Genomic DNA, 115,343 nt, shown 5'->3' with positions numbered 1-115,343 from the left:
TTCTCATATCTTTCAGAAGCTTTGGCAAGACCTTTTCGTGAAGCTTTTGATATTTTTTCAATCATGGTCTTCTTATGACCACGAAGTATCTTGTCTGGAGTACCGTACTGGCGAAGAATCATTGTTGAGGTCTTGCCGGTAACATCACAGAAAACGTCAAGATACTGAGGAAACACGGTATGCAGGTCTCCTTTAAGTTTATTGATATGAGCAGAACGCTCATCAGTTAAATCGTAATACTTACGGGTAAGGCTACGCAGTTCAAGAACCAGCTTTGCTGGGAACTGGGAAACAGGAATATCTTTTGATAATCCTAGTTTGGCAATACCTTTAGAATCGATTTTATCATTTTTTACTTTTCTGATATTTCCATTCTTAGTAGAATGTGTAATAATAGGATTGATTATGGACGCGTTAAAACCACAATCAACAAGATAGCAGAAGAGCGGGAAATGATAAATCCCAGTGGATTCTAGAAAGGTGCGACTTTCTAAGGAATACAGCTCTTCTGCTTTTTTAATTTCAGAAACAGCTCGTTCCAAAGAATCCTTATTATTGTGAGTAATCTTGAAAGGTTTCAAGATCACTGTTTCGTCTGGCGCAAGAATTGTCATAAAGCTAAAAGCTGAACCGACATCAATGCCAACGGAAATATAGTTTTTGTTATGCATTATATGCTCCTTCCGATAGGGTTCCATAAAAAACAATGAATACACTACCTGGCGCGTTATACGGGTATAGCTTAATTGCTCCCAACCAGCCTAAAACATAAATTTTCATTGATGGAATGACAGTCTTAAGTTACGGGTATTACTGGACATAAGCCAGCTCCCTAGGAGAAAATCGTCCTTTTCCCTATCCAATGGAAAATAATACCTTATGTAACAGACATAGTCTAGGAGTGAATAATCATACAAAAATGTATGTAACTTATACACGTATCTATGGTTGGAGTGATTATGGAGGAGAATCCTCTTACCAACCAGGATATAGATTAGAGAATATGATGTGGATGACCTTATTGGTCTATGACTACATCATACCAGGAGATAATTTATGGACAAGGATGTAAAAAATACGATTTTAAATATGGCTGAAACACAATTAGATGAAGTGCTACAAATGAATGGATTTAAAAGAAGAAGTAATTCTTTAATATATGCTCGAAAGAGTAAGGAAAGCACTCAAAAAATAGAGATTATGTATTTTTTGCATCCTTCATATTATAATAATGCATTAGCACATATATATCCTCAATTATCAGTATATTATCCGGATATCCAAGAATTAGCAAAAAAAATTTTAGGTGATACAATTATAACATCAGGATTAAAGAATCAAATACTACGACAACCAATTCAAGTTTATCATGATTCTAAGGATTGGGTATTGTATAATGAGAAAGATAATATAACGATAGGAGAAAATATAAAAGACTTTTTGGTTAATTATTCAATTCCGTTACTTAATGATATAAATAATATTGATGGATATTTAGAAGCTTATTGGAATGATGATAAACGGATAATTAAGGATGATAGGCAACATGTTTATTTTGCATGTGCATGTGCATTGAAAAAAGATTTCAATGAAGGATATGAAATTGTAAAAAAAAGGTTTGGGAAAAAGGGACCTAGTATAATCCACGCAAATTAGAAGCCTGTTTCAAATTAGCATTTTATGCTAATTCTGGATAGACTTTCTCTTTCGTGAAATTGGTTTTGGTGCTTTTTTGTTTTTGTTTTCTGCTGAAGCAGCTTTTGCATTTACAACCTCATACACTATGGAATCAATATCTTCTTGAGAAAGATCGATGGTATCCATTTTATATGTCCATTTGTAGGGCACAGGTTCTTTGTTGATTTCATCAAAGTATCTGTAGATTCTATCTTCGAGTTCTTTCTTGCTTTCCACACGGATTCCACCCAGCATCTGCTTTGTCATTTTACTGAAAAAACCTTCAATCATGTTTAACCAGGAACCATGTTTGGGTGTAAATACAAACTCAAAACGTCCAGAAACCGTATTCAGATATTCCTGGGTTTCTTTGGAGGTATGTGCAGAGTGATTATCCAGAATAATCCGAATCATATCGCCCTTTGGATATTTTTCATCAAGTTTCTTTAGAAAAGTCACAAAGTCAGAACTTTTATGAGTTTCACTTATTAATGGAATTGCTTCTCCTGAGAGCAAATCAATCGCTGCAAGCAGGGAGAGGGTTCCCAGCCTGACATACTCATAATCTCGCTGATAGCCATTGCTTTTATCTGTATTCGGAATCGGTGGACGGTCTTCACCTGTGGTAGCAATTGCCTGAATTCCTGGCTTTTCATCATAAGACAGGGTATGTACGGCATCTTTCTCAAAGGGAATCAGTTTTCCATCCTTGTCAAACTGCATTTCAATCTGCTTGTAGATAACAAGGACATCATGCATTTTTGCATCAAACTCAGGATCCCGTCTTTCGCAGTAATAGGACACCTGAAACGGTTTGATCCTTGCATTGCTCAGAATTTTCCGAAGCGTTGTTTCAGCTACTGTTGCCATACGAGGATGTCCTTCCGTTTCTGCTATAGAGTTGATGAATTTCCTGAAACTCATGGGATACCAGAATTCAGCAGAATAGCCGTAATCCTTCGGTTTTTGGCAGGCTTTACTGATTACCCAGGTGATATCGTCATCGGTAATTTCCGCTTTCCTTCCACGGCCTTTGTTATCACGTAAAGAAGCTTCAACACCGTTCTCTTTAAATTTGTTAAGACAACGTTTTACCATACTGATTCCAATATCCAGTTTGTCAGCAATTGCTTTGTTAGATGCACCCTCAGATTTGAGCAGAAGGATCCTAGCACGTTGATAAACGCGAATTTCCAAAGTGCTCTGAGTCAGCAGTTTATTTAAGTAAGATTTATCATCATCTGTTAAAGAAATAGTTTTAATTGTATTAGGCATAATTGGCACCTCCGATGGTTCAATTATACCATAATAGGAATGTGAATTAAAATAGTTTGTTATTTAAAGTGGATTATACTAGGTATTGCGATTGCCCTTGCTGGAAATCCGGATTTTTTGGTATTGGATGAACCTGTGAATGGACTTGATCCACAGGGGATTATCGAGATTAGGGAACTGATATTAAAACTGAATCAGCAGCATGGAATTACGATTTTGATTTCCAGCCATATTTTAGATGAACTTGCCAGACTGGCAACAAATTATGGATTCATTGATGGCGGACATCTTCTGAAAGAAATGAGTGCAGAGGAATTAGAAAAGCACTGCAGAAAATGTATTCGTGCAGAGGTAAGCAGTACAAAGACGTTAGCGTGTGTTTTGGATGAAATGAAGTTGGAATATCATATTGTTAATGAACATACAGCAGATATATTTGCAGAATTATCAATTACAAAACTGGTGGAAACTCTTGCAGGCAGTAATTGCGAAATATACAGTCTCAAAGACTGTGAAGAGAGCTTAGAGAGTTTTTATATGAATCTGGTAGGAGGTGGAAAGCATGCGTAGATTATTAAGAGCCAATTTTGCGAGACTGTTGAAAAATAAATTATTTTGGATTTTAACATGTGCAGAATTGTTTCTGGGAGCTTTATTTCCTATTCTTCACTATATGGATAATATAGATGAGAATAGTGGATGGAACATGGATTCAACTATTTTTATATATGCACTTTTCGTTCCACTGATGGTATCTTTACTTACAGCATTGTTTATTGGAACTGATTACAGTGACGGTACAATGAGAAATAAACTGATTGCAGGTCATGTAAGAAGAAAAATTTATGTTGCAAATCTCATCTCAAATGTGCAGGCATCCTTTACGCTGTGCGTTGCATTCATGTTGTCACATGTCTGTGTAGGGACTCCGCTTTTGGGATGGTTCGTGTCAGATGCACATATGCTTATGTTTTATGTATTAGTGACATTTACTATGACAGCAGCATGTACAGCAATATTTACTTTGATATCTATGTTGTGCAGTAATAAAGCGTATTCTGTGGCAGGGTGTATATTAGTGATTTTTATGCTGTTGCAGGTTTATTTGTTCCTAAATGAATTTCTTCCAGGTGGGCAGATGCTCAGGCTTTCCAGCATGAATGCAAAACATCTGGGAAGATATGCTATCTACAATAGTATAATTTTTATATTCACAACTAGTTGCGGAATTCTTATTTTTAAGAGGAAGGATTTGAAATAACAGAAGGATTGAACGAAAAACTTCACACGGATACAAACACGCTGATTTCAGTTTCTTCTGGAAATCGAAAAATTGTTGCTAGAATATAAATAGTACAAGCCAAAATGAGAAATTCCAAATACACATAAGCATGGTACAATAGAGACAGGCTGAAGGAGGATCTCATATGGCAAAGCAACATGACAAACAATTTAAACTTGATGCAGTCCAGTACTATCAGGATCACAAAGACCTCGGGGTACGTGGATGTGCAGAAAATCTTGGCATCGGATACAGCACATTAACAAAGTGGCTGAAAGACTTCCGGGAATCAGGTGATATCCCTGTTCGTGGTTCTGGTAATTACGCATCTGATGAGCAGAAGGAAATTGCCCGTCTCAGACGTGAATTACGTGATGCACAAGATGCACTTGATGTGTTAAAAAAAGCAATCAACATTCTGGGAAAATGACGGAAGCCATTTATCTCGAAGTGTCTGAGAAGACGGAAGCTGCCAAAAAGGCTGGACGCCGGGTTTCCGTCTCCGGAATGTTGAAATTTTTAGGTGTCTCCCGCTCAGGATATCTTGCATGGCTCCACCACGAACCTTCTGATACAGAAAAACGTCGTGAAGCTGTAAAAGCAAAAATACAGGCTATTTATAATGATTCCAAGCAGAACTACGGTGCACCCAAAATCGCTGTAGAACTGTGCAAAACCGGTGAAGTCATTTCGGAAAGAACCGTTGGTACATATATGCACCAAATGGGGATTCGTGCTCAGTGGAGTAAACCATGGACAATCACCACAAAAGATTCTGATTTCAGCACAAAATTACAAAATATCCTTGATGAACAGTTTAATCCTGACCGAATGCTGTCTGGTGTTCGGATATCACCTACGTCTGGACAATAGACGGATTCGTCTATCTGGCCAGTATTATGGATTTATTTTCCAGAAAAATCATAGCCTGGACACTTTCAGAAACACTGGAAGTATCCTGCGTGATTGATATTATAAACAAAGCCAAAGCCCGCCGAAATATCGATCAACCATTAATCATCCACTCAGATCGTAGAAGCCAGTATGTTGCAAAGGAATATAAAAAAGCAACCGAAAACATGCAGCGTAGTTATTCAAAGAAAGCATTTCCATGGGATAATGCATGCATTGAATCCTTTCATTCCATTATCAAACGTGAATGGCTCAATCGCTTTAAAATTCGTGATTACAAGCAAGCATACCGGTTGATTTTCGAATATCTGGAAGCTTTTTACAATACGAAACGAATTCACAGCCATTGTGACTTTATGTCACCAGATGAATTTGAGCGAGTATATGAAAGAACACATACTAAAGCGGAGCTTCTGGCAGGTTAAAATGGGGAGAAATTTCTCGTTTTAACTTGTACTAAATCTTGACATAGCACCAACTTTACTATTAACAGGTGGTTACAACTTGCTAAATCTTGCCGAGATTTGCCGAGTTGACCTATAAATAACAGTTTTATAAAATTCCCGGGAATCCTTGCAAAACAGGGCATTTCCGGGCAAAAAGGAGTAAAACATAACTATGATAAAAGTACTACTCATCTGCCACGGCAGTGTTTAAGGGACGGGATGAAAGCCTTGATTTTATTGGGCTTCTTGGATGGAAGTGTAGAATTTACACCTTATTTACACCTTTGGAAGATTGGATCGGTATAGTTAGAATAGGAAGGCGTGAGATGAATCTTACGTCTTTTTTCTTGGAGTTTATGTAAGCATATATTACTTGAAAAATCAAATAATATATGATAAATTATAAATGTGACGTAAAAAGAGTCGGACTTATAAAAAGGTGATTAATATGAAAGAATTTTTGGAAAAAACATTACGGCAAAATGTAATAATGACGGAGAATAAAGAGGTGTATAAAAAGCTCCCGTTAGCATATCGTGGAAGATATGATATTTTTACGGTAGAGACGAATGGTGTATTATGGATGGCTATTCATCCCAAAGATAATGTCGGACTTGTTATGTTACGTAGAGACAGAGCTGGCGTGGAAAAAATGACAGGATTAAATTGTGCAATATTTCTTGATCGAACAACATTTTATATAAAAGAAAAGATGATGGAAGAAGGAATTCCTTTTGTAATAGAAGGAAAGCAGGTATTTCTTCCATTTATTGGATATTTGTTGAGTAAGGGAAATGAAAGAGAATTGGCACCAGTTTATCTGATTTCATTTTTGACGCAAAAAATGCTTCTGATGGCTATTTATGAACGATGGAATGAAGTGAAAGTATCTGATGCAGCAAAACGAATAGGAGTGTCAACAAAATCTGCAAGCCGGTGTTTTGATGAACTGGAATATTTAAATATTGATGTGTTGGGCATGAAAGGTAAATCAAGAGTAATAAATATTCCGAATGACCGAAAACAAGTATGGCAACAAATTGAAAATGTATTAAGAAATCCGGTGATTCGAAGATTTGTTCTGAGAGAAGATATGAAACTAGAAAAGAAAGCAGGTATTTCTGCTTTATGTGAGTATTCTCTTTTGTCCGATAACGCTTATCCTACCTATGCGGTAACGAAGAAAGAGCTGAAAGCTAGTGGAGTGAAAGAAGAAAAGCAAGCAAGTGAATTGGAAGAAATTGGATGTGTTGTTTTGGAAGTTGGATATTTCACTGATTTTTTGGGAAAAGGCTTGCAGGACCCTTTGAGCGTAGTACTGTCACTGACAGAAGAAGAGCAAGAAGAGGAACGGGTAGATATTTCTACTAATGAGATGTTGGAGGAATATGTATGGTCAAGGGATTAGATACATTTCAGAAGTACTTTAAAGATTATGAAGAACAGTATGTTTTAATAGGTGGTGCAGCCTGTGATATTCTATTTGAAAGCAATGAAGTAAATTTCAGGGCTACAAGAGATCTGGATATGGTTTTGATTATTGAAGCACTAACGCCGGAGTTTGGCGAGAAATTTTGGAAGTTTATCGTTGATGGGAAATATAGAAACAAAGCAACAAACGGTAGCAACCCTCAATTTTATAGGTTTGATAAACCAGAAGACGATGAATTTCCGAAAATGATCGAATTGTTTTGTAGAAGTGATTTTAAACTAAAAAATGCAAAAGGAATTACTCCAATTCATATTGATGATGAAGTCTCCAGTTTGTCTGCAATTCTTCTGAATGATGATTACTATAAGGCACTACTCAAGGGAAAAGAAGTGAGAAATGGACTTTCTGTTTTAAGACCAGAATATATCATTCTTGTTAAAGCAAAAGCGTATCTTGATTTGCAAAAGCGAAAAGATTCAGGCGAAAAAGTGGATTCCAGTGACATAAAGAAGCATAAAAAAGATGTTTTGCGTATTGCTTCGGAGCTTATGCTTGAAAAAGTAGAAGAATTGCCGATAGCAGTAGATGCCGATATACATAGTTTTATTGACTTGTTGGAGCAGGAACCATTTGATCAAAATTCATTGAAAAGATATGGGCTAAAAAATGAGAATGTTGTAGAATTGTTGAAGCGAGTATTCGGGTAAAAATATGGTGTGGTATGTAGTTGATATGTAACTTATTTTTACATCTTTTGCGGACAGCCTTATGCGAAAATAAACCAACTTATGCCAGAAAGCAAAAATTTACATAGGCTTACAAAGCCCGGAATAGCAAGAAAAACTAAGAAATGCGAGGTTATACAACAATGATAAAAATCCTATTCATCTGCCACTGCACTCCAGTTTTATGATAATGCATACCTTCGCAGACTGGGGCAATACAGGGCAGAATATGGCGGAAAGTATTGGAAATACTACGGTTTCGACTACTAAGGCTCACGGGCGGAATCGGGATAAAGACAAAGGTGTGGGGAGAAATTCTTAGTAGTAAGGGACTACTAAGGGATGATTCGGCATACTCTCTGCAGCTGAATATTCTTGTGCGGTAGGTTCTTCCGCAATTATCCGTTTCTATAATTTCCTACATATCTAAGTTTTGCCTCTAGTAACTGTTTTCTACAACGTCCATACATTGTTCGTTTTATCATTTTTAACCGACTGTTTGTCTCCTCTACAAACCCATTACTATAGTCATAGGCTACCGCATTTTCAACTGCATCCATGTCTCTTTTTAATCCTTCGGCAAAACTCTTTAGCGCTTTAATCTCACTTTTGCAATATTTTTCTATAAACAAATATAATAGCGGAACATTTCGTTTTTTTAAAATATTGCGAAACTCTTTTATGCAACAATGAAGTTCCCAGACCGCAGGATACTGATCATAAATATAGTTTTTGTGTGCTACTGTTAATCTTGTATTCATCCACATATATCGGAATATCCCTTCACGTGTGATATAGTCCTTTTCTTTTCCAATACTTCCTGTTCTGTATTTTAATCCTTCTGTCATTGTTCGAATATACGGTTGCGCTTCAAAATATTTGTTTTCTTTTTGTTCTACTTTACACAAGTATTCAAAGGCATTACTCTTTGAACCTGTATATCCTTTTGCATATATTTCTTTTATTGTTTTGCTTTTACTCCATCTGGACTCCAGACATTGAATAATGAAATCGTAAAATATGTCTAATTTACTCTGTCGAATTCCGTACATACTTAATTCTTTCGGATCGCCTTCTCGATATTTTGCAATTGTATTTCGTCCTACCCCCATCCGCTTTGCTATCTCACGATAGCTACAACCTTCACTTAAAAATTCCTGTATTTGGCAGATTATTTTATACCGTTTTTCTGAAAAAACAGAAGAGTTATCCACATCAGATTCAATTTTTTTTACACGGTTCTTCTATAACCGCTGACTGATTAGCATGAGGAATATTTACTGTTGCTGGAACTTCATGATTCAGTGCCTTTTTGATTGCCTCTAATAAATTCTGATGTAAATGAAACCGGTCTGCTACCTGCATGGCATCGGGTAATTCTTCTGATATTACTTTTGCATATGCACTTGCTCGATCACGAGTGACTACTTTTATATGTTTATTATTCTTAAGCCAATCTCTTAGTGTATCTCCATTTCTTCCATCTAATAACGTAATTGGTTCATGATTTTTTTCGTTTACGATAATAGTTCCATATGTATGTCGTTTTTTATATGCAAAATCATCCACGCCGATCACATCACTCACTTCTGGTCCGGGAAGAACTTCACACTTTCTCAAAAGCAGTCTTATAACAGTATCACCACTAATTTTAATACCAAGTGCCTTACAAATACGGGCACAACCTTCGCAGCTAGATTCCATTGCTAGTGTACAGATAAAATCGGCACATCGTTCTGTCATACGACTATAAGTATTAAGAAAGCCATCAAATGTTTCAGCAAACGTTGTTACTTCACAGTCATTGTTTATACATTCATATTCATGAGAGCAAATCTCAAGTTGAACCATCTTCCCTAAAATAGGCAGATCCTGGACTTTACGAATATAAGTTCCATGATATTTATCTGTTATATAGCCACATTTCGGGCACCTACAATCCTTGGAGATTGATTTCATTCGTATTAAAATCTGTTTTTCATATTCCTGAATCTCCGTAACATTTAATTCAGTTTTAGGATAAAAACTATTTATACATAATGCATCGTATGGACCTGACATCTGACTGCCTCCTCATATCTTTTGATATGTTAATTATACTATATTTACGATAATATAAAAAGACAAAAACGGATAATTGAGGAAGAACCCCTGTCACCGGACAGCAGGGACACGGGCACCAGATTATTCAGCAGCAAAAAATGTTAAATGTTAATATAACAATTATATATAATTTATGATTTCTAGCTAATTTAAATGTGATTCATTAACGATGTTAGGAAATAAAAACAGAATATTTGTTCTAAAAACGTGTTGACTTTTTGCAATGCAAAAAGTATAATATGTTTATCGGAGGTGATGATATTGAAGAAAATGGGAAGACCTAAAGGAGATAATAATAAGAAAATAGGATATACTATTAGAATGGATGAAGCAACATTGCGAAGGCTTGAATTGTATTGTAAAAAAATGGGAATGCTTAAATCTCAGGCTATTAGAGAGGCAATTAATGCATTGCCACTTGAAGAAAATAATAAATGAGTAAAAGAGAAAGGAGATTTTTCTATGAATATGGTATATGTTTTGTATGAAGAGAGAGAGTCAAGTCAGCTGTGTGGTGTAAGAGGTGTTTGTGATACTTGGGATAATGCAGTTGCTCATATGAGGTTACTGATTGAAAATAATCATCTATATTCCAATTTTAGTAAAATTAATCTCGAAGAGGGATATTCTGAAAGTGATCCAACTTATTCTGAGGATAATTATTCCAATTATTATATTAAACAAATGGAGAAAATGTAAAAAGCAGTTCATTATAGAGAAAATAATGAACTGCTTATGAATTAATCTAAGAATTTTTTTAGATATTTATTGAAATGCTCAACCAAAGCACTTCCATCTACTCCGGGTCTCCACATAAAATAGTTCTTGTCATATTCATCAAACCAAAAAGCAATTTCTCTATTTCTTTTTGGATCTCTTGTGATGTCACCTTCAAGAACAACCCAAAATGGTAAGATTGAAGGATCTGAGATTTTGCTGATTTGGCGGTATGCTTTCATAAGTCCTGGAGTGAACAATTTACACATACGTTCATGTGCATTTCCACGGCCGGCACTTGGATCTTTTCCTTCAACCCAGCCATCCTGTCTTTTTATTTCACCAAATAAAATTTTTCCCGTTTTTTATTTGTAATAGAAAAATCAGGAGATACACCCCAACCACGTTTTTGAGCATTCTTCATTGTTGCTAAGTCTGGATTGAATATAGCCGCTATTGTTTTGGCAGGGAGTTCTACATTTTCGTACAGATGCTTTAAGTTGGTAGGATGATCTGAGATCACATAATCTGTATCCTTAAATGCTTCTTTAAAGACCGATATTAAATTTTGTTCTGCAACACCGGCTTTTCCACCAGGGCCAGACTCGGTTTGCCAATTATCTCTTCCTTGTAAATCCTTTTTTGCCATAATATTACACCTCACATATTTTTAAATAGTTCCTCAAGTGATATTTCAAAGCCATCAGCAATTTTTTTGATATTCTTTATGGATACATTTCGCTTTCCGGCTTCAACAGAGGCATAATAAGTCCTGTCCATATCAATTTTTAATGCAAACTTTTCTTGGCTTAACCCTTGCTGCTGTCTTAGTTCTTTAATGCGGTTTGCAAAATCATCTACTACCATAAAAATCACCTCTCATAAATATTTTATTGCTGTGTTGATTATAAAACAACGGATTATAAGTCACAAAAATGTTGACTTTGAAGCTAGATTAGATTATCCTATAATTATGTTTTATATAGGAAGGATGATATAAATGTCTCAGAAAGAAAATTCAGAAGTTACAGCATATTCCATTTATAATGTTGAACAGAAAAAAAGAACAAAGATTAATCCATTAGAAGATATATATCCTAAGTTGCCGGAAAAAAAATACCAAGTTATTTACGCAGATCCACCTTGGGATTATGGTGGAAAGATGCAGTATGATAAGTCAACAATCAAAGATGAGAATGTTGGATTTGAAAATAAAATTTTTCTTAGTTCAGCATCTTTTAAATATCCTACTGTGAAATTGAAGCAATTAAAAGAGCTAGATGTAAATTCTATTGCTGCAGATGATTGTATTTTGTTTATGTGGACAACTGGACCGCAGATGGCAAATTCAATAGAGCTAGGGGAGGCTTGGGGATTTGAATATAAAACAGTGGCATTTGTGTGGGATAAAATGGTACATAATCCAGGAAGATATACGCTAAGTCAAACGGAATTTGTTCTTGCCTTTAAGAAAGGAAAATTTCCACAACCAAGGGGTGCAAGAAATGTTCGTCAGATGGTTACAATACATAGAGGAGCACATAGTGTTAAACCTGTTGATGTTATTGAAGGGATAACAAAAATGTTCCCAGAGCAAGATAAAATTGAATTATTTGCACGTAATAACTATGTTGGATGGGATAATTGGGGATTGGAGATTCCTAATGTAAAAATTGAAATTAAAACTGCTGGTGAAATGGATAGAGAAATGCGTGGCAAGAAGAATTCAAATGGGGAACAGCAGGTTTTAAAGTTTGATGAAGATTAATGTTTCAAACAGTTGTAATGAATTTTTATTTACAGTTGATGAGAATAAAAAGTATGGCAGATAAATTTATTAGATTAAATAATAAGGGATAAATATCATAGGGGGTATCCAAATCTCTACAGCCTTTCTTCCTGAAGACCGATGGCCCCATTCGTGCGAATTTTCGCAGAATTAAACAGGGGGGATACCCGTCAAGGTCGGTTGATGTGAAAATATCTGCTGAATATCATCGCTAAAGCCGATTTTGTTTTGCCGGATAGTACCGAAATACGCAGAAAAACGTGTAAAAAACAGCATAAAAATCACAGTTTTTCTGCGTGCATTTTGGCAGAAATATAATCCGAATTGTCTTGCTATTCTGTGCCATCAGAGTGATATATGTACTATCGAATAAAGAAAGGCGGGTACATATTATGAAGAATGAAATTAGATTTACATTGAAATCAAAGCAGAGACCGAAACTGGCACAGGAGATTGGAAACATACTTGGGACAGCACCGCATTATGAACGGGTACCAAGCTGTGCATACGATATTGCAGGATACCGACTGGATAAAGAGGGTGTATTGCATATCCCGGATGGAATTGAAAAAGAAATAGTGGAAGACCTGATTCGGCAGTTACGGGAACATGGGTTTCAGGACGATATGGAAGTAACGGAAGAAGTGCCAGTGCAACAGGATAAGCTGACAATAGCGATTCCGAAAGAGAGCCTTACGGATACGGCATTGGAAAATTTACAGAAGATTATAGCAAATAAGCAGATGCTTTTTCAACGCGCATTTCAGACGGACAGCACAGAGATTGAAATTACAGATGAAAAAATAAATTTCACATGGTTTCCATACACAGTGGATGGAGATGATATTGCAGCCTACACGCAATTTATCTCAAGATTGTGTGATATGGCAAGAGATGCAAAAAGTGTATCATCAAAGCCGACCGAAACGGACAATGACAAATATGCTTTCCGCTGTTTTCTGCTCAGACTTGGCTTTATCGGAAAAGAGTATAAGACAGCGAGAAAGATTCTGCTTAGAAATCTTACGGGAAATTCAGCATTCCGCTGCGGAGAATAAGGATAAAATGACATGGGGTGTCGGTGCAGACCGATGCCCTTTTTCTATGGGAAAAACAGTTGGGGCAACTTGTGGCAGATGATTTAGGTTATTCTTATAGAGCCTATATAGAAAATACCTATATTACTTGCCACATCTTGCCCCAGTGTGAAAACAGCCGTGGTCACGCCCAGCGGTTATCATTTTCTTCCTGTATCTTTCTGCGATAAGCAGTGCGGGATTTTCTACGGTTTCGTTCTTTTTTACATTCTGGATTGTCACAGTATTTCTGGCGGTTCCCGTTTTTGATGAACAGACGGCCGCAACACTCACAGGTGGCAACGCCCACACGGTCGGCATAAGCAATGGGGTAATCTGTAGGGATAGATACATATTGCGACAGAGCGAATCGGGCAGCATCAAAAACAGAATGGAAATCCGGCATGACCTTCAATTCTCCATTTTCATCCAGTCCCAACTTCATGGTTACGCCACTCATTTTATTTAGGTAAGCTGATATTTTACCGAGATGTTTCTGCATAGGAAACGAATTAAAATCTGCAAATTCATTCGTCCATGTGATCTGCGCAAGATCCGTGGAAACGTCAAGCCGTTCCAGACATTTTTTGAACATCAGGATGACAAGGGTATCCCGGTACAGGCTTTCGAGATCTTTCCGCATGGTGTGAACATCAAAAGTGAAATTACCATGAATGTTAGTGGAAAAATCCCAGTATTCCGTATCCTTTTCAATATCCCAACGATATTCTTCGATGTCCTCAGAGGCATAGTAGGGGTGTGCGTACTGCTGACACCAAGAAATGATATCATCGGCAGCAGTGTAGTCATCTTTTCCACGGATACTCTGGTACAGGTTATTCAGAGAAAGCCAGAGCTCATTTCCGTCCAAGCCGTATCCACGGTTGAGTTTCGGAACATCGCCCTTGCCCAGACAGGCGGTGATTACGATTTTTCCATTCTGTTCTGTCTTTTCATAGCATTTGAAGGTTGCGGTCAGCCGTGCATCCGCACTTATTTTCCCCAAACTGAAATCTTCGTTCATATTCTACCTCCATTCTTACCGATAGAACTTCTTTCGGCACGAGCTCTTACCAATAGAAAATAGCCTTTGGTAATATTATAAAGTATACTGTGATAGAAAACAAGAGCAATTCATGTTTGGAATGCAGAGAGGAGGATGGCTATGGATAAAGTTACGATGAGCATACAGGAAATGGCAATGCAGATGGGAATCAGCCTGAGCAAAGCGTATGCACTGACCAGAAAAGCGGATTTTCCAATCGTCCGTGTAGGCAAGCGGGTATTGGTTCCTGTTTCTGAATTTAAGGTGTGGTTATCGGCAAGAGCCACGGAGAAATGATACGTCAGAAAATAAGCGGGGAAGGAGGAGCACAGAATGTATGAGAAACTTCCGGAACAGTTGAAAAAAGACGGACGGTTCTGTCTGTGGAAATATGAAGAAAGAAACGGACGCATGACAAAAGTGCCGTATCAGACAAATGGCAGAAAAGCGAGCAGTGCCGATAAAAATACCTTTTCGGATTTTCGATTGGCAGTCAGTGCAATGGATGGTTATGACGGAATCGGTATGGGTGCATTTGATGATTTCTGCATGGTAGATATCGACCACTGCGTGTTTGGTGGAAAGATGACACAGATGGCAGAAGACATCGTGGAGAGAATGGACTCCTATACAGAATTCAGCCCCTCCGGCACGGGAGTCCGCATAGTATGTAAGGCATCTTCCCTGTCTTATGATACGGGCAGATATTACATCAATAATCAGAAACTTGGTCTGGAAATCTATGCAGCAGGTGTAACAAAGAAATTCTGTACTCTGACAGGAAATGTGATCCGCAACCGTGGTGTTGAGGAGCGAAGCACTGAAATTGGGGAAATACTGGAAATTTATATGCTCCGTCCGATTTCTAAGAAAAAGAACGATGTACAGGATATTCCCGGCAGTTATCTGTCCGATGATTCCGTGGTCCGCTTGGCATCGGATTCCAGACAGGGCGAAAAGTTCAAAGCCTTGTGGAATGGAGAAATTCCGGAAGGAAAATCCCACAGCGATGCGGATATGTCGCTTGCAAGTATCCTTGCATTCTGGTGTGGCGGTGACACAGGGCAGATGGACAGACTGTTCCGAAAATCGGGATTGATGCGGAGCAAGTGGGACCGTGTGCAGAGTGGCTCAACCTACGGCGCATTGACGATGGAAAAGGCAGTGGCACAGGCACTGGATTTCTACAGACCTTATGCAAGGACATCAGCAGAGAGTGATTTTGATGATATGCTGCAGAAGCTGATAGAACTGAATGTGTCGGATAACAGCAGATACCCGTGGAATGACAACGGCTCAGGCAGGTTGTTTGCGGATGTGTATAAAGATATCGCAAGGTATGTGCCGGAAAGGAAAAAGTGGTATGTGTATGACGGAACCCGGTGGATTCCGGACATTGGCGGATTGAAAACAATGGAACTTGCAAAATCCCTTGCGGACAGTCTGGTCAGATATGCCCTGACAATTACTGATGAACGTATAAGAAAGGACTATCTGGAATATTCTGCGAAATGGCAGAGCCGGAATTACCGTAACACGTATATCAGTGATGCCCAGAGCGTGTATCCGATTGCAATGTCTGAGTTTGACCGCAATGTTTATTACCTGAACTGTCAGAACGGAACACTGGATCTGCAGACGGGAGAGTTCCATCCGCATACACCACAGGACAAGCTGACCAAGATTGCAGGGGCGGCCTATGATCCGAATGCAAAGAATCCACGTTTTACCAGATTTGTTTCAGAGGTGATGAGTGGGGATACGGAGAAAGCAAGGTTCATGCAGAAAAGCCTTGGTTATGGTCTGACAGGTGATACACGCTATGAATGTATGTTTTTCTACTACGGTGCAACCACCAGAAATGGGAAAGGGACTCTGATGGAAAGCACACTTCATGTGATGGGAGATTACGGTTTGACTGTCCGACCGGAAACGATTGCTGCAAAACCGTCTGCCAACAGCCAGAACCCAACAGAGGATATTGCACGTCTTGCCGGAGTGCGGTTCGCCAATATCTCAGAGCCAAGGCGGGGATTGGTGCTGAATGAAGCACAGATCAAAAGCATGACGGGAAATGATACATTGAATGCCAGATTCCTGCATGAAAACAGTTTTGATTTTAAACCACAGTTCAAGTTGTATGTAAATGCAAATTATCTTCCGGCTATTACGGATATGACACTGTTTTCGAGCGGACGTATCGTGATCATTCTCTTTGACAGACATTTTGAGGAATGGGAGCAGGAACAGAATCTGAAAGCAGAATTTTCCAGGCCGGAGGCAGCAAGTGCCATCTTAAACTGGCTGATTGAAGGATATACCCTTTTACAAGAGGAAGGATTTGCCCAGCCAAAAGCAGTAAAAGATGCCACAATGTCCTATCAGCATGACAGCGATAAGATGGAACTTTTTGTGGAGGAATTTCTGGAACAGGAGAAGGATGCGGAATGCCGGACATCGGCAGTGTATCAGGCATACCGCAACTGGTGCAATGACAATGGATATTTTGCGGAGAACAGCCGGAATTTTAACCAGGCACTTCGTACAATCGGTACGGTAGTCCGCAAGCGTCCGAGGAATGGTGGAGAAAAAACCACACTTTTAACAGGATATCGGCTCTTGTGCAGAGATTTCCTCTGCTGAGAAAAAAGGAGGTATACATGGGAAAACAGAAAGCAGCACCACCGATGCGGTTTGAACCATCGGATTTTTCAACAGACAAGTACAGATGTGTGAATGTCATCAATTTAAGGGACAGATGCCCGGTCATTATTATGGCAAGCGAATCCTGTGACCCGCCTTATTACCGTGTGGTTGACGGCTCATTGGAGATGTTTTATCTGTCCTATTCTGAAGCAGTGGATTATTGCAGACAGAGTGGTTATATGACACAAAAATAATTTTTCAGGAGGTTTATTATGATTAACAGTACAGCTTATTATAACGATTTTTGGAACGAAATGAGAGGAAAACAGGCAGTTACGGACAACCTTTATAACAACCGTGAAAGCAAGACAAATGCGTACCATCTGCCCGGAGAATCAAATAAAAAATATACGGCAGTACTACAGAAAGAAAGTGCAGTCCGTCAGCTGGCAACCATTGTGAATGCGACCAGAAGTGACAGCCGTCTTTGGACATTTGACTGTGAAGGTCAGGCTGAATGGGGCGATATGGTCAATCTGGAGGGCATGGATAACGAGGACGATTTTCAGAGATTTGAAGTACAGGCATACCGATTGTCCGAGCTTGTCAGACTTGGATTAGAGTTCGCTTCTGACCAGTCCTTTGCCATAGAGGATTATGTAATCGGGAAAATGGCACGTTGTTTTGGCACAAGCGAGGAACAGGCGTTTATCAACGGAACAGGGGAAAATCAGCCGACAGGTATTCTGCACGCCACTGACGGAGCAGAAACGGGCGTGACGGCAGAGTGTGATTCTGCTATCAGCTATGATGAGATCATCAAACTGTATCTATCCGTGGATAAGAAATCCCGTAAACATGGTACATGGCTTATGAATGACGAAACGGCTCTGACACTCCGTACCCTCAAAGATTCAGCCGGAAACTATCTGTGGAAGGAAAGTGATGAAACGATTTTCTCAAAACCTGTGCAGATTGTTGATTCCATGCCGTCTATCGGAAAGGGACAGAAAGTAATCGCATTTGGAGATTTCAGCAATTACTGGCTTGTTCAGCGTTTCCCACTGACTATCCGCACACTGAAAGAAAAGTTTGCCATGCGTGGACAGGTAGGGTATCTGGGATATGAGTATCTGGATGGAAAACTGATCCGTAAGGATGCCGTCAAGGTGCTTCAGATGGCAGCAGACTAAGCAGTTGGGGCTGTGGAAATACTGCAGCCCCGTATGGAAGGAGGATTGCACATGGTAATAGAAAAACATGATACTACGGAAAATACACTTGTCCCTGTGAGTGAAAAGTACACACTGACAATCAAAGAAGCAGCATCGTATTTTAATATCGGGACAAAGAAAATGCGTAGACTGGCAGAAGATAACAGAGGAAGATTTGCGGTATTCAGCGGAAACAGGTATCTGATTATCCGCCCGCAGTTTGAAAAATTTATCAGTGCTTCTTCGGAGATATAATTCCGTTTGTCTGCCGAAAGTAGTTGATATTATCAGCGTTCAGAGTGATATATAGTATGACCTCGAAAACCTGTGAAAACAGCCACTTTTGGCAGAAAGGAAGCACTTTTATGGCAAGACCAAGTTTAGCAGAAAAGGATATTTTGAATCCTTCTGAGGCAATTGAATATTTTGTTCTGAGCCGGAGAAAATTTTATGATTTATTGAATAATACGGATGGAGAAGATTTTCTGGCATACTACGGAGAACGCAAGCTGATTCTTCGTGTAGCCTTTGAAAGGTATCTGCGTAACCATCCAGAACTAAGGAGGCGGGTATAATGGCAAAGGTAGGAAGAGGACAGACAAGGCGGGACTCCAAGCGTAGAGTATTAAGACCGGGAGAGAGTGTAAGAGCAGATGGAAAATATCAATATAAATATCATATTGATGGAAAACCACATTTTGTATATAGTTGGAAACTGGAGCCTACAGACAAACTTCCAAAGGGCAAGAAACCATGCCTTTCCCTTCGTGAGTTGGAAAAACAGGTAAACACAGATTTAGATTTGCTTGTGAATATCGTAGACGGACAGATGACTGTCTGTGAACTGGTAGAGCGATATTTGAAAACAAAGACAGGAGTAAGGCAAAGCACAAAACAGGGATATGTTACAGTACAGAGATTACTTGCAAAGGAAACATTTGGCAAAAAGACGATACGAAGTGTGAAAACATCCGATGCAAAGCTGTTTCTTATCAAATTGCAGCAGGAAGATGGCAAAAGCTACAGTTCCATTCATACCATCCGTGGAGTGCTGCGACCAGCCTTTCAGATGGCGGTGGATGATGACATTCTGGTAAAGAATCCATTCGGATTTCAGCTTGCCGGAGTATTGGTAAATGACGCAGTCACAAGAGAGGCAATTTCCAAAGACCAGATGAGAAAGTTCCTAAAGTTTGTGCATGACGATGTAGTGTACTGCAAATACTATGAAGTGGTGTACATACTTTTTCATACGGGAATGCGAATATCGGAATTTTGTGGACTGACACTAAAGGACATTGATCTTGAGAACAGAACTGTAAATATCGACCACCAATTGCAGAGAACATCGGATATGCGATACATCATAGAAACTACAAAGACGGATGCCGGAACAAGAGTATTGCCGATTACAGAGGATGTGGCACAGATGTTTCAGGCAATCATCGAGGACAGAAATGCACCGAAAGTGGAGAAATCCATAGACGGATATAGTGGATTCCTATTTTATGATGATAATGGAATGCCCCTTGTTGCAATGCATTGGCAACACCGATTCAACCATATGGTCGGCAGGTACAATGATATTTACCGGGTGCAGATACCAAACATTACACCTCATGTATGCAGACACACCTATTGTTCGAATATGGCAAAATCGGGAATGAATCCCAAGACACTGCAGTACCTCATGGGGCATTCGGATATATCGGTCACAATGAATGTGTACACGCATATTGGATTCGATGATGCAGAGGAAGAATTGAAGAGGATGGAAGAATTCAGGAAGGCACAGGCGGAGGTTGAGCAGAAGAAGGAAAAACCAATGTCACAGAAAATGTTCAAGGTAGTTTAATATGAAAGAAGGATGACGCTCTGGCTTAGGCTGGGGCGTTATTTTTGTGGAAAAAAATCATGATTGAGGGTATAATAAAAGGAGTTTTATTATTAGGAGATGGTATATTGACTGGTTCTGAATTGCAATGTACGAATGTTTTAATTGATTATTTTTTTAAAGAATTTGTTTATAAAAATCTATATGTATATGACGGAAAACAGAAAAAAGAACTTTGTGATGGATTGGTAGAATTTCAAGACGCGTATGTAATTTTTCAAATAAAAGAAAAGGATGGAAGTACGGCCCAAGACTGGTTACATAAGAAAGTGTATAAAAAAGCGGTAAGCCAGATTAAAGATACTATTGATATGATAAGAAATCTGGGTGAAATTGAGGTGGAAAGTTTTTCTGGTGAAAAAATAACTTTAGTGTCCACAAAGCAAATAATGCCAGTTATTATTTTCGATTCAGATGATAATGATTATAAGCAGGTGCATGTATCATCTCAGAATAATGCTCTGCGAATCAATGTTTTTAGCATGAATGATTTCGTGAGGATGTTAGATAGTATTGCGATTCCGTATGATATTGTTTATTACCTTGAGCTGCGGACAAGTTTTTTTGATGGTGAATTCCCGGAGTTTTTCATAAATCATGTTAATGATGAAATGACAACTATAGCAAGAATTGAAAATGAAGAAGGTATGATAGATTACTATAAGGCTTTGACAAATGGCAATAAAAACATTGATCAGAATGCGATTGAAGGATTTAGATTTATTGTAAAAAACTTTCAGGAACGCTTGCTAGATGGTAAATTATATAGCAAAGATGAGTATAGAGAAACTTTGAAATATTTGTTGAAGTTAAATCGAAATACAGTTCATGATTTTATTTTGCGTTGGCAAATTTGTATAGAGCATTGTTTGAAGGAAGAAAAAGCAATACATCATTTTTTGATTGATACAGGTAATGCAGTTGGCTATTTATATATTACTGGGTATTCGCTTACTGAAGAAAAGGATTTTTTGGATTTTATTTTAAGATTATTTAAATATAAGTTCAAATTAGCTACGGCAATAGGTGTGGTTTTTAATATGATGGATGATGTTAATTATACTGTTGAGTGGATGATTTTGGCATCTGAAAATGAGTATGATGAATATTATGAACAGATTTTGAAAGAAGAAGACCTGTGGTCAAACGGAAAGAAGTTGCGAATCTATTAGTTATATTGAATGCTTTTTGCTGTATACTAAAAATCCTTAGTAGTAACCCTTTCCCTTTTACTACCAATTTTACTACTAACAGGTAGTAACAACTTGCTCAATCTTGCTCTGATTTGCCACAATCTGTAATTTCAGAGCATATCACAATAACCCCGGAAACCCTTGCAAAACGGGGCATTCCGGGACAAATCAAGGAGAAACAAAACTATGATTAAAGTACTTTTCATCTGCCACGGCAATATACTGGAAATGACTTAATGAAGTGCTTGGAACGCTTGATTTTACTGGATTTTTCGGCTGTTTGATAAAGGGGAAAGGCTGAGCTTAGACCAGGTTTAGACCATTTGAAATGTGTAAAAAATGAGACAAAAATTATCAAATGGGAAGCCTTGTACATGATATTATTTATGTAGAAAAGTACACATTGGAGATTGCTCATGAGAAAATTTATGAGGATAAAAATCGTCCGGTGATGTGTGGAATTGTATCCATACGTCACCGGATTTTTTTGTTTTCCGGAAGCGAAATGCGAATATACCGCTATATGTCGCTACTCGGAAAGATCCCGTTTCATAGCTTCGTCGATGGCTCGGTTGATAAAGGCAGTTGCACTTTCTCCCATAGCTTCAGCGTGTTCCTTAATGATGGAGCGTTTCTCTGGGGTTACACGAACTTTTATTTCAACGAATCGATCATTGTATTTCTTATTTGCTCGTCTGCGAGCTTCTGAAAGCTTTGAATGGGTGGTTTTTTCTTCACTCATGGTATTTCCTCCGACTATGTGTTGTTGCAGATCTAAGAAGAGTATAACACAAAAAGGTACATGAGACCATGTAAAATTCCAAATTAAAAAGGAGACAGAGCTTATGAAGAATCAGAAAAACAGAAGTATGAAGGTATATTCCCAGAATGGAAGAAATTATAAAGCGACACCAACAATTATCCTGAAGGGCCAGTGGCTGGAAGAGATGGGATTTGCGATCGGAGATTATATTTCCGTCAGCTGTGAGAATGGGAAGCTGGTGATTACGCCGGATACTGAAAGAGCAGAGCTGGAGCAGATGAAGGCTGATTTTATGGAAAAGGAAACTAAGAAGTTGCGGAAGCGATTCCAAAGAGAAAAGGAAGAGCTGTATGCGCAGTTTGTAGCTGAGAAAAAGGCACAGTATATGGCAGAGAAGGAGGAGCGGTAATTATGAGTAAGGTTATTGTAATCGGATCACAGAAGGGTGGCGTGGGTAAAACCACGACCACGCTGAATCTGGCCTATTCTCTTTGCAGTATGGGAAAGAAGGTTCTTGCCATTGATCTCGACAGTCAGGCAAATCTCAGCACCTGTTATGGCATTGAGAATACAAAGGACCTGGAATATACGATTGGTCATCTGCTGATGGCACAGATCGAGGAAGAGGAACCGGAAGAGCTGGAGCATTATATTCAGAGCAAGGATGGAGTGGATTTTATTCCTTCTTCTATTTATCTATCTGCTGTGGAGGCGAAGCTTAGAACAGAAATGGGAGCAGAGCGGATGCTTGCGGAGGTATTGGCGCCAATCAGAGACAGATATGATTATGTGCTGGTGGATACGGTGCCTTCCCTTGGGATGCTCACTGTCAATGCGTTGGCGGTAGCAGATGAGGTGATCATTACTGTGAATCCGCAGCTCCTGGCGATGATGGGATTGCAGGATTTTCTGAGAACAGTCGGTAAGATCAAGAAACGCATCAATCCGAAATTAACGATTGCTGGCATTTTGCTTACGATGTGTGATGGAAGAACGACTCTCTGTAAGGTATTAACCGAAGAAGTGACCGGAAGCTTCCAGGGACAGATTAAAATATTTAAGAATAGGATTCCATCTACCGTAAAGGTTGGAGAGAGCATTTATTATTCCATGCCGATTGCTTTGTACAGCAAAAAGGCATCAGCAGGAATCGCCTATAGAAAATTTGCAAAGGAGTTGATCGATTATGAAGGCTAATAATAGAAGAAAAGTATTTGGTGACGCAGTGGACCTGTTAATGGATGATATCGAGGAAAAAACGGCAGCTGGCGGATTGCAGATGCTTCCGATAAAGAAAATCCGGCCTTTCCATGATCATCCATTTCATCTGTACGAAGGAGATCGTTTGGAAGACATGGTTGCCAGTGTAAGGGAGCATGGAATTCTTAATCCGGTAATTGTGCAGGAGATTGACGGCGGATATGAAATGCTTTCCGGACATAATCGGATGAATGCAGCTAAGCTTGTTGGATTGAAGGAAATACCGGCAATCGTGAAAACAGATCTGTCAGAGGAAGAGGCTTATGTATATGTGATTGAGACAAATCTGATGCAGAGATCATTTTCCGATCTGCTGATATCAGAGAAGGCAGCAGTACTGAAGGCGAGATACGAGAAGGAATCCTGTCAGGGAAGAAGAAATGACATTATTGAAGAGATTGCTCGTTTGGAGGGAAAAGAGGTTGAAGTCACTCGTGGTCACGGTGACCACAGGCTGAAAACCAGAGATACCATTGGTAAGGAATATGAATTATCTGGTAGCTCGGTTGGGAGATTGCTGAAGCTGAATGACCTCATCAAGCCATTTAAAGATATGGTAGACAGAGGAGCACTTTATACAAAGGTTGCTTTGCAGCTGGCATTTCTCCCGGAAGAAGAGCAGGATATGGTTTTTCGTGTGATGAATGAGGAAAAGACGAAAATCACATCGGAGATGGTAGCAAATCTTCGCAGTCATTCTGGTTCTCTTACAGAAGCAAAGATTAAAAGATATCTGAGTAAGAATCCGATAAAAAAGAAATGCTATAAGGTTCCGGCACGAATCGTGGAGAAGTACTTTGAGGGAATGGATCCAAATACCGTTGATAGTATTGTGGAGCAGGCACTGGCTGCATGGTTTGGAAAGGAGAATGTGGATGTTTGATGAAATCAGTCTTAAGAAGATTGATGCGAAGTATTTTAACATTATTTTGCTTGATAATAAGGATATCACGCTTCAGAGCAGGAATACCGGTCATTATTGGTATCTGCACTGTACAGAATATCCGGAAGAACAGTCTCTTATCATATTTCATAAGCACTTTTTCAGATGTCCGTATCATCAGCATGGAAAGGCGAATACACTGAATCAGGCGGTAAGAAGTATCAAGGAACATGATAAGTTCCAGCTGGAAGTGAGAAAGTGCGTATAACATAAAAATCGGCAGCGGTATCTTCGAGATGAGGATACCGCTGCTGTTTGGTTAAGGCATAAATTTTTAATTTTCGAAATAAAGCTTTCTTGCGAGTGTCTGTGCAGCTTTGATGTCTGCATATCCCTGAGATTTGCAAAGGTTCAGTTCTGCAAGAATCTCGCCTTTTGTGAAATCCTTGCAGATAAGATCCAGGATGCGTCCATATTTCGGGTTGATATTATGTACCTGTTTGATCAGGTCGCGGATGATTATGCGGAGCATCACGTTTTCCTCCGGATTCTCAGATGATGCGAGTTCGAACCCTTTACTATCTTCTGATTCGGCTTCTTCCAGAAACTGATCCAAAGAAAGTGTATCGTCAGTGTGGAAGGATGCAAAATATTCTCTTACGTCACGATAGAAATTCTTGATGGCAGCAGCTTTGGATTCAATTGCCACTGGTGCAAAGGCTACCAGGACTTTATTAGGTCCGATATGCCAGGTCTCGAGGTTATCTCTGCACATATTGAAGTGCTTGACCATTTCCCAGTCCACACGGATCGGTACAAGACATTCTCCATCAAGAAGAGGGAAATTGTTGTAACTGCGACGGTTGTCGTAGTTGTGGTTGTCATTAGTTGACTGCTGATTATCAGTATTTGTCGGTACATTTACATTGATTTCCATATCGTGCGGCCTCCTGTGCCCGCTGAAAGCGGAACGAAGGTTTCGATATGAAATTCAGATAAGCATCGATTGTCTTATTCATGGCACGTCTCCGTTCCGTAAAATAAGCAACCAGGCTTCTTAGCCCCTGATGCGGTTAATAGGTTCATCACATTGCAGTTCTAAGAAGATGCCGCGTCCGGCAGCTGAATGTGAAGGAGCAGTTTAGTGTCATGTCCTGGACAAATTCTCAATGTTAATCAGCTTCGATGCTTTAGAGTTCATTAAAACATTTTGCAGGATATTATGGCTCAAGCCCTAAGTTCCATGAGTTGCGCAACATTTGAAGTCTGATGTTGTCACGGCTGATTCTTGCTAAAATAAATCTTTACGTTCGCAGATTAAATGTTAGCGATAACTTGAAATACATTGAAAAACGCTTAAATCAGTGGTATAATATCAAAAGAGTTTTTTGTCGGTTAAGACTGATTTCTTTCATTGTACAAGAATAGAATTTTTAGAATCTCGCCACTGATGACAGCGGTTTGACAAAAAAGGTCAAAAGGGAGGTTGAGCGGTAGTGTTTCTTCATGAGATTGTGAGTGAACTTAAAACATACATGGATCCGACTGGAAGGGGTGGGAATTTCGTAGTCGCTTTAGTTGGCGATACACTCCGAGAACCCATGACCGATGAAGAAGTTCAAATGGAAAAAGAGAAAAAGTTTAATCCGTTGGCCAGTGGAATATCTATAAACATGCTGGATCAAATCTATGGAGGGACAAGGTTTATTTCAAAAGCAAAAGCTGGTTTAATATGCAGCAGATATGATGGGCAGGATTTTGCTGAAGAAATTGATAATTTATATGATGCTGATAAAGAGCACCTTCAAACATTCCTTGCGAATAAAGGCATTGATGTAGAAATTGACGAAGTGGGTTCTGCAGTACAGGATATTCTGAATCAGATGTTTCATGGTCTCGCAAAGGGTATTCATGATGTCGAGATCAGGCTCACCATACATGATTTGAAGCCAAGTATAAAGAATCTAGCTGGGGACAGGATCTATTGTGAGGACGGGAAGCTTTATATAGATGGTGATGTTATAGAACTGCCGATTCGGTTGAGCGATGCTCAGATTTATGACTTTGAATCTGGATATATTTCCGCTCTGTGTGGTGCTTATGCAGAAGTGCTGTCCCGTGATGAATTGACTGTAGACGATATACCATCACTCCCCCAAAAATATCAGAAAAACTTTTATGACCAGCGCAAGGCGTACCTGAGTGCAGAAAGTATCCAGAGGTCAATCAGCGAAGTATACGAAGATGGAGAAAATCAGTTCGATATTTTGAAGGAGGATGCTTTCGGCGGCATTCAGACTACATATTATGATGATTACGATAATGGCTATCGCCGCTTGATAGAGGTCTTGAAGAAAATATCAGATGTTCAGCTGACGAAGTCTAAACTCATGTTGATCAAAAATCTTATAGGAAATTTGGAAAGGCTTGGTATTATTCATATTCTTGTGAATGACAAGACGATGGTATCGTGGGTGGATCCGTATGAGGAATGGGGTGTTTAATACGATATTTGAAAATATGCTGAGAATCTTGCTCTTAATTGACACTATGAATGTGCCTGCAAATGCGGATAGAATAGCGGCTTTGGATTTCATCTGTATCTATGGAAAAAAGTGCAAGGTGCTTGATAAGAATCTTCATGGAGACAATAAGTTCGGTTTTTCAGAATTTGCAAATAAGCAGAGGAAAATAACTGAGGCAATAAAGCTCTCGGTTAGAAATAGTTTCGTCAACGTTGCAAACACAGATCAGGGCTTTGTTTATAGCATTAGTGACCGTGGTAAGGAAGTCGTCAAAGGAATCCAATCACCATATGCACGTTCTTATGTGGTTGGGGCAAAGATTGTTTGTAGAAGATTTGCAAATTATGCCGATGACGGAATTCTGCAATATATAAGTGATAGATCGACGGAGTCAAAGGAGGGCTGAGGATGCAGGCTTTCATGATTGAAAAATTACGTGTATCTGGAGCTGGAAAGATTGAAGGTATAGTTGAGTTTACCGATGGGCTTAATATCATCCAGGGTAGATCAAACACTGGAAAGACGTGGATACTTAAATGTATTTATTATCTTTTTAGCTCTGACACAAGACCATATTCGCCATTGACAGGCTATACAGATATTGAAGGGGTGTTCATGACGAAACGTTATGGACGCATTAAGATATCTCGTAAACTTGATGAAGAGACGGTGATGGTCATTGCTGATAACGAAGAGATTTTAGACGGAGAGTATGCTACTAATTATAAAAAAGAAGGGCAGAAGTATTTGAATGATTTGTGGCTCCGAATTATCGGCTTGGATGAAACCATAAAAGTTCCATCTAATGCCAGATATGCGCGTGAGAGGATTTCCTGGACAAATATAGCAAGCGTGTTCTTCGCGGATGAGAATGAAATAGACAAATCAGATTCTATTGTAATTGAGGATTCCAGATACGAGACACCTTTGATTGCATCTTTATACTTTTTGCTTACTGGAGACTATAAGGAAGGCATTGCGGAGATACCGAAAAAGGAAGTGGCCAATGCCAGAAAACAAGGAGTATTAGATTATATTGAGGAACAGGTCGGTTCCCTTACTCAAAAACGTGTCAGATATATTATGCAATTGGAAGAGCTGACTGGTATGGATATCGAAAAAGAGATGCGGGATCTTACAGATCATATTCAGGACGTACAACAGGAAATAAACGATCTTATTGAAGAAAATGCAGCGATAGTTAGACAGATGGCAGAATATCAACAGGAAGATGCAAATTGCAAGGTGCTTCTTGATAGATATGAAACGCTAATCAGCCAGTATAAAGCGGATTTACAGAGACTGGATTTTATTTCAAAAGGGGAAAAAGTTGTTAAAGGATTGCCAGCTAATGGGGTATGTCCGTTCTGTGGTGGAGAAATTCATGCAGAAGAAGATGATAGTTATGTTGAAGCTATCAACGCAGAGATAAGACGGATTGCTTCAGAACTGACCGTCATTGCTGCAACAGAGAAAAACGTCAGAGAAGAGCAGGAAGAAATCAAGCGAAGCATTGAAGAACTTCATATTCGCAGAAATGAGGTTAATAGAGTTCTGGATGAAAAGAATCGTGAGATTCAGAACTATCGAACAGGCCTTGAACGCTTTCGTGATTACACAACAATACAGAATGGCATTAGTTTTGTAAATGAACAGCTTGAAGTATTAGGCAAGAAGAAAATATCCGAATTACAGAAGCAGAAAAATCCTCCGCTTTATCACGCAAAAGATGAATTTCATGAAGAAGTCGGAAACAGCTTTGATTTGTTGCTTAACAGTATTCTTAAAGAATGCAACTATCGGTCGGTTGGTTATGCGAGCTGGGATTTCAAGAGATTTGATATCCTCATGGACGGGGTTCCAAAATCAGAAGATCAGGGAAAGGGATATCGTTCATTCTTGAATTCTGTAGTGGCCTTAATGCTTTACGACTATTTCAACAGGGATGGCGTATATATTAAACCGGGAATTTTGATGATCGATACACCGCTTCTGGGATTTGATGAAAATGAAGATGGATTTGAAGGAGAAACGATCAAAAATGGCTTATATCAATATTTTATTAACCATCAAGGGGATGGTCAGGTAATCATTGTAGATAACTTGAACGTCATACCTGATATAGATTTTGCTGCGAAAGGAATCAATGTAATTACGTATCATAAAGATGAGAAGAATGGACATGTTTATGGCTTTATGCCAAGTTGGAGAAAGGATCTCCCGAAGGAGAAAGTATGAAATTATCGTATAAAAAATTATGGGTAATGCTCGTCGAGAGAGAGATGAAAAAAACTGAGTTTGCAAAGAAAGCAAAGATAAGCTCTGCTTCACTTGCAAAACTCGGGAAAGGTGCAAATGTAACTACGGATGTTTTAGTGAAGATTTGTGAAGCTCTGAATTGTGATATATCCGATATCGTCGAGATAGTTCCAAATGAAACTGAGGAAGAGAATAGTTGAAAATAGACTAAGTTCGTTTTATGGGACATATTGCATGCAACTATATTATTGAGGAACATTAGGACTGACTTAAAGAGGTGTGTAAATGTGGACAGGCATACGGCTGAACAGCGACATAAAAACATGCAGGCTATAAGGAATAAGGACTCTGATATCGAGCTGCTTCTCAGAAGAGAATTGTGGAAACGAGGAATCCGGTATCGAAAGAATGTGAAATCCGTTTTGGGTCATCCTGATATTGCCTTTATAGGGAAACGTGTGGCTGTTTTTTGTGATAGTGAGTTTTGGCATGGGTATGATTGGGAAAACAGAAAAAATGATATTCATACGCGAAGAGAATTTTGGATTCCGAAAATTGAAAGGAATATCCAAAGAGATATTGAGGTAACGGAAGGACTGCAAAATGAGGGCTGGATAGTACTTCGCTTTTGGGGAAAAGATATTAAGAAGAATGTTAGCGAATGTGCTGACATAATTGAAAAAACAATAAGGAACAGATGATATGCAAAGAATAGCGTTTGAGAAATTAAAGACAGCAGACCTGTTTGTTGATGCAGTATACGAGTCAAATGGGGCTACTAATCTTAATGGTGATGTACTAAGTAAACTGATGTCTGTAGGAACACAAGGCGGATTCCGCCCCGTGAATATAAGGAATCAAAAGGGCAAAGCCGCTTATATTGTTCTTGAATCGACAAATAAACATCCTGATTGGCTTGATAACATTGATTATGAATCAGGAATAATTCAGTATTACGGCGATAATAGGGAGCCTGGCAGAGAACTGCATGACTCTAAAAGAGGAGGAAATAAAGTTCTTAGGGATGTATTTGAGATGTTGCAAGATAATCGAAGACAGGAAATACCTCCGTTCTTTTATTTCGAAAGTGAAGAAGGGCGCAATCGGCGCTTTCTTGGCTTGCTGGTTCCCGGAAGTGATAAATTTAAACTTGAAGAGTTGCTGGTTGCTATTTGGCGGATGAAGAATGGAGAACGATATCAAAATTATAAAGCAGTATTTACCATTTTGGATGTTGCATCTGTTTCCAGAGGATGGTTGGAAGATTTGCTATCGGGTAACGGATATCAGAGTGACTTTGCACCAAAAGAATGGAAAAAATGGATAGACAAAGGTGTTTATACACCACTATATGCAAGTGATTCTGTCTTAAATTATCGTACCCAAGATCAACAGATGCCTTTTAAGGATGACGATAAGCAGAAGTTACAATCTATTTATGATTATTTTGATAATCCATATGAATTTGAAAAATGTGCAATGAAGATCGTTCAATTGATGGATTCTAATATACATTCTTTGAAACATACCCGATTTGTAAGGGATGGTGGGAGAGATGCTATCGGATTGTATAGAATCGGACGGCAGTGTGATGGAGTAGATGTTGAGTTTGCACTTGAAGCAAAACGCTATTCTTCTAATGATGGCATCGGGGTAAAAGAGGTGTCAAGATTAATATCGCGACTCCGTCATAGACAGTTCGGGATTCTGGTGACTACATCGTTTGTGGCATTACAGGCGTATCAAGAAATAAAAGAGGACGGTCATCCGATCGTTATTATTTCAGGTATGGATATTTTGAGAATACTATATGACTCCGGGATAAAAACTAAGGACGAGATCCAAGAGTGGTTAGTAAAGACTTTTCCAAAAGACGAATAAAGGATGGAGATTATATGAAAGATTTTGCTGGTGCTGAATATATTAAATGCAAGCAATGGGCAGCTAAAATGATTCAAAATGGATCCACGTGGGATGATGTCTCAAATCTTTGCGTTTCGGAAGGATGCGAAGAAGACGAATTCGACAGACTTCAGAATGAAGAATTGATTATTCCACAGAATATGGATTTTGATGATTGGAAAACTTTTGTTGAAGCCATAAGAGGAAGTTATACACAAATTACAGAAATTTACGGAATATCCGATGGTGAAACCAATAATTTAACAGTACCTACGGATTCCGGGTCAGCATGGGTCAAGTATAAAGAACACCTTCTCGGCAGATATACTGGAAAGCCAAAAATGTCAGGGGAAGCTGTTGACATGCTTGAAAACAATTGCCATTGGATGTTGAATCATCTTGAACGTGATACAAGAAGTATCGGTCCTGTAAAAGGGCTGGTGATGGGCAGCGTTCAGTCTGGAAAAACAGCCAATATGATTGGACTGGTAACAATGGCAGCACATTATGATTGGAATATTTTTATTGTGTTGTCAGGAACGATTGATAATCTGCGGAAGCAGACCCGAAATCGATTTATGTCTGATCTTACACAGAGCGGAGGTGTAAGTTGGAGAGTATTAGATTATACAAGTAATTCAGATTATATGATTGATGTACAGTCTAAGGAAAAATATCTGACGGAGGATTTAAAACTCAATATCTATCAGTCCGGAAGGACAAATAATCAGTGGATGTACAGATATGTATTTGTTTGCCTGAAAAATTCAAGAAGACTTCAGAATCTTATTACGTGGCTACACTCGGATCCTGCAAAGGCTGCAAGGATGAGAATAGTAATTATTGATGATGAGGCTGATCAGGCAAGCATAAACACTGTTAAAATGGGTAATCCGCAAGATGAGGAAGAAATTGAGAGAACAACCGTAAACCAATTAATTATTGATCTTGTAAAAGGCTGTGATAAGGATGGAAATCTTTCACCGGCGGTATTTCAAGCTGTAAATTATATCAGTTTTACGGCAACTCCTTATGCGAATGTATTAAATGAAGCATATAAAGAGTCGTTGTATCCGAGTAATTTCATATGCAGCTTGCCGGAATCTAACGAATATTTCGGACCTAAGGTAATTTGGGGGAGCAAGACAGATGAAGATTATTCGGGACTGAACATTATACGGACAATACCGTCTTCGGAGATGAATGAAATTAAGCAGCTTCATAAGGGGCAAGCATTTACTTTACCTGACGAGTTTCAGAAATCGGTGGCGTGGTTTTTATGTGCTGCAGCCATACTTCGTAACAGAGGGCATAAAAAACCTATCAGTATGTTGATTCATACAACTTCTATACAGAATGGGCATTTTGAAGAATATGATACATTGAAAAATTGGTTATTACGGGAACGCTCAACCGGGAAAATACTATCTCTCTGCGAGCAGGTATATTACACGGAAAGGGATGAGTTTAGACTTGCTGACTTGGAGGAAGGATACTCGAAGTATTCCAAACTACAAAACGTATGTGATGAATTTCCCGATTTTGATTCTTTTAAATCGGATATATCGGCGATGCTCAACGATATTGTGAATATCGAGATGGGTAAGGAAAAGGAACTGATATATCATGAAAACGGAATACATTTGTGTGTTGATAATTGTAGGGCAAATAGAGTGACTGAAGAAGGGAGATACCTTCGTATTGTATATCCGACAGGGGAAGAACTATCATATATGACAAAGGCTCCTGTGTTCATTGTTATGGGAGGCAATACACTATCTCGTGGGTTGACATTGGAAGGACTTGTTTGTACTTATTTTGCAAGAAATGTTAATCAGGCAGACACTTTAATGCAGATGGCCAGATGGTTTGGGTATAGGCATGGCTATGAATTACTACAAAGAATTTGGATGCCGGTATTGGTTCAACAAAAATTTGAGCTGATTGAAGAGATTGATGAGAAGCTGAAGGAAGAATTTGAAGATTTTATGAAGAAGGGAAAGAGTCCTTCTTTGTTTGGCCCGAGAATCATGAGCTCATCAAAAATTGCCAGATTTGTACTGACATCTAAAAATAAATCACAAAACATGATTGCATGTGATGTTGACTTTAGTGGTGACAGTTATGAGGTGACCCAGTTTGACAATAATGATGACAAGTTAAATGAGAATATCAGAATTACAGAGGAATTTCTTCAGTCGTTGGGTGAAGCAAAAAAATCGGATGCAATTGATTCAGCATATGTATGGTTCGAGACAGACTCAGAGAAAGTTATTTCTGAATTTATCGAAAAGTACACAATCTTTGATTGTTCTCCTTTACATGTGGATATCCCGATTTTTGTGGACTGGTTAAGACAAATGAACCGAGAAGGAAAATACCTTAAATGGAATATTGCTGTTGCTGGCGATAAGAAATCTCCTGATAGATGGGAGATATCAGGGGCGGATGTCGGAAAAATTGAACGTTCAAAAAAGAAAAAACAGGAAAATTATATCGATATCGGATCATTGAGATCCGGCAGAGACATTTTAAGCGACATATGTGTCAGTGAACTTACTTCGGATAAGAGAATTGTGTTTGAGACTGGAAAGAAAAATGGAAAAAACCTTATACGTCTCAGATATGAACTTGGTTTGGAAGATAGGCCATTGTTACTTTTATATCGTATCGACAAGAATAAAGGAAAAGATTCTAAATACAGATCTCGCATAGAAACCAATCAGGATATTATCGGGTTCAGTATTGTGGTTTCCGGTCAGGAGACAGGATCAGACTATATAAAAACAGTACATGTTAGACAACCTGAATAAACTTGTAACTAAGGAGAAGCAGTATGTTGGACAGAGAGATTCTGAGAACTGATTACGGAGTATCATACGGAAGTGTGACATTGAAGTCTCTTCAGAATGACAATGTGCCAGAATTGGATTTGCTTGTCAGAGAAGCAATCCAAAACAGTTCTGACGCGGCTCTGATGGAAGAGGGTAAGTCCTATGCGGTGAATTTTCAATCTGGTAAGTTTGTACCCGCACGATTTAATTCGTTATTGTATGGAATAGAAGATATATTAAATGGTCGATATCCGGATCAGGAAGCAGACTATCTCGAAATAAGAGATACAAAAACTTCAGGATTGACTGGTAGCATACGAAAAGCGGAGATTAAAAAGGATGACCACGGTAATTTCTTTAAACTGATTTTTGATACAGGGAAAAGACAAATTATATCGAATGCTGGAGGAAATTGGGGCTTTGGAAAAAGTGTTTACTATCGTGTCGGAATAGGGATAGTTATCTTCTATAGCCGCATAAAGGTCGATGAAAGCAACTACGAAAACAGGCTGATCATTACACTTGTTGAGGATGAAAGTCGTGTTGATCAGTATGGTAATGACTGCACGTTATTAAACGCTATAGAGCCTTTGTCTGCAGGTAAAGCGTGGTGGGGAATACGTAACGGAGAAGATCTGCTCCCATTAAATGACGATGAGCATATAAACTCTGTGCTTGACGTATTCGGTATTAAGCCTTTTAAAGAAAAAGAGACAGGAACATCAATAGTTATTCCGTATATAAAAATCAAGGAATTACTTGACGGAATTATTCCGGTAGAAGCAGAGATAAGAGAAGATGTGAGGGAACATTTTGTAAACAATTGGGCATCATCAGTATCTTCTTATTTACGGCTTGCAATTCAAAAATGGTATGCACCCAAAATTCATAACAGAGAGTTGCCTGTGTTCTGTAAAAACAAATGGCTTCTTGTTTCAGTTGATAATGTTCCAATCAGCAAACAAGATATGTTGCCATTTTTCAGATTGACACAAGATTTATATACTTGCGCATTGGCAAAGTCATATGACCATGAATATACAAGTGATGAATTTGACAACATAACAATTCTTCCGGTGAATATCAGGTCGTACTTTGAAAGCGGAATGGTTTCGGGTTATGTAGCAATAGCCAGGATTTCGCAGACAGAGTTGAATGGTACAGAAAATGTGCTCAGCCCATATGATTATATCGGAAAGTTTGAAGCTGACGGAGGATTAAATGAACCTATCGTAATGTTTGCAAGAGACCCGGGAATGGTAATTGATTATGCAATTACTGGTGCCTGGGTGAAGAATGTACCACCACCCGAAAGTCCGGAAGATTTCCTGTTTGCTTTCTATGTACCGACTACTGAAAAAAGAATCAAAAGTGATTTAGGAGTTCCAGAGTATGCGGGAAAGACGCTAGGAGAATATTTGCGTGATTGCGAAGCTTCTGATCATATGGCCTGGATTGATCCTGTTAAAATGCAGATAGTGCAGAGAATACAGAGAAATACTATTAACGCAATCATTGGCCATATAAAAAAGAGTTCAATAGTAAATGTAGACGCTACAGCAAGTAAACTTTCGAACCGGCTGGGGAAAAATTTGCTTCCCAGAATCGGATATGGAAAGAAGAAACCTTCCGGTGGCACTGGTGGTGGAGGCGGAACAGGAACAAAAATAACAAATATCAGTTTTCAGATTACATCCCAAGTTATACGTGGAAATGAAGTAGAGATGGATTTTATCCTGAAGATGATGCACGGAAAGAAGAATGCAGCCGTGTCTTTAATGATTGCTTCTGAGGCGGGATGGATAGATGCGAAATCTTGGAAAGATGATATAGGAACAGAATTTCCGGTAAGAGTCACCAACTGTTTTATTGATACGGTGAGAACGTCTGTTTCGGATTACCCTATAGAAATTAAACAAAACTGTGATTCAGATAACGTTTCTGTTGAAGCAGAGGAAATTACAGTAGCAATAATCTCTGAAAATGGTGATGATATTTTTACCCAGATCCAGATTTCTCCACATCTCATCAATCCTGAGATAAATGGAAAAATAAGGATTCGTGCATATGATAAAAAATATCAGTATACATTCAGGATTGAGTGAGGAGGAATATTATGGAAGGTATGTTGTTTTATCCGACACTAACTCCTGAAATGTCGGAAGCAAGTGGGATAAACGTTGATAAATACAGATTTACATATTCTTATCAAGATAAGATATTCGGACTGCAACAGAAGGGAACTGCCACGATAAAACTGTCTGATCCGTTGGATATCTGGAAGATAGAGACGGAAGGATTAATCTTTGAAAAGACAGTTCGAGTGGCTTATCCAAATCTTCTGAAAGGAAAGACAGGAATTGCTTGTAGGGATGCTGATTTAGGCATCTGTATTATCTGGGTGAATAAAAAGCTGACACAGACAGGATATATTCTTCCGACTTCAGATGTGATTACAAGTCAGGGAAGGGTATGCAAGTTTTATCATACCTTCAAGCCAGGGTATATATCGGGAGACATGGAACTCAGCATCATATTTTATATCAAGAAAAAAGCGGGTATTGTTCAGGAAGACGAAGCAGATTTGATTAATGAAGATGGTGTCTCGGTAGGAGAAATTGAACATATAGTCTTAGATTTCAATAGCTTATATATGGAGTTCCCAATTGAAGAATACAAATCTGAAAATGAACCTTTATGGTGGGTTGAATTTTCACAGTGGGAAGATCCAAAAACCGTAGACATGTTTTCAAAAGACAGTTTATGTCTGTATTTGAATCCGTACTATGATGGGTGCCCAGCTCCATCAACAAATGAGAACGGGGACTCGATTAAAAATTTTGATATGATGGTTGACATTTTGGCGCAGACTTATTTGTTGATATTTCAAAGGCTGAGTGATGAAGATTTAAAAGCTACGAAGCAAAACATAGGACTTGCAAATAATTCCATATGTAGTATTCTTCATCAGTTTATAGAAGACTGTTATGAAGAATTGCATTGGGAGTCTTCCGAAAAGCTTTTGAAAAGCTTGCAAAAGAATATAAGGATGAAGCTTCGGGAGGAACGCGAGTGATGGATTTCAACAGATATAAACTTTCATTCAATGATGCTAAGAATAAAATTGAAGCATATGATTATATGAGTGATACGGAGTTCAGCGACCAAATAAGGCATTGGGCGATGTTTGATGTTCCTGTAGACAATTACGGGATAGAGTACAAGTTAATCAGAGACGGTGTTGTTGAGACATTCAAGACAGTACTTGCTGAGAGTGGAAACCGTATTGACTATAATTTAGATTTGAAGGTGGGAATCAGATTATATGAGCTCCTGAATCCTCTGGACGATTTTACTGTTATAGAAGCGAATGATGATGATATATGGAGATATATTTCTGTGATTGTGATGCCTGACATTACATTTATCAGATATCCGAATCAAAGGGATGATGTAAGAATAATAAGTGAGTACATACCGAATCTTTCCTATGCGATAGGTGTAAAGACGGAAAAAGATAGTGTAAGATTAAAAAAGAAGAGGTTTTACTCACATACAAGAAGGATTTGGTTGAAGACACTGTGGTGGTACATCCATTTAGGATGGCAAGGGGATTCCAAAAGCACTTACGAAGTTTTGAAGAATAACGGAACTAATATAATAAGCCATTTCATAGAAAGACCAGGCAGAGGATATAGGGAGCAACTTTTTCGATGTATGTTATATGCATTTTCAATGCTGCCGGAACAAAGGGATAAAACATTCCGAGCTGCAGCTAAACTTAATCTGGCAAAATGCGTTTCCTTAGAACCTGCTTTGACAGACGGCGGTGAAACACAATATTCTAAAATGCTGTTTGATGAGGTATACGATAAGGAGGTGTCAGTCCACGATGATGAAGGAAGCGATATTGAATAATTGGGATACTGACATTTTAGGATATGCGCAGAATATCTCTCTCTTGAAGCATACTGATTATCCAGCTTGGACAGTAAAACTGGATGATTCATATGGAGTTGCCATACCTTATAGTGGGAGGGAAGAGATTAATGAGAGTTTTGCAAATGCCCGAATTCGAAGCACAGAAATAAGAGTTCTGACAGGAGAGGTAAAAAGAGTTATTTTATTGACGACGGATTCTGTTGATATAAAGACTCCTTTTGCGTCTCTTTGTGAAGCGTTGGTAGATCCTGGAGAGAATGGTATTCACAGAATACTTATAGAAGCATCGCCCGTAATGTGGTGGAAAGAATGGAAGGAACTTCTTGGTAACAGAAATATTGATGACAGAATCTATGATGTTCTGGGGGAATTATGTGTTCTGAAATATGTTGTAGACAGAGGTGAAGAAAGTGAGTGGAACGGTCCGGATGGGGCAACATATGACATAGAAACTTCTACAAGATTTATTGAGGTAAAATCGAGTATTAACAGAGAGAAGCGTGAAGTGACAATAAGCAGCCAATTTCAATTGTTTCCGAACGGGAAGCCGTTGGTTTTAGTTTTGTGTTGCTTTGAACCAACCGTTATGTCTGGAAAATCGATTGACAGCATTATTTCAGAGTTTGACTCAATCGGTTATAACACGGCTCTTCTTAATCAAAAATTGGAGAAAAAGGGTTTTGAGGCAGGAATGAGTGCACGCAAAAAAAATTTTATTCTGCATGAAATGCTTCTTTACATAATAGATGATAGTTTTCCGACCATAACACCAGCTTCATTTGTCGGTGGAGTTATGCCTACGGGGATTACAAAAATAAACTATACAGTGGATCTATCGGGGCTGACTCCGATTTCGCTGTTGCAAGGGGAAAATCATGATATATAAGACCATAGATTTATGTGCCGGAATCGGAGGGATTCGTCGCGGTTTCGAGATGACTGGCTTATTTGAAAATGTATTATCGGCCGAAATAGATCCATATGCAGCCTTAACATATAAGCATCTTTTCGGAGAGGATCCTACAAATGATTTAACCTCAGAAGATTTCAAAAATGAGGTTGTAAACACAGAATATGACGTATTACTTGCTGGATTTCCATGCCAAGCCTTCAGTAGGGTCGGAAAGCAATTGGGGTTCAGGGATACAACGAGGGGGACTATATTTTTTGATATAGCGGACATCATTTCTCGGACGAACCCGAGGGCAGTGTTTCTTGAAAATGTAGAAAACTTGGTTTCTCACGACAAAGGCAATACCATAGAGACAATAATAAAGACCTTAGAGGAAGAATTGGAATATAGGGTAATAGGTGTTACTTTAGACGAAAATGGAAATTACAGTTACAGTAGAGCTACTCTCGTAAGAAATACACGGGAATTCGGGCTCCCTCAAAATAGGCCAAGGGTATATATTATGGCATTCAGTAAAAAAATATACGGAAATGCCATTAAGCTTCTCAACGCACAGTTACCAATAAGTAGAGATGAGACTATCTTCAGGGATGTGACAGAAGTTCTGGACACAAATGTAGATGATAAATACTACATGGCTGAGGGTTATTTAGAAACATTAAAGCGACATAAGGCAAGGCAGAAAAAAAATGGATATGGATTCGGATATTGTGTTGTGAATAAAAGTAATGAAGACCATCCGATTGCATATACAATTCTTGCAACTGGCGGTTCAGGGAAGGAGCGAAATTTAATTTATCAGCCGAAACCGGGTGTTTCTGGGAAGAAGGTCGCTGGCAAGAAGACTGTCCTTAACTCTGAAGGAATCCGGGTAATGACTCCAAATGAATGGGGAAGACTGCAGGGATTTATAGGCTATGGATTCGTAGATGAAAACGGGGTGGATAGTTTCGCTTTCCCGGAAGATACAACGAACGGTCAGAAGTACAAACAGTTTGGTAACTCAGTTTCTATCCCAGTTATTAGGTCAATGGCTGAATTTATGCTTGAGTGTTTTGAACTGCTGGAAGAACAGCAATCAGATATTATTCACGCTATGGCTGAGAATAATGTATTCTTTACCAAACGTGATGTTATGGAGGTTCTTGATCTGAATCCGCCACAAGCAGGAGCGTTGCTGAAAAGTTTTGTAGAATCAGGTGAATTATTACGAGTATCTCGTGGCAAAACCACAAGATATACTAAGAACAGAAAAGATGTAAGTCTACCTCCATACAGTCAGGAAGAAAAAGTGATTGAACTAGCCGAAAGAAAAGGAATAATTCGAAATGCTGATGTTCAAAACTTACTTAATATTACCCATGATAGTACTAACGTTCTTTTGTCCGTCTTGACTAAAAAAGGTGTATTAATGCGTATTTCACGAGGAAAATATTGTATAAATCATCGTTAACACTAAATAAAAGTAGCGACTTACCAATACACATTGCTGGTAGGTCGCTATTTTCATGTTATTCTTTTTTGTAAAAATTGGTCTCATAGCCATCGGCGCGAAGCAGTATGCCAGGCATCCAGTCCAGAGATCGCCCCATCTGCTTACAGATTTCGTTCAGGTCAACTCCAGAGCTACATTCGATGATCAACTCATCATGGACGTGTCCGACGATGAAGCAATGCCGTAGAGTCTTCATGGCATTGCAGAGGATGTCCCTGCTGACTGCCTGAACAATATTTTCCACAAACTTCGGACCGTAGGATTCTATGCGTTCCCATTTCTTGGTGGAGCCGATGCCCTCGTAGGTGACGGATTCACCGCCGAATCTGTTTTCACCAATCTTTGGCTTCACATAGCTGAGTACTCTGCCGGAAGGGCGCTTGATTAAGAGCATTCCGCTTTTGTAACAGAAATGAATTCCGTTTACTTCAGTAGGGATGTGCATCTTGATGGCAGTCTTTATTGCATTATCTACATTCCACCAGAAGGCTGTAATCATAGGATTGGAACTGCGCCAAGAGTCTACCAATGGTTGAAGCTCTTCTTCGGTTAAGCCCATTTCTAAAGCTCCCATGGATTTCAGAGCGCCTACAGATCCGCCATATCCGAGGGCAAGCTCTGCGATTTTGCCCTTCTGTCTGAGGTGAGAATTTATGCCATGTTTTTTAACCGGAACTCCAAACATCTGGCTGGCAGAAGCGCAGTAGATATCTTTTCCTTCAGCGAATACTTTGGAACGCCAGGTCTCACCGGCAAGATGTGCAAGGACCCTGGCTTCGATGGCAGAGTAGTCACTGACAATGAATTTATATCCAGGTCTTGCGATGAAGGCTGTACGGATCAGCTGGCTTAAAGTATCAGGAATGTCATCATAAAGCATATCCAGAGTATCATAATCACCAGTACGAACCAGCTCACGAGCTTCAGTAAGGTCGGACATATGATTTTGCGGAAGGTTCTGTAGCTGGATCAAGCGACCAGCCCATCTTCCTGAGCGGTTGGCTCCATAGAACTGGAACATACCGTGAGCTCTGCCGTCTTTACAAACAGCATTCTGCATTGCCTGGTATTTCTTTACAGAGGATTTGGCAAGCTGGAGTCTTAGCTTAAGTGCTTTGCTGATATCGCCATCGGTCTCCTTAATAAGACCAGCAACCTCCTTCTTACCAAGGGATTCTGTTTCGACACCGTTATCAGAGAGCCATTGTTTCATCTGAACTACGCTGTTTGGATTATCCAGATTAGTTATATTCTTCATTGCTGTTATAAGAGCTGATTTGGATCTTTCATCGAAGGCGATAGCATTTTCTACAACATCCATATCCAGCATTATGCCACTGTCGTTGATTTCCTGATCAATATGATATTCATGCCACACTGAGTCAGGTACCGGAAATTTTGATAATCTCTGCTTGATGGCAAGCTCCACCTCAACATCTCTGCGATTATAGGTCTTAAATGTTTCCCATTTATCAGGTGCATGTTCAGGGAGATTTCTGGTTCTTCCTCCATTTACTTTTGTTGGCTTACAGGGACTGCAGAAGTATTTGATTAAGTCCTTGCCTTCTTTCATTTTCTGGTCCTGAAGCTTGAGGACAGCTCCGACACCTTCAAGTGAAAGTGGCAGTCCCATATAGGCGGACCATATCATTGTACATTTCCATGAGGCTGGATCCAAGAAGTTTTGTACCGGATCGCCTTGAGTATTATAGGTTTTGAAGTATTCTGGATGATGCTTCCTGAGCCAGTTGGATAAGCAGACTCTTTCAAAAGAAGCATTGAAAGCCCATTTGATTATATTTTCATCAGATAGTGCTGCTAAGATTTCTGCTGGAATCTCATCACCTGATGCAAGGTCATAGACAACAACAGGCCCATTATCAACAGAAACACCGAAGAGCAGTATCTCAAAATTATTAGACTCGGCGTATTTGTAGGCTCCGCATTTAGAGATATCAATATCACTGTAAGTTTCTAAATCGATTGACAATTCTTTCATCATAAATTATTCCTTTGCAAAAATGGCAGCGGCACTTTGTGGGTACCGCCGCCTGTGTATTAGTTTTTATCAGTATCTTCGGTCTTAGGCTGGAACCATTAATAATTCTTTTGTCATAGGTTGTCACCATACCTTTCTTCGAATTGGCGGCAGGTTTGTCCTGCCGCCGTAATTGTCGTGTGATTTTTAGTTGAGGAAATCGTCCTCATCATCAGTTGCGAAATCATCTTCTGCACGAGATTTGCCGCCGAGTGGTTCGCCGTCACGAATTTTCTGAAGATTGTTGAGACCGCAGGCAATTCCTTTGTTTCCATTGCTGTTGAAGGCATAAAGGTTAATGCTGGCTCTGCCGTATACGCCGGAATACACTTCGGATCTCTCAAAGATAGGCTGACGGTCTGCATCTACGATGCCAGGTGCTGTAGCGCTGTTGGCGTTAATGAAGTATGCGTCTGCGTAAGCTGGATCATCAGGTCTCTCCAGATCACCATCGCGGAGAGGTGTTTTGAGTACGGAGAGAGCAGGAACGGTCTTGCCATTACCCTTGAGCTTGCTCTGACCTTCTTCATAAGCGGCAGTGATTGCGGCTTTGATCTTGTTTACGGTTACAGTGTCGGACTTGGGAATGATGAGGGAAACGCTGTACTTAGGCGTGCCTCCGTTGATGCTCTTGGCATCCCATACATTTGCATAGCTCCAACGTGTGTTTACTCCTGTGATTACCTTTGTAGGATTAGAAATCTTTGACATAATTGTTGTCTCCTTTACTCTTTAAAGTCATCTTTTGCTGTATTCATTGCCGGTCTCTTATCTGATTCCAGTACCAATGTGGGTTTGCCAGGTGGTTTGTAAATAAGCCCACCTAAAAGCTCTTCGAATTTCTTTTTTCCGAGCAGTGTGCTCATGGATGTTATGCCGAGTAGCTTTTTCTCATACGGATCAAAGCCTGCGTCTTTTACTGTATCTGCTACAGCATTTTCGTCTGTATATTTTCTGTTGGATCTTCCTTCTACAATTTTCCAGCCTTCGAAGTGAACACCTGATTGTGCCTGTTGCAGTGCATAGTCTTTGATGTCGTTGCCCCATGAGATCATTTCATCTACTTTTTCGAGGATGGCTGCGATTTCTGTATCATCCAGTGTGGCGGGCATCTTGAAATCATATTTGGCAAGCTCCAGATTGTATTCTGCACGCTTGCGGCAGGTTGCCTTTACCTTGCAGAAGGTACAATGGTCGCCGGCGTTGAATTCGCCTTTGCCGACGTATGCAAGCTGTGCGGTTGGTGCCAGGACTTCGTCTGCCCATTTCAGAAGATCTTCCTTGCTGATGGTGTAGGTGCTGATGTTGTTGCGTCTTGGCTGGAAGATGGTCATTTTAATTTGGTTGATGTCGTAGATGTCACCGAATACTTCTAAAGCTCCTAAGGCATAGCACATCATCTGGCTGTTGCCGCCATACTCATCGTCGCCGGCACTTACGAGGATTCCGAGACCGTGCTTGTAATCGATGATTTGCAATACTTCATCGGCTACGATGACACAGTCGCCGGTTCCGAAGCCATTTTCTACCCAGCGGGAGAAATCCAGTCTCTGTTCGATCATGACTTGTGGGTCCTTGCAGAATTCTTTTGCTGCTTCAATCTGCTCTAATACGTAATTTCTGTATTCTTCAGCACAGTTTTGCATTTCGGCATCGTAGTAGGTGAGATTTTCCGTTGGATCGATTACATCTCTGCCAAGTGCTTTTTCTACCAGATAAGCACAAAGCTCATGGCAATCAGTTCCCTGCTGTGCATATTCGGAAGCCTGATCCAGGATATTGGCACAGAGCTTTGCGCTTGGTGGACAGGCTAACCATCTGTGGCTGGCAGAAGCGGAGAGGTATGCGTGCTTAGGCATTTCCAATCACCTCTGCTTCCTTAAGAAGGGCTGCGTAATCTTTCGGATCAATCTGCTTTAACTGCTGAGCTCCGAATTTTTCCAGAAGGTCTTTTACTTCTTTTTTAAATCCGGCGGCTGATTTTGCAGCGAGTACTCCGCGAACATTTTCCTTTGTATAGGTAGGAGCGGGCTCGGTCTTTGCCGGAGATTCTTCTGTAGAAGAGAAGATATCCTTTAATGCATTTGCGGCTTTGATCATTCCTTCACCGCAGGCAATCATTTCATCCAGCACCTGAGATAATTCACTCATTTTGCTCATTTTCAGTTCCTCCGTTTTCTTTATTCTGTTGTCTTAGATTGGCTGCCAGTCGTTTGGCTACTACGCTGATTGCGATGAGAGTATCTATGAGCTCTTCCTCAATCTGTGGAGTGGCCTGCTGGCTTTTATCAATCGTTTCTGTCTGCATCTGCAGCACCTCGCTTTCCGAAGGGCTTTGTTGCCTTTCTATCTTCCTAAGCGTATCCAGGGATTGTTTTTCCGGTCGGAGGGAATATTTTTTGAAAAAAGTTTTGAAAATAGCCAGGGCAAATTTCGCTTTATATAATGAAGCGATGTTGCTCTGGCCGATTTTTGCAAATTATTTTTGAATTTGACCGGAAAAGTGTAGGTCAAACCCGCTTAGGAAGTTAGGAGAACTTGTAGGTTCTTACTTTTACAGAAGCGGGGTTTGAAATATGCGGGTAACTATTTGTACAGCAAACTGCGTCGGTCAAGCCGTGAACTGTAGCTATCCCAATAGGGTGACAGTGGTCAAGCCGGAGCAGCTGCAGGAAGCGGTGAAGAAGGATCATGTTTGTGCAGAGTTCAAAGGAAATTATCGAAGCGTTGAGAATTTCATCAGATCAGATGTGATTGTCATGGATATCGATAATGATCACACGGACGAACCTATGGAATGGATTACGCCTAAGAATCTGGAAGAGCTGTTTCCGAATGTGGAGTACTTGCTGGCACCGAGCCGCCACCATCTTTTAGATAAGGAAGGCAAGTCGGCGAGACCGAGGTATCACATGTATTTTCCTATTTCAGAGATAACGGATGCCGGCAGGTACGCAAATCTGAAGAAAGCAATTCAGAGTGTTTATTCCTTCTTTGATGGAAATGCGCTGGATGCTGCCAGATTCATATTCGGTGCGGAATGTGATGAGGTGATTTATCACGATGGTTGGATGACGGTGGATGAAGAGGTAGATATCTTTGATATCGAAGAAGAGGATTTTGATTCTGAGATGTCAGGTGGTAAGAGTACCGGTCCTATCTTAGAAGGAAGCCGTAATAACACCATGAGCCGATTTGCGGGACGTATTCTTAAGAAGTATGGCGATACAGAGAAGGCACATGAAGCTTTTTTGGAGCATGCAAGAAAATGTGATCCGCCGCTTCCTGATTCTGAGCTTAAGTCTATCTGGAACAGTGCAGTGAAGTTTTACAGGAAGAGTATTGTGACACAGGACGGATATGTACCGCCGGAGGAATATAATGCGGATTTCGAAGGTGCCACTTTGAAGCCTGAGGATTATTCCGATATCGGACAGGCGAAGATTCTTGTGCGTGAGTATGGCGAAGAGCTGAAGTACACCAGTGCAACAGATTTTCTTAGATTTGATGGTGAGTGCTGGCGTGAGGATAAGCAGTTGGCAATCGGCGCAGTTGAGGAATTCTTGGATCTGCAGCTTCAGGATGCAATGGATGAGGTTGCCAGAGTAGAAAAGGCATTAGAGGATGCCGGTGTTCCAAAGGCTTCTATCCAGGCAGGGCCGAAGGAGCTTCTGAAGGAAGTGGACGGTCAGCTGTTACCGCTTGTTTATATGCTCATGGGTGCGCAGACATATCTGAAGTTTGTGCAGAAAAGACGTGATTATAAGTACATTGTTTCAGCAGCGAATACTGCAAAGCCGATGATCGCAATTTCGGTCAGTGACCTGGACAAGGATGAGAATCTCATCAATACGCCTTATGCCACCTTTGATTTAAGGAAGGGACTGGCAGGAGAACAGCCTCATGATCCTGGGGATTTGATTACTAAGATTACGGCATGTTCGCCGGGTGAAGAAGGAAAGCAGATATGGTTGGATGCTTTGAAGCTTTTCTTTTGCAAGGATCAGAAGCTCATCGATTATGTGCAGGAGACAGTTGGTATGGCTGCAATCGGTAAGGTTTATCAGGAGCATATGATTATTGCTTACGGTGGCGGTGCCAATGGTAAGAGTACCTTCTGGAATACGATTTTTCGGGTGCTTGGTAATTACGCAGGTAAGCTTTCAGCAGAAGCGCTCACTATGAACTGTAAGAGAAATGTGAAGCCGGAGATGGCTGAGCTTAAGGGTAAGAGACTCATTATTTCTTCGGAGATGGAGGAAGGGATGAGGCTTAATACGGCAGTTGTGAAGCAGCTTTGTTCTACAGATGAGATCCAGGCTGAGAAGAAGTACAAGGATCCGTTTTCTTTTGTTCCGTCACATACGCTGGTGCTTTATACAAACCATCTGCCGAAGGTTGGAGCTAATGATGATGGTATCTGGCGAAGGCTGATCGTGATTCCTTTTAATGCGAAGATTACCGGTAAGAGTGACATTAAGAATTATGCAGATTATCTTTTTGAACATGCTGGACCTGCCATTATGAGTTGGATTATCGAAGGTGCCAAGAAGGCTATCGACAAGGAATTCCATACAGATCTTCCGGATGTGGTGGAGGCGGCGATTAAGGCATACCGTGAGGATAATGATTGGCTTGGTCAGTTTTTAGAGGAGTGCTGTGAGATGGATCCGTCATATAAAGAAAAATCGGGAGAGCTGTATCAGGCTTATCGGGCGCATTGCATGCAGAATGGCGAATATATCCGCAGTACTACAGATTTCTATTCTTCGATGGACAAGGCTGGATATAATCGTATCCGCAAGAATACGGGAGTGCAGGTGGTTGGATTGAAGCTTAAAGAAGGACAGGATTTTTTAAATTAATCCTTTTTGTGTAGGTCGTTAACCTCTCTACATAAAAGTCCCTTTAGAGAGAAATTTATAAAAAATCTGCTATAGGGAGTTTTACGGAACGAGGTACTCGACCTGCACACCTGTTAAGAATGATGGAGGCGTGCGATGCGTGAAAAATATATTGAACAAAAATTAGTTCGAGAGGTTAAGAAGCGAGGTGGCTTGTGTGAGAAATGGAATTCCGGTTCTTCAGGCTGGCCCGACCGAATTGTTTTATTACCTGATGGGAAAATCGGGTTCGTGGAGGTGAAGGCTCCCGGTGAGAAGTCGAGAAAGCTTCAGGTTCATAGACATGATCAGCTTCGTGCTCTTGGTTATAAAGTATTCGTCCTGGATGATATGGGACAGATTGGAGGAATTATAGATGCAATACAAACCGCATGATTATCAGCAGTATGCAATCAATTATATATTGGAACATCCGATAGCAGCCGTAATACTTGGGATGGGACTTGGCAAGACCAGTATTACGTTGACAGCCATCGAGCAGCTTATGTATGGCTGCTTTGAGATAAGCAAGGTCCTGGTGGTGGCTCCGCTTCGAGTAGCAAGAAACACCTGGAGTGATGAGATTCACAAATGGGAGCATTTGAAGCACCTGAAATATTCGATCGTTCTAGTACAAAAGTTTTTAAATAAATGGACTATATTTCTTTTCTGTAGTATACTGTTCTCATCAAATCAAAAGGAGCATTAAACTATGGGAAGAAAAGCATCCACTATTAATCTTAGCGAGGACGAACGTTTATATCTTGAAACTCAGATGCGTGCAAGAACAATTCAAGCCCAGACAGTAATTCGGGCAAGAATTTTACTACTCAAAGCAGAAGGTATTTCAGTTGACCATATTGCAGACAAAGTAGGAATGAATCGCAAAAGCGTCATGCTCTGTATCAATAAATACCTTGAGGGTGGTGTGGAAAATGCTCTGTTTGATGCACCCGGTCGTGGCAGGAATGCTGAAATAACCGATGATGAAAAAGCCTGGATAATAAATATCGCCTGTCAGAAGCCTGTCAATCTTGGATATTCAGCAGAAGTATGGACGCGTGCTCTTCTTACAAAACATATTAATAAATTTGCCGAAGAAGCAGGTCATACAAGGTTGTCAACAATCAGTCAGTCAAAGGTCCGCACAATACTGGAAGAAGCGGATATTAAGCCTAACAAAATAACTTATTACTGCGAAAATCGTGACCCTGATTTTGACCAGAAAATGCATAATGTTCTTCTTGTATATAAACAATTGTCTTTACAGTTTGACGAGAAGGGACAGCTCATTCCGTTTAAGGAGGATGAACAGGTTGTACATGTACTTTCCTATGATGAAAAACCCGGAATTCAGGCAATTGCCAATACCACAGAAGACCTCTTGCCGGATGAAAATCACAAGACGGTCAGCCGTGATTATGAATATAAACGTCTTGGAACTATTTCACTGCTTGCTGGAATCGACTTACAAACAGGGGAGGCAATTCCGCTTGTAAAAGATAAACACAGCAGCAAGGAATATATTGAGTTTCTAAAAATACTTGATTCAAAATATCCGGAGACTGACCGGATTCGTCTGGTATTGGATAATCTGAAAGTTCATTCTTCAGAGGAAACCCGAAAATACCTTGCGACAAAGCCGGGAAGATTTGAATTTGTGTTTACTCCCAAGCATGGTTCATGGTTGAATCTTGTTGAGGGATTCTTTAGTAAACTCACACGTCAGATGCTAAAAGGCATACGTGTAAAAACTAAGGATGAACTTGTGCAGCGTATCTATAGATACTTCGATGAAGTAAACGAACAACCTGTCGTATATCACTGGAAGTATAAGCTTGAAGAAATTAATTCAAGTGAAGAGGTGGTGGTTGATACGTTGCCAATTCAAAAGTCCAGTTAATTAATAACGGTTATACTAGGTACAGCAGCAGATCGGAAGAAGGCTCTGGCAGCAGATGCAGATATTTATGTAATCAATCGTGAAAATCTGCAATGGCTGGTTGAGCAGAGTGGTGTTCCCTTTGATTTTGATATGGTGGTTCTGGATGAGCTTTCATCCTTTAAGAACTGGAACAGCAAACGCTTTAAGGCTTTTATGAAGGTTAGACCAAAAGTAAAGAGAGTAATCGGACTTACCGGTACACCTTCTTCTAATGGTTTGATGGATCTCTTTGCAGAATTCAAGTGCCTGGATATGGGAGAGAGACTTGGCAGATTTATCAGTCAGTACAGAGTGAATTATTTCGTGCCAGATCAGACTAATGGCCAGATTGTTTATTCTTACAGATTAAGAAAAGGTGCCGAGGAACAGATTTATAACAAGATATCGGATATCACGATTTCTATGAAGGCACTTGACCATTTGAAAATGCCGGAGCTTATCAGTAATGAATATCCGGTTTATATGAGTGAGCATGAAGCTTCTTTATATGATGACATGGAAGCAGAAATGTTCCTTCCACTTAGAACCGGTGAGATTACTGCAGCTAATGCGGCGGCTCTTTCAGGAAAGCTGTTACAGATGGCAAACGGTGCGGTTTATTCTGATGACGGCGATGAGATTCAGATCCATGATCAGAAGTTAGATGCTCTGGAGGATTTGATAGAAGCTGCTAATGGAAAGCCAGTGATGGTGGCTTATTGGTTCAAGCATGACCTGACAAGAATTAGGAGGAGGCTTTCAGAGAGGAAGATTTCTTTTGAAAAGCTGGATTCTGAGGAAAGTATCCGTAAATGGAATAGAGGAGAACTGCCGGTGGCTCTGATTCATCCTGCATCAGCAGGGCATGGTCTCAATCTGCAGTCAGGCGGAAATATCTTAATCTGGTTTGGGCTTACCTGGAGCCTGGAACTGTATCAGCAGACAGTGGCCAGATTGTGGAGGCAGGGACAGTCGGCTGAGACTGTTGTGGTCCAGCATATTATTACTGCAGGAACGATAGATGAAGATGTTATGAAAGCATTGGCCAATAAGGATATGACACAAAACAGATTGATTGCTGCTGTAAAAGCGAGGGTAACGCATGGTAGGTAAGAATTTAGCAGAAGATCCATATGAACATCTTGCCAATGCTATTATTCTTAGTGCGGTTTCTGATTATAGAGTCGCACTCAAAAGGGTAAAGTGTAATCAGGGAAGCAAAACAGCAATAGATGAGGCTTTACGGATAGAGAAATTCTTCAGAAGTCCGTGGTATCAGCAACTGACTTCAGTGGATGGAGAGTTTTTGATAAGAAGGCTTCAGGATGAAATAAGACAATCAGAGTAAATCCGAGGGAAATTTTTATTTTATCGGAGGTAGCATATGACAGCAAAAGAGTATTTGAAGCAGGCGTATCTTTTGGATAAGCAGATACAAGTTGAGGTTAAGGAACTGGAACAGCTTCGGGAGATGCGTGGCACCATTCAGGGATGCAGCTATGGGGAAAAGATTGGTACGAATCCTAACATAAATCTGGAGGCTCCATTTATTAAAACTATTGAGAAGATATGGGAGTATGAGAAGAAGATTGATGGTAAGATTAATAGATTGGTGGATCTTCGCTCAGAAATCAATACAGCGATTGAAAAGATGGAGAATTCGGAGGAAAGGCTTCTTCTTAAATATCGTTATCTTAAAAATGAAAGCTGGGAAGATATTTCCTATGAGCTGAATGTTTCTTATAGAACAGTACATCGTATCCATGCATTAGCATTAAATAATTTTGTCGTCCCGGAATAAGGTTGGCATACCTTGTCACAACGTGGCAGAAGCATATATGTTATTATGATAGTGTCGAAAGTGTATGACAGAACAGAGCCTTGAGAGAAGAAATTTTCCCGGGGCTTTTTTTGCGCGAGTAATGAGGAAACTTGTTTCGAGTGCCTGGAAGGGAGTGTAACTGTGCCTAGCAAGCCGAAGAAACCGTGTGCATATCCAGGCTGTCCTGCGTTAGTGACCGGGCGGTATTGTGCAGAGCATGCGAAAAAAGTGAATAGTGATTATGAGAAATACGGAAGAGATAAAAATGCGAAGAGAAGATATGGTCGTGCATGGAAAAGGATTCGTGATAAGTATGCTGCAGAGCATCCGTTCTGTGAGAAGTGCTACGAGCGAGGAGTTCTGGTTCCAGTGGAGGAGATTCATCACAAGCTTCCTTTGAGTGAAGGCGGCACACATGACCGGAGCAATCTGATTGCGTTGTGTAAGTCGTGTCATTCACAGATTCATGCGAAACGTGGGGATCGTTGGGGTAAATAGGAATCTCGCGGAGCCTGTTTCGTGGGAAGAGAACGAGGTAGGGGTCTACAAATCTCTACAGACCTATCTGCTATAGAACGGCGGGTGGGTCTTGCGTGTGCAGTCGCAAAATTGAATAGGGGGGATAGCAGAAAAAAACCACCTCCCGAAGGAAGTGGTACTATTGTGAAACATCGGATTTTGCTTCTGTATTATCTGAAGGATCAGTAGTTTTGTCTTCTGGCCTTGTTTGAGCTGATAAGCGATCCAATAGAATATCGGTGGTGTTAGAAGGAATATGTATTCGTTCTTTCTTCATCAGTGTTCGAGCTTTTTGATTTGTTTCATAATCGCGATCACCTTTTTCAAAAATGGAGCAACAAAGAAAATCACATTTTAATTCACCCTGCGCATTTGCCTTGATGATAAAGATGAAATTATCAACACTAAAATGGCTGGATATTAAATAATCTGCTTTAATGCCTGTGATGAAAGGATACATGCGTGGCATGTATGAATATAAATTGAATTTGTTATCAAGGGATTCTTTCAAGTGAACTAAAGCTTCAAGTCGAGGTTTTATCATCTCCTCGTACTGGGCTGCCTTTTGAACTTTTTCAAATAGTATTTTACCCTCAAGAATTCTATCAGCAATTTTGGCAGAAGAATAATTTGGAAGAGAGATGTCTTTCATATACTGGAAGCCAGCTAAATGCGGATAATCTTCCAGAGAAAAGGTAAGATTAATTGGATACAGCTGTTTCTTATAGCCATATGTAAACAAATATCTATATTCAGTTATTTCTTTCCAGGCTTGTGCAGACTGTTGTAATAGATCCATATTATACCTTGTCCTTTGCAAAAAATAAAGGACCCTGCCAATGCAAGGCCCTTAAAAAGCGTTTTCATTCAGTTCCGAAGAACCTATTCGGTTTGAGGTTATCGCATAACCCAAGGTCAGGCTCCACAATCGGCTGCATGCCGACACAGTCAATTGCTTCAACACCACGATAGCTGGTCAACGCCGCTATCCTCTAATTTCATTATATCACAAAAATACTCGTAGTCAACAGAAAACGAGTTTTTGAGGAACACTATTTGCTTCGTGTTCTTAATTATTATATGTAGAAATAATGGTTTTGACAATAGAAAATATTGGAACTTGAGAAAGGAGGAATTCCGATGGCGGGAAGAAAGCCAAAGCCTACAGCGATGAAGAAGCTGGAAGGTAATCCAGGTAAGAGAAAATTGAATACGAAAGAGCCAGTTCCAGCAAAAGGAATGCCTGCTTGTCCTGATTGGTTAATGCCGGAAGCTAAGAAGGAATGGGAACGCTTGGCGAAGTTGATGAATCAGATGGGTGTTCTTACTGAAGTTGATATGGCGGCGTTTGCTGCATATTGTCAGTCTTATGCAAGATGGAAGGAGGCTCAGGAGCATATTACTTCTGGCGGCTCGACATTTGAAACTGATAAAGGATATCAGCAGCAGACACCTTGGGTTGGAATTGCAAATACGAATCAGAAGTTGATGCTGCAGGCGGCATCAGAGTTTGGGCTCACGCCATCTTCGCGTAGCAGGATTGTGGCCGGTAATGGTAAAGCGAAAGAAACAGAGGATGAGATGGAGGCATTACTTGGGGATAGTGGTGTGTTTGGATAGACAGTCGGCAAAAATCAAGGAGGTATGATGGGAGATGGCGCGTGAAACAAGACCAACAGACTATCCAAAGCTGAAAAATTATCAGCCGACAAGATTTATGCTTCCGACTTCTCATTACGATAAGACAAAGGCAGACAGGGCAGTTGCTTTTATTGAGAATTTGTGCCATACAAAAGGCAAATGGGCTGGAAAGAGGTTCTGGCTGCTGCCCTGGCAGGAGCAGCTAATAAGAGATATCTTCGGGATCGTCAAGTCTGATGGTAACAGACAGTTCCGTACAGCTTTTGTAGAAATCTGTAAAAAGGTTGGAAAGAGTGAATTGGCAGCTGCCATTGCTCTTTATTTACTTTATGCGGATAATGAACCATCTGCGGAGGTTTATGGTGCGGCGGCGGACCGGCAGCAGGCATCCATTGTTTTTGATGTTGCAAGACAGATGGTTGAGATGTCACCAGCACTGATGAAGAGAAGTAAGCTGATGTCAGCTACCAAGCGAATTGTCAATTACGGAAATGCCGGTTTTTATCAGGTGCTTTCAGCAGAGGTTGGAAGCAAGCATGGGTTTTCGATTTCGGGACTTGTGTTCGATGAAATTCATACACAGCCGAATCGTCAGTTATATGATGTTTTGACGAAGTACAGTTCAGATGCACGCCAGAATCCACTTCATTTCATTATTACGACTGCTGGAAATGACAGGCATTCGATTGCGTTTGAACTGCATACCAAAGCAGTAGATATTCTGGAAGGACGGCGTGTAGATCCGACTTTTTATCCTGTAGTTTACGGATTAAAGGATGATGAGGACTGGGAAGATGAAGCAAACTGGTACAAGGTAAATCCTTCCCTGGGATATACGGTGGATATTGAGCGGCTTCGGGATGCTTACCGGGAAGCAAAACAGAATCCGGCAGATGAGATAACGTTTAAATGGCTTCGTATGAATATGTGGGTATCCAGTACGACGTCATGGATTCCGGATGCAATCTTTATGAAAGGCAGTGAGCCAATTGATATGAGATTACTGGAGGGAAGAGACTGTTATGCAGGATTGGATCTTTCCAGTACAGGAGATATTACAGCACTGGTTCTGATATTTCCACCGAGAAATTCGGATGAAAAACACATTCTGGTGCCGTACTTTTGGGTGCCGGAAGAAACCATACCACAGAGGGTGAAGGCGAATTCAGTTCCTTATGATGTATGGGAGAAGCAGGGACATCTGCTGGCAACGGAAGGAAATGTGATCCACTATGATTTCATTCAGAAATTCATCTGTGATCTTGGAGAGAAGTACCATATCCTGGAAATTGCGGTGGACAGGTGGAATGCAACGCAGATGATCCAGAACCTGGAGGGCGCAGGATTTACGATGGTACCTTTTGGACAGGGATTTGCAAGTATGAGTACACCGACGAAGGAGTTTTACAGGCTTCTGATGGAAGGTCAGATTATTCATGCCGGGCATCCGGTTCTTCGGTGGATGGCGGGTAATGTTGTGATCGAGACAGATGCTGCGGAGAATATTAAGGTGACGAAGGCAAAGTCTAAGGAGAAGATTGATGGAATTGTAGCTTCTATTATGGCTCTGGATCGGTGTATTAGGAATCAGGGAGAAACGCAGGGCAGTGTGTATGATGAGAGAGGACTGCTGGTGTTTTGAGAATGAAGAGTATGCAGCAGGAGTTCTGGCAGGAAAGTTTATGATGTGAAGATTTCAGGTGGCTTGAAAACGGGTGAATGCGGTGATTGGTGTATTGGTATTTGCAGGTATTGGATTTTTGATTCTGTTCGGAGCGTGTCTGTGTTTATTGAGGGCAGGATCTGAAGCAGATGACAGGATGCGGGAATTGTTCCCAGAAAGGGAAGACAGATGAGAATGAAGTTGTTTGGGAAGCTGTTTCGGGGAAGGGATGCTCCTTCTAACAGCACGGCTGGAAGCGGGTATGGATTCTTTATGGGGAGTACGGCTTCCGGGAAGAGAGTGAATGCACGGAGTGCCATGCAGATGACGGCAGTGTATTCCTGTGTGAGGATTCTTTCGGAGGCGGTGGCGGGTCTGCCGTTGCAGTTTTACAGGTATAACGATAACGGAGGTAAGGAAAAGGCAGTGGATCACCCGCTTTATTTTCTGCTGCATGATGAGCCGAATCCGGAGATGACTTCCTTTGTGTTCCGGGAGACTCTGATGACGCACCTGCTTTTATGGGGGAATGCTTACAGTCAGATCATCAGGAACGGAAAGGGTGAGATTGTTGCACTTTATCCGCTGATGCCTGACCGGATGACGGTGGACAGGGATGAGCATGGCAGACTTTATTATGAATACCTGGTTTATAACGGGGATGATGTGGACGGCAGGACCGGCACGGATCCGAAAGCAAACGGGAAGATTGTGCGCCTGCATCCGGCGGATGTGCTGCATATTCCGGGGCTTGGGTTTGACGGGCTGGTTGGATATTCACCTATTGCCATGGCGAAGAATGCGATCGGGCTTGCCATTGCCGCTGAGGAGTATGGAAGCAAGTTTTATGCCAACGGTGCTGCTCCGTCAGGAGTGCTGGAGCATCCGGGAACTCTGAAGGATCCGGGCAGGGTGCGTGAGAGCTGGCAGTCCACTTTCGGGGGAAGCAGCAATGCCAATAAGGTTGCTGTCCTGGAAGAGGGGATGAAGTACACGCCGATTTCCATTGCACCGAATGAGGCACAGTTTCTGGAAACAAGGAAGTTTCAGATTGATGAGATTGCCAGGATTTTCAGGGTGCCGCCGCATATGGTGGGGGATCTGGACAAGTCCAGTTTCAGCAACATTGAGCAGCAGTCTCTGGAGTTTGTGAAGTATACGCTGAATCCCTGGGTGAGTCGGTGGGAACAGGCAATGGTCAGGGCCCTGCTGTCTGCGGAGGAAAAGAAGAAGTATTTCTTTAAGTTTAACGTGGACGGGCTGCTCAGGGGAGATTACCAGTCAAGGATGACGGGTTATGCTACGGCAAGGCAGAACGGATGGATGAGTGCCAATGATATCCGGGAGCTGGAAAATATGGACCGAATCCCAGAGGAGCTTGGCGGTGATCTGTATCTGATCAATGGAAATATGACGCTTCTGGGGTCCCCACGGAGTTATGAAACTCCGGGGGGGGAGAGGAGAAGCATCGGAATGGATGAGCTTCACTGCCTGCAGGGAAGCGAAGAAAATGGAGATTGTGACGACGAAGGATGCCGGACTGTTTGGCGGAGCCGGTGGAAAGGAGAAGGGAGCCAGTGAAGAAGTTTTGGAACTGGAAGAAAACAAAAACGGTGAATCAGGAAACAGGACAGGAAACGGAAGAACGGATCCTGTTCATGAACGGAGTAATTGCTGAGGACAGCTGGTTTGACGATGATGTCACGCCGGCTCTTTTTAAGGATGAGCTGAATGCCGGAACAGGGGACATTACCCTGTGGATCAACAGTCCTGGTGGGGATTGTGTTGCCGCAGCGCAGATTTTTAACATGCTGTCGGAGTATCCGGGGAAGGTTACGGTGAAGATTGACGGGCTTGCGGCATCTGCGGCGTCTGTCATTGCAATGGCCGGAACTGAGGTATGGATGAGTCCGGTGAGCATGATGATGATCCATAATCCGGCCACGGTTGCATGGGGCGATCATGTAGAGATGAAGAAGGCAATGGAACTTCTGGATGCTGTAAAGGAATCCATTATCAATGCTTATGTACGGAAAACGGGACAGAGCAGGGCGAAGCTTTCACATCTTATGGATGCGGAAACGTGGATGGATGCAAATAAGGCTGTGGAGCTTGGCTTTGCGGATGACATTCTGTTCCAGAAAGAGGAACAGGGTGATGATGGAGATTCAGTGGATGACAGTACGGAAAGTGGAACAGGTGCTTCTGATTCTGTAATGTTTTCCAGACGGGCAGTAAATAATACGCTGATGAATAAGCTGGAGAGACATTATGGAAAGACTGGAAAATCCGTAAAAGATCAGACAGAGATCACAAGGATGGCGGCCGATGGTAATGGAGTATTGGAGCAGTGTTACGGAAATGCCAGAGATGCTGGCTTGAATGGAAATGGTGCTGTTATGCAGGGAACTGGAATAAGTGGAAGTGCCGGTGCTGAGGGGGACGATCCCTGTAATGGATGTTTCGGGGCAGCGGAGAATACCTGCCAGAAGTGTGAAAAGAAGAAAGTGAATAGGAATATTACAGGGCGTTCTGCAGATGATCTGCGTGAACGCTTAAATTTTATTAAAAAATATATCTGAGGAGGATACGGATTATGACGATTCAGGAATTAATGGAGAAAAGAGCAAAGGTTTGGGAAGCTGCAAAGAATTTTGTGGATACCCATGAGAATGAAAATGGTGTTCTGTTTGCGGAGGACAGTGCAACCTATGAGAGGATGGAAGCGGAGATTGAGGATCTGACAAAGGCAATTGACCGCCATCGTAAGGCTGAGGAAATGGAAAAGAACCTGAACCAGCCGGTAAACCAGCCGCTGACCGGGAAGCCTTATGCAGGCGGTCAGGGCGAGCAGAAGACAGGACGTGCTTCCGATGAATACCGCAGGGCAATGCTGAATGCACTGAGAAGCAACTTCCGACAGGTTTCCAATACCCTTCAGGAGGGTGTGGATGCTGACGGCGGTTATCTGGTTCCGGAGGAGTATGACAGAAGACTGGTTGATGTCCTGAATGAAGAGAATATCATGCGCCGTCTTGCTACAAGAATCGTGACTTCCGGGGAACACAAGATCAATATTGCGGCTACCAAGCCTGCAGCAAGCTGGATCGAGGAAGGCGGGGCGCTGACTTTCGGGGATGCGACCTTTGACCAGAAGATCCTGGATGCACATAAGCTTCATGTGGCGATCAAGGTAACGGAGGAACTGCTTTACGACAATGCCTTTAATCTGGAAAATTACATTATTGTCCAGTTTGGAAAGGCACTTGCCAATGCGGAAGAGGATGCCTTCCTGAACGGAAACGGAACAGGGAAGCCGACCGGTATTTTTGACGGAACGGGCGGCGGGCATCTGCTGAATACACTGGCTGCAGCTTTGAAATCAGATGACATGCTGGATCTGGTGTATGGCCTGAAACGTCCGTACCGTAAAAATGCGTCCTTTATCATGAATGATGCAACACTGCCTTCCCTTAGAAAGCTGAAGGATAATAACGGTGCTTATATCTGGCAGCCGGCTTACCAGGCAGGGGAACCAGACAGGATTCTGGGTTACAAGGTGGAGACTTCTGCCTATGCACCGAAGGACGGCATCGCTTTTGGGGATTACAGCTATTACAACATTGGGGACCGTGGAAACAGATCCTTTAAGCAGCTGAATGAACTGTTTGCAGGCAACGGAATGATCGGTTTTGTTGCAAAGGAACGTGTGGACGGAAAACTGGTTCTTCCGGAAGCAGTGCAGATCATGAAACTGAAAGCTGACTAATGTGCAGGAATGACAGGGGATGGCGTAAGCTGTCCCCTGCTTTAACTGAATCAGGGAAGGTTTCAAGTTTGAAGAATGTTCGCTGGTTTGAAAATCAGATCAGTTAAGCGGCGAGCATAAAGAATGATGAACGAAATGGAAACAGGAAAATCTGCGGGAGGTGACGGGATGTCCTGGGTGGTTCATGAGGATATGAAGATTGAGATGACAAAGGGGGATACGCCTTCTTTTGCGTTCCAGGCATTTCTGCCGGACGGCTCGGAGTATGAGTTTGAGGAAGGCGATTCCGTGGTCTTTGCGGCGAAGCGGAATAAGGTGGATCCGGAGCCTGCGGTACGGATCGAGGCAGATGTGAAGGAGAAGATGATCCGATTCTCTGAGGAAGATACAAAACATCTGGAACTGGGAAAATATATCTGGGAGCTGTCCTTAAACAAGAGCAGCGGCTACAGGTGTACTTTTATTGCAAATAAGGTTCTGAAACTGACGGTGGAGGTGGCGTGATGGAGCAGCTGACAGGGACCATGAGCAGTGTTCCTGATTCAAATAATTATGAAAATATGAGCCATAAGCCGCAGATCAATGGTGTGGAGCTGACTGGAAATAAAACTTCGGAAGAACTGGGGATTGGCGGCGGAAGTGGTGTGACGAAACAGGAAATGGAAGATGCCCTGAGAGAAAAAGTCAGTAAGGAAGATGGAAAAGGACTTTCCAGTAATGATTTTACGGGAGATGAAAAGTCAAAGCTGGAAGGAATTGAGGAAGGGGCACAGAAGAATGTTCCGGTGCCTACGAAGGTCAGTGAGCTGGAAAATGACAGTAAGTTCCAGACGGAGGATCAGGTGAAGGATATCCGGGATGCTGTTGAAAAGATGGGACGGCGCCTGGATGAACTGGTTGATGGAAATGAGGTGGCGTACTGATGGCAAATGTGCTTGTGGAAGAAGAAACGCTGACTGCTATTGCAGATGCGGTGCGTGCCAGGGGAGGTACTTCTGCCCTGATGAAACCGGGGGAGATCCCGGATGCAGTAAGCAGGATCCCGTCAGGTGAAAGCACTGCGGATATGTCCATGCCGGTCCGGTTCTTTGATTATGAGGGAACCCTTTCCCTTGAGGAGCTTGCCGGGCTGGAACGTCTGCCGGATCTGCCGTTTCACGAAGGTCTGGTGTGTACGGGATGGAACTGGACGCTGGAGGATCTGAAAAAGACAAATAGGGAGATGAATGTAGCTGCCCAGTATGTCACGGATGACGGGGCCACAAGGTTTTATGTGACGCTGGATGAAGATATGCTGGAGCCGCAGGTTTCTTTTGGCCAGAGTTTTAGTAACGGTGTGAAGGTGGACTGGGGTGATGGAAGTGAACTGGAAACAGCAGAGGGATGGAATTATAACAGGATTACCCTGACACACCGGTACCAGAAAGCAGGGGAGTATGTGCTTCGGTTTCTGCCGCAGGAAGACAATATGGTTATGTTTATGGGAAGTTACAGCGAGGGGTCTTATGTTTTTACAGCAGGAAAGAAAAGTAAAGAGGAAAACATGAAGTATCTGTCAGCAGTGAGGAAAATTGAAGTAGGAAGGAATGTGAAAGAACTGGCTTCCTACTGTTTCTGCTGTTTTTCGAGACTGGAGATGGTCACACTGGAAAAAACAGACGGCCTGTTTGGAAATGGGATTGTAAAGTGCTGTTATGGCCTGAAATTTTTGGGGATTCCGGGCAATATGAAAGCAATTCCAAGATATTTGTGCGAGCAGTGCATAAGCCTGAAAAATGTATCTGTTCCGAACGGAATAGTCACAATCCCTGATAATGCATTTTCGGAATGTCGTTCTCTGGAAAAAATCACTATGCCGGAGACAGTCACATCGCTTGGAAAATTTGCCCTGAATGAGTGTCTGGCCATGAAAGAACTGTATCTTCCAGGGAAAGTAGCTGCTATTGAGGGCAGCATATTCAGAAAAGACTGGCTTCTGGAAGGAATCCGGCTTACAGATGGCATAACGGAAATTCCGGATAATGCTTTTTCAGGATGTTATATGCTGACAGAACTGGTAATTCCTGCGGCTGTGACGGCAATCACCAAGTATGCATTTGAGAACTGTAAAGGAATGAAACGGTACTATTTTCTGCCGGTTTTACCGCCGAAGCTTTCCGGGGCAACTGTATTCAATGGGATTCCGGAGGATTGTAAGATCTATGTGCCGAAAGGAAGCCTGGAGGCTTATCAGACGGCGAATAGCTGGAGTAATTTTGCTTCCTATATGGTGGAAATGGAAGGTGATGTTCCGTGATTGTGACAGTAAAGGAAATGAAGAATTACCTGCGGGTGGATTTTGACGATGATGATGTGCTGCTTTCTGATCTGATCGAGCAGGGGCAACAGATCTGCATGGACGTGGCAAGGATCACGGATGAGGATGAGTTTGAAGATCTGCAGGGGACAAAGATTGCCGTGCAGTATGCGGCTGCGTATCTGTATGAACACAGGGAGGAAGCGGATCACCATCAACTGGTGCTGGATCTGAGGAGCCTGTTGTTTGGAGTGAGGAAACCGGGATTCTGAAAAAATATCCATGAAACAGGAATGAAAATGGGAGTTTGGAAAGGATTCTGGTGGATATTGTTATGAAGGATGGAGCTTGTTGGTGTCATGGATATTGCATTGATGAATGAGAAAGTTGTTTTTCAGAAGTGTTCTGTTGTGAAGGATGGGATCGGAAATCACAGGAATGAGTGGACAGAGGATTACTGCTGTTTTGCAACAATAGGCGGTGAGGGGCTTGCCAGTTCCAGGGAGGCGGAAGCTGCAGGGACTTTGGTGGAGGATGTGGGAATGACTGTGACGGTGCGGTACTGTAAAAAGACTGCAGGCATCCGGTCTGTTACCCACAGGATCCTGTTTCGTGATCAGGTGTATGACATTGTGAGTGTGGATCATCTGAATTATAAGAAGAAGTGTCTGAAATTTACATGCAGGAAGGTCCGGAGGTGAGAGCATGGCAGGGGACAGGTGTACAGTCAGCCAGATGGCGGATGTGATCATGGAAGGACTGGAAGAGTATGCACAGCTTGCGGCAGATGATATGAAAAAAGCAGTGAAGAAGGCAGGGGCACAGGCAAGGAAGGATATCCAGGAGAATGCCCCTGTGAAGACCGGTGCCTATGCAAAGAGCTGGGCGGCGAAGACCACGAAGGAAACTGCCAATGCAATGGAGATCGTGGTGTATTCCAGGAACAGGTACCAGCTGGCCCATCTGCTGGAGTTCGGCCATGCATTGAGAAAAGGCGGCAGGACAAGGGCGTTTCCCCATATTGCGCCTGCTGAGGAGAGGGCTGCGCAGACTCTGGAACGGGAAGTGGAGAAGGCACTGAGGTGATGGCAGGAGGTGAAAGCATATGACACTGGAAGAACTGGCAGGGATGCTGGAAGAGACTGGATTTCCTTTTGCCTATGACCATTTTGCGGAAGGGGAAAGCCCGGATCCGCCGTTTATCTGTTATCTGCTTCCCGGCAGTGATAATTTTTCGGCAGACGGACGGGTATATTTCCGGATCAGTGAAGTAAGGATAGAGCTTTACACGGATCGGAAGGATCCAGGGGCAGAAGCTCTGGTGGAAACGGTTCTGGATGATGCCGGGATTTTTTATAATAAGTCGGAGGTCTGGATTCAGAGCGAAAAGCTGTATGAGGTGCTGTACAGTATGGAACTGTAATGATTTGTTTAGTGATGGAGGAATATTATGTCTGATAAGAATAACAAGGTGAAGTATAACCTGAAAAATGCGCATTACGCTTTACTGACGGTCGGGGAGGACGGGGCGGTGTCCTATGCAGCACCGGTGCCGCTTCCGGGATCTGTATCACTCTCCCTGGATGCCAACGGGGAGCCGGAGAATTTTTATGCGGACGGTATTGCGTACTATGTGATCAACAACAATATGGGATATGACGGGGATCTGGAGCTTGCACTGATTCCGGAGAGCTTCCGGACGGATGTGCTGAGAGAGAAGCTGGATGCCAAGGGCGTTCTGATTGAAAACTCGGATGCAGAGCTGGCACTGTTTGCCCTGCTTTTTGAGTTTGACGGGGATGTGCGCCATATCCGCCACGTGATGTATAACTGTTCGGCTTCCCGTCCGAAGATTGAGGGCAAGACCAACGAGGAGAAGAAGGAAGTGCAGACGGAAACGCTGACCATTAAAGCCACGCCATTGTCGGATGGAAAGGTGAAGGCAAAGACAGGAAATACTACGGATGCAACTGTTTATGCAGACTGGTACAAGGCGGTGTATCTGCCGGCCGCGGATCCGGCTTCTTTGCAGGCTGATAATGGTGGAAAGTCTGTTGTGGATGCTGCAGGAAATGGAAAAGCACTGAGCTGAGGGGGATTCGGATATGAGCATGATGAAGAAGATTGAGATCGACGGGAAGGCGGTTGCTTTTAAGGCATCTGCCGCCATTCCGCGTATTTACAGGATTAAGTTCCAGAGGGATATCTACAAGGATTTATCTGTGCTGGAAAAGAGTATCGGGGACGGGGATCCGGAAAAGTCTTCCCTGGATCTGTTTTCCCTTGAGATGTTTGAGAACATTGCGTATGTGATGGCGAAGCATGCGGATCCGTCTATTCCGGATAATCCGGAGGACTGGCTGGATGAGTTTAATACATTCAGTATTTACCAGGTTCTTCCAAAGCTGATCGAGCTGTGGGGCATGAACATCAGGACGGATGTGGAGGCTAAAAAAAACTTCATGCAACAGACCGTGAAATGACAACTCCCCTGTTTCTTCTCCGGTGTGTGCAGCTGGGGATTTCCATCCGGGATCTGGATCTGCTGACTATCGGGATGGTGAATGATATGTTTGTGGAGAGCCGGAACGATGAGTATAAGGGATGGAGACAGGTTGCCACACAGGAGGATTTTGATGCATTTTAAAAGGAGATGACTGAAATAGTTCATCTCCTTTTAAATTACTTGTCTTCTAAGTATAAGGGACTGTTGGTTGGTGATACTGAACCATCTTCGATTGCTGCTTGAACTCCACGGGCCATTGCATTTTGCATTTGATTTTTTAATTCCGCAATTTCAGCTTCATGGCGTTTTTCTTTCAGAACATTATGGATTGTAGACTGAGATACATCATATAAAGGCGCTATTTTTGACTGAGAAAAACCGTCTTCTTCTGAAAGTTGCCAAATGCGATTTTTTTGTGCTTCAGTAAGTGCTCTTTTTGCCATCTGTACAAGCCTCCTTTATCAAATTGATATTTTATAGCTTGATAATACCATTAAATACAAGGAAAATCAATTCCTATTTAATAAAAAATTATTTAATAATAAAATGGGGGGGGGATTGCATGGCAGGGAACAGAATTAAGGGGATCACTGTCGAGATTGGCGGCGATACCACGAAATTACAGACTGCCCTGAAAGGGGTTAATACTGAGATCAGGAATACGCAGAGCCAGCTGAAGGATGTGGAGAAGCTTCTGAAGCTGGATCCGGGGAATACGGAGCTGATCGCGCAGAAGCACAGGCTGCTGGCACAGGCGGTTTCTGAGACCAGGGAAAAGCTGGAGACTTTGAAGACTGCACAGCAGCAGGCGGATGAGGCACTGCGGAACGGGACGATTTCCCAGGATCAGTATGATGCACTGCAGAGGGAGATTATTGAGACGGAGCAGGAACTGCGGAGACTGGAACAGCAGGCAGAGCAGTCTGCAACTGCCCTGCAGAAGATCGGGGCAACCGGTGAGAAGCTGCAGACGGTTGGAAACAAGATTTCTTCCGTGGGACAGAAGCTGATTCCGGTAACGGGAGTGGTGACAGGGCTTGGAACGGCGGCGGTGAAAACTGCCGCTGATTTTGACTCTGCAATGAGTAAGGTGGCGGCTGTGTCCGGGGCGACGGGATCGGATTTTGATAAGCTCAGGGATAAAGCCAGGGAGATGGGTGCCAAGACAAAGTTCTCTGCGACTGAGGCGGCAGATGCCATGAATTACATGGCGATGGCCGGATGGAAGACGGAGGATATGCTGTCCGGTATTGAAGGTGTTATGTATCTGGCTGCGGCATCCGGGGAAGACCTGGCAACGACTTCTGATATTGTGACAGATGCGCTGACGGCCTTTGGGCTGACTGCAGCGGATTCGGGACATTTTGCAGATGTGCTGGCGGCTGCTTCCAGTAATGCCAATACGAATGTGTCCATGATGGGCGAGACGTTCAAGTACTGTGCGCCGGTTGCGGGGGCGCTGGGATTCTCGGTTGAGGATACTGCGGAAGCCATTGGTCTGATGGGCAATGCGGGTATCAAGGCTTCCCAGGCAGGTACTTCCATGCGATCCATCATGACCAACCTGACCGGGGATGTGAAGCTGTCGGGTGCGGCGATCGGGGATGTGACCATTGCTACTACCAATGCGGATGGTTCCATGAGGAGCCTGTCTGCAATTCTGGCTGACTGCAGGGGAGCTTTTGCAGGAATGACGGAAGCTGAGAAGGCAAATAATGCGGAGGCTCTGGTTGGAAAGAATGCAATGTCCGGGTTCCTTGCACTGATGAATGCGGCTCCGGAGGATATTGAAAAGGTGTCCGGGGCGGTGAATAACTGCAAGGATGCGGCAAAGAACATGGCGGATACCATGCAGGATAATCTGGAGGGGCAGCTGACCATTTTGAAGTCGCAGCTTCAGGAACTGGCGATTTCTTTCGGGGATCTGCTGATGCCTGCGGTGCGGAGTATTGTTTCCGGACTGCAGGGGATGGTGGATGTGCTGAATGCCATGCCGGACGAGGTGAAATGTGTGATCATGATCGTTGCACTTCTGGCTGCGGCATTGGGGCCTGTGCTGATCATCATAGGCAAGACCCTGTCGGCTATTGGAACGATTATGACATGGGCACCGAAGCTTGCCGGTGCGATCAGCGCGGTGAAGGGAGCTTTTGCGGCGCTGAGTGCCACGATGATGGCAAATCCGATCGCTATTGTGATCGCTGCCATTGCAGCTTTAGTGGCGGCGTTTATTTATCTCTGGAATACGAATGAAGAGTTCCGGCAGTTCTGGATCAGGCTGTGGAATGAGATTAAGGAAGTCGCTGTCCAGGTATGGACGGCGGTTTCCCAGTTTCTGGTTTCTGCATGGAACGGGATCCGGAATACGGCGGTGGCTGTATGGAATGGCATCCGTGATTTCTTTTCCGGTCTGTGGGCTGGGATTAAGACACTGTTCACAACGGTTGTTACTGCAATTTCTACGTTCCTTGTGGGAGCATGGAATGGGATCCGGGCAACAGTCATGGCGGTGTGGAATGCGATTTCAGCATTTCTTGGTTCTGTCTGGAATGGAATCAGGTCTGTTATTACGAATGTGGTGAACGGTATCCGGACATTTTTGCAGAGTGCATGGAATGGTATCCGCACAGTCATTACTGCGGTGATGAATGCGATCCGGACGGTGATCTCTACGGTCTGGAATGGCATCCGGACAATTATTTCTACCGTGCTGAATGGAATCAGGGGTACTGTCAATTCCGTGTGGAACGGAATCAGGAATACGATTTCTTCTGTGGTGAACGGGATTAAGAATACAGTTTCCGGTGCTTTTAATGCCATGTGGTCCGGGATCCGGAGTACGATTTCCGGAATCTATAATACGATCAGGGACGGTCTGGGAAATGCGGTGAATTACATTACGGGTCTTGCGTCTGCCGGATGGCGTTGGGGTGCGGATATCATCAATGGCATTGTGAATGGAATCCGGAGCTGTATTGGTGCAGTTGCCAATGCGGTGACGGATGTGGCAAATACGATCCGTTCCCATCTGCATTTCTCTGTGCCGGATGAAGGGCCTCTGACGGATTTTGAGAGCTGGATGCCGGACTTTATGAGCGGTCTGGCTGAGGGCATTGAGAAGAGCAGGGGCATGGTGAAGGCTGCTGTGAACAGTGTGGCTGCGGATATGGTGGTTTCGCCGCAGATGGCTGTGGCTGATGGCAGTGTGATGACTGGTACGGGATCGTCCGGCAGTGCGGATCTGACAGCCGGTATTGTGGCGGCGCTGAAGGATGTGCTGGGTGATCAGAAGGGACAGCAGGGTGATCTGGTGATTCCGGTTTATCTGGGGAACCAGCTGCTGGATGAGGTGATCGTGACAGCACAGCAGAGAATGAGTCTGAGGAGCGGAGGTAGATAGGATGGCTTTTTTTCAGTATCTTGTGTTTGACGGGGAGAACCTGCCGCTTCCGGATTCTTATGAGGTGGAGCTGGAGGATGTGGAAGCGGATTCCGGCGGTGAGACAGAGGCAGGGACGACACAGAGGGATGTGGTGCGGCATGGTGTGGTGCGGATCCCGGTGTCATTTTCTGTTACTGCGAAGTGGCTTAAGAAGCTGGCAGTTTATGCGAAAAAGGATAAGATTAATGTGCAGTATTTTGATGTGGAGACAGCGGAGCTGAAACTGGCGGAGATGTATGTGACTGGGTATAAGGCGAAGCTGAGGAAAGATACCAGTTATAAGGGGCTGTGGACGGTGAGTTTTACGTTGAAGGAGGTGTAGGGAGATGGTATAATGGGAGCATCAAATCGGAATTGACCGAGCTGAAAGCGAGGGATACTTCTTGTCCGAAGGGCAAGAAGGTGGAGTTGAGAAAGATTATAACAATCGAAATTTAACACTTGAGAAAAGAGGAATAAACATGGCAAAGAAAGAAGAAAGATTTGAAGTTATATTTAGAGACGGAAGTCAGCTTAAGGATGAAGGGGTTCGTCAAATCCTTGTAGATAAGGAGACTGGGGTTAACTACCTTTGCTGGAAATCCGGATATGGAGCCAGTATTACACCTCTTCTGGATTCGGAAGGAAAAGTCATAGTTACAAAGTAAAATCGGAAGTTATTAAGGAGGATATGGATGAAACTGTTTTTATGTTCGCACTTTTCAAGTGTAGGAAGTTTGATAAAAGAAGAAATTGATAACAAGAAAGTCGCATTTATTCCCACAGCTTCGCTGCGTGAAGGCTATACCGGTTATGTCGGCTCGGCTCGAAAGCTATTCAATAAACTGGGAGCAGCCGTAACGGAAATTGATATTTCAACGGAGGCTTATTTAACGATACAGTCCGTTTTTGAAGATGCGGATGTGATATATTTTACTGGTGGAAATTCGTTCTTCCTTATGGATCAGCTCCGTAAAACGGGAACGGATGAGCTATTGAAGAAGGAATTGGCAAAGGGAAAACTGATGATTGGTGAATCGGCGGGTGCGATTATATGCGCTCCAACTATCCAATATATTGAACAAATGGATGAAAAGCCGGAGGACTACTCACAAGAAGATGATGCAGGGCTTGATTTGATTGATTTCTATGTTCTTCCGCATTATCTTACAGCACCATTTAAGAAAGTTACTGAGAAAATAATGACTGAATTTTCGGATTTGAATCTATGCCCAATTAACAACCATCAGGGAATTGTAATTGATGGTGAAGGTTCAAAGGTTATTTGCAAAGACTAATTTGAAAATTCCAGGTTGTAGTGATAAACAATAACATAACACAGCATCAGTCACCTAGTTGGCTGGTGCTTTTTTCGTGGGAAAATGGAGGTGGCGGGATGTATCCTGTGTCGGATACTTTTCTGAGGGCAGTCAGGAGTAATACAAGAAAATATTTCTGGACGGGTACGATCGTTACCAAGGGCGGAATGACGTATGAGTTCGGGGCGAAGGAGATTGTGAAGGGTTCCGGGTATATTTCCAGACAGTGCTGCGGGAGTACGGAGATTGAGCTGGGGACGGTGTATGCGGCGGAGATGGGGATCACGCTTCTGAGTGATATTGACAGGTACACGCTGGAGGATGCTCAGGTGACGCTGGTGTTTCATCTGGTGCTGGCGGATGGTTCGGTGGAAGATGTGCCGATGGGAGTTTTTGAGGTCAGCGAGGCGAACCGTCTGGCGAAGTGTCTGGAACTGAAAGCGTATGATTTTATGCTGCGGTTTGATAAGAGTTTCAACGGGTTTGAGACTGTGGGGACTGCTTATGATTTTATTGCTTTGTGCTGTAAGAGATGCAAGGTGGAGTTTGCGAATAAGAGGGCGGAGATTGATGCCATGCCGAATGGCGGGGTGACGCTTTCTGTTTATACTGAAAATGATATTGAGACCTGCCGGGACGTGCTGTTTTATGTGGCACAGGTTCTGGGAGGTTTCTTTATTATCAACAGGGAGGGGAAGCTGGAACTGAGAAAATACGGGAAGGACCCTGTGATGAAGGTGGAGCAGAGGCACCGGTTTTCTTCCAGCTTTTCGGATTTTATTACCAGGTATACGGCAGTGAGTTCTACCAACAAGCAGACGCAGATTGCAGAGTATTATGCTCTGGATCCGGATAATGGGCTGACCATGAATCTGGGAGTGAACCCGCTTCTGCAGTTTGGGCTGGAGGAAACCAGGGAGATGCTGTGCAGGAATATCCTGGCAGATCTGTCTGTGATCCGGTATGTGCCTTTTGACTCGGATACCATTGGGAACCCTGCTCTGGATCCGGGGGATGTGCTGACATTTGCGGGAGGACAGGCGGATGAGGGACAGATCACCTGTATCACTTCCATCAGGCAGAAGATCGGGGGAAAGCAGAGCCTGAAATGTGTGGGGAAGAACCCGAGGCTGGCTCAGGCAAAGTCAAGGAATGACAAGAATATTTCAGGGCTGCTGAACCAGATTGAAGACAATGCGAAGACTGGGAAGATCGGGATCCATACATTTACCAATGCTTCCGTGCATGAGATCGGGCAGACCAGGGTGAAGCTGATCAGTATCCAGTTTGCTTCTTCTGAGGAAAACCATATGCAGTTTTTTGCACAGGTTGTTGTGGATGTGGCTGCGGATCCGGTGGAACGGTCTGCGGAGGCTTCTGGGACTGTGGTGATTCCGTTTCCGGGCGGAAGCGGCGGAACTGGAAGTGGTACGGGTGGTTCTGATGGAACCGGGGAGGCATCGGATGCAGGAAGTTCTGAAAATGATGTGACTGGGAATGGGGCTGGAAATACTTCCGGGAATGAGAATACAGGGAGTACGGATGCTGTCTCTGGTGGATCAGATTCCGGATCTGGATCTGGGAGTGGTTCGGAGGTTGCTGTGGATGTGAGCCTGCCGGTGAAGTGGCAGGAGGACGGACAGGCGGTCTGCCATGTGGCCTTTGAATTTAATAATGAGGAGATTGTGGAGCACTGTCCGGTGGAGACCTGGCATTCCGGGAAACATATTTTGTCGCTGTATTATCCCATTGAGAAGATCGTTGCCAATTATACGAATACGTTCAATGTGTATCTCTGGATGGAGAATGGCAGCGGGACGGTTGATGTGGGAGACTGCATTGCTTCTGTCAGCGGACAGGCAATGGCGGTTGGGGAAGCCTGGGATGGAAAGCTTGAGGTGGAAGATTATACCACGAGATTTGCCATTGGCGGAGGACTGGATGTAAATGGATTCCGGGAAGAACTGTCCATGCAGATGAAGGAAACGGTGAACAGAGGCTTTGAGGTGTATTTTGCTGAGAGAGCGGGAATCAGCGGTTTCTGCAGGCCGGTAGAAATGGAGGGTGTGTGATGAAGTTGAAAGGTGAAATGGTCATTGAACTGACCGATACGAATACAGGTGCGGTGGAAACCGTGCAGGAGACGAACATGATTACGGAGGCGGTGAATAACATTCTGGGGCTGAATCCCATGGGGATTTATCTGAAAGCCAGCGGGGAGTATGACAGTTCTGTTCTGTGGAACGGGACGCTGCTTCCCATCTGCCCGAACATGATCGGCGGGATCCTGCTGTTTCCGGCAGTGCTGGAAGAAAAGGCGGACCATATTTACGAGCAGGGGAAGAACCTGCCGGTGGCCTATGCTTCCAACAATGTTAATTCCGGTTCCAATGTGGCGAGGGGAAGCCTGAACCAGACAGAGAGCAAGAAGCTGGACAATGGATATAAGTTTGTGTGGGAGTTTACTCCCAGCCAGGGGAATGGGAATATTGCGGCGGTGGCACTGACCAGTGCCCTGGGCGGGCAGAATGCTTTTGGCAGTGCGGCAGGGGATGCCAGCACATTTCTGCTTCTGAAAAAGGTGGATATCGGGGATATCCCGAAGGCGAGGCAGATGACACTGTTTGAGGCAGTGGAGCTGGATTTTGAAAAGAACCTGTTGTATTCCATCACCTTTGGGACTTCCAGTGTGACCATTACGAAGATCCGGATTCCGGTGTTTAATATCGGGCTGAATGAGAAACTGGATGATACCACTTATACCGTACTGGAGGAACAGACACTGACAACGGAAAGTTTTACGTTCCTGGGGGATTATACGAAGTACGGGGGAATTTATGGACGGGCATGACGGATACTGGTATGGATTTTCTAATGAGCCGAATTCTTCCGGGGATGCGAAGATGGTGTGGATCCGGATCTCCAAAAAGGATTATTCCTTTACGGAAGGAAGCTGGACACTGTCCAAGGCGAAGCTTTCGGAAGTGGGCACAAGGGCAAAGGACGGTTCCTATCCGGAGCGGAATGTAAAATGCTGTGTGAGGAAGGGGTATCTGTATGTGCCTTCTTATGATAAGAAGGGAGTTTATAAGATCAATGTTGCAAATTCAGCGGATGTGACGCTGATTCCGCTGGGCTTTACTTCCAAGCTGAAATCCATTGGGGAGGCCGGTTCCTGTGAGGTGTATATGACACTTCTCGGGGACATGATCGTGGCAGGGGATTTCCAGATCACGGCGGATGACAGGGTGATCAAGACGCAGGGGAGCGCAAGGTTTGAAGTCATGGCAACACCTTTGTTCCAGTATAAGAACTTTGTGTTTATGTGGGGCGGCAGTTACGGGAAGGAGCACAGGTGTGCTTACCTTCTGACGCCTTATTTGGCAAGTATCAATAATCTTTCGTCAGCAGTGGTGAAGAATACGGACAAGACCATGAAGATCACGTATACGCTGACGGAGGAAACAATGTAGGTCTTTCTGCCGCAAGGCATGAAGATAGAAAACTTATTTACGGCAGTTCTCAGAAATGGGGGCTGCTTTTTTCATGGGAGGAGGATTCTGGCATGAAGGAATTTTGGAATTTTATTCAGATGGTTTTTATGGCTGTAGGCGGATGGCTGGGCTGGTTTATGGGAGGCTGTGACGGGCTTCTGTATGCCCTGATTGCTTTTGTGGTGATCGATTACCTGACCGGGGTGATGTGTGCTTTTGCGGATCATACGCTTTCCAGTGAGGTGGGATTCCGGGGGATCTGCAGGAAGGTGCTGATCTTTTTACTGGTAGGAATGGCGAATATTCTGGATGTGTCCGTGATCGGGAACGGATCTGTGCTGAGGACAGCAGTGATCTTTTTCTATATTTCCAATGAGGGTGTGAGCCTGCTGGAGAATGCAGGGCATTTGGGACTGCCGATCCCGCAGAAGATGAAGGATGTGCTGGAACAGCTGCATGACAAAAGTGAGGGAGACTCGGATGATGTATCAGAGGATGAGGAAGAAGGTGAATGATTATGGGATACAGTAATAGTTCTTTGGTGGCGTATACGTTGCTCAGTCCGAACCATTCCGGACTGAGAACGGAGCGGATTGACAGAATATCACCGCACTGTGTAGTAGGTCAGTGTACAGCAGAAGGTCTGGGGGACTGGTTTCATAAATCTTCTACCAAGGCTTCTTCGAATTATGGAATTGATAAGAATGGCCGGATCGGATTGTATGTGGAAGAGAAGAATCGCTCTTGGTGTACGTCCAGTAATGCGAATGATCAGAGGGCAGTGACGATTGAGTGTGCTTCTGACAAGGCGGAACCGTATGTTATGCATCAGGTGGTTTATGAGCGTCTGGTCGATCTGTGTGAGGATATCTGCAGAAGAAATGGAAAGAAAAAACTACTCTGGTTTGGTGATAAAAATAAGTCTCTGAATTATCAGCCGAAGGCGGATGAAATGCTCATTACCGTACACCGGTGGTTTGCGAATAAGAGCTGTCCTGGAGACTGGCTTTATGCGAGACTGGGAGATCTGGCTGCGAAGGTTACTTCAAGACTTGGCAGCGGAAATGTGGAAGTGATTCCATCAGGGATGCAGGCCGGGGAATTTCAGGGACTGACAGAAGAACAGGTGCTTGCAAAGGTTGGTCCCCTGTTTACCGCAGATCAGAAAAAATCAGGGATTCTTGCTTCGGTGTCTATGGCCCAGTTTATTCTGGAGAGCGGTTATGGAAAGAGTGAGCTTGCGTTGGGAGCCAATAACTGTTTTGGAATGAAGAAGTCACTTTCCGGCAATACCTGGAGTGGTTCGGTTTGGGATGGTGTGAGCATTTATAAAAAGAAGACACAGGAGCAGAAGGCAGATGGAAGTTATGTGACAGTCACAGCAGAATTCAGAAAATATCCGAATGTGGATGATTCCATTGCGGATCACAGTGCTTATCTGCTCGGCGCTAAGAATGGAGAGAAGTTCCGATATGATGGGCTGAAAGGATGCTCAGATTATAAGAAGGCAGTGCAGATCATTAAGGACGGTGGTTATGCTACCAGTCTTACTTATGTGGAAAAACTCTACAGTATTATAGAGAAATGGAAACTGACGCAGTATGATGTGACCGCTGAGACTTCGGATGTGATTAAGTATTACAGGGTAAGAAAGAACTGGGGAGATGTAGCTTCACAGCTTGGTGCGTATTCCGTATTTGATAATGCGAAGGCGATGGCTGACAAGCATCCGGGCTATAAAATTTATGACTGGAATGGAAAGCAGATGTATCCGGAAGTAATGTTAGAAACTGCAGGCGGAATGAGTAATGTGGACTGTCCATTTACAGTGAAGGTTAGTGTTCCAGATCTGAATATCAGGAAAGGCGCGGGAACGGATACAGCGAAGACCGGGAAGTTTACCGGAGTTGGCGTGTTTACTATTGTAGAAGTGAAAAATGGTAAGGATGCTGCGAAAGGATGGGGAAAACTGAAGTCCGGGGCTGGATGGATTAATTTGGATTTTGGGAAGAGAGAGTGATTGTATAAGGCATAGGAAAAGCCTGCGGGAATGATATGTGTTCCGGCAGGCTTTGTTTTAAGATAGATAAGGTTTTAACTTTTTTACGAGTTCATATACTTTTGTTCCGGGAGCAGAAGCTGACGGTAGTTTACCTTTATTGATTTTGTCAAGCTTTTCTGCATTTGCAATAGCGGCATCCATGTATGGTAGGAGAATTTGGTACATGTCGGTACGATTTTTTACATATTCACCAACTCCGAGAGAGGTAAGCATTTCCGTGAGCTTTGGCCAGTAGGATGTTCTGTGAAGATCGGACTGCATGAAACTGAAATGCAGCAGGAACCATAATTCTATGCATTGGTTTGACCAGATGGCATGATAGGTGGTCTCTTCGGTTGATTCAGAAACACAAAGCTCTGCAGTTTTATTGATATGGTCAGCTGGAAAATCATCAGTGTCGTATACAACCCATACATGCTTATATCCATTGGCCGAGGATGCTGCCATGTTTTTTGCCTTTTGAAAAAGGCTTAGTGTATTATCACCGGCACCGTGGACCCCAAGCTGAATACGGTCAGAGTAGGTGCTGTTGATGATATCTCTCATGGCTCCGAAGTATGCTGGTTCGGTGTCTGTTCCCTCGGTTATGATGAGATGATATTCCGGTTGAATTTTCTTTGGCTTGTCACGTCTGGCTTTCATCCAACTTTTGTCAAGGTCGCTTTTTTTTGGTGGTTTTAGGCTCATTAAAATTCACCTCCAAGCATATTGGATAGATATGGATCTGCTCCGTAGCGTCCCTCCAGATATTGCTTGTCGTAAGCTGCGGTATTCTTGATTCTGTCATTATCCTCACCACGGATTTCGTGGAGAGAATAGATTTCACTCTCATGTGCATTATTCTCCGCAGCGAACCAAATCTCATCACGGCGGAACACAGTATTCTTTAAAGTATACATATCATGAGAGGTAAACAGAAGCTGAGCACCATATTGATTAATTTCCTTATTTTTAAATAAGGAAATTACATACTTTAAAAGTTTTGGATGGAGCTTTGCATCTAATTCATCAATGATCACCATACGTCCTTCGCGAAGTGCGAGAAGAATAACCGGAAGAGCAGCAATGAGCTTTCTTGTTCCATCGGATTCTTCAGAGAATGGAAGCTCGTATTCTGCAGTGCCTAAGTTTCTCTTCATGAAAAGCTGATGACTATCTTCGTCATAGCGGTAGTCTGTAATATCAATGTCCATGTCATTTAAGGCACGAATAAACTGCTCCTTGTAAGGTGCATCCTTTGCAAGCATGATCTGATGCTCGACTATTGGATTTGCATAGCTACGGATAATGCAGCTCTCGAACCAGGTCATGACTTCACTGATAACCGAAATGTCATAGTTGATGGCAAGGAAGGAGAGATATGGCATCTTTGGATTGACACTTGTATTGATACTTTTCTTATTTATAGAAGGACCAAGTGTGATATTGTCAGTTTCGCGCTCAAAGATGGTGGCAGATTTCTTGCCGGTGATTGACTTACGGTATAATGATTCTGAAATGATCTCGTCGTTTTTGAGAGAGATGTAGTAGCAATACTCATTTTTTGCAATTCTAAAGAACATACGGAACTCTGTGGGTTCGTTTGCTGAATCCTGGTCGAATAGGAATGGTACTGCATCAACCTTTTGCTGAAGGATGAGATTCTGTCGGTTCTTTTCCAGTTCATGTACAGGCTTTACGATAGTGGAAATTACGCATGAAAGAGCCTGGAGAAGGTTAGACTTACCACCTCCGTTTGGTCCATATATAACACTTACAGGTAACAGGTCAGTTGCCTTTTCTTCTGTGATCAATGTTTCTTTGAATTCAGGAAGCGTGGCTGCCTGAAAATCTAAGGTTGTTTCTCCTTTGTAAGACTTAAAATTCTGAAATGAAAACTGGCATAACATGATTTGTATCCTCCTTTCCTAAGGATATTATATGCTTAATAAATGGAAAAATCAAGTTTTATAAGCTGAATAAGAAAAATAATTACTGAAATTAAATATAAAGCAAAGATATTTGTACTAAAACTCTTGCCTTTTGTGATTATTCATGTATTAGGGTACCCAAGATTTATTTGATTCAATTCAGATATATACAGGCTTTTTAATCTTTTTTCAGCATTTACCGGAATTATCTCGTCAAAAGGCGCTTAGGAAGATAGAAAGGTTCCGGGACGGAACCGGATTGGAAAGGAGACGCACCTGAGATGAGCGGTAACGAAAAGAAAGAGCTGCCTTGGTGGCAGAAGTACACATTGACATTAAATGAAGCATCGGAGTATTTCGGAATCGGATACAAGAAGCTGAAGCTGTTTGTGCAGGAGCATTCAGATGAGGATTTTGTCCTTTGGAATGGGAACCGAGCATTGATCAAACGGGAGCAGTTTGAGAAGTACATGGACAGTCAGATGAATGTGATTTAGTTTACAGAAATTTATAAAAATTTTAGTAGCAAAAGAGCCAGGGATGTGGTAGTATTATTTTACATAGTCGGATACATACTATGTAAATGAATATCATGTACTTGGCTCCCTCGATTTTGAAAGGAGACGATGTTCAATGAGCGAAAAGAGGCGCGATAGTAAGAATCGCATTCTTCGCACAGGAGAGAGCCAGGAAGCGGATGGACGCTATAAATATAGATATATTGATGCCAATGGAAAGCGTAAATCAGTTTACAGCTGGAGATTGGTGGCGACAGATAGCGTTCCATACGGAAAAAAAGATAATGCACCTTTACGAGACCAGGAGAAGCTTATCAACAGAGATCTGGATGATATGATTGTTCCTGATGGAGGTGGCTTAACGGTTAGTCAATTAGTCAGCAAGTACATTGCGACAAAGACAGGCGTTAAGCATACAACCAGAGCAGGCTATGGAACAGTGATGAATCTGCTTGAGAAGGATCCATTCGGAGAGAGGAGAATCGATAAAGTAAGATTATCCGATGCAAAAGAATGGCTCATCAAATTACAGCAGGTAGATAGGAAAAGCTATTCAGCAATTCACTCTATCAGAGGTGTTGTGAGACCTGCATTCCAATTGGCAGTTGATGATGATATATTAAGGAAGAATCCTTTTGAATTTCAGCTTGCAACTGTACTGGTAAATGACGCGGTCACTCGTGAGGCCATTACAAAGAAACAAGAAAAAACCTTTCTTGAATTTATTAAAAATGATGCGCACTATTGTAAGTATTATGATGGTATGTATATTCTGTTTAAAACGGGGATGCGTATTTCGGAATTTACAGGTTTGACGCTGAAGGATCTGGACATGGAAAATAGAACCATCAATATCGATCATCAGCTTCAGAAGACCGGGACGTTGGTTTACATTGATACAACAAAAACCTACGCCGGTACCAGAGTGATTCCGATGCAGGATGATGTGTATGAGTGCTTTCAAAATATTATCAAGGCGAGACCTAAGCTTAAGGTGGAGCCCATGATTGATGGTTATTCCGGATTTCTTTGCTTTGACAAGGATGGTAAGCCGATGGTGGCCATGCACTGGGAGAAATATTTTCAGCATGCAGTGCAAAAGTATAATCGCATTTATCGCATTCAGCTTCCAAAGATCACACCACACGTTTGCAGACATACGTATTGCTCTAATATGGCTAAGTCCGGAATGAATCCTAAAGTGCTTCAATATCTGATGGGACATTCGGATATCAGTGTCACTCTCAATACCTATACACATCTTAAATTGGATGATGCGATAGAAGAAGTAGAGAAGCTTGCTAAGAAGCAGGCAGAGGCAAATGAAGAGTTTAGACACATGGGGTTGAAGGATGATATACCAACAAAGAATGGTGGCAGAAAGCTTGGCTAAGACCGTATAAAGATTGAAGACTTCAGAATTTTATTGCTGATTTCTGAAAGGGAAAATCAAGGTTGTAAAAGGATGAAATGTAGCATACAGAGCTAAGCTGTGGTCTAAAAATGGTCTAAATACATTTTGGAGCAATCATAGAGATTTGGATCCAAAATAGTAAAATATGAGTATTATCAGCCATTGGTGGTCAGCAAATGTTTCATAACATTTGCCGAAAATGCCGAAATATAGATAGGATGGGCATAGATTACAGGTCCTTGAAAAATTTTGAATCAAAAAAGACCAGAAATAGACCAGAAAAGCCAATGGTCTAAACTTGAAAAAATAGTCCATTTTAGACCAATATTTAGACCATTTGGTGGAATAAATATACCGAGATAAGCCAAAATAAGCCGAGAAACAGAAAAATGGTTGATAGACTGAAAATGTGCGCAAAGCCCCATAAAATAAGGAAAAACCGAGAAAATCCAAGATAAGATAGGAGTTAAAAATATATGATACGAGTGCTTTTCATCTGCCACGGCAATATCTGCCGGTCAACTCTTGCCCAAAGTTTTTTCACCCATCTGGTGAACACCCATGGTCTTGCAGACCAGTTTGTCATTGACAGTTGTGCAACAAGCAGAGAAGAAATCGGCAATCTACCCCACAGAGGAACTGTCAATAAATTAAGAGAAATGGGCATTCCGGTAGTTCCTCATCAGGCGAGACAGATTACCTGGTCCGACTATACCAATTTTGATTATATCATTGGTATGGATTCTGCCAACATACGCAATCTTCATCGTATGCTCAGGGGAGATCCGGATAAAAAAATATCCAAATTATTAGATTATACTTCCCGAAAAGGTGAAGATATTGCAGATCCATGGTATACCGGTAATTTTGATGCAACTTACCGGGACGTAAAAGAGGGCTGTGAAGCCCTCCTGGATGAATGTCTCTTGCATCTGTAAGCTTTAAGTAAAGTTTCAGGCTTATACTCCTGTATTTTTACTTTTCGTTCCTGATTTTCAATCAGCCTTCCAGTGCATAAGAAAGTAATTTTTTTAAATCGTGATGAAACTGCCGGTTTTTACTGTGCAGTTTCTTTTTTTCTGATGCAGATTTCATCTGCTCAACCTGAACCCGGTAACGGTTGAATAAGGCAATGTAATCATTTCCGGGTTTCTGTCCCCACCGAACCAGTACCCAGTTCATAGCCTCGTCATTCCAAAATTCCATCGGGATTTCTGCCATTTTCAGTAAAGTGATATATTGGACTGCCTCCCTGGCCATTTTTGCGATCTGACGATTGCGGTATGTATTTTCATGTTCAGCCCGTCCAAGCTTTCCGAGCAATCGCTTCGGCATACTTTTTTTCTTTTCCTCGCGGTTCATCAGTTGTAAACTTTTTTCAAGTATTTCATTCAGACTGCTATATGCATTCCAGTAGGTAACAAAAGAAACAGACTCCGCTGTCTTTTCCTCCGGCTCAAGCTTGAATGTCTTAAATACCCGTTCCACTGGTTCTGGATTCCCGAAAAGCTGTACATCATAACCTTTTCTTTTTTCGGGATCAGATAATGTCTGATATGCTTCAAGTATTTCCTGCATAAAAGCGGTTGTATCTATATCTTTATGTGCATTTGCATCTGGATGATACACTTTTGCCAATGCATTTTTTGCAATTGTGATTTCCTCGATTGACGCATCTCTGGACACACCTAATATTTCATAATAAGTGCGAGACTTCATGAAGGACCTCCTTCTTATAACCATTTATTTTCCATGATTAATATACGCTAGTCATTTTCAAAAGTCAATGAAACTCTGTCTGCATATTTTGAAATTCTCCCTACTATATTAGTAACATACGAGATTCTGGGGGAAATCCTTTATGAAAACGATCAAGAAGCTGTTGGCAGTCATGCTGATCTGCATACAGACACTGCAATTTTCAATGGTTCCAAATGTCCTGGCTGAAGAAACAACAACTACTCCGGGAACAGAACAAACTTCGGATACGGCAGTAGAAGTGACTGCTCCTTCTGCAATTTTAATGGAAATGACAACGGGTACAGTATTATACGAAAAAGATGCGGATACTGCACGACCACCGGCAAGTGTCACGAAAGTCATGACAATGCTTTTAATTTTTGATGCACTTGCAGAAGGGAAAATTCAGTTGGAGGATGAAGTTACAACTTCTGAATATGCCTCTTCTATGGGCGGCTCGCAGGTCTTCCTGGAAACGGGAGAAAAGCAGACCGTAGAAACTTTACTCAAATGTATTTCTGTTGCCAGTGCAAATGATGCCTGTGTTGCTATGGCTGAATATATTTCAGGAAATGAAGAGGAATTTGTCCGTCAGATGAATCTTCGTGCAGAAGGTCTCGGCATGAAACACACTCATTTTGTGAATTGTAACGGACTGGATGCAGAAGGTCACGAAACAAGTGCCCGTGATATTGCATTGATGTCCCGTGAACTTCTCCTGAAATATCCGGAAATTCATAATTATTGTACGATCTGGATGGAAAATATCACTCATACAACCTCAAAAGGTTCGTCTGAATTTGGATTAACTAATACCAATAAACTGATCCGTCAGTATGAATATGCAACCGGATTAAAAACCGGCTCTACCGGCAAGGCAAAGTTCTGTGTTTCAGCAACTGCTGAAAAAAATGGTGTCAGTCTGATCGCAGTTATTATGGGGGCTGAAGACTCCAAAGCCAGGTTCAAGGATGCTGTTACCTTATTAAATTATGGGTTCGGAAAATGTCAGATGTATACGGATGAAAATATGCCTTCTTTGGATCCAATCTCTGTCACCGGTGGTATACAGGAATCCATCTCACTTGAATATGAAAAGAAATTTACTTATCTGGATACAACAGGAGCAAATCTGAATGCTGTTACTTCAAGGCTTCAGATTCCTGATAAAGTAAATGCTCCGGTTAAAAAAGGGGACACTGTCGGTCAACGGATTTACTATTTAGACGAAAAAGAAATCGGCAGTGTGAATCTTCTGGCTGAAGAAACCGTTAAGAAAGCAGGATTCTTTGATTATCTGAGAAAAGCTCTTTACTGGATTGCACTATAAAGAATACTTATCATATTTTCCGGGAAACTCTGCCAGAGAATCTTTATATTTTTCTTGTCCTCGAAAGGGAATGTGATTTATAATCATTTTATCTGCTGCCGGGATGCAGAGACAGGAGAGTGAGACATTTATGAATATACCAATGATTATTTTTCTTTTTATTCTGATCGCAGGGGGACTGCTTGGATTGGAGATTTATCGGGAACTCCATCATTTCCGGGTAACTCACTACACGATTGAATCACAAAAATTTAAAGGATTCAGCAGGGATCTGAATCTGATTTTTCTAAGTGATCTTCATAATCGGGTTTATGGTGAGAAAAATGAACCTCTGCTACAGGCTATCCGCAATGAAAAGCCGGACCTGATTTTAATCGGTGGAGATATGCTCGTCGGCAAGGAAGATGCCTCCTATGATATTGCACTTGATTTTACCAGTCAGTTACCCCAAATTGCTCCGGTGCTTTACGCGACAGGAAACCACGAGCAGCGTATGAGGGAAAACCCTGAGATCTATCAAGCTTCCTATGCCGACTACCGGCAACAGTTGAAAGACAGGGGTGTTCTTTTTTTGGAAAATGGAAGCTGCCGGATTGAAGCAGGAACGGTTCTCCTGGAAATTTCGGGTGTGGAACTTCCATCCGCATCGTATAAAAAGCTGAAAAAGCTTCCGATCCGGGCTTCTGATATTGCAGAATATCTCCATAAAGATAGTGTTTCGGTTACTGAAGATTCAGTTTACCGCATTTTACTTGCCCATAATCCAGCTTATATGAATGCTTATAAAGGATGGGGGGCTGATCTTATTTTATCCGGTCATCTCCACGGTGGAGTGATGCGACTTCCCGGAATTGGTGGAGTAATCACCCCACAAGCCTTCCTTTTTCCAAAATACTCTGGTGAAATGACGAAAGAAGGAGAACAGACCATCATTGTCAGCCGTGGACTTGGAACGCATACAATCAATATCCGGCTTTTTAATCAGCCTGAAGTCGTGTCCATCTGCCTGAAAAGATCGGAAAATAAGAAATAATTTTTGAATAGCCGGAATGATGAAAGGTGAAAAAGCCGTTGTCAAAATTCCTTTTTTCCCCTATAATATTCATGTTATGGTATTTTGGGATTTTTCACGGAAATATGCACTGGGAAAATCTGCAGGTACTTCAGATCATGCTTTTAAGCACAGAAATGACAAGAGGGAAAAATGGGTATACCGGTAAAGTTAGAAGTATTTGAAGGACCACTGGATCTGCTCCTTCATTTGATAGAGAAAAATAAAGTTGATATTTATGATATTCCGATTGTTGAGATCACGAATCAGTATATGGAATATATCAGGGGGATGCAGCATGAAGATCTGAATGTCATGAGTGAATTTCTTGTGATGGCAGCGATGCTTCTGGATATCAAATGTCGGATGCTTCTTCCTAAAGAAGTGACGGAAGAAGGAGAGGAAGAAGATCCGCGTCAGGAGCTTGTGGAACAGCTCCTTCAATATAAGATGTACAAGTATATGGCATTTGAACTGAAAGACCGTGAACTGGATTCGGGTCAGGTTATGTATAAATCTCCGGATATTCCGGAAGAGATTCTTGAATACGCAGAACCTGTAGACCTGGATCAGCTTCTTGGAGATCTCACTATGGCTAAATTAGGAGAAGTGTTCCGTGAGATCATGAAGCGTCAGGCTGAAAAGATTGATCCGGTCAGGAGTAAATTCGGAAAGATTGAAAAAGAAGAGGTTTCTCTTTCAGATAAATTTGTCTATGTTCATGAATATATGCGTCAGCATAAGAGGTTCAGTTTCAGGCAGCTTCTTTTGGAACAGAAGAGTAAGATGCATATCGTTGTTACTTTTCTTGCAATCCTGGAAATGATGAAGCTGGGAGAGATTCACGTAGAGCAGGAAAATACCTGTGGAGAGATCATGATTGAAAGGATAGGAGAAGCAGATGAATACAAAGAAGCTTCAGGCAGCGATCGAAGCGATTCTGTTCACAATGGGGGAATCAGTGGAACTGAGTAAGATTGCAGCAGCGATTGAACAGGATGAACCTACGACCCGTGGAATCATTTCTGATATGATGACTGCTTATGAAAAGCAGAACCGCGGTATCCGGATTATTGAGCTGGATCATTCATTCCAGTTATGTACAAAAAAAGAATACTATGATTATCTCATCCGCATTGCCAGACAACCTAAGAGGTATGTACTCACGGATGTTATGCTGGAGACGCTCTCGATCATTGCATACCGTCAGCCGGTAACCAAACTGGAAATTGAAAAGATCCGCGGGGTAAAATCTGATCATGCTGTCAATAAGCTGGTGGAATATGGACTAGTGGAAGAAGTCGGACGGATGGATGCCCCGGGCAGACCTATTTTATTTGGGACAACCGAGGAATTTCTTCGGCGTTTCAGTGTTCAGTCTCTTGATGATCTTCCATCTCTTGCTCCTGAACAGATTGAGCATTTTAAAGAAGAAGCAGAAGACGAGGCCAAGTTAAAACTTGATATCTGATTTTTAGTTACGCAAGCAGTTTCTTCTTTTATAAGGTCTGATTTTCAGACTGGATACATAAAATAATGACAAGACAATTCTGTAACGGAGTTGGAGCAGTGGCAAAAGTCAGATTATTTTATCGGAGAAAAATTTGTTACTGGCTGATCGTATCAGTAATGATCCTGATGACTCTCAATCCATCTTTACAGGTGATTGCAAAGGAATCAGTAAGCGATGATCTTACTGTCTATACAGATGCCGGTGAATCTTTAGAATTATACGCCCGTTCAGCCGTCCTTATGGACGGAGACAGCGGACGTATTTTATTTGAAAAAAATGGATCCGATCCACGTCCTATGGCGAGTACAACGAAGATCATGACGTGTATTCTTGCTCTCGAAGCATCTGATCCATCTCGGAAGATCACTGTCAGTTCTCAAGCAGCCTCCCAGCCAAAAGTCCATCTTGGAATGACAGAAGGACAGTCTTTTTATTTAAAAGATCTTCTTTATTCCCTTATGCTGGAATCCCATAATGACGCTGCCGTTGCAATAGCGGAGGGAATTGATGGCAGTGTAGAAGCTTTTGCCCAAAGGATGAATCAGAAAGCCGAAGAAATAGGATGTAAAAATACATATTTCATTTCTCCCAATGGATTGGATGCACAGGATTCTCAAAGCAATCATCATACTACAGCCCGGGAACTTGCACTGATCCTGCGTTACTGCATTATGGTTTCGCCCCAGCGTGAGGCCTTTTTGAAAATCACCCGCACCATGCAGTATACTTTTCAGGACTGCGAAAAGAATTTTTCTTATTCCTGTAATAACCACAATGCGTTTCTTAATATGATGGAAGGTGCTCTTACCGGTAAGACCGGTTTTACTGCGGATGCCGGATATTGTTATGTGGGGGCATTGCAGCGGGATGACAGGACTTTTATCGTTGCTTTACTGGCATGCGGCTGGCCTAATAACAGAAATTATAAATGGATGGATACAAAAAAATTAATGACCTACGGATTAGAAAATTATGTTTATCGCGATTTTCAAGTGAAAGCAGCCCCACACTTTGTACTGGTACAAAACGGCATTGAAAATAAAATGAACTATCCCTCTTCTGATCCTGTCCGGCTGGAAGTTCGTGCAAATACAGAACCATTCCGCCTTTTAATGAACCAAAAAGAGGATATTTCGATTCGATACTATCTGACAGACAAGGTCCATGCACCTGTCAGGGAGAATACCCGTCTTGGGATTATGAAGTGTTATCTTGGAGATGAAGTAATCCGGGAATTTCCTCTTGTCGCAACGAAAACCATTGCGAAACGTACTTTGAAAACCTGTTTTGATTATGCTATATTAAAATATATCAATAAAACTGATTAAATTCACCACTGGAATATATCTGAAAGCTATGATACTATAGGTGAAGACAAAAAAGAGCAACTAAATTGATGAAATATAAGGAGTGTACGACTATGGAAAACTGGAAAAAATACGAAAAGACTTATTTTATGCCGCCAGAGCCATGTTATGACTGGGTAAAAAAAGATTCTATTGATAAAGCACCGATCTGGTGCAGTGTGGATCTGCGGGATGGAAACCAGGCACTGATCGAACCAATGAGCCTGGATGAAAAACTGGAGTTTTTCCAGCTCCTCGTAGATGTTGGATTTAAAATGATCGAGGTAGGATTTCCTGCAGCATCTGAGACAGAGTATCAGTTTCTTAGAACATTGATCGAGCAGAATATGATTCCTGATGACGTTACGATTCAGGTTCTGACTCAGGCAAGAGAACATATCATCAAAAAAACTTTTGAAGCTGTAAAGGGTGCTCCACATGCGATCATCCATGTATACAATTCAACTTCTGTAGCACAGCGTGAACAGGTATTCCGCAAAGATAAAGAGCAAATTAAGCAGATTGCCATTGATGGAGCTACATTATTAAAGAAGCTTGCCGAGGAAACAGAAGGAAACTTCACTTTCCAGTACAGTCCGGAAAGTTTCCAGGGAACAGAAGTTGACTATGCATTGGATGTCTGCAACGCTGTCCTTGATATATGGCAGCCAACTGCTGACAACAAAGCGATCATCAATCTTCCTACAACGGTAGAAAATGCAATGCCGCATGTATTTGCCAGTCAGGTAGAGTATTTCAACAAACATTTATTACACCGCGAAAACGTAATCCTTTCCCTTCATCCACATAATGACAGAGGATCAGGTGTATCAGATGCAGAACTTGGAATCCTTGCCGGAGCAGATAAGATTGAGGGAACATTGTTTGGAAACGGTGAGAGAACCGGAAACGTAGATATCATTACTCTTGCCATGAACATGTTCTCACAGGGAGTAAATCCAAATCTTGATTTTTCCAATATGAGTGAGATCTGCGAAGTATATGAGCGTGTTACAAGAATGAAAGTTTCTCCTCGTCAGCCATATGCAGGTGACCTTGTATTTACTGCGTTCTCAGGTTCCCATCAGGATGCGATTGCAAAGGGCATGGCATGGAGAGAAGAACATGACTGCAAGACATGGACAGTTCCATATCTTCCGATTGACCCACAGGATGTTGGAAGAAGATATGATTCGGATGTTATCCGTATCAACAGCCAGTCAGGAAAAGGTGGCGTAAACTATATTCTGAAGCAGAGCTTTGGTATCAGCCTGCCGGAGAAGATGAGAGAAGAAGTCGGATACATGGTAAAAGATGTTTCTGACAAGGCTCATCAGGAACTGACACCGGATGTTGTATATCGTATTTTTGAGGATCATTATATCAGTGCAAAACCAATCTTCAGTGTGGACGAATGCCACTTTAAGCAGGAAGATGGTATCGTAGCAGAAGCAACGATCCATCAGAATGACAATAACCACAAGATCACAGGTGTTGGAAACGGACGCCTGGATGCAGTAAGCAATGCGATCAAGCATTACTTTGGCATCAGTTACGAACTTGCTTTTTATGAAGAACATTCTCTTACAAAAGGATCTTCTTCCCGTGCAGTTGCTTACGTTGGTGTTATCTGTAATAAAAAGAAATACTGGGGAGTCGGAATTGATGCCGACATTATTAAAGCATCCATCCAGGCTCTGGTAGTCGCCGTAAATAAATTGCCGGAAATTGCCGAATCCCAGTCCTGCAAAGATGAAAGACTTTTAGAAATCACCAACTACATCTACGCAAATTATAAAGATGTGACTTTGGATGACCTTTCAGAAAAGTTTTTCCTTTCCAAACCGTATCTCTCTAAATATATTAAAGAGAAATCCGGACTGACTTTCGGGGATATTCTTAAGCAGGTCAGAATGAAAAAGGCACGTGCAATGCTCAAGAGCAGCAGTGCTACTGTAGAAAGCATCGCAGAATCTGTCGGATATCAGAATGTAGAACATTTTAACCGGATCTTTAAGAAGATGTACAATATCACGCCGGTTCAGTATCGGAACAGACATTAATAAATTTGTAGTTGTTGAAGAGAAAATATACAGGCAGCAAGGAGTTTTTTGACAGAAGAGCGTCCATATCCGCACTTGTTGCTGCATCGCAGTGCAGGACCCGCTTTACCTCAGCCCGTTGACAACTTGTAACAGAAACGTGGAAACAGTCGTGCAGTGGCACTCCTGTTTACGTTCCTTAACAAGTTGGGCAAAGTGTCTTCGGAACGCTCCCTGTCAATGCACTGCTCACGCAACAGCAAGTGCGGATATTAGGCTTTTCAAATCAGAAAGCGTTCCTTGCACCGGGACATTTTCTCTCAACAATACGAAATTTCAATAAGAAGTAGAAAGCCGGAAGGTTATCGACTAAGATAAATGATTTGTCAAATAGTAAATACAATATCTACTATCTAATATTTACGAGATGCCAGGGGCAAAAGGTCTAAGCCCACATGAGCTTGTTCATAGGTGGGTGAAAGACCTTAGGACCCGCCCCGATATTCGCATATCGTGGGATGATAATCCCACGATATGCGAATATTGGGTAGGATTGTGGGAGTGCGTAGCACGGAGCAATCCGTAGGCATCAAAGTCGGGGGCTTTTGCCCCCGACATCTTTACGATCGAATATCTTACTCAATAACCATCCGGCTTTTTCTATCTTTTTTAAATTTGTATTGTTGGATGGATACGCTGCGGAGCTAAAAAACTTCTTATCGAGATGGTCAGCGGAAAGCAGGGTGTTCCTGAGCAGGTGCATTAGCAGGGAGCGTTCCGAAGACACTTTGCAGCGTTTGTTAGAGAAAGTAAATCGAGTGCCATTGCACGAAGATTTCCACTTTCGAGTTACAAACGGTCAACGGGCTGAGGTAAAGCGGGCCTGCACCGCGAGGGAATATCTCTGCTTTCCGCGTCCGCTTCGCCACCAAGAATTTGTATGTCTTCTAAGCGTATCACCCCAACAAATACAAATTTTCTATGTGAAAAAATTGTCAGTTTCCGCAAATTTAGAATTGAAATTTGGGGAACGCTAGTATATACTAGAATAGGCAGAAATTTTGGTTTATTTTAAATATTTTATAACTATGGAGGGCTAAAATATGAGCTACAATGCAACAGGAAACTCAGCAAGCAGACGTATTGCCACATTGCTTGATGAGGGAAGCTTTGTTGAAATTGGTGGTGCTGTTACAGCAAGAAGTACCGATTTCAATATGCAGGAGAAGGCGGCTCCTTCAGACGGTGTTATTACCGGATACGGAGTGATCGATGGTAATCTTGTCTATGTATATAGTCAGGATGCTGATGTTCTCGGCGGAGCTATCGGAGAGATGCATGCGAAAAAGATCGCACGGATCTATGATATGGCAATGAAGATGGGAGCACCTGTTATCGGTCTGATCGATTGTGCCGGATTAAGACTTCAGGAAGCAACAGATGCACTTGAGGCATTTGGAAGTCTTTATCAGAAACAGGCACTCGCATCCGGAGTGATTCCGCAGGTAACAGCTATTTTCGGTATGTGCGGAGGCGGACTTGCAATCGTGCCGGGTCTTGCAGACTTCACATTTATGGAAGAAAACGATGGAAAATTATTTGTTAATTCTCCGAATGCACTGGAAGGAAATGAAATTTCCAGATGTAATACAGCCAGTGCCGCTTATCAGAGCAAGACGGCTGGTCTTGTAGATGGTATCGGTACAGAGGCAGAGATTCTCGGACAGATTCGTTCACTTGTATGCATGATTCCTGCCAATTATGAAGACGATATGTCTTATGAAGAATGTACAGATGATCTGAACCGTGTATGTGCTGATATCGCAAATGCATCAGAAGATACAGCAATCGCACTTGCACAGATTGCTGATAATGGCGTTCTTGTAGAGACAAAGAAAGATTATGCAAAAGAGATGGTTACAGGCTTTATCCGTCTGAATGGACAGACTGTAGGTGTCGTTGCCAACCGTTCCAAAGTATACGGAGCTGATGCTGAGACAGAGGCTGAATTTGATGCTGGACTTACTGTTGACGGATGTGCCAAAGCAGCAGATTTCGTTAATTTCTGTGATGCATTCTCTATCCCGGTTCTGACGCTGACAAATGTAGCAGGCTTTGCTGCAACTGTAGAGTCTGAGAAGAACATGGCCAAGGCTGTTGCCAGACTGACTTATGCATTTGCAAATGCGACTGTTCCGAAAGTAAATGTGATCGTAGGAAAAGCATTTGGAAGTGCTTATGTAGCAATGAACAGCAAATCAGTTGGTGCTGATCTTGTATATGCATGGCCGACAGCAGAGATCGGTATGATGGATGCAAAACTTGCAGCACAGATTATGTATCCAGATGCTGATGCAGATACTCAGAGTGCAAAAGCAGCAAAATATAAAGAACTGCAGTCCAGTCCGAACGCAGCAGCAGCCAGAGGATATGTTGATGCCATCATCGAACCTGCAGACACCAGAAAATATGTGATCGGTGCATTTGAAATGCTGTTCACAAAAAGAGAGAATCGTCCGGACAAAAAGCACGGTACGGTTTAGTGAGGTGAGGCGAAGTGAAGAAAAAAATCAGTTTATTAGGACTTATCCTCATTCTCGTCCTTAGCTTTACGGGATGTGGTAAGTCTGAGACGACAGAGTATGATCAGACGACAATGGAGCAGTATGCAGATACAATCATCAGTGCATTCAGTTCTATGTCTGAAGAAGATATGGATTATTACGAGAATCTGAGAGATCTGAATCTTGATATTACTCTTTTACAGGCACAGTTACCGATCGATGGATCGGATTTCCTGACTATGATCGAAAGCTGGAAGGCTTCTCAGGAAGAATGTGGCGCTTATATTGAGCATGGTGACTGGACAATGAAAGTCAGCCATGATGGTGCAACACTTTCATCCGAAGGTAAATTTGAGGACAGAGATGCTGAGATTGCTTTCACATTCAATGAGAAGAGCGATATGGAGAGCATGACAGTATCCGCACATTATACAACAGGAGAAATCCTTAAAAAAGCCGGATTAAATACAATCCTTGGAATGGGAACTGTATTTGTTGTATTGATTTTCATTTCATTTATTATCTATCTGCTTGGATTCATTCCGAAGCTTCAGAAGAAGCTTTCCGGTAAAGGAAAAGCTGCAGAAGAGAAGAAGGAAACACCTGTACAGGCAGCTCCGGCACCTGCAGTATCTGCACCACAGGCAGCAGGTACGGATGACGGCGAACTTGCAGCAGTTATTGCAGCAGCAATCGCAGCTTCAGAAGGAACTTCTACAGATGGTTTTGTAGTTCGTTCTATCAAGAGAAGAAAATCAAATAAATGGAATTAATCAGGAGGATATGAAAATGAAGAATTATACAATTACAGTAAACGGAAATGTATATGATGTAACAGTTGAAGAAAATGGTGCAGGTGCAGTTCAGACAGCAGCACCAGTTGCAGCTCCTAAGGCTGTTGCTCCAAAAGCAGCTCCGGCAGCAGGTGCAGGAAGTATCCAGGTAAAAGCCGGTGCAGCCGGAAAAGTATTCCAGATTCCTACATCCGTTGGTCAGAGTGTACAGGCTGGAGATACTGTAATCGTGATCGAGGCCATGAAGATGGAGATCCCGGTTGTTGCCCCGGAAGCAGGAACTATTGCCAGCATTGATGTTGCAGTAGGTGATGCTGTTGAATCAGGAGCCGTACTCGCTACATTAAACTAGTTACTGAACCAGGAGGTTTTACAAATGGAATATATTTCAAATACGCTGGGAAACCTCGTAGATCAGACCGCGTTCATGAATCTGACTTTTGGTAACCTGATCATGATCGCTGTTGCCTGCGTGTTTCTCTATCTGGCAATCCACCATGGCTTTGAGCCATTGCTTCTTGTTCCGATTGCCTTTGGTATGTTGCTTGTAAATATCTATCCGGATATTATGCTTCATGCTGAAGATGCAGCAAACGGTACAGGTGGACTTCTGTATTACTTTTATCAGCTTGACGAGTGGTCGATCCTTCCTTCTCTGATTTTCCTCGGAGTCGGAGCTATGACAGACTTTGGTCCGCTGATTGCGAATCCGAAGAGTTTTCTTCTCGGAGCAGCAGCACAGTTTGGTATCTTTGCCGCTTATCTTGGAGCGATGGCTCTTGGATTTTCCGACAAGGCAGCAGCAGCTATCTCTATTATCGGAGGTGCAGATGGTCCGACATCTATCTTCCTTGCAGGTAAACTGCAGCAGACAGCTATCATGGGACCAATCGCTGTAGCGGCATATTCTTATATGTCACTTGTGCCGATCATCCAGCCACCGATCATGAAACTTCTTACAACAGAGAAGGAAAGAAAGATCAAAATGGATCAGCTTCGTCCGGTTTCCAAACTGGAGAGAATCCTGTTCCCGATCATTGTTACGATCGTTGTCTGCGTGATCCTTCCTACAACAGCTCCACTGGTTGGTATGCTGATGCTTGGTAACCTGTTCAAAGAGTGTGGCGTAGTAAGACAGTTGACAGAGACAGCTTCTAATGCTCTGATGTATATCGTAGTTATCCTTCTTGGTACGTCTGTAGGTGCTACAACAAGTGCGGAAGCATTCCTGAACCTTGATACGATCAAGATCGTTATCCTCGGTCTCATAGCATTTGCATTCGGTACTGCGGCAGGTGTACTGTTCGGTAAACTGATGTGCTGGATTACTAAGGGAAAAGTAAATCCGTTGATCGGTTCTGCAGGTGTATCTGCGGTTCCTATGGCAGCACGTGTATCCCAGAAAGTTGGTGCTGAGGCAGATCCTACAAACTTCCTGCTTATGCATGCAATGGGACCAAACGTTGCCGGAGTTATCGGTACTGCAGTAGCAGCCGGAACATTTATGGCCATCTTCGGCGTTAAGTAAATTTGGAGGACAAATAAATGGCAGAAATTGAAAAGAAACCAGTTAAAATAGTAGAAACCATTCTGCGTGATGCACATCAGTCCCTGATTGCAACCAGAATGACAACAGATCAGATGATGCCGATCGTCGACAAGATGGATAAAGTCGGATATCATGCTGTAGAGTGCTGGGGTGGAGCAACATTTGATGCTTCCCTCCGTTTCCTTAAAGAAGATCCATGGGAAAGACTTAGAAAGTTCCGTGATGGATTCAAGAATACAAAGCTTCAGATGCTGTTCCGTGGACAGAATATCCTTGGATACCGTCCTTATGCAGATGATGTTGTAGAATATTTTGTACAGAAATCTGTAGCAAATGGAATCGATATTATCCGTATTTTTGACTGTCTCAATGATATGAGAAACCTTCAGACAGCCGTTACAGCAGCCAACAAGGAAAAAGCACATGCACAGGTTGCAATGTCTTATACTCTTGGAGATGCTTATACATTGGAATACTGGGTTGACCTTGCAAAGAGAATCGAAGATATGGGTGCAAGCTCTATCTGTGTAAAAGATATGGCAGGACTTCTTGTTCCATATCAGGCAACAGAGCTTGTTACAGCACTGAAAGAAGCTGTAAGTATCCCGATCGAAATGCATACACATTATACTTCCGGTGTAGCTTCCATGACTTATCTGAAGTCTGTAGAAGCAGGTGCTGACATCATTGATACAGCTATGTCACCATTCGCACTTGGAACATCCCAGCCGGCAACAGAAGTTATGGTTGAGACATTCAAGGGAACACCTTACGATACAGGACTGGATCAGAATCTTCTTGCTGAGATTGCTGATTACTTCCGTCCAATCCGTGACGATGCTCTTGAGAGCGGGCTTCTGAATCCTAAGAACCTTGGTGTAAATATCAAAACTCTTCTGTACCAGGTACCGGGAGGAATGCTTTCCAACCTTACATCCCAGTTAAAAGAGCAGGGTGCTGAAGACAAGTTCTATGAAGTTCTTGAGGAAGTACCGCGTGTCCGTAAAGATCTTGGTGAGCCGCCACTGGTTACACCTTCTTCACAGATCGTTGGAACTCAGGCAGTATTTAACGTATTGATGGGGGAACGTTATAAGATGGTTACAAAAGAAACAAAAGATGTTCTCGCAGGAAAATACGGAAAGACAACAAAACCGGTTGATCCGGAACTTCAGAAGAAAGCTCTCGGTGATGTAGAACCTATCACGTGTCGTCCGGCAGATCTGATCCCGGATGAGCTTGATACACTCCGTGAAGAGTGCAAGCAGTGGATTCAGCAGGATGAGGATGTGCTGACATATGCATTATTCCCACAGGTTGCTGTTGATTTCTTCAAATACAGACAGGCTCAGCAGACAAAAGTTGATGCTACAGTAGCTGACACAGAGAATGGAGCTTATCCAGTCTAATTATAAAATCTGAATTAACACAGAGAACAGAGAACCTGCCGATGGCAGGTTCTCTTGCATATTCAGACATACAAAGAAGAGATACAAAACGGGAATACCGTTTTGCATCTCTTCTTTGTACTGCTCTGTATCTTTTCTTTTTTATTTGTAAGCATTTCTTTTTGGTGGTATCATATAGTTATATGCATATCGGGAGGTAATTAACATGAATATTCAAAAGAGGATCAATGCCCTTCGCAGTGCGATGATACAAAAAGGGATTGATATTTATATTATTCCTACGGCGGATTTTCATCATAGTGAGTATGTAGGAGATTATTTCAAATTCCGTGAATATATGACCGGATTCACCGGTTCTGCAGGAACAGCCGTTTTTACCAGTAAAAAGGCTGGACTTTGGACAGACGGACGTTATTTTATCCAGGCAGAGCAGCAGTTAGCAGGCAGTGGGATTGATCTTTACAGATCCGGTGAACCCGGAGTTCCCTCGATTGAAGAATTTCTTGAGAAAGAGCTTCAGGAAGGACAGATTCTCGGTTTTGACGGAAGAACTATCAGCTATGAAGAAGGAACGTCCTACCGTCAGCTCGCAGAGCAGAATCATGCATCTGTAAACTTTTTGCAGGATCTTGCATCTGAAATTTGGACAGATCGACCGGATCTTCCTTCTGAACCGGCATTTTTGCTTGAAGATCAGTATACCGGAGAGGGTATTGAATCCAAACTGACCCGTGTACGCTTGAAAATGAAAGAATATGGATGTGATACGCATATCCTTTCAAGTCTTGATGATATTGCCTGGCTTTTTAATATCCGGGGAAATGATATTGCCTATTGTCCTCTTGTTCTTTCTTATGCAATCGTTTATAATGATTCAGTTGAACTTTTTGCTGATACATCTAAATTTTCAGATACACTTTTGCAGCTTTTTGCTCAACAGCAGATTATTCTGCATCCTTATGAAGAAATTTATGATACTGTGTCCCAATTTAACGAAAATCAGACCGTTCTGCTTGATTCCCGGATCATGAACTACAGCCTGTACCGTAAGATACCTGAATTTGTGACTGTTGTGGACAGACCGAATCCGGAGATCCTTATGAAATGCATAAAAAATGATGTCCAGGTAGAAAATCTGAAAGCAGCTCATTTAAAAGACGGAATTGCCCATACCAGATTCATGTACTGGCTCAAGACGAATAGCGGAGAATTTCCTGTCACAGAACTGTCCGCCTCTCAGAAACTGGAAGAATTTCGTGCAATGCAGAACGGATTTATCGGTCCCAGTTTTGCACCGATCAGTGCTTATGGGGAGCATGGTGCGATCGTTCATTACAGTGCCGATGAAGAAAGTAATGTAGAACTTAAGCCAGGAAAGCTGTTTATGACAGATACCGGCGGCCATTACCTTCAGGGATCTACCGATATTACCAGAACCGTTGCCATTGGTGAAGCAGGACAGGTAGAAAAAGAGCATTTTACCCTTGTTGTACGTGCTATGCTGCGGCTTGCTAGCACTATATTTCTTCATGGATGCAGCGGAACTAACCTAGACTGTATCGCAAGAGAAGTATTTTGGAAGAAAGGACTGAACTTTAACCACGGAACCGGCCATGGGGTCGGATATCTGCTCAACATCCATGAAGGACCGATCAATTTCCGCTGGAAAGAAGGGAAGACACCTTCACAGACCTTTGAAAAAAATATGGTGATCACAGATGAACCGGGGCTTTATATTAAAAATTCTCATGGGATCCGAATTGAAAATGAACTTCTTGTTACCGAAGCAGACCACAATGAATATGGACAGTTTATGAAGTTTGAAGTTCTCACCCTGGTACCCATTGATCTGGATGCATTGCTTCCTGAGCAGATGACTTTCGAAGAGCGGGAGCAGTTAAATAACTATCATCAGCTGGTCTATAAAAAGATCAGTCCTTATCTGCCTGAAGCAGAAAAAGAATGGTTAAAGCATTATACCAGAGCTGTATAACGCAAAAAGCAGAAGAAAATAAAATAGGAAAATAATCAAATGGAAATAGAAACTACAGAAAATAATATCAATGAATTAATCTCAAGAATTGATGCCCGGTATGGGAAAATGAGCAAAGGGCAGAAACGTCTGGCTGATTACGTGAAGGGCAATTATGATAAGGCAGTTTTCCTGACCGCCGCAAAGCTTGGTGAGATTGTCGGTGTCAGTGAATCTACTGTCGTCCGGTTTGCCACGCAGCTTGGATACAGCGGATACCCAGGATTTCAAAAAGCACTGGAAGAGCTTGTCCGCAATAAGCTCAATTCGATCCAGAGAATGGAAGTCACTTACGGGCGTATCAGTCAGAGTGAGATCCTTGAAACGGTACTGCAGTCTGATATAGAAAAGATCAAGCTTACACTCGGTGCGATTGATCATGCAGCTTTTAATCTTGCCATAGATACCATCCTCAATGCGAGACGCATCTATGTGGTTGGAATCCGCAGTTGTGCACCTTTGGCTTCTTTTATGGGATTTTATCTGAATCTTGTATGTGAGGATGTTGTAACTGTAAATACCAACAGCTCCAGTGAGATTTTTGAACAGCTTATCCGCATCGGTGAAAAAGATGTAATCATCGGGATCAGCTTTCCCCGTTATTCTATGCGTACTCTGAAAGCACTGGAATTTGCCAGCAACCGGAAAGCAAAAGTAATTACCCTGACAGACAGTATCCATTCTCCTATGAATCTGTATTCTTCCTGTAATCTGATCGCAAGAAGTGATATGGCTTCTATTGTAGATTCTCTTGTTGCACCACTCAGCGTTGTAAATGCACTGATTGTTGCCTTATGTATGAAGAAACAGAAAGAAGTAGTTTCGACGCTTGAAACTTTAGAAGAAATCTGGGGAGAATATCAGGTCTACAGCAGTGATGAATTAAATCATGTCAGTGATACTGTGACCGTGGAAGGAGAAAAAAGCCATGAGTAACGTAATCGTAGTCGGAGGTGGTGCAGCCGGGATGATGGCAGCCATCTTTGCAGCCAGGAACGGACAGAACGTGACTCTGTTGGAAAAAAATGAAAAACTTGGCAAAAAAATCTTCATCACAGGAAAAGGACGCTGCAATATAACGAATGCATCTGAGATTGAAGACTTATTTTCCGCCGTCATCAGCAATCCCAAATTCCTTTACAGTGGTTTTTACAGCTTTACAAATGATCAGGTTATTCATTTTTTTGAAGAACTAGGTGTAGCAACTAAAATTGAACGGGGCAACCGGGTCTTTCCGGTTTCTGATCATTCTTCAGATGTAATTGCAGCATTAGCAAGAGAGATGCAGCATTTAAAAGTAAAAGTGCAGCTTCACTGCGAAGTAAAAGAATTGTTGATCAATAATGAAAGGGAAATAAAAGGAGTACGGCTTGCCAACGGGAAAAAAATGACTGCAGATGCAGTCGTCGTTGCAACCGGAGGAATTTCATATCCTTCTACCGGTTCTACCGGTGACGGATATCGTTTTGCCAGAAATTGCGGCCATAAAGTAACAGAACTTTTCCCCTCTCTTGTTCCAATGGAAGTAAAAGAATGGTATGCAAAAGAACTGCAGGGACTTTCCCTCAAAAATATCGAAATCCATATTACAGATGGGAAAAAAAAGCTTTATGATGAATTTGGCGAAATGCTGTTCACGCATTACGGAGTAACCGGTCCGGTTATCTTAAGTGCAAGCAGTATCGTCGGAAAGACGCTTGAAAAAAAAGAACTGGTACTGCATATTGATCTTAAGCCGGCACTGACAGAAGAGCAGTTGGATAAACGTCTGCTTCGGGAATTTGAAGCCAACCATAATAAGCAGTTTAAAAATGCTATTGACAGTTTACTTCCAGCAAAATTACGTCCCGTGATCATTGAACTTTCGGGAATCGAAGAAGAAAAGAAGGTTCATGAAATCACAAAGGAAGAACGCCTGAATCTGCTCCGGCTGATCAAAGACTTTCATATGACACTGACCGGACTGCGTGGATATAATGAAGCCATCATTACAAAAGGTGGAATTTCCGTAAAAGAGATCGATCCGGGTACGATGGAATCAAAATTGATAAAAAATCTCTATTTTGCCGGAGAAGTTCTGGATCTTGACGCAGTAACCGGTGGTTATAATTTACAGATTGCCTGGTCTACCGGTTATCTTGCCGGGATCAGTGCCGGACAAGATAAATTATTTGAATAAATATTAAAAATCGGAGGATACTTATACTATGGGATACAATGTAGCGATTGATGGACCTGCCGGTGCAGGAAAAAGTACCATTGCAAAGCTGGTTGCAAAAGAAAAAGGATACATTTATGTTGATACTGGTGCCATGTACCGCGGGCTTGCAGTACATTTTCTGAAAAAAGGACTTTCCGGTGATGATAAAAAAGCTGTGATTGATGCCTGTGATGATGCTAAAGTTACGATTGGATACGAAAATGGTATACAGCAGATCTACCTGAACGGAGAAAATATCACCGAACAGCTTCGCACTGAGAAGGTTGGAAATATGGCCTCTAAAACTTCTGTAATCCCGGAAGTCCGTGCAAAGCTTCTTGAACTCCAGCGTTCTCTTGCCAGAGAAAAAGACGTAATTATGGATGGCAGGGACATTGGAACAAATATTCTGCCGGATGCTGATGTAAAGATTTACCTGACTGCCAGTGTTGAAACCCGTGCAAAACGCAGATATGAAGAACTGTCGGCAAAGGGAGAGCATATCACTCTTGAAAAGATCATGACGGATATTAAGGAGAGGGATCATCGGGATATGACAAGAGAGGTCGCTCCTTTGAAACAGGCAGAAGATGCCATCCTCGTTGACAGTTCCAACATGACGATCGACGAAGTAGTGCGTACGATCTGTGATCATTGTAGATAAGAAAGGATCGGGAGAATCTGATGAAAATTATCAAAGCAGAATCTGCTGGATTTTGTTTCGGAGTAAAAAGAGCTGTTGATACAGTTTACAAATGTACTGAAACCGGAACCGATGAAAAAATTTATACCTACGGACCGATCATCCACAATGAAGAAGTAGTCAAAGATATGGAAAAAAGAGGTGTCCGTGTCATTAGAAGTGAAGAGGATCTTGCTGCACTGAAAGAAGGAACCGTTATTATCCGTTCCCACGGTGTAGAAAAAAGAGTTTACGAGGAACTTGAAAAAAAAGGGATCCATATTGTTGATGCAACCTGCCCGTTTGTCAAGAAAATCCATAAGATCGTAGAAAAGCACAGTGAACAGGGGGATCGTATCATTATCATCGGGAATCCCGATCACCCGGAAGTCCAGGGAATCCGGGGATGGGCAAAATCCCCGGTCAGCGTGATCCGAAACGTAGAAGAAGCAGAAAGTTTTTCCTGCCCTGCAGACCAGAAAATATGCATTGTGGCACAAACGACATTTAATTACAATAAATTTAAAGAATTAGTTGAAATTATTGAAAAAAAGAGTTATGATGTAAGTGTTTTAAATACAATCTGTAATGCTACAAAGGAGCGTCAGACTGAAGCCCGGAGCATAGCAGAGACGGTGGATGCTATGATCGTTATTGGTGACAAACATAGTTCCAATACCCAGAAGTTATTTGAAATATGCAGAAAAGCATGTAACAATACGTACTATATACAGACACTTGGCGATTTGGATTTGAATCAATTAGGGTCAGTGGAAACAGTAGGTATTACAGCAGGGGCATCCACGCCCAACAATATAATTGAGGAGGTTCAAAATAATGTCAGAATTATCTTTTGAACAGATGTTAGACGAGTCATTTAAAACTATTCACAATGGAGAGGTCGTAGAGGGAACTGTAATCGATGTAAAGCCAGATGAGATCATCCTGAATATCGGATACAAAGCTGATGGTATCATTACAAAGAACGAGTATTCCAATGACCAGTCACTGGATCTTACAACCGTAGTCAATGTTGGTGATACAATGACTGTCAAAGTACTGAAAGTAAATGACGGAGAGGGTCAGGTTCTTCTTACATACAAGAGACTGGCTGCTGAAAAAGGAAATGAAAGACTTCGTGAAGCATTTGAAAATCATGAAGTATTAAAAGCCACAGTTACTCAGATTCTCGGTGGTGGAATCTGTACAACAGTTGATGAAGTAAGAGTCTTCATTCCTGCAAGCCTTGTATCTGATTCTTATGAGAAGGATCTCAGCAAGTACGAGGGACAGGAAATTGAGTTTGTAATCAGCGAGTTCAACCCGAGAAGAAACCGTGTGATCGGTGACAGAAGACAGCTTCTTGTTGCTGAGCGTGCTGAAAAGCAGAAAGAGTTATTCGCTAAATTACATGTTGGCGATACAGTAGAAGGAACTGTTAAGAATGTGACAGATTTCGGAGCATTCGTTGATCTTGGTGGTGTTGACGGTCTTCTTCATATCTCAGAGATGTCATGGGGACGTGTTGATAATCCAAAGAAAGTATTCCATGTTGGTGATGAGCTGAAAGTTCTCGTAAAAGACATCCGTGATACAAAAATTGCACTCAGCCTGAAGTTCCCGGAGACAAATCCATGGGTAAATGCAGCAGAAGATTTTGCTGTAGGCAACGTTGTAACAGGAAAAGTTGCACGTATGACAGATTTCGGAGCATTTGTTGAACTTGCACCTGGAGTAGATGCACTGCTTCACGTATCCCAGATCTCCAAAAATCATGTTGATAAGCCATCTGATGTTCTTTCCATCGGACAGGAGATCACAGCAAAGGTTGTTGACCTGAACGAAGCTGAAAAGAAGATCAGCCTGAGCATGAAGGCTCTTGAGTCAGATTCTCAGGGCTATGCTGACGAAGAGACAGAAGCATAAGTCTTATTAAGCAGATATTTTAAAGAGACAGTCGGTTTCGGCTGTCTCTTTTTTAATACATGACAAATATTCTGCTGATACGACTGGATTTTTAGTACATATTTTAGTAAAATGGACTTTGTGAAAAAAGAAAAGTGTACTGTAATGTTCAGTTCACTTCTAAGAAAGGAAGGAAGCGTAAAATGGGACTTTTGACATTTAAAGGCGGAATACATCCTGATGACGGGAAACGTTTTTCAAAGGATCAGCCGATCAAAGCTCTTTTACCGACAGGTGATCTCATCTATCCTCTCTCCCAGCATATCGGTGCTCCGGCAGTTCCGGTGGTAAAAAAAGGAGACCAGGTTTTAAAAGGTCAAATGATCGCCGAAGCGGGAGGATTTGTTTCTGCTCCGGTATATTCTTCTGTATCCGGTAAAGTAAAAGCTTTAGAAAAGCATTTTAATCCAACCGGAACAAAAGTTGATTGTATCGTAATTCAGAATGATGGCGAATATCAGGAAGCAGAGTATGCTCCGGTTAAGCCTCTCAATGAAATGACCCGCGAGGAGATCATTTCCAAAATAGGAGATGCCGGTATTGTAGGAATGGGAGGTGCCGGTTTTCCTACCAGAGTCAAGCTCTCCCCGAAAGATGCTGACAAGATTGAATATATCATTGCAAACTGTGCTGAATGTGAACCTTATATCACTGCTGATTACCGCAGAATGCTTGAATATACGGAAGATCTTGTAAGTGGAATGCGTGTTATTTTATCTCTGTTCCCAAATGCACGCGGTATTTTTGCGGTGGAAGATAATAAAAAGGACTGTATCCAGAAGTTACAGGATGCAGTTTCTGAAGAACCTAAAATGGATGTGAAAGCTTTGATGACCAAATATCCGCAGGGAGCTGAACGACAGTTGATCTATGCCGTCACCGGACGTGCGATCAATGCATCCATGCTGCCTGCTGATGCAGGATGCATTGTGGACAATGTAGAGACTCTGATCGGGATTCATAATGCAGTGATCAATGGGAAACCTCTGATGGAACGTGTGGTGACAGTCAGCGGTGATGCAGTCGCTGAACCGGGAAATTTCCTTGTACCGCTTGGCATCAGCCATAAGGAACTGATTGAAGCGGCAGGCGGGTTCACTGAGGAACCTGAGAAACTGATCTCCGGAGGCCCGATGATGGGATTTGCCATGGTCACTCTGGATGCACCGGTCACCAAAACTTCTTCTTCACTTCTTGCCTTCAAAGAAGATATTGTAAAGAAGAGTCCTGAGACCGCCTGCATTAACTGTGCAAGATGCGTCGATGTATGTCCAAGCCGTATCATTCCATCCCGACTGGCAGATTTCGCCAAAAGGCAAGATGAAGCTTCTTTTGTGGCATGGAATGGTCTGGAATGTGTGGAATGTGGATCCTGCAGCTATGTCTGTCCGGCAAAGCGTCAGTTGAAACAGTCCATCGGTTCTATGCGTAAGATCACACTTGCCAACAGGAAGAAAAAGTAAGAGAGGTGAATAAAATTGAACGAAAATTATAATGTATCATCTTCTCCGCATATCCGGGATAAAGTAACCAGCAGTAATATTATGCTTATGGTTGTTATTTCCCTGCTTCCGGCAACGTTCTTTGGAATTTGGAATTTCCGGCATGAAAATGCGTGGATTTTGATTGTACTAACAACAGCAGCAGCGGTTTTGGCTGAATATCTCTGGGAGAAACTCATGCATAAACCGGTCACGATCAAAGATTTCAGTGCAGTAGTCACAGGATTGCTTCTCGCACTGAATCTTCCTCCGACACTTCCGTGGTGGATGGGGGTTGTCGGTGCTTTCTTTGCGATCATTGTTGTAAAGCAGCTCTTCGGAGGACTGGGACAGAATTTCATGAACCCGGCTCTTGGTGCACGTTGCTTTCTTCTGATCTGCTTTGCAGGAAAGATGACAAATTTTGTATACGACGGAGTTACAGGACCAACTCCTCTGGCGAATCTGAAAGCCGGTGAATCTGTAGATTCATTTGCAATGCTGATCGGTAATACCAGTGGAACGATCGGGGAAACTTCTGTCATCGCACTGATGATCGGAGCAATGTTCCTGATCCTTATGGGAGTGATCGATCTGCGGATTCCCGGAACTTACATATTAACATTTGTCATTTTTATTTCTTTATTTGGCGGTCATGGATTTGACCCACAGTACATTACTGCACACTTATGCGGCGGCGGACTCATGCTCGGTGCATGGTTTATGGCAACAGATTATGTCACTTCTCCGATCACCAGTAAGGGAAAGATCGTCTATGGTATCTGCCTTGGATGTCTGACGGGTCTGTTCCGTCTTTTCGGAGGTTCTGCCGAAGGTGTATCTTATGCGATCATCATCAGCAACCTGCTCGTTCCTCTGATCGAGAAGGCAACCCTGCCAAAGCCATTTGGAAAAGGAGGAGAGAAGTAATGAATAAAATAGTTAAAAATGCATTCATTCTCACTGCGATCACCGTCATCGCCGGACTGCTCCTTGGTGTTGTATACGGAGTTACGAAAGAACCGATCGCCAATGCAAAAGCAAATTCAAAGCAGGAAGCATTCCAATCGGTTCTGTCCGATGCAGATTCTTTTGAAACTGTAGATGATCTTGATACAGATGCTGCTTCTGAACTTTTAAAATCCAACGGGTATTCCAGCGATGCTATCGAGGAAGTTGCCCTTGGAAAAGATAAAAGCGGTGAGACCATTGGATATGTCATCAATGTAGTTTCCCATGAGGGGTATGGCGGAGATATTGAAATCTCGGTCGGTATCCAGGCCGATGGAACCGTAAAGGGAATTGAGATGCTCAGTATCAGTGAAACTGCAGGTCTTGGCATGAAGGCAACTGAGCCGGCTTTCAAAGATCAGTTCAAAGATAAAAAAGTAGAGACATTTTCTTATACTAAGACAGGAGAAGAGGGCGACGACAAGATCGATGCGATCAGCGGTGCAACTATTACTACAAATGCAGTTACGAATGCCGTAGATTCTGCTCTTGTGTATTTTCAAAATGAGTTAGGAGGCGGTAGCAATGAATAAATGTACAGAACGTTTAATGAATGGTCTGGTAAAAGAAAATCCGACCTTCGTTCTTATGCTCGGAATGTGTCCGACTCTTGCAGTTACGACTTCTGCCATCAACGGAATTGGCATGGGACTTTCTACAACGGCTGTTCTTATCATGTCCAACATGATGATCTCCATGCTCAGAAAGATTATTCCCGATTCAGTCAGAATGCCGGCATTCATCGTAATTGTTGCTTCATTTGTAACAATCGTTGATTTCCTGATGGAAGGATTTGTTCCGAGCCTTTATGATTCGCTTGGTCTGTATATTCCTCTGATCGTTGTAAACTGTATCATTCTCGGAAGAGCAGAGAGTTATGCTTCTAAAAATCCAGTCATTCCATCTATTTTCGATGGAATTGGAATGGGACTTGGGTTTACAGTCGGTCTGACTTCTATCGGTATTGTCAGAGAATTGATCGGTTCAGGAAAGATTTTCAATATGCAGATCCTTCCTGATTCTTATGAACCTTTTACGATCTTTATTCTTGCACCTGGAGCATTTTTCGTACTTGCCTGCCTTGTTGCACTTCAGAACAAAGTAAAAAATAATCTTGCCAGAAAAGGTAAAAAAGTACCGGAAGCAGCAGGATGCGGTGCCAGTTGTGCTTCTTGTGGAAATGCAGCGGCATGCGGTGGACATGCGATTGCGACGGCGACAGAAACTGTTGCAGGAAAAGACGAGTAAAGGAGGGGACATACTAAATGAAAGCATTACAAGACTTATTATTGATCGCCGTAGGTTCAGCATTTGTCAATAACGTTGTACTGAGCCAGTTTCTCGGTATCTGTCCGTTCCTTGGCGTATCCAAAAATGTAAAGACAGCCGCCGGTATGGGAAGTGCCGTTGTATTCGTTATCACGATTGCTTCATTCGTTACCGGTCTGATTTATAAATTTATCCTTGGCAACCCGAATATTCTGGGAGGAGAGTTATCCTATCTGAATACAATCGTATTCATTCTTGTCATTGCCGCACTGGTTCAGTTCGTCGAGATGTTCCTGAAGAAGGCGATGCCATCCCTGTACAATGCACTGGGCGTTTATCTCCCATTGATCACAACAAACTGTGCAGTACTTGGTGTTGCCCTGACAAATGTACAGAATGGTTATTACGATAACATGAGTACAGGTATGGGACTTCTTACCGGTGTTATCAATGGATTTGCAACGGCTGTGGGATTCCTCGTTTCTATCGTATTGATGGCCGGAATCCGTGAAAAGATCGAATACAATGATATTACAGAATCCTTCAAAGGCACTCCGATCGTGCTTGTTACGGCAGGTCTGATGGCGATTGCTTTCTTTGGATTTTCAGGATTAATATAGGAGGAAGACAAAATGACTATTACAGCAATTATTTTAGCGGCAGTCGTTGTCGGTGGAACCGGTCTGTTCATCGGAGTTTTTCTTGGAATCGCAGGGAAGAAATTCGCAGTAGAAGTGGATGAAAGAGAAGAAGCTATTCTCGGTGTCCTTCCGGGCAACAACTGTGGTGGCTGTGGCTATGCCGGATGTTCCGGACTTGCAGCAGCAATCGTAAAAGGAGAAGCTGAAGTAAATGGCTGTCCTGTTGGTGGTGCCCCGGTTGCCGAAAAAATTGGTGAGATCATGGGCGTTTCCGTTGGCAGTCAGGAGAAAAAGGTAGCTTTTGTAAAATGTGCAGGAACCTGTGAAAAGGCAAAGACCGAATATCAGTATACAGGTGTGCAGGACTGCCTCATGGCAAGTCAGATGCAGGATGGCGGACCGAAGAGTTGCAATGCAGGATGCCTTGGTTTCGGCTCTTGCGTAAAAGCCTGTCCGTTTGATGCGATCCATGTCGTGGACGGAATCGCAACCGTTGATAAAGAAGTCTGCCGGGCCTGTGGAAAGTGTATTGCCGCATGTCCGAAGCATCTGATTGAGCTGATTCCTTACAGTCAGAAGACTTTTGTAAAATGTAACTCCAATGAAAAAGGAAAGGCTCTGATGGAAGCCTGCCAGGTTGGCTGCATCGGATGTAAACTGTGCGAAAAGAACTGCCCGTCAGGTGCCGTTACTGTAACAAATTTCCTTGCACATATTGATGCGGAAAAATGTACTAATTGCGGAATCTGTGCAGAGAAATGTCCTCGGAAGAGTATTGTAAGTTAAATTTGTAGTTGTCGGGGTGAAAATATCGCGACAGCAGGAAGTGTTTCTGACAGAAGAGCGTCCATATCCACACTTGTTGTTGCATCGCAGTGCAGGACCCGCTTTACCTCAGCCCGTTGACAACTTGTAACAGGAATGTGGAAACACTCGTGCAGAGGCACTCCTGTTTACGTTCCTTAACAAGTTGGGCAAAGTGTCTTCGGAACGCTCCTTGTCAATGCACTGCTCACGCAACAGCAAGGGCGGATATTAGGCTTTTCAAATCAGAAAGCGTTCCTTGCACCGGGACATTTTCTCTCAACAATACGAAATTTCAATAAGAAGTAGAAAGCCGGAAGGTTATCGACTAAGATGAATGATTTGTCAAATAGTAAATACAATATCTATTATCTGATATTTACGATCGAGTATCTTAGTCAATAACCATCCGGCTTTTTTCTATTCTTTTTAAATTTGCATTGTTGAGTGACTACGCTGTGGAGTCAAAAAAAACTTCTTACTGTGACTACCAGCGGAAAGCAGGGTGTTCCTGAGCAGGTGCATTAGCAGGGAGCGTTCCGAAGACACTTTGTAGCGTTTGTTAGAGAAAGTAAATCGAGTGCCATTGCACGAAGATTTCCACTTTCGAGTTACAAACGGTCAACGGGCTGAGGTAAAGCGGGCCTGCACCGCGAAGGAATATCTCTGATTTCCGCGTCCGCTTCGCCATAAAGAAGTCTTTTGCTTTACAAGCGTATCATTCCAACAAACACAAATTTAATAACTTCTGTGAATCTCTCCGTCTTTCGTCACAAAAATTGCCTCTACATCATCCATTTCCTGAATCAGTTTCATTCCTTTTTCAAGTCCAAGGACATAGCAGGTCGTGCTTAGAGCATCCCCATCTGCGGAAGAATCTGAAAGGATCGTAACTTGATCCAGGTCATTCTGCACCGGCCACCCGCTTTGAGGATCAAGGATATGATGATAGATTACACCGTCTTTCTCAAAGTATCGTTCATAATCCCCTGAGGATACCACAGACCGATCATGCACTGAAAGGACTTCCAGAACTTCTCCGTCCGCTGCAAACGGTTTCTGAATCCCGATCTTATAATCCGATCCATCAGGTTTTGTTCCGATTGTCAGCACATTTCCTCCAAGGTTGATCGTTGCATGTTCGATTCCTTCTTTTTCCAGATATTCTTTTAACCGGTCAGCGATATACCCTTTTGCGATTCCGCCAAGATCAATCCTGCATTTTGGGTCTTTCATTGTTACAGTCGTTCCATCTACCTGGATGTTCTTATAATCAATATGACTGACTGCCTCTTCCAGTACTTTCTGATCAGGTATCACCTTCTTTCCATCATGGAAATCCCAAAGCTCGGATGCTGACAGAACCGTAATATCAAATTTCCCATCTGAAAGTTCTCCGTAATGAATCCCCAACTGAATCAGCTCTGCGGTTTCACTGGATACACTGACAGGTTTTCCCTCTGCCTGGTTAATCCTTCCAATATCACTGGATTCAACCTCTGCACTGAAGAGATTTTCATATTTCCTGCACAGATTCTTACAATGTTCCAGGATTTCTTCATCCGCATCCCATACCTGCAACTGGATCACTGTATCAAAATAAGTTCCTGTCATCGTAAGAGGTTCTTTTATCCTTGCCAATGTACATCCGGTGAATATCACACATAAAATTACCATTCCCAGCATGCACGGGAAAAGAGAATGAGTTCCTTTTTTCATTTATTTGCTCCCTGAACTGTCATTTTTGATATCTAGTATACCTTTTTTTAGATAATAGTACAACTATTTGAAATTTCTCCTTTACAGCAGTCCTGCTTTACATTGATGCTCACAATAGCGGTGCAATCGAACGTGTGGTTGCATTTAAGAAGTGATTGTGCTATATTATTGAAATAGATAAGCAGATGAATTTTTCAGATTCACAATATTGCATTCTGTTAAATGCATCACAACAATACGCAGACAGCACAGATGGGAGACTGGCATGAAAAAAAATGACTGGCTTTTAGCCGCCGGGATCACAGGACTTGCCCTTATGATCCTTGCTTTTCAGATTCTGACCGGAAAGACGGATCATGCACAGGTCGTTGTAAGTATCGATGGGAATCCATATGGAACTTATGATCTTAATACAGACCAGACTGTAAATATTAATGAATCGAATCAGATCCGTATCCAGGACAGAACTGTCCGCATGATAGAGGCTGACTGCCCGGATCAGATCTGCGTAAACCATCTTGCGATATCAAGGGACGGGGAGAGTATCATCTGTCTCCCGAACAAAGTGGTGATTGCAATAGAAGCAGGTGATACCCGCAATGAGATTGACAGCATTTCCCGGTAAAAAGCATTTCTTTTCAGGAAAGCTGACCTTTGATCCCTGCATATTGTTATTATTAGAAGGAGACAGTTTCTCAGATGAAAAATAAAGTTGCAGTTTTTGGTGTATTTACATCTCTGGCCCTGATCTTAAGCTATGTAGAACTGCTCATCCCCATCAATTTTGGAATTCCAGGAATGAAGCTGGGACTCGCCAATCTTCTGGTCGTGATCCTGCTGTACAAAGGTTGTCCACGGGATGCTCTTTTACTTTCCGTAATACGCATTTTATTGTCGGGTCTGATTTTCGGAAATATGTTCAGTATATTTTATAGCCTTGGTGGAGGACTGTTAAGTCTTGCAGTTATGGTTTTTCTAAAAAAGACCGGACAGTTCACTGTCGCCGGTATCAGTATTGGCGGTGGAGCTTCACATAATGTCGGACAGTTGCTGGTTGCCATGTTCGTAGTGCAGACGTATCAGGTTGGTTACTATCTTCCTGTACTTTTAATTGCAGGAGTGATTACCGGAGCTGTTATTGGAATTTTGTCCGCAGAAGTGCTTAAACGCACTCAGAGTATCCGGTTGTAATTTCCCAACCGGTTCATTGTTGAAATAAATAAGAAAGAGGAAGAATTATGATATCTTACATACGAGGAGAATTATGTGATATTGAGGAGCAAAAAGCCATCGTTGATGTCAACGGAGTCGGATATGGCATTTATATGCCACAGCAGGCTTTATCCTTACTCCCACCCATGGGTCAGCAAGTCAAAATCCATACTTATCTGAATATAAGAGAGGATGCTATGCAACTGTTTGGATTTCTGACCAAAGAGGATCTGAATGTATTCCGTCTTCTGATCGGTGTGAATGGCATTGGTCCAAAAGCAGGATTAAATATTTTGTCCTGCCTTTCTCCTGATGAATTGCGGTTTGCAGTACTTTCCGGAGATGCCAAGGCAATCTCCGCCACACCGGGAATCGGAAAAAAGACTGCTGAAAAGCTGATCCTGGAATTAAAAGACAAGCTGAATATTGAAGATATGCTGGAGCATGCCGCTCATGGAGGCGACTCTGAGGATCTGGCATCCGGTACGGACACTGCCTCCAATACCATGCAGGCAGAAGCAGTCCAGGCACTTACAGCTCTTGGTTATGGCAGTGCTGAAAGTCTTCGTGCAGTTAAAAAGTCTTCTCCGGAATGTTCTTCTGTGGAGGATATCCTGAAAGAAGCATTAAAATTTTTACTTTAATGACAGAGGTTAAACTATGGGAAAGCGAATCATTACAACAGAAAATCTGGAAGAAGATATCAAAATAGAAGGACAGCTCCGCCCTCAACATCTGACTGAATATATCGGTCAGGAAAAGGCCAAAAAGACTTTGGGAATCTATATTGAAGCTGCCAAAGCCCGGGGAGAGGCTCTGGATCATGTGCTTTTTTATGGTCCTCCCGGACTCGGAAAGACAACTCTTGCCGGAATTATCGCCAATGAAATGGGGGTGAATCTGAAAGTTACCTCCGGCCCTGCGATTGAAAAGCCAGGAGAGATGGCTGCTATTCTGAACGGGCTTCAGGAAAATGATGTACTTTTTGTAGATGAAATTCACCGGTTGAACCGGCAGGTAGAAGAGGTTCTGTATCCCGCCATGGAAGATTATGCCATTGATATCATGATCGGAAAAGGACCCGGAGCCCGTTCTGTACGATTGAATCTGCCTAAATTCACACTGGTCGGAGCTACCACCCGTGCCGGTATGCTGACTGCACCGTTAAGAGACCGCTTCGGCGTTGTCAACCGACTGGAATTTTATACAGACCGGGAACTGATGACGATCATCCTGCGTTCTGCCCGAGTACTCGGCGTAGAGATTGAAGAGTCCGGTGCAATGGAACTTGCACGACGTTCGCGTGGAACTCCGCGTCTCGCCAATCGTCTGCTGAAGCGGGTGAGAGACTTTGCACAGGTAAAATATGACGGGGTCATTACCGAAAAAGTTGCTAATTATGCATTAGATCTTCTTGATGTGGATAAGTATGGACTAGATCACATTGACCGCAGCATTCTGCTTACCATGATCGAGAAATTTCAGGGAGGGCCTGTCGGACTTGATACACTTGCAGCATCTATTTCTGAAGATGCCGGTACACTGGAAGATGTCTATGAACCCTATCTGCTCAAGAATGGATTCATTCAGCGTACTCCCCGTGGAAGAGTTGTAACAGCCCTCGCATACAGTCATCTTGGGATCCCCCAGCCTCAATAAACCAGAATCGGAATCATTCTGATCCCGGATAACCTGAATCCGATGAAAAAACAGTTGGTTTTTGCTGGTAAATAGTTTATAATAGCAATTAAGAAATGCGAGGAGGATGCTATGAGTTCAGCAAAACATTTTACAGAAGTATTAATCGGAGGGAAGGTCTATACTCTCAGCGGTTTTGAGGGAGAGGAATATTTACAGAAAGTATCTTCCTATCTGAATCATAAAATTACGGAATGCACGAACAGTGAGGGCTACAGAAAGCAGAGTGCCGATACCCGTAATGTACTTCTCGCCCTTAATATTGCAGATGACTACTTTAAAGCCAAAAAGCAGGGAGATTCCCTGGAAAGCGATATCGAACTTAAGGACAAAGAGATGTACGATCTAAAGCATGAGCTGATTTCAGCACAGATCAAACTTGAAAATGCTGAAAAAGAACTTGCAAAGATGAAGGAAGAGAACAACGATCTTCAGATGCAGATTGTGAAGCTTGAAACCGAAATGAAAAACCGTAGAAGGTAACCAGAAAAAGCTGTCATTCTGACAGCCTTTTTCTTTCACAGCCTTTTTAACCAGTTTAACTTAAGAACAGGAATCAGATATGAAAAAAGAACAGAAAATAGAAATTCTTGCCCCTGCAGGATCATATGAATGTTTTCATGCCGCGATCCAGGCCGGAGCTGATGCTGTTTATGCAGCCGGAGCAAGATTCGGAGCCCGTGCATATGCTGACAACTTTTCACAGGATGAGCTGCTCCGTGCGATCAGGGAGGCTCATCTCCATGACAGGCGATTTTATCTTACTGTGAATACACTTTTAAAAGATGAAGAGCTTGCAGACCTTTACGATTATCTTGCACCTCTGTATGCGTGTGGACTGGATGCAGTAATCGTCCAGGATATCGGAGTCTTCTCCTTTATCAGACAGCATTTCCCGGAAATGGATCTTCACGCAAGCACCCAGATGACCCTGACTAATTCTCTTGGAGCAAAGTTTCTTGAGCAGGAAGGTGCTGCAAGAATTGTTCCTTCCAGAGAACTTTCCCTGAATGAGATCCGTAAGATTCATCAGGATACGAATCTTGAAATCGAATGTTTTGTGCATGGTGCACTTTGCTATTGCTACTCAGGCCAGTGCCTTCTCAGCAGCATGATTGGTGGAAGGAGTGGCAACAGAGGGCAGTGTGCCCAGCCTTGCAGACTTCCTTATACAGCAGATGGAAAGCAGAAATACTATCTGAGTCTGAAAGACATCTGTACCCTTGAGCTGATTCCGGATCTGATTGAAGCAGGAATTGATTCGTTTAAAATCGAAGGAAGAATGAAAAAGCCGGAATATGTAGCCGGTGTGACTTCCATGTACCGGAAATATGTTGACCTTTATCTCAGAAATGGAAGAGACCATTTTTCTGTAAGCGACCAGGACCGGGAAATGCTGATGGATCTGTATAACCGCGGAAATTCCCATACCGGCTACTATCTCCGTCAGAACGGACGGGATATGCTTGCACTGGATCGTCCCAACCATGCCGGTGTTGCTGCTGTCAGAGTAACAGCTCAGAGCGGACGGGAAATCTCCGGTGTTGCCATGACTCAGCTCCATGCACAGGATGTTCTGGAAATTGCAGGAGGAAAAAATAATTATACATTTGGTAAGGATGTAAAAAAGGGAGAGACTGTTCATTTTCTTGTTCCGAAGAAAATGAATTTTCCAAAAGGAACTGTCTTTCACCGTATCCGCAACCAACAGTTAATCGAACGGCTTGACCACGATTATATAAACGGAAAACTCCGGGAAAAAATTTATGGATTTTTGTCTCTTACCATCGGGCAGAAAGGATTCTTTACTGTCTGTAAGGGGAACCGTTCTTTCACGGCCTATACAGAAGTTCCTGTTCAGGCTGCCGCAAACCGTCCCTTGGAGGAAGAACGGCTCAGAACACAGCTTATGAAGACCGGGGAAACGCCTTTTGAATTTGAGACATTGGAGCTTCAGATTGATCCTGGTTCGTTTCTTCCGATGAAAGAATTGAACCGTCTGCGGCGTTATGCATTGGATGGATTAGAAGAAGCGATAGCAGATTCTTTCTGCAGGGATCTGTTATCTCAAAGTACCCTACATGAATCAGGACAGAATCTGCCTGATTCTGCTGACATGGTTTTGGCAGATTCTCATGGGGCTGCTTCTCCATTGAAGAGTTCCGGTTCTGTCTCTCACAGCCAGATTCCCGGACTTTCCATTCTCGTTGAGACAGAAGAACAATGGAATGCAATAACCGGTTTCATTCTTTCCGGTCAGGATCATGGAAAGATTCAACGGCTTTATCCTGATTTCCGGTTATGTACAACTTCTTCATTTGATAGAGACCTTAAGGCTCTGCAAAACCGGCAGATCGAGATTTGTCCTGCATTTCCCTATATTTTCAGGGAAAAAGCGGTTGCACTATTCAAAAAACTGTATCCAAAGTTGTCTCTTCTCCCTGTCAACGGGATTCTGATCAGGAATTATGAATCCTATCAGTTCCTGAAAGAGCATGGATTTGACAAAAAAATAATTTTGGATCATAATCTCTATATATTCAACCAGTCTTCCAGAGCTTTCTGGGTGCAGCATGGAGTTTCTGAAATGACCGCTCCCCTTGAGTTAAATGCACGGGAACTTGGCAATCTTGGACTCACGAATATGGAATTGCCGGTCTATGGTTATCTTCCTGTCATGATCTCCGCACAATGTATCCAAAATACTGTTCGTGGATGCACGCACACTGCCGGTCTTATGACGTTGTCAGACCGCAAAGGACTTTCTCTGCAGGTGAAGAACTTCTGTGATCTTTGTTATAATGTAATATACGATCCTTCGCCACTTTGTCTGTTGGAATTTTATGCAGAGATACAGGAATTAGCACCCCTGCGGAGCAGATTACAGTTTACGTCCGAGACAGGAGAGCAAGTATGCCGGATCTTACGTCTCTTCTGCACAGAAAATAATTATACGGAAAGAACCTCCGTTGAAATTCCTTTTGACTACATGACCGGACACTTTCATCGGGGAATTATATAAAGCAGGTGTAAAATGACTAATATTATAATACAAATTTCTAAATACATCATTATCCTACTAATGGCCGCATATACCTTTTCATGTTTCTCAATTTTTACGAGAAATTATGAGGATGAAGAGAAAAGAGTACTGATCCGTCAGGATGTTCTCTTATTTTTACTGCAGATGGTTTCTTTTTTTGCCATGTATACTGCGAAAAAGGATCTGCGTATTCTTTTTATTTATGCAGCACTGGCTGTTGTCATACTGGGAGTGATCCTCTTATATAATCTGATCTACCCCAGTGTATCGAGGCTGGTCGTCAACAATATGTGTATGCTGATCACTGCCGGAATGATCATGATCACCCGTTTATCCGTAGACAGTAAATCTCCGTACGGCATTGCTGTAAAGCAGCTTGCTTTTGTTATTGTAGGAGTTTCTTTCGGACTGATCGTACCGGTATTGATCCGCAAGATGGAATTTCTTGAAAACTGGACTTACATTTATGCCGGTGTCGGAGGAGCTGCCCTTCTGGTCGTTGCACTCTTCGCAGCTACCTCAGGCGGAGCAAAATTAAGTTTTAATCTTGGTCCTGTAAGCATCCAGCCTTCAGAATTTGTCAAGATCCTGTTCGTATTTTATGTTGCATCCAGCCTGAAAAAATCGATTGAATTTAAGAATGTTGTAGTGACGACTGCCGTTGCCGCAGCCCACGTACTGATCCTGGTCATCTCCACCGATCTTGGAGCAGCACTGATCTACTTTGTAGTCTATCTGATCATGCTTTATGTTGCCACAAGGCAGCCGCTCTATGCAGTCGCAGGTGTGGGAGCCGGTTGTGGTGCCGCCGTCATAGGGTATCACATTTTCTCCCATATCAAGGTACGTGTTGCCGCATGGCAGGATCCTTTTGCCACTTACAGCAATGGCGGATACCAGATCGCACAGTCGCTTTTTGCAATCGGTTCGGGAGGATGGTTTGGTACAGGACTTTTCAAAGGGCAGCCGGATACGATTCCGGTAGCGGAGACGGATCTGATCTTTTCTGCGATCACGGAGGAAATAGGGATGATCTTTTCTCTCTGTCTGATTCTGATCTGCGTGAGTTGTTATGTGATGTTTTTAAATATTGCGATGGAACTGCGGAATCAGTTTTATAAACTGGTTGCACTTGGACTCGGTACCTGCTATATCTTCCAGGTATTTCTGCAGATCGGCGGTGTCACAAAATTCATTCCACTGACAGGCGTTACCCTGCCATTTGTAAGCTATGGCGGAAGTTCTCTTCTGAGTACCATGATCATGTTCGGTATCATTCAGGGGCTATATATCGTCAGGGAAGATGAAGAGGCCGAACGGGAAGAAAAACGCCGAAAAAAACTACAGCATGAGAAGAACGCAAAAAGAAGAGAAAGGGAATTAAAAGATGGTTCGGGAAGAAAGACCAAGAAAAAATCAACAACATCAGATAAACCGAGATTCGAGGAAGTCCCAAGGCAGAGAACGCCAAAAAAAGCAAGGTCGCACAACCAACAAAGAGTTCGCTAGAGTCACTTACTTTTTTGTTATCCTTTTTATTGCTCTTATGGGATATCTCGTATATTTCTCCATCGTCAGGGCAAAACTGGTTGTGAACAGTCCCTATAACCAGCGTCAGGATGCTTATGCACAGAGTGTAATCCGTGGAAAGCTGGTCGACAAAAATGGAAATACTCTGGCTGAAACCGTTGTTGATGAGGATGGAAATGAATCCAGGAATTATCCATACGGGGAGTTATTTGCCCATGTCATCGGATACAGTAATGACAAGCTTGGAAAGACAGGTCTTGAATCTGTCGAAAATTTTGAACTGCTCACCTCCAATGCTTTCTTTATCGAAAAACTGAAAAATGAATTCAGTGAGACGAAGAATATGGGCGATACAGTCGTTACGACACTGGATGCTGATCTTCAGCAGGCTGCTTATCAGGCATTAGGCGAAAATAAAGGAGCCGTTGTTGTCATGGAGGCAGCTACCGGAAAGATCCTCGCAATGGTATCAAAGCCTGCTTACGATCCAAATAATATCGTTGCTGCCTGGTCTGATTTAAATTCGGACGATACGAACAGTCCGCTTCTGAATCGTGCAACGCAGGGATCTTATGCTCCCGGATCTACTTTTAAAGTAGTTACGGCACTGTCTTATATCCGTCAGAATGCCTCATACCGCGATTATACTTATGACTGTAACGGAGAGATCACAGAGGGAGATATTACCATTCATTGCTTTGGAGGTCACGCACATGGACAGGAAGATCTGAGAAGTTCCTTTGCAAACTCCTGTAATGCATCTTTTGCAAATATAGGATTACAGTTAGATATCTCACAATATAAAAAGACTGCGGAAGATATGCTTTTCAACAAATCACTGCCGGGAGACCTGAATACCTCCAAAAGTTCTTTTGCACTTGATTCCTCTTCCGGTTCAGGAGAAATCATGATGACTGCAATGGGACAGGGAAAGACGACCGTCAGTCCTTACCACATGGCTCTGATCGCAGAGGCAGTCGCCAATGGGGGAACCGTTATGCAGCCTTATCTTGTGGAATATGTAACCAACTATACAGGAACTCAGATCCGCAAAAATGTTCCGAAAAGCTACAAAAAAGTAATGACTTCCGATGAAGCCGCACAGTTGAAAGAATATATGTCTGCTGTAGTAGAAGAGGGAACTGGTTCTGTACTCCGTGGCAGAAGTTATACCGTTGCCGGAAAGACCGGAACTGCTGAATACAGTATGTCCGATGGAGAGAAAACCCATTCCTGGTTTATGGGATTTACCAATGTAGATAACCCCGAACTCGTCATCAGTGTGATTACCGAAGGTTCTGACGGAAGTTCCAGTGG

The 115,343-nt window shown here is 42.4% G+C and carries 115 protein-coding genes and 6 pseudogenes (2 of these 121 cut by a window edge); 101 read left to right on the top strand and 20 right to left on the bottom strand.

What is annotated here, in order from left to right:
- Positions 1-671, bottom strand: the 5' portion of a protein-coding gene (locus NQ541_RS06275; protein WP_259936674.1) for an IS110 family RNA-guided transposase. 418 nt of this gene lie to the left of the window's left edge; the window shows 671 of its 1,089 coding nt (coding positions 1-671); the start codon lies at positions 669-671; the stop codon falls past the left edge of the window.
- Positions 672-1,056: 385 nt separating this feature from the next.
- Here NQ541_RS06275 and NQ541_RS06270 point away from each other — a divergent pair, with 385 nt between their 5' ends.
- The gene (locus NQ541_RS06270) at positions 1,057-1,656 is read left to right on the top strand and encodes a hypothetical protein (protein WP_005612359.1); all 600 of its coding nucleotides are present in this window, start codon (positions 1,057-1,059) and stop codon (positions 1,654-1,656) included.
- 27 nt (positions 1,657-1,683) lie between these two features.
- Here the strand turns inward: NQ541_RS06270 and NQ541_RS06265 are convergent, their stop codons facing one another.
- The gene (locus NQ541_RS06265) at positions 1,684-2,952 is read right to left on the bottom strand and encodes an IS630 family transposase (RefSeq protein WP_005612361.1); all 1,269 of its coding nucleotides are present in this window, start codon (positions 2,950-2,952) and stop codon (positions 1,684-1,686) included.
- A 78-nt stretch (positions 2,953-3,030) separates the two neighbouring features.
- Between NQ541_RS06265 and NQ541_RS06260 the strand changes: the two are divergent.
- From NQ541_RS06260 to NQ541_RS06230, 7 genes and pseudogenes are all read left to right on the top strand, one after another.
- Positions 3,031-3,522: pseudogene (locus NQ541_RS06260) on the top strand (ABC transporter ATP-binding protein); the annotation flags it as partial.
- Entirely contained in the window at positions 3,515-4,213 is a 699-nt protein-coding gene (locus tag NQ541_RS06255) for an ABC transporter permease (RefSeq protein WP_005612365.1), read from the top strand. The pseudogene NQ541_RS06260 and the gene NQ541_RS06255, both read left to right, overlap by 8 nt.
- 166 nt (positions 4,214-4,379) lie before the next feature.
- Positions 4,380-4,664, top strand: coding sequence for a transposase (locus tag NQ541_RS06250; protein ID WP_005612369.1), 285 nt, complete (start codon positions 4,380-4,382; stop codon positions 4,662-4,664).
- Positions 4,661-5,107 carry an IS3 family transposase gene (locus NQ541_RS06245; protein WP_005612370.1) on the top strand — a complete coding sequence of 149 codons (447 nt, stop codon included), beginning with the start codon at positions 4,661-4,663 and terminating at the stop codon, positions 5,105-5,107. Before NQ541_RS06250 ends, NQ541_RS06245 begins: the two co-directional genes overlap by 4 nt.
- Positions 5,086-5,571, top strand: coding sequence for a DDE-type integrase/transposase/recombinase (locus NQ541_RS06240; protein WP_226980105.1), 486 nt, complete (start codon positions 5,086-5,088; stop codon positions 5,569-5,571). Before NQ541_RS06245 ends, NQ541_RS06240 begins: the two co-directional genes overlap by 22 nt.
- Positions 5,572-6,040: 469 nt before the next feature.
- Positions 6,041-7,000, top strand: coding sequence for a hypothetical protein (locus tag NQ541_RS06235; protein ID WP_005612374.1), 960 nt, complete (start codon positions 6,041-6,043; stop codon positions 6,998-7,000).
- Positions 6,985-7,731, top strand: coding sequence for a hypothetical protein (locus NQ541_RS06230; RefSeq protein ID WP_005612377.1), 747 nt, complete (start codon positions 6,985-6,987; stop codon positions 7,729-7,731). Before NQ541_RS06235 ends, NQ541_RS06230 begins: the two co-directional genes overlap by 16 nt.
- A gap of 416 nt (positions 7,732-8,147) precedes the next feature.
- On the opposite strand, the gene NQ541_RS06225 is transcribed toward NQ541_RS06230, so the two are convergent.
- Together NQ541_RS06225 and NQ541_RS06220 are read right to left on the bottom strand one after the other, a co-directional pair.
- On the bottom strand, positions 8,148-8,861 hold the full coding sequence (locus tag NQ541_RS06225) for a transposase (RefSeq protein WP_005612381.1): 714 nt from the start codon (positions 8,859-8,861) through the stop codon (positions 8,148-8,150).
- A gap of 109 nt (positions 8,862-8,970) precedes the next feature.
- On the bottom strand, positions 8,971-9,810 hold the full coding sequence (locus tag NQ541_RS06220; RefSeq protein ID WP_005612383.1) for a transposase: 840 nt from the start codon (positions 9,808-9,810) through the stop codon (positions 8,971-8,973).
- Positions 9,811-10,107: 297 nt separating this feature from the next.
- On the opposite strand from NQ541_RS06220, the gene NQ541_RS06215 reads away from it, so the two are divergent.
- Both NQ541_RS06215 and NQ541_RS06210 read left to right on the top strand, forming a co-directional pair.
- Complete coding sequence (locus NQ541_RS06215) at positions 10,108-10,290, top strand: ribbon-helix-helix domain-containing protein (RefSeq protein WP_005612385.1); 183 nt, start codon at positions 10,108-10,110, stop codon at positions 10,288-10,290.
- 24 nt (positions 10,291-10,314) lie between these two features.
- Positions 10,315-10,551: a hypothetical protein gene (locus tag NQ541_RS06210; protein WP_005612387.1), complete on the top strand. Its 237-nt coding sequence runs from the start codon at positions 10,315-10,317 to the stop codon at positions 10,549-10,551.
- A 41-nt stretch (positions 10,552-10,592) separates the two neighbouring features.
- Here the strand turns inward: NQ541_RS06210 and NQ541_RS06205 are convergent.
- A pseudogene (locus NQ541_RS06205) lies at positions 10,593-11,218 on the bottom strand (MunI family type II restriction endonuclease).
- Between the two features lie 11 nt (positions 11,219-11,229).
- Positions 11,230-11,436, bottom strand: a complete 207-nt coding sequence (locus NQ541_RS06200) for a helix-turn-helix domain-containing protein (protein ID WP_005612394.1) — start codon at positions 11,434-11,436, stop codon at positions 11,230-11,232.
- Between the two features lie 133 nt (positions 11,437-11,569).
- Between NQ541_RS06200 and NQ541_RS06195 the strand changes: the two genes are divergently transcribed.
- Both NQ541_RS06195 and NQ541_RS06190 read left to right on the top strand, forming a co-directional pair.
- Positions 11,570-12,337, top strand: a complete 768-nt coding sequence (locus NQ541_RS06195; protein ID WP_005612396.1) for an MT-A70 family methyltransferase — start codon at positions 11,570-11,572, stop codon at positions 12,335-12,337.
- Between the two features lie 413 nt (positions 12,338-12,750).
- Positions 12,751-13,416 (top strand): hypothetical protein, encoded by a 666-nt coding sequence (locus NQ541_RS06190; RefSeq protein WP_005612397.1) that lies wholly within the window; start codon positions 12,751-12,753, stop codon positions 13,414-13,416.
- Between the two features lie 163 nt (positions 13,417-13,579).
- Here NQ541_RS06190 and NQ541_RS06185 read toward each other — a convergent pair whose 3' ends face one another.
- Positions 13,580-14,458 carry a hypothetical protein gene (locus NQ541_RS06185; protein WP_005612399.1) on the bottom strand — a complete coding sequence of 293 codons (879 nt, stop codon included), beginning with the start codon at positions 14,456-14,458 and terminating at the stop codon, positions 13,580-13,582.
- A gap of 141 nt (positions 14,459-14,599) precedes the next feature.
- On the opposite strand from NQ541_RS06185, the gene NQ541_RS06180 reads away from it, so the two are divergent.
- The 8 genes from NQ541_RS06180 to NQ541_RS06145 all read left to right on the top strand — a co-directional run bounded on the left by NQ541_RS06180 (position 14,600) and on the right by NQ541_RS06145 (position 21,405).
- A complete protein-coding gene (locus tag NQ541_RS06180; protein WP_044941013.1) occupies positions 14,600-14,776 on the top strand; it encodes an excisionase family DNA-binding protein in 177 nt (58 codons plus the stop codon).
- Between the two features lie 36 nt (positions 14,777-14,812).
- Positions 14,813-17,122, top strand: a complete 2,310-nt coding sequence (locus NQ541_RS06175) for a phage/plasmid primase, P4 family (protein WP_005612401.1) — start codon at positions 14,813-14,815, stop codon at positions 17,120-17,122.
- Positions 17,123-17,139: 17 nt separating this feature from the next.
- On the top strand, positions 17,140-17,379 hold the full coding sequence (locus tag NQ541_RS06170; RefSeq protein WP_005612402.1) for a hypothetical protein: 240 nt from the start codon (positions 17,140-17,142) through the stop codon (positions 17,377-17,379).
- Between the two features lie 18 nt (positions 17,380-17,397).
- Complete coding sequence (locus NQ541_RS06165) at positions 17,398-18,318, top strand: phage major capsid protein (protein ID WP_005612406.1); 921 nt, start codon at positions 17,398-17,400, stop codon at positions 18,316-18,318.
- A 51-nt stretch (positions 18,319-18,369) separates the two neighbouring features.
- On the top strand, positions 18,370-18,594 hold the full coding sequence (locus NQ541_RS06160; protein WP_187115602.1) for an excisionase: 225 nt from the start codon (positions 18,370-18,372) through the stop codon (positions 18,592-18,594).
- Positions 18,595-18,704: 110 nt separating this feature from the next.
- The gene (locus NQ541_RS06155; protein ID WP_044941017.1) at positions 18,705-18,914 is read left to right on the top strand and encodes a MerR family transcriptional regulator; all 210 of its coding nucleotides are present in this window, start codon (positions 18,705-18,707) and stop codon (positions 18,912-18,914) included.
- A complete protein-coding gene (locus NQ541_RS06150; RefSeq protein WP_005612414.1) occupies positions 18,914-20,194 on the top strand; it encodes a tyrosine-type recombinase/integrase in 1,281 nt (426 codons plus the stop codon). Before NQ541_RS06155 ends, NQ541_RS06150 begins: the two co-directional genes overlap by 1 nt.
- A gap of 59 nt (positions 20,195-20,253) precedes the next feature.
- Positions 20,254-21,405: a hypothetical protein gene (locus tag NQ541_RS06145; RefSeq protein ID WP_005612417.1), complete on the top strand. Its 1,152-nt coding sequence runs from the start codon at positions 20,254-20,256 to the stop codon at positions 21,403-21,405.
- A gap of 550 nt (positions 21,406-21,955) precedes the next feature.
- On the opposite strand, the gene NQ541_RS06140 is transcribed toward NQ541_RS06145, so the two are convergent.
- Positions 21,956-22,168 (bottom strand): hypothetical protein, encoded by a 213-nt coding sequence (locus NQ541_RS06140; protein ID WP_005612420.1) that lies wholly within the window; start codon positions 22,166-22,168, stop codon positions 21,956-21,958.
- A 103-nt stretch (positions 22,169-22,271) separates the two neighbouring features.
- Between NQ541_RS06140 and NQ541_RS06135 the strand changes: the two genes are divergently transcribed.
- From NQ541_RS06135 to NQ541_RS06120, 4 genes are read left to right on the top strand one after another with little or no spacing between them, the layout of a single operon-like run.
- Complete coding sequence (locus NQ541_RS06135; RefSeq protein ID WP_005612423.1) at positions 22,272-22,598, top strand: SymE family type I addiction module toxin; 327 nt, start codon at positions 22,272-22,274, stop codon at positions 22,596-22,598.
- 2 nt (positions 22,599-22,600) lie between these two features.
- Complete coding sequence (locus NQ541_RS06130; protein WP_005612426.1) at positions 22,601-23,386, top strand: ParA family protein; 786 nt, start codon at positions 22,601-22,603, stop codon at positions 23,384-23,386.
- Complete coding sequence (locus tag NQ541_RS06125) at positions 23,376-24,332, top strand: ParB N-terminal domain-containing protein (RefSeq protein ID WP_005612429.1); 957 nt, start codon at positions 23,376-23,378, stop codon at positions 24,330-24,332. Before NQ541_RS06130 ends, NQ541_RS06125 begins: the two co-directional genes overlap by 11 nt.
- Entirely contained in the window at positions 24,325-24,600 is a 276-nt protein-coding gene (locus NQ541_RS06120; RefSeq protein ID WP_005612431.1) for a hypothetical protein, read from the top strand. Before NQ541_RS06125 ends, NQ541_RS06120 begins: the two co-directional genes overlap by 8 nt.
- 66 nt (positions 24,601-24,666) lie before the next feature.
- On the opposite strand, the gene NQ541_RS06115 is transcribed toward NQ541_RS06120, so the two are convergent.
- Positions 24,667-25,269: a hypothetical protein gene (locus tag NQ541_RS06115; protein WP_005612434.1), complete on the bottom strand. Its 603-nt coding sequence runs from the start codon at positions 25,267-25,269 to the stop codon at positions 24,667-24,669.
- 559 nt (positions 25,270-25,828) lie between these two features.
- Here NQ541_RS06115 and NQ541_RS06110 point away from each other — a divergent pair.
- From NQ541_RS06110 to dcm, 12 genes are all read left to right on the top strand, one after another.
- Positions 25,829-26,836 carry an ABC-three component system protein gene (locus NQ541_RS06110; RefSeq protein WP_207635043.1) on the top strand — a complete coding sequence of 336 codons (1,008 nt, stop codon included), beginning with the start codon at positions 25,829-25,831 and terminating at the stop codon, positions 26,834-26,836.
- Positions 26,829-27,263: an ABC-three component system middle component 2 gene (locus NQ541_RS06105; RefSeq protein ID WP_207635044.1), complete on the top strand. Its 435-nt coding sequence runs from the start codon at positions 26,829-26,831 to the stop codon at positions 27,261-27,263. The genes NQ541_RS06110 and NQ541_RS06105 overlap by 8 nt, the downstream gene beginning before the upstream one ends.
- 14 nt (positions 27,264-27,277) lie before the next feature.
- On the top strand, positions 27,278-29,095 hold the full coding sequence (locus NQ541_RS06100) for an SMC family protein (RefSeq protein WP_207635045.1): 1,818 nt from the start codon (positions 27,278-27,280) through the stop codon (positions 29,093-29,095).
- Positions 29,092-29,316, top strand: coding sequence for a helix-turn-helix domain-containing protein (locus NQ541_RS06095; protein ID WP_005612445.1), 225 nt, complete (start codon positions 29,092-29,094; stop codon positions 29,314-29,316). Before NQ541_RS06100 ends, NQ541_RS06095 begins: the two co-directional genes overlap by 4 nt.
- Before the next feature lie 87 nt (positions 29,317-29,403).
- On the top strand, positions 29,404-29,817 hold the full coding sequence (locus NQ541_RS06090; protein WP_044941022.1) for a very short patch repair endonuclease: 414 nt from the start codon (positions 29,404-29,406) through the stop codon (positions 29,815-29,817).
- Position 29,818: 1 nt separating this feature from the next.
- Complete coding sequence (locus NQ541_RS06085) at positions 29,819-30,997, top strand: restriction endonuclease (RefSeq protein WP_005612449.1); 1,179 nt, start codon at positions 29,819-29,821, stop codon at positions 30,995-30,997.
- 14 nt (positions 30,998-31,011) lie between these two features.
- Complete coding sequence (locus NQ541_RS06080; RefSeq protein ID WP_044941024.1) at positions 31,012-33,831, top strand: Z1 domain-containing protein; 2,820 nt, start codon at positions 31,012-31,014, stop codon at positions 33,829-33,831.
- 23 nt (positions 33,832-33,854) lie between these two features.
- On the top strand, positions 33,855-35,957 hold the full coding sequence (locus NQ541_RS06075; protein WP_005612453.1) for a hypothetical protein: 2,103 nt from the start codon (positions 33,855-33,857) through the stop codon (positions 35,955-35,957).
- An 11-nt stretch (positions 35,958-35,968) separates the two neighbouring features.
- A complete protein-coding gene (locus tag NQ541_RS06070) occupies positions 35,969-36,928 on the top strand; it encodes a hypothetical protein (protein WP_005612455.1) in 960 nt (319 codons plus the stop codon).
- Positions 36,928-37,770: a DUF6339 family protein gene (locus NQ541_RS06065; protein ID WP_005612457.1), complete on the top strand. Its 843-nt coding sequence runs from the start codon at positions 36,928-36,930 to the stop codon at positions 37,768-37,770. The genes NQ541_RS06070 and NQ541_RS06065 overlap by 1 nt, the downstream gene beginning before the upstream one ends.
- Positions 37,745-38,680: a PD-(D/E)XK motif protein gene (locus tag NQ541_RS06060; protein WP_005612459.1), complete on the top strand. Its 936-nt coding sequence runs from the start codon at positions 37,745-37,747 to the stop codon at positions 38,678-38,680. Before NQ541_RS06065 ends, NQ541_RS06060 begins: the two co-directional genes overlap by 26 nt.
- Positions 38,670-40,160, top strand: coding sequence for a DNA (cytosine-5-)-methyltransferase (dcm, locus tag NQ541_RS06055; protein WP_005612461.1), 1,491 nt, complete (start codon positions 38,670-38,672; stop codon positions 40,158-40,160). Before NQ541_RS06060 ends, dcm begins: the two co-directional genes overlap by 11 nt.
- A 58-nt stretch (positions 40,161-40,218) precedes the next feature.
- Here dcm and NQ541_RS06050 read toward each other — a convergent pair whose 3' ends face one another.
- The 5 genes from NQ541_RS06050 to NQ541_RS06030 form a co-directional block, all read right to left on the bottom strand.
- The gene (locus NQ541_RS06050) at positions 40,219-42,201 is read right to left on the bottom strand and encodes a DNA polymerase (protein ID WP_147644443.1); all 1,983 of its coding nucleotides are present in this window, start codon (positions 42,199-42,201) and stop codon (positions 40,219-40,221) included.
- A gap of 186 nt (positions 42,202-42,387) precedes the next feature.
- Positions 42,388-42,951 carry a DUF2815 family protein gene (locus NQ541_RS06045; protein ID WP_005612464.1) on the bottom strand — a complete coding sequence of 188 codons (564 nt, stop codon included), beginning with the start codon at positions 42,949-42,951 and terminating at the stop codon, positions 42,388-42,390.
- Positions 42,952-42,965: 14 nt separating this feature from the next.
- Positions 42,966-44,099, bottom strand: coding sequence for a DUF2800 domain-containing protein (locus tag NQ541_RS06040; RefSeq protein ID WP_005612466.1), 1,134 nt, complete (start codon positions 44,097-44,099; stop codon positions 42,966-42,968).
- A complete protein-coding gene (locus NQ541_RS06035; RefSeq protein WP_044941028.1) occupies positions 44,092-44,400 on the bottom strand; it encodes a hypothetical protein in 309 nt (102 codons plus the stop codon). Before NQ541_RS06035 ends, NQ541_RS06040 begins: the two co-directional genes overlap by 8 nt.
- Complete coding sequence (locus NQ541_RS06030; RefSeq protein WP_005612470.1) at positions 44,384-44,548, bottom strand: hypothetical protein; 165 nt, start codon at positions 44,546-44,548, stop codon at positions 44,384-44,386. Before NQ541_RS06030 ends, NQ541_RS06035 begins: the two co-directional genes overlap by 17 nt.
- A gap of 370 nt (positions 44,549-44,918) precedes the next feature.
- On the opposite strand from NQ541_RS06030, the gene NQ541_RS06025 reads away from it, so the two are divergent.
- The 8 genes and pseudogenes from NQ541_RS06025 (at position 44,919) to NQ541_RS05990 (ending at position 51,367) form a co-directional block, all read left to right on the top strand.
- Positions 44,919-47,105, top strand: a complete 2,187-nt coding sequence (locus tag NQ541_RS06025; RefSeq protein ID WP_330362704.1) for a phage/plasmid primase, P4 family — start codon at positions 44,919-44,921, stop codon at positions 47,103-47,105.
- Positions 47,106-47,240: 135 nt separating this feature from the next.
- Positions 47,241-47,519, top strand: coding sequence for a VRR-NUC domain-containing protein (locus tag NQ541_RS06020; protein WP_005612474.1), 279 nt, complete (start codon positions 47,241-47,243; stop codon positions 47,517-47,519).
- Positions 47,500-47,754 (top strand): annotated as a pseudogene (locus NQ541_RS06015) (SNF2-related protein); the annotation flags it as partial. The gene NQ541_RS06020 and the pseudogene NQ541_RS06015, both read left to right, overlap by 20 nt.
- An 81-nt stretch (positions 47,755-47,835) precedes the next feature.
- Positions 47,836-49,026: an IS630 family transposase gene (locus NQ541_RS06010; RefSeq protein WP_005609147.1), complete on the top strand. Its 1,191-nt coding sequence runs from the start codon at positions 47,836-47,838 to the stop codon at positions 49,024-49,026.
- A gap of 9 nt (positions 49,027-49,035) precedes the next feature.
- Positions 49,036-50,160 (top strand): annotated as a pseudogene (locus tag NQ541_RS06005) (helicase-related protein); the annotation flags it as partial.
- Complete coding sequence (locus NQ541_RS06000) at positions 50,150-50,395, top strand: hypothetical protein (RefSeq protein ID WP_005612478.1); 246 nt, start codon at positions 50,150-50,152, stop codon at positions 50,393-50,395. The pseudogene NQ541_RS06005 and the gene NQ541_RS06000, both read left to right, overlap by 11 nt.
- 36 nt (positions 50,396-50,431) lie before the next feature.
- Entirely contained in the window at positions 50,432-50,848 is a 417-nt protein-coding gene (locus tag NQ541_RS05995; protein WP_005612479.1) for a DUF1492 domain-containing protein, read from the top strand.
- 162 nt (positions 50,849-51,010) lie between these two features.
- Positions 51,011-51,367 (top strand): HNH endonuclease signature motif containing protein, encoded by a 357-nt coding sequence (locus NQ541_RS05990; protein WP_044941034.1) that lies wholly within the window; start codon positions 51,011-51,013, stop codon positions 51,365-51,367.
- A 160-nt stretch (positions 51,368-51,527) separates the two neighbouring features.
- Here NQ541_RS05990 and NQ541_RS05985 read toward each other — a convergent pair whose 3' ends face one another.
- Positions 51,528-52,187, bottom strand: coding sequence for a PBECR4 domain-containing protein (locus NQ541_RS05985; protein WP_005612481.1), 660 nt, complete (start codon positions 52,185-52,187; stop codon positions 51,528-51,530).
- Between the two features lie 341 nt (positions 52,188-52,528).
- Between NQ541_RS05985 and NQ541_RS05980 the strand changes: the two genes are divergently transcribed.
- From NQ541_RS05980 to NQ541_RS05910, 15 genes and pseudogenes are all read left to right on the top strand, one after another.
- The gene (locus NQ541_RS05980; RefSeq protein ID WP_044941037.1) at positions 52,529-53,008 is read left to right on the top strand and encodes a phage terminase small subunit P27 family; all 480 of its coding nucleotides are present in this window, start codon (positions 52,529-52,531) and stop codon (positions 53,006-53,008) included.
- A gap of 34 nt (positions 53,009-53,042) precedes the next feature.
- Positions 53,043-54,671: a terminase large subunit gene (locus NQ541_RS05975; protein WP_005612483.1), complete on the top strand. Its 1,629-nt coding sequence runs from the start codon at positions 53,043-53,045 to the stop codon at positions 54,669-54,671.
- 216 nt (positions 54,672-54,887) lie between these two features.
- On the top strand, positions 54,888-56,273 hold the full coding sequence (locus NQ541_RS05970) for a phage portal protein (protein ID WP_005612486.1): 1,386 nt from the start codon (positions 54,888-54,890) through the stop codon (positions 56,271-56,273).
- Between the two features lie 77 nt (positions 56,274-56,350).
- A pseudogene (locus NQ541_RS05965) lies at positions 56,351-56,828 on the top strand (head maturation protease, ClpP-related); the annotation flags it as partial.
- Between the two features lie 460 nt (positions 56,829-57,288).
- Entirely contained in the window at positions 57,289-58,461 is a 1,173-nt protein-coding gene (locus NQ541_RS05960) for a phage major capsid protein (protein WP_005612491.1), read from the top strand.
- A 135-nt stretch (positions 58,462-58,596) separates the two neighbouring features.
- Complete coding sequence (locus NQ541_RS05955) at positions 58,597-58,965, top strand: hypothetical protein (RefSeq protein WP_147644441.1); 369 nt, start codon at positions 58,597-58,599, stop codon at positions 58,963-58,965.
- Positions 58,965-59,384 carry a hypothetical protein gene (locus NQ541_RS05950; protein ID WP_005612494.1) on the top strand — a complete coding sequence of 140 codons (420 nt, stop codon included), beginning with the start codon at positions 58,965-58,967 and terminating at the stop codon, positions 59,382-59,384. Before NQ541_RS05955 ends, NQ541_RS05950 begins: the two co-directional genes overlap by 1 nt.
- Positions 59,384-60,757 (top strand): leucine-rich repeat domain-containing protein, encoded by a 1,374-nt coding sequence (locus NQ541_RS05945; protein WP_005612496.1) that lies wholly within the window; start codon positions 59,384-59,386, stop codon positions 60,755-60,757. Before NQ541_RS05950 ends, NQ541_RS05945 begins: the two co-directional genes overlap by 1 nt.
- The gene (locus NQ541_RS05940) at positions 60,754-61,029 is read left to right on the top strand and encodes a head-tail connector protein (protein ID WP_005612498.1); all 276 of its coding nucleotides are present in this window, start codon (positions 60,754-60,756) and stop codon (positions 61,027-61,029) included. Before NQ541_RS05945 ends, NQ541_RS05940 begins: the two co-directional genes overlap by 4 nt.
- A gap of 87 nt (positions 61,030-61,116) precedes the next feature.
- A complete protein-coding gene (locus tag NQ541_RS05935; RefSeq protein WP_044941097.1) occupies positions 61,117-61,458 on the top strand; it encodes a phage head closure protein in 342 nt (113 codons plus the stop codon).
- 4 nt (positions 61,459-61,462) lie between these two features.
- Complete coding sequence (locus NQ541_RS05930) at positions 61,463-61,843, top strand: HK97 gp10 family phage protein (protein WP_005612501.1); 381 nt, start codon at positions 61,463-61,465, stop codon at positions 61,841-61,843.
- A 19-nt stretch (positions 61,844-61,862) separates the two neighbouring features.
- Positions 61,863-62,180 (top strand): hypothetical protein, encoded by a 318-nt coding sequence (locus tag NQ541_RS05925; protein ID WP_005612503.1) that lies wholly within the window; start codon positions 61,863-61,865, stop codon positions 62,178-62,180.
- Positions 62,181-62,207: 27 nt separating this feature from the next.
- A complete protein-coding gene (locus tag NQ541_RS05920) occupies positions 62,208-62,849 on the top strand; it encodes a major tail protein (protein WP_005612505.1) in 642 nt (213 codons plus the stop codon).
- Between the two features lie 13 nt (positions 62,850-62,862).
- Positions 62,863-63,240 (top strand): hypothetical protein, encoded by a 378-nt coding sequence (locus tag NQ541_RS05915; RefSeq protein WP_044941044.1) that lies wholly within the window; start codon positions 62,863-62,865, stop codon positions 63,238-63,240.
- A complete protein-coding gene (locus NQ541_RS05910) occupies positions 63,237-63,404 on the top strand; it encodes a hypothetical protein (protein ID WP_005612508.1) in 168 nt (55 codons plus the stop codon). The genes NQ541_RS05915 and NQ541_RS05910 overlap by 4 nt, the downstream gene beginning before the upstream one ends.
- 35 nt (positions 63,405-63,439) lie before the next feature.
- Here NQ541_RS05910 and NQ541_RS05905 read toward each other — a convergent pair whose 3' ends face one another.
- Positions 63,440-63,706 carry a helix-turn-helix domain-containing protein gene (locus NQ541_RS05905; RefSeq protein ID WP_005612510.1) on the bottom strand — a complete coding sequence of 89 codons (267 nt, stop codon included), beginning with the start codon at positions 63,704-63,706 and terminating at the stop codon, positions 63,440-63,442.
- Between the two features lie 119 nt (positions 63,707-63,825).
- Between NQ541_RS05905 and NQ541_RS05900 the strand changes: the two genes are divergently transcribed.
- The 8 genes and pseudogenes from NQ541_RS05900 to NQ541_RS05865 all read left to right on the top strand — a co-directional run bounded on the left by NQ541_RS05900 (position 63,826) and on the right by NQ541_RS05865 (position 73,517).
- Positions 63,826-66,663 carry a phage tail tape measure protein gene (locus tag NQ541_RS05900; protein ID WP_005612512.1) on the top strand — a complete coding sequence of 946 codons (2,838 nt, stop codon included), beginning with the start codon at positions 63,826-63,828 and terminating at the stop codon, positions 66,661-66,663.
- Between the two features lies 1 nt (position 66,664).
- Entirely contained in the window at positions 66,665-67,027 is a 363-nt protein-coding gene (locus tag NQ541_RS05895) for a hypothetical protein (protein WP_005612513.1), read from the top strand.
- 139 nt (positions 67,028-67,166) lie between these two features.
- Complete coding sequence (locus NQ541_RS05890; RefSeq protein ID WP_044941049.1) at positions 67,167-67,352, top strand: DUF6440 family protein; 186 nt, start codon at positions 67,167-67,169, stop codon at positions 67,350-67,352.
- 27 nt (positions 67,353-67,379) lie between these two features.
- Entirely contained in the window at positions 67,380-67,982 is a 603-nt protein-coding gene (locus NQ541_RS05885; RefSeq protein ID WP_005612517.1) for a Type 1 glutamine amidotransferase-like domain-containing protein, read from the top strand.
- A gap of 98 nt (positions 67,983-68,080) precedes the next feature.
- Positions 68,081-70,075, top strand: a complete 1,995-nt coding sequence (locus tag NQ541_RS05880; RefSeq protein ID WP_044941050.1) for a hypothetical protein — start codon at positions 68,081-68,083, stop codon at positions 70,073-70,075.
- Positions 70,075-71,476: pseudogene (locus tag NQ541_RS13135) on the top strand (hypothetical protein). The gene NQ541_RS05880 and the pseudogene NQ541_RS13135 overlap by 1 nt, the downstream one beginning before the upstream one ends.
- A 92-nt stretch (positions 71,477-71,568) precedes the next feature.
- Positions 71,569-72,012, top strand: coding sequence for a phage holin family protein (locus NQ541_RS05870; protein WP_005612524.1), 444 nt, complete (start codon positions 71,569-71,571; stop codon positions 72,010-72,012).
- Positions 72,009-73,517 (top strand): glucosaminidase domain-containing protein, encoded by a 1,509-nt coding sequence (locus tag NQ541_RS05865; protein WP_005612526.1) that lies wholly within the window; start codon positions 72,009-72,011, stop codon positions 73,515-73,517. The genes NQ541_RS05870 and NQ541_RS05865 overlap by 4 nt, the downstream gene beginning before the upstream one ends.
- Positions 73,518-73,574: 57 nt before the next feature.
- Here NQ541_RS05865 and NQ541_RS05860 read toward each other — a convergent pair whose 3' ends face one another.
- Together NQ541_RS05860 and NQ541_RS05855 are read right to left on the bottom strand one after the other, a co-directional pair.
- Positions 73,575-74,246 (bottom strand): RloB family protein, encoded by a 672-nt coding sequence (locus NQ541_RS05860; protein WP_005612528.1) that lies wholly within the window; start codon positions 74,244-74,246, stop codon positions 73,575-73,577.
- Positions 74,246-75,448 carry an AAA family ATPase gene (locus NQ541_RS05855; RefSeq protein ID WP_005612529.1) on the bottom strand — a complete coding sequence of 401 codons (1,203 nt, stop codon included), beginning with the start codon at positions 75,446-75,448 and terminating at the stop codon, positions 74,246-74,248. The genes NQ541_RS05860 and NQ541_RS05855 overlap by 1 nt, the downstream gene beginning before the upstream one ends.
- Positions 75,449-75,750: 302 nt before the next feature.
- On the opposite strand from NQ541_RS05855, the gene NQ541_RS05850 reads away from it, so the two are divergent.
- The 3 genes from NQ541_RS05850 to NQ541_RS05840 all read left to right on the top strand — a co-directional run bounded on the left by NQ541_RS05850 (position 75,751) and on the right by NQ541_RS05840 (position 78,339).
- Complete coding sequence (locus tag NQ541_RS05850) at positions 75,751-75,966, top strand: excisionase (RefSeq protein WP_005612530.1); 216 nt, start codon at positions 75,751-75,753, stop codon at positions 75,964-75,966.
- A 136-nt stretch (positions 75,967-76,102) separates the two neighbouring features.
- A complete protein-coding gene (locus NQ541_RS05845; protein ID WP_005612532.1) occupies positions 76,103-77,380 on the top strand; it encodes a site-specific integrase in 1,278 nt (425 codons plus the stop codon).
- Between the two features lie 497 nt (positions 77,381-77,877).
- Entirely contained in the window at positions 77,878-78,339 is a 462-nt protein-coding gene (locus NQ541_RS05840) for a low molecular weight protein-tyrosine-phosphatase (protein WP_005612533.1), read from the top strand.
- Between the two features lie 61 nt (positions 78,340-78,400).
- On the opposite strand, the gene NQ541_RS05835 is transcribed toward NQ541_RS05840, so the two are convergent.
- Positions 78,401-79,120 carry a J domain-containing protein gene (locus tag NQ541_RS05835; protein WP_005612536.1) on the bottom strand — a complete coding sequence of 240 codons (720 nt, stop codon included), beginning with the start codon at positions 79,118-79,120 and terminating at the stop codon, positions 78,401-78,403.
- 142 nt (positions 79,121-79,262) lie between these two features.
- On the opposite strand from NQ541_RS05835, the gene NQ541_RS05830 reads away from it, so the two are divergent.
- From NQ541_RS05830 to NQ541_RS05720, 23 genes are all read left to right on the top strand, one after another.
- Positions 79,263-80,471, top strand: a complete 1,209-nt coding sequence (locus NQ541_RS05830; RefSeq protein ID WP_005612538.1) for a D-alanyl-D-alanine carboxypeptidase family protein — start codon at positions 79,263-79,265, stop codon at positions 80,469-80,471.
- 130 nt (positions 80,472-80,601) lie between these two features.
- Entirely contained in the window at positions 80,602-81,504 is a 903-nt protein-coding gene (locus NQ541_RS05825) for a metallophosphoesterase (RefSeq protein ID WP_023922604.1), read from the top strand.
- 171 nt (positions 81,505-81,675) lie between these two features.
- Positions 81,676-82,497, top strand: coding sequence for a segregation and condensation protein A (locus NQ541_RS05820; protein WP_005612543.1), 822 nt, complete (start codon positions 81,676-81,678; stop codon positions 82,495-82,497).
- The gene (gene scpB / locus NQ541_RS05815; RefSeq protein ID WP_044905408.1) at positions 82,424-82,993 is read left to right on the top strand and encodes an SMC-Scp complex subunit ScpB; all 570 of its coding nucleotides are present in this window, start codon (positions 82,424-82,426) and stop codon (positions 82,991-82,993) included. The genes NQ541_RS05820 and scpB overlap by 74 nt, the downstream gene beginning before the upstream one ends.
- A 65-nt stretch (positions 82,994-83,058) precedes the next feature.
- Positions 83,059-84,363 carry a D-alanyl-D-alanine carboxypeptidase family protein gene (locus NQ541_RS05810; protein ID WP_005612546.1) on the top strand — a complete coding sequence of 435 codons (1,305 nt, stop codon included), beginning with the start codon at positions 83,059-83,061 and terminating at the stop codon, positions 84,361-84,363.
- 92 nt (positions 84,364-84,455) lie between these two features.
- Positions 84,456-86,444, top strand: coding sequence for a 2-isopropylmalate synthase (locus NQ541_RS05805; RefSeq protein ID WP_023922600.1), 1,989 nt, complete (start codon positions 84,456-84,458; stop codon positions 86,442-86,444).
- A gap of 1,082 nt (positions 86,445-87,526) precedes the next feature.
- Positions 87,527-88,966 (top strand): acyl-CoA carboxylase subunit beta, encoded by a 1,440-nt coding sequence (locus NQ541_RS05800; protein WP_005612554.1) that lies wholly within the window; start codon positions 87,527-87,529, stop codon positions 88,964-88,966.
- Between the two features lie 14 nt (positions 88,967-88,980).
- A complete protein-coding gene (locus NQ541_RS05795; protein WP_005612555.1) occupies positions 88,981-89,760 on the top strand; it encodes an OadG family transporter subunit in 780 nt (259 codons plus the stop codon).
- 16 nt (positions 89,761-89,776) lie between these two features.
- Positions 89,777-90,133, top strand: coding sequence for a biotin/lipoyl-containing protein (locus NQ541_RS05790; RefSeq protein WP_044941054.1), 357 nt, complete (start codon positions 89,777-89,779; stop codon positions 90,131-90,133).
- A gap of 24 nt (positions 90,134-90,157) precedes the next feature.
- Positions 90,158-91,309: a sodium ion-translocating decarboxylase subunit beta gene (locus tag NQ541_RS05785; RefSeq protein WP_005612560.1), complete on the top strand. Its 1,152-nt coding sequence runs from the start codon at positions 90,158-90,160 to the stop codon at positions 91,307-91,309.
- A gap of 17 nt (positions 91,310-91,326) precedes the next feature.
- On the top strand, positions 91,327-92,739 hold the full coding sequence (locus tag NQ541_RS05780) for an oxaloacetate decarboxylase subunit alpha (RefSeq protein WP_005612562.1): 1,413 nt from the start codon (positions 91,327-91,329) through the stop codon (positions 92,737-92,739).
- A gap of 205 nt (positions 92,740-92,944) precedes the next feature.
- Positions 92,945-94,732 (top strand): aminopeptidase P family protein, encoded by a 1,788-nt coding sequence (locus NQ541_RS05775; protein ID WP_005612566.1) that lies wholly within the window; start codon positions 92,945-92,947, stop codon positions 94,730-94,732.
- 39 nt (positions 94,733-94,771) lie between these two features.
- Positions 94,772-95,707, top strand: a complete 936-nt coding sequence (locus NQ541_RS05770; RefSeq protein WP_005612569.1) for a MurR/RpiR family transcriptional regulator — start codon at positions 94,772-94,774, stop codon at positions 95,705-95,707.
- Complete coding sequence (locus tag NQ541_RS05765; RefSeq protein ID WP_005612573.1) at positions 95,700-96,950, top strand: BaiN/RdsA family NAD(P)/FAD-dependent oxidoreductase; 1,251 nt, start codon at positions 95,700-95,702, stop codon at positions 96,948-96,950. The genes NQ541_RS05770 and NQ541_RS05765 overlap by 8 nt, the downstream gene beginning before the upstream one ends.
- Positions 96,951-96,978: 28 nt before the next feature.
- A complete protein-coding gene (gene cmk, locus NQ541_RS05760) occupies positions 96,979-97,635 on the top strand; it encodes a (d)CMP kinase (RefSeq protein ID WP_005612575.1) in 657 nt (218 codons plus the stop codon).
- Positions 97,636-97,655: 20 nt separating this feature from the next.
- Positions 97,656-98,510 (top strand): 4-hydroxy-3-methylbut-2-enyl diphosphate reductase, encoded by an 855-nt coding sequence (gene ispH / locus NQ541_RS05755; protein ID WP_005612577.1) that lies wholly within the window; start codon positions 97,656-97,658, stop codon positions 98,508-98,510.
- Entirely contained in the window at positions 98,491-99,579 is a 1,089-nt protein-coding gene (rpsA, locus tag NQ541_RS05750; protein WP_005612579.1) for a 30S ribosomal protein S1, read from the top strand. The genes ispH and rpsA overlap by 20 nt, the downstream gene beginning before the upstream one ends.
- Positions 99,580-99,761: 182 nt before the next feature.
- A complete protein-coding gene (gene rsxC / locus NQ541_RS05745; RefSeq protein WP_005612581.1) occupies positions 99,762-101,081 on the top strand; it encodes an electron transport complex subunit RsxC in 1,320 nt (439 codons plus the stop codon).
- Between the two features lie 15 nt (positions 101,082-101,096).
- Positions 101,097-102,029 (top strand): RnfABCDGE type electron transport complex subunit D, encoded by a 933-nt coding sequence (locus NQ541_RS05740; protein ID WP_044941058.1) that lies wholly within the window; start codon positions 101,097-101,099, stop codon positions 102,027-102,029.
- On the top strand, positions 102,029-102,643 hold the full coding sequence (locus NQ541_RS05735; RefSeq protein ID WP_005612585.1) for an RnfABCDGE type electron transport complex subunit G: 615 nt from the start codon (positions 102,029-102,031) through the stop codon (positions 102,641-102,643). Before NQ541_RS05740 ends, NQ541_RS05735 begins: the two co-directional genes overlap by 1 nt.
- Positions 102,636-103,358, top strand: coding sequence for an electron transport complex subunit RsxE (gene rsxE, locus NQ541_RS05730; RefSeq protein WP_005612587.1), 723 nt, complete (start codon positions 102,636-102,638; stop codon positions 103,356-103,358). The genes NQ541_RS05735 and rsxE overlap by 8 nt, the downstream gene beginning before the upstream one ends.
- Before the next feature lie 17 nt (positions 103,359-103,375).
- Entirely contained in the window at positions 103,376-103,999 is a 624-nt protein-coding gene (locus tag NQ541_RS05725) for an electron transport complex protein RnfA (protein ID WP_005612589.1), read from the top strand.
- A gap of 12 nt (positions 104,000-104,011) precedes the next feature.
- Positions 104,012-104,806, top strand: coding sequence for an RnfABCDGE type electron transport complex subunit B (locus NQ541_RS05720; RefSeq protein ID WP_005612591.1), 795 nt, complete (start codon positions 104,012-104,014; stop codon positions 104,804-104,806).
- 756 nt (positions 104,807-105,562) lie between these two features.
- Here NQ541_RS05720 and NQ541_RS05715 read toward each other — a convergent pair.
- Entirely contained in the window at positions 105,563-106,543 is a 981-nt protein-coding gene (locus tag NQ541_RS05715) for an FAD:protein FMN transferase (RefSeq protein WP_023922572.1), read from the bottom strand.
- A gap of 265 nt (positions 106,544-106,808) precedes the next feature.
- Between NQ541_RS05715 and NQ541_RS05710 the strand changes: the two genes are divergently transcribed.
- The 8 genes from NQ541_RS05710 to NQ541_RS05675 form a co-directional block, all read left to right on the top strand.
- Positions 106,809-107,168 carry a NusG domain II-containing protein gene (locus NQ541_RS05710; RefSeq protein ID WP_005609960.1) on the top strand — a complete coding sequence of 120 codons (360 nt, stop codon included), beginning with the start codon at positions 106,809-106,811 and terminating at the stop codon, positions 107,166-107,168.
- A 74-nt stretch (positions 107,169-107,242) separates the two neighbouring features.
- Positions 107,243-107,734: a Gx transporter family protein gene (locus NQ541_RS05705; RefSeq protein WP_005609962.1), complete on the top strand. Its 492-nt coding sequence runs from the start codon at positions 107,243-107,245 to the stop codon at positions 107,732-107,734.
- A gap of 47 nt (positions 107,735-107,781) precedes the next feature.
- Positions 107,782-108,399, top strand: coding sequence for a Holliday junction branch migration protein RuvA (gene ruvA / locus NQ541_RS05700; RefSeq protein WP_005609963.1), 618 nt, complete (start codon positions 107,782-107,784; stop codon positions 108,397-108,399).
- A 16-nt stretch (positions 108,400-108,415) separates the two neighbouring features.
- Positions 108,416-109,414, top strand: a complete 999-nt coding sequence (gene ruvB, locus NQ541_RS05695; RefSeq protein WP_005609965.1) for a Holliday junction branch migration DNA helicase RuvB — start codon at positions 108,416-108,418, stop codon at positions 109,412-109,414.
- A 111-nt stretch (positions 109,415-109,525) separates the two neighbouring features.
- Complete coding sequence (locus NQ541_RS05690; protein ID WP_005609966.1) at positions 109,526-109,936, top strand: cell division protein ZapA; 411 nt, start codon at positions 109,526-109,528, stop codon at positions 109,934-109,936.
- Positions 109,937-110,015: 79 nt separating this feature from the next.
- The gene (locus tag NQ541_RS05685) at positions 110,016-112,475 is read left to right on the top strand and encodes a peptidase U32 family protein (RefSeq protein WP_005609968.1); all 2,460 of its coding nucleotides are present in this window, start codon (positions 110,016-110,018) and stop codon (positions 112,473-112,475) included.
- A gap of 12 nt (positions 112,476-112,487) precedes the next feature.
- Positions 112,488-114,005 (top strand): FtsW/RodA/SpoVE family cell cycle protein, encoded by a 1,518-nt coding sequence (locus NQ541_RS05680; RefSeq protein ID WP_005609969.1) that lies wholly within the window; start codon positions 112,488-112,490, stop codon positions 114,003-114,005.
- 37 nt (positions 114,006-114,042) lie between these two features.
- A protein-coding gene (locus NQ541_RS05675; protein WP_005609970.1) for a peptidoglycan D,D-transpeptidase FtsI family protein crosses the window boundary here: on the top strand, positions 114,043-115,343 show its 5' portion. 49 nt of this gene lie beyond the right edge of the window; 1,301 of the gene's 1,350 nt are visible here — the first part of the coding sequence; its start codon is at positions 114,043-114,045; the stop codon falls past the right edge of the window.

The organism is [Ruminococcus] lactaris ATCC 29176, from assembly GCF_025152405.1.
GTDB classification, from domain to species: domain Bacteria; phylum Bacillota; class Clostridia; order Lachnospirales; family Lachnospiraceae; genus Mediterraneibacter; species Mediterraneibacter lactaris.
This window is presented reverse-complemented; position numbering and strand designations above follow the sequence as displayed.

Bases quoted from the DNA above. Each gene is read 5' to 3' on its own strand.
- NQ541_RS06170 (WP_005612402.1), top strand. From the start codon at position 17,140: ATGGGAAAACAGAAAGCAGCACCACCGATGCGGTTTGAACCATCGGAT.
- NQ541_RS06115 (WP_005612434.1), bottom strand. From the start codon at position 25,269: ATGGAAATCAATGTAAATGTACCGACAAATACTGATAATCAGCAGTCA.
- NQ541_RS06165 (WP_005612406.1), top strand. From the start codon at position 17,398: ATGATTAACAGTACAGCTTATTATAACGATTTTTGGAACGAAATGAGA.
- NQ541_RS06095 (WP_005612445.1), top strand. From the start codon at position 29,092: ATGAAATTATCGTATAAAAAATTATGGGTAATGCTCGTCGAGAGAGAG.
- NQ541_RS05855 (WP_005612529.1), bottom strand. From the start codon at position 75,448: ATGTTATGCCAGTTTTCATTTCAGAATTTTAAGTCTTACAAAGGAGAA.
- NQ541_RS06060 (WP_005612459.1), top strand. From the start codon at position 37,745: ATGATGAAGGAAGCGATATTGAATAATTGGGATACTGACATTTTAGGA.
- NQ541_RS06245 (WP_005612370.1), top strand. From the start codon at position 4,661: ATGACGGAAGCCATTTATCTCGAAGTGTCTGAGAAGACGGAAGCTGCC.
- NQ541_RS05725 (WP_005612589.1), top strand. From the start codon at position 103,376: ATGAAAGCATTACAAGACTTATTATTGATCGCCGTAGGTTCAGCATTT.
- ruvB (WP_005609965.1), top strand. From the start codon at position 108,416: ATGGGAAAGCGAATCATTACAACAGAAAATCTGGAAGAAGATATCAAA.
- NQ541_RS05980 (WP_044941037.1), top strand. From the start codon at position 52,529: ATGGCGGGAAGAAAGCCAAAGCCTACAGCGATGAAGAAGCTGGAAGGT.
- NQ541_RS05685 (WP_005609968.1), top strand. From the start codon at position 110,016: ATGAAAAAAGAACAGAAAATAGAAATTCTTGCCCCTGCAGGATCATAT.
- NQ541_RS05900 (WP_005612512.1), top strand. From the start codon at position 63,826: ATGGCAGGGAACAGAATTAAGGGGATCACTGTCGAGATTGGCGGCGAT.
- NQ541_RS06220 (WP_005612383.1), bottom strand. From the start codon at position 9,810: ATGTCAGGTCCATACGATGCATTATGTATAAATAGTTTTTATCCTAAA.
- NQ541_RS05780 (WP_005612562.1), top strand. From the start codon at position 91,327: ATGGCAGAAATTGAAAAGAAACCAGTTAAAATAGTAGAAACCATTCTG.
- NQ541_RS05800 (WP_005612554.1), top strand. From the start codon at position 87,527: ATGAGCTACAATGCAACAGGAAACTCAGCAAGCAGACGTATTGCCACA.
- NQ541_RS06235 (WP_005612374.1), top strand. From the start codon at position 6,041: ATGAAAGAATTTTTGGAAAAAACATTACGGCAAAATGTAATAATGACG.
- NQ541_RS05880 (WP_044941050.1), top strand. From the start codon at position 68,081: ATGTATCCTGTGTCGGATACTTTTCTGAGGGCAGTCAGGAGTAATACA.
- NQ541_RS06200 (WP_005612394.1), bottom strand. From the start codon at position 11,436: ATGGTAGTAGATGATTTTGCAAACCGCATTAAAGAACTAAGACAGCAG.
- NQ541_RS05710 (WP_005609960.1), top strand. From the start codon at position 106,809: ATGAAAAAAAATGACTGGCTTTTAGCCGCCGGGATCACAGGACTTGCC.
- NQ541_RS06125 (WP_005612429.1), top strand. From the start codon at position 23,376: ATGAAGGCTAATAATAGAAGAAAAGTATTTGGTGACGCAGTGGACCTG.
- NQ541_RS05945 (WP_005612496.1), top strand. From the start codon at position 59,384: ATGGCAAATGTGCTTGTGGAAGAAGAAACGCTGACTGCTATTGCAGAT.
- NQ541_RS05995 (WP_005612479.1), top strand. From the start codon at position 50,432: ATGACAGCAAAAGAGTATTTGAAGCAGGCGTATCTTTTGGATAAGCAG.
- NQ541_RS05955 (WP_147644441.1), top strand. From the start codon at position 58,597: ATGGAAACAGGAAAATCTGCGGGAGGTGACGGGATGTCCTGGGTGGTT.
- NQ541_RS06185 (WP_005612399.1), bottom strand. From the start codon at position 14,458: ATGAACGAAGATTTCAGTTTGGGGAAAATAAGTGCGGATGCACGGCTG.
- NQ541_RS05690 (WP_005609966.1), top strand. From the start codon at position 109,526: ATGAGTTCAGCAAAACATTTTACAGAAGTATTAATCGGAGGGAAGGTC.
- NQ541_RS05765 (WP_005612573.1), top strand. From the start codon at position 95,700: ATGAGTAACGTAATCGTAGTCGGAGGTGGTGCAGCCGGGATGATGGCA.
- NQ541_RS06130 (WP_005612426.1), top strand. From the start codon at position 22,601: ATGAGTAAGGTTATTGTAATCGGATCACAGAAGGGTGGCGTGGGTAAA.
- NQ541_RS05715 (WP_023922572.1), bottom strand. From the start codon at position 106,543: ATGAAAAAAGGAACTCATTCTCTTTTCCCGTGCATGCTGGGAATGGTA.
- NQ541_RS06080 (WP_044941024.1), top strand. From the start codon at position 31,012: ATGAAAGATTTTGCTGGTGCTGAATATATTAAATGCAAGCAATGGGCA.
- scpB (WP_044905408.1), top strand. From the start codon at position 82,424: ATGAATACAAAGAAGCTTCAGGCAGCGATCGAAGCGATTCTGTTCACA.
- NQ541_RS06230 (WP_005612377.1), top strand. From the start codon at position 6,985: ATGGTCAAGGGATTAGATACATTTCAGAAGTACTTTAAAGATTATGAA.
- NQ541_RS06135 (WP_005612423.1), top strand. From the start codon at position 22,272: ATGAAGAATCAGAAAAACAGAAGTATGAAGGTATATTCCCAGAATGGA.
- NQ541_RS05705 (WP_005609962.1), top strand. From the start codon at position 107,243: ATGAAAAATAAAGTTGCAGTTTTTGGTGTATTTACATCTCTGGCCCTG.
- NQ541_RS05790 (WP_044941054.1), top strand. From the start codon at position 89,777: ATGAAGAATTATACAATTACAGTAAACGGAAATGTATATGATGTAACA.
- NQ541_RS05805 (WP_023922600.1), top strand. From the start codon at position 84,456: ATGGAAAACTGGAAAAAATACGAAAAGACTTATTTTATGCCGCCAGAG.
- NQ541_RS05825 (WP_023922604.1), top strand. From the start codon at position 80,602: ATGAATATACCAATGATTATTTTTCTTTTTATTCTGATCGCAGGGGGA.
- rsxE (WP_005612587.1), top strand. From the start codon at position 102,636: ATGAATAAATGTACAGAACGTTTAATGAATGGTCTGGTAAAAGAAAAT.
- NQ541_RS05865 (WP_005612526.1), top strand. From the start codon at position 72,009: ATGATTATGGGATACAGTAATAGTTCTTTGGTGGCGTATACGTTGCTC.
- NQ541_RS06265 (WP_005612361.1), bottom strand. From the start codon at position 2,952: ATGCCTAATACAATTAAAACTATTTCTTTAACAGATGATGATAAATCT.
- NQ541_RS05950 (WP_005612494.1), top strand. From the start codon at position 58,965: ATGGAGCAGCTGACAGGGACCATGAGCAGTGTTCCTGATTCAAATAAT.
- NQ541_RS05960 (WP_005612491.1), top strand. From the start codon at position 57,289: ATGACGATTCAGGAATTAATGGAGAAAAGAGCAAAGGTTTGGGAAGCT.
- NQ541_RS05835 (WP_005612536.1), bottom strand. From the start codon at position 79,120: ATGAAGTCTCGCACTTATTATGAAATATTAGGTGTGTCCAGAGATGCG.
- NQ541_RS05845 (WP_005612532.1), top strand. From the start codon at position 76,103: ATGAGCGAAAAGAGGCGCGATAGTAAGAATCGCATTCTTCGCACAGGA.
- NQ541_RS05770 (WP_005612569.1), top strand. From the start codon at position 94,772: ATGGAAATAGAAACTACAGAAAATAATATCAATGAATTAATCTCAAGA.
- NQ541_RS05820 (WP_005612543.1), top strand. From the start codon at position 81,676: ATGGGTATACCGGTAAAGTTAGAAGTATTTGAAGGACCACTGGATCTG.
- NQ541_RS06100 (WP_207635045.1), top strand. From the start codon at position 27,278: ATGATTGAAAAATTACGTGTATCTGGAGCTGGAAAGATTGAAGGTATA.
- NQ541_RS05890 (WP_044941049.1), top strand. From the start codon at position 67,167: ATGGCAAAGAAAGAAGAAAGATTTGAAGTTATATTTAGAGACGGAAGT.
- NQ541_RS06120 (WP_005612431.1), top strand. From the start codon at position 24,325: ATGTTTGATGAAATCAGTCTTAAGAAGATTGATGCGAAGTATTTTAAC.
- NQ541_RS06070 (WP_005612455.1), top strand. From the start codon at position 35,969: ATGGAAGGTATGTTGTTTTATCCGACACTAACTCCTGAAATGTCGGAA.
- NQ541_RS06255 (WP_005612365.1), top strand. From the start codon at position 3,515: ATGCGTAGATTATTAAGAGCCAATTTTGCGAGACTGTTGAAAAATAAA.
- NQ541_RS06225 (WP_005612381.1), bottom strand. From the start codon at position 8,861: ATGGGGGTAGGACGAAATACAATTGCAAAATATCGAGAAGGCGATCCG.
- NQ541_RS05830 (WP_005612538.1), top strand. From the start codon at position 79,263: ATGAAAACGATCAAGAAGCTGTTGGCAGTCATGCTGATCTGCATACAG.
- NQ541_RS05860 (WP_005612528.1), bottom strand. From the start codon at position 74,246: ATGAGCCTAAAACCACCAAAAAAAAGCGACCTTGACAAAAGTTGGATG.
- NQ541_RS06160 (WP_187115602.1), top strand. From the start codon at position 18,370: ATGGTAATAGAAAAACATGATACTACGGAAAATACACTTGTCCCTGTG.
- NQ541_RS05925 (WP_005612503.1), top strand. From the start codon at position 61,863: ATGACACTGGAAGAACTGGCAGGGATGCTGGAAGAGACTGGATTTCCT.
- NQ541_RS05975 (WP_005612483.1), top strand. From the start codon at position 53,043: ATGGCGCGTGAAACAAGACCAACAGACTATCCAAAGCTGAAAAATTAT.
- rpsA (WP_005612579.1), top strand. From the start codon at position 98,491: ATGTCAGAATTATCTTTTGAACAGATGTTAGACGAGTCATTTAAAACT.
- NQ541_RS05910 (WP_005612508.1), top strand. From the start codon at position 63,237: ATGACAACTCCCCTGTTTCTTCTCCGGTGTGTGCAGCTGGGGATTTCC.
- NQ541_RS05785 (WP_005612560.1), top strand. From the start codon at position 90,158: ATGGAATATATTTCAAATACGCTGGGAAACCTCGTAGATCAGACCGCG.
- NQ541_RS05895 (WP_005612513.1), top strand. From the start codon at position 66,665: ATGGCTTTTTTTCAGTATCTTGTGTTTGACGGGGAGAACCTGCCGCTT.
- NQ541_RS06085 (WP_005612449.1), top strand. From the start codon at position 29,819: ATGCAAAGAATAGCGTTTGAGAAATTAAAGACAGCAGACCTGTTTGTT.
- NQ541_RS06030 (WP_005612470.1), bottom strand. From the start codon at position 44,548: ATGCAGACAGAAACGATTGATAAAAGCCAGCAGGCCACTCCACAGATT.
- NQ541_RS05870 (WP_005612524.1), top strand. From the start codon at position 71,569: ATGAAGGAATTTTGGAATTTTATTCAGATGGTTTTTATGGCTGTAGGC.
- NQ541_RS06175 (WP_005612401.1), top strand. From the start codon at position 14,813: ATGTATGAGAAACTTCCGGAACAGTTGAAAAAAGACGGACGGTTCTGT.
- NQ541_RS06035 (WP_044941028.1), bottom strand. From the start codon at position 44,400: ATGAGCAAAATGAGTGAATTATCTCAGGTGCTGGATGAAATGATTGCC.
- NQ541_RS05985 (WP_005612481.1), bottom strand. From the start codon at position 52,187: ATGGATCTATTACAACAGTCTGCACAAGCCTGGAAAGAAATAACTGAA.
- NQ541_RS06190 (WP_005612397.1), top strand. From the start codon at position 12,751: ATGAAGAATGAAATTAGATTTACATTGAAATCAAAGCAGAGACCGAAA.
- NQ541_RS05810 (WP_005612546.1), top strand. From the start codon at position 83,059: ATGACAAGACAATTCTGTAACGGAGTTGGAGCAGTGGCAAAAGTCAGA.
- NQ541_RS06065 (WP_005612457.1), top strand. From the start codon at position 36,928: ATGGATTTCAACAGATATAAACTTTCATTCAATGATGCTAAGAATAAA.
- NQ541_RS05970 (WP_005612486.1), top strand. From the start codon at position 54,888: ATGAAGTTGTTTGGGAAGCTGTTTCGGGGAAGGGATGCTCCTTCTAAC.
- NQ541_RS06145 (WP_005612417.1), top strand. From the start codon at position 20,254: ATGATTGAGGGTATAATAAAAGGAGTTTTATTATTAGGAGATGGTATA.
- NQ541_RS06210 (WP_005612387.1), top strand. From the start codon at position 10,315: ATGAATATGGTATATGTTTTGTATGAAGAGAGAGAGTCAAGTCAGCTG.
- NQ541_RS06020 (WP_005612474.1), top strand. From the start codon at position 47,241: ATGCGTGAAAAATATATTGAACAAAAATTAGTTCGAGAGGTTAAGAAG.
- NQ541_RS06195 (WP_005612396.1), top strand. From the start codon at position 11,570: ATGTCTCAGAAAGAAAATTCAGAAGTTACAGCATATTCCATTTATAAT.
- NQ541_RS05775 (WP_005612566.1), top strand. From the start codon at position 92,945: ATGAATATTCAAAAGAGGATCAATGCCCTTCGCAGTGCGATGATACAA.
- NQ541_RS06050 (WP_147644443.1), bottom strand. From the start codon at position 42,201: ATGAAAGAATTGTCAATCGATTTAGAAACTTACAGTGATATTGATATC.
- NQ541_RS06270 (WP_005612359.1), top strand. From the start codon at position 1,057: ATGGACAAGGATGTAAAAAATACGATTTTAAATATGGCTGAAACACAA.
- NQ541_RS06045 (WP_005612464.1), bottom strand. From the start codon at position 42,951: ATGTCAAAGATTTCTAATCCTACAAAGGTAATCACAGGAGTAAACACA.
- rsxC (WP_005612581.1), top strand. From the start codon at position 99,762: ATGGGACTTTTGACATTTAAAGGCGGAATACATCCTGATGACGGGAAA.
- NQ541_RS06250 (WP_005612369.1), top strand. From the start codon at position 4,380: ATGGCAAAGCAACATGACAAACAATTTAAACTTGATGCAGTCCAGTAC.
- dcm (WP_005612461.1), top strand. From the start codon at position 38,670: ATGATATATAAGACCATAGATTTATGTGCCGGAATCGGAGGGATTCGT.
- NQ541_RS05840 (WP_005612533.1), top strand. From the start codon at position 77,878: ATGATACGAGTGCTTTTCATCTGCCACGGCAATATCTGCCGGTCAACT.
- NQ541_RS05850 (WP_005612530.1), top strand. From the start codon at position 75,751: ATGAGCGGTAACGAAAAGAAAGAGCTGCCTTGGTGGCAGAAGTACACA.
- NQ541_RS06000 (WP_005612478.1), top strand. From the start codon at position 50,150: ATGGTAGGTAAGAATTTAGCAGAAGATCCATATGAACATCTTGCCAAT.
- NQ541_RS06215 (WP_005612385.1), top strand. From the start codon at position 10,108: ATGATATTGAAGAAAATGGGAAGACCTAAAGGAGATAATAATAAGAAA.
- cmk (WP_005612575.1), top strand. From the start codon at position 96,979: ATGGGATACAATGTAGCGATTGATGGACCTGCCGGTGCAGGAAAAAGT.
- NQ541_RS06010 (WP_005609147.1), top strand. From the start codon at position 47,836: ATGGGAAGAAAAGCATCCACTATTAATCTTAGCGAGGACGAACGTTTA.
- NQ541_RS05735 (WP_005612585.1), top strand. From the start codon at position 102,029: ATGAATAAAATAGTTAAAAATGCATTCATTCTCACTGCGATCACCGTC.
- ispH (WP_005612577.1), top strand. From the start codon at position 97,656: ATGAAAATTATCAAAGCAGAATCTGCTGGATTTTGTTTCGGAGTAAAA.
- NQ541_RS05930 (WP_005612501.1), top strand. From the start codon at position 61,463: ATGGCAGGGGACAGGTGTACAGTCAGCCAGATGGCGGATGTGATCATG.
- NQ541_RS05885 (WP_005612517.1), top strand. From the start codon at position 67,380: ATGAAACTGTTTTTATGTTCGCACTTTTCAAGTGTAGGAAGTTTGATA.
- ruvA (WP_005609963.1), top strand. From the start codon at position 107,782: ATGATATCTTACATACGAGGAGAATTATGTGATATTGAGGAGCAAAAA.
- NQ541_RS05935 (WP_044941097.1), top strand. From the start codon at position 61,117: ATGGATATTGCATTGATGAATGAGAAAGTTGTTTTTCAGAAGTGTTCT.
- NQ541_RS05680 (WP_005609969.1), top strand. From the start codon at position 112,488: ATGACTAATATTATAATACAAATTTCTAAATACATCATTATCCTACTA.
- NQ541_RS06155 (WP_044941017.1), top strand. From the start codon at position 18,705: ATGGCAAGACCAAGTTTAGCAGAAAAGGATATTTTGAATCCTTCTGAG.
- NQ541_RS06140 (WP_005612420.1), bottom strand. From the start codon at position 22,168: ATGAGTGAAGAAAAAACCACCCATTCAAAGCTTTCAGAAGCTCGCAGA.
- NQ541_RS06180 (WP_044941013.1), top strand. From the start codon at position 14,600: ATGGATAAAGTTACGATGAGCATACAGGAAATGGCAATGCAGATGGGA.
- NQ541_RS05720 (WP_005612591.1), top strand. From the start codon at position 104,012: ATGACTATTACAGCAATTATTTTAGCGGCAGTCGTTGTCGGTGGAACC.
- NQ541_RS05905 (WP_005612510.1), bottom strand. From the start codon at position 63,706: ATGGCAAAAAGAGCACTTACTGAAGCACAAAAAAATCGCATTTGGCAA.
- NQ541_RS06150 (WP_005612414.1), top strand. From the start codon at position 18,914: ATGGCAAAGGTAGGAAGAGGACAGACAAGGCGGGACTCCAAGCGTAGA.
- NQ541_RS06040 (WP_005612466.1), bottom strand. From the start codon at position 44,099: ATGCCTAAGCACGCATACCTCTCCGCTTCTGCCAGCCACAGATGGTTA.
- NQ541_RS06075 (WP_005612453.1), top strand. From the start codon at position 33,855: ATGTTGGACAGAGAGATTCTGAGAACTGATTACGGAGTATCATACGGA.
- NQ541_RS05920 (WP_005612505.1), top strand. From the start codon at position 62,208: ATGTCTGATAAGAATAACAAGGTGAAGTATAACCTGAAAAATGCGCAT.
- NQ541_RS05915 (WP_044941044.1), top strand. From the start codon at position 62,863: ATGAGCATGATGAAGAAGATTGAGATCGACGGGAAGGCGGTTGCTTTT.